The 115,343-nt window shown below is 61.1% G+C and carries 100 protein-coding genes, 1 pseudogene and 1 riboswitch (1 of these 102 running past the window's edge); of the genes and pseudogenes, 56 read left to right on the forward strand and 45 right to left on the reverse strand.

Translation table 11 applies throughout. From position 1 onward, the window contains the following. Positions 1-58: 58 nt before the first annotated feature. Positions 59-273: riboswitch (cobalamin riboswitch) on the forward strand. A 50-nt stretch (positions 274-323) separates the two neighbouring features. From D4A92_RS03375 to D4A92_RS03400, 6 genes are all read left to right on the forward strand, one after another. Then, complete coding sequence (locus tag D4A92_RS03375; RefSeq protein WP_203018097.1) at positions 324-1,007, forward strand: energy-coupling factor ABC transporter permease; 684 nt, start codon at positions 324-326, stop codon at positions 1,005-1,007. A gap of 133 nt (positions 1,008-1,140) precedes the next feature. Further along, complete coding sequence (locus tag D4A92_RS03380) at positions 1,141-2,085, forward strand: phosphoribosylaminoimidazolesuccinocarboxamide synthase (RefSeq protein ID WP_203018098.1); 945 nt, start codon at positions 1,141-1,143, stop codon at positions 2,083-2,085. Positions 2,086-2,098: 13 nt separating this feature from the next. Beyond that, entirely contained in the window at positions 2,099-2,764 is a 666-nt protein-coding gene (locus D4A92_RS03385) for a TetR/AcrR family transcriptional regulator (RefSeq protein WP_006728287.1), read from the forward strand. Between the two features lie 143 nt (positions 2,765-2,907). After that, complete coding sequence (locus D4A92_RS03390; protein WP_203018099.1) at positions 2,908-4,116, forward strand: efflux RND transporter periplasmic adaptor subunit; 1,209 nt, start codon at positions 2,908-2,910, stop codon at positions 4,114-4,116. 41 nt (positions 4,117-4,157) lie between these two features. Then, positions 4,158-7,274 (forward strand): efflux RND transporter permease subunit, encoded by a 3,117-nt coding sequence (locus D4A92_RS03395; protein ID WP_203018100.1) that lies wholly within the window; start codon positions 4,158-4,160, stop codon positions 7,272-7,274. Positions 7,275-7,406: 132 nt separating this feature from the next. Further along, positions 7,407-8,831, forward strand: a complete 1,425-nt coding sequence (locus D4A92_RS03400; protein WP_203018101.1) for an efflux transporter outer membrane subunit — start codon at positions 7,407-7,409, stop codon at positions 8,829-8,831. A gap of 65 nt (positions 8,832-8,896) precedes the next feature. On the opposite strand, the gene D4A92_RS03405 is transcribed toward D4A92_RS03400, so the two are convergent. After that, on the reverse strand, positions 8,897-9,676 hold the full coding sequence (locus D4A92_RS03405) for a cupin domain-containing protein (RefSeq protein WP_425959388.1): 780 nt from the start codon (positions 9,674-9,676) through the stop codon (positions 8,897-8,899). Positions 9,677-9,861: 185 nt separating this feature from the next. Here D4A92_RS03405 and D4A92_RS03410 point away from each other — a divergent pair, with 185 nt between their 5' ends. Both D4A92_RS03410 and D4A92_RS03415 read left to right on the forward strand, forming a co-directional pair. Then, positions 9,862-11,142, forward strand: coding sequence for a 4-aminobutyrate--2-oxoglutarate transaminase (locus D4A92_RS03410; RefSeq protein ID WP_203018104.1), 1,281 nt, complete (start codon positions 9,862-9,864; stop codon positions 11,140-11,142). 3 nt (positions 11,143-11,145) lie between these two features. After that, positions 11,146-12,630, forward strand: a complete 1,485-nt coding sequence (locus D4A92_RS03415) for an NAD-dependent succinate-semialdehyde dehydrogenase (RefSeq protein WP_203018105.1) — start codon at positions 11,146-11,148, stop codon at positions 12,628-12,630. 33 nt (positions 12,631-12,663) lie between these two features. Here the strand turns inward: D4A92_RS03415 and D4A92_RS03420 are convergent, their stop codons facing one another. Continuing rightward, positions 12,664-13,590, reverse strand: coding sequence for a hydrogen peroxide-inducible genes activator (locus D4A92_RS03420; RefSeq protein ID WP_203018107.1), 927 nt, complete (start codon positions 13,588-13,590; stop codon positions 12,664-12,666). Positions 13,591-13,690: 100 nt separating this feature from the next. Here D4A92_RS03420 and D4A92_RS03425 point away from each other — a divergent pair, with 100 nt between their 5' ends. After that, positions 13,691-13,921 (forward strand): YdcH family protein, encoded by a 231-nt coding sequence (locus D4A92_RS03425; RefSeq protein WP_210346542.1) that lies wholly within the window; start codon positions 13,691-13,693, stop codon positions 13,919-13,921. 153 nt (positions 13,922-14,074) lie between these two features. Here D4A92_RS03425 and efp read toward each other — a convergent pair whose 3' ends face one another. Beyond that, the gene (efp, locus tag D4A92_RS03430; protein ID WP_203018111.1) at positions 14,075-14,644 is read right to left on the reverse strand and encodes an elongation factor P; all 570 of its coding nucleotides are present in this window, start codon (positions 14,642-14,644) and stop codon (positions 14,075-14,077) included. Between the two features lie 137 nt (positions 14,645-14,781). Between efp and epmA the strand changes: the two genes are divergently transcribed. The 3 genes from epmA (at position 14,782) to D4A92_RS03445 (ending at position 18,694) form a co-directional block, all read left to right on the forward strand. Continuing rightward, on the forward strand, positions 14,782-15,849 hold the full coding sequence (epmA, locus tag D4A92_RS03435; RefSeq protein WP_203018113.1) for an EF-P lysine aminoacylase EpmA: 1,068 nt from the start codon (positions 14,782-14,784) through the stop codon (positions 15,847-15,849). Further along, the gene (locus D4A92_RS03440; protein WP_425959386.1) at positions 15,839-16,882 is read left to right on the forward strand and encodes a lysine-2,3-aminomutase-like protein; all 1,044 of its coding nucleotides are present in this window, start codon (positions 15,839-15,841) and stop codon (positions 16,880-16,882) included. The genes epmA and D4A92_RS03440 overlap by 11 nt, the downstream gene beginning before the upstream one ends. Before the next feature lie 117 nt (positions 16,883-16,999). Beyond that, positions 17,000-18,694: a hypothetical protein gene (locus D4A92_RS03445; RefSeq protein WP_203018115.1), complete on the forward strand. Its 1,695-nt coding sequence runs from the start codon at positions 17,000-17,002 to the stop codon at positions 18,692-18,694. 48 nt (positions 18,695-18,742) lie between these two features. Here the strand turns inward: D4A92_RS03445 and D4A92_RS03450 are convergent, their stop codons facing one another. Genes D4A92_RS03450 through D4A92_RS03470 form a run of 5 tightly spaced genes read right to left on the reverse strand, consistent with a single transcriptional unit; the run spans position 18,743 to position 24,506 of the window. Then, entirely contained in the window at positions 18,743-20,206 is a 1,464-nt protein-coding gene (locus D4A92_RS03450) for an aspartate aminotransferase family protein (RefSeq protein ID WP_246754023.1), read from the reverse strand. A gap of 10 nt (positions 20,207-20,216) precedes the next feature. Next, positions 20,217-21,227, reverse strand: coding sequence for an NAD-dependent epimerase/dehydratase family protein (locus D4A92_RS03455; RefSeq protein WP_203018116.1), 1,011 nt, complete (start codon positions 21,225-21,227; stop codon positions 20,217-20,219). 54 nt (positions 21,228-21,281) lie between these two features. Next, entirely contained in the window at positions 21,282-21,704 is a 423-nt protein-coding gene (locus D4A92_RS03460; RefSeq protein WP_203018117.1) for an EamA family transporter, read from the reverse strand. Between the two features lie 34 nt (positions 21,705-21,738). Beyond that, the gene (locus D4A92_RS03465; protein ID WP_203018118.1) at positions 21,739-23,067 is read right to left on the reverse strand and encodes an FAD-binding oxidoreductase; all 1,329 of its coding nucleotides are present in this window, start codon (positions 23,065-23,067) and stop codon (positions 21,739-21,741) included. Then, positions 23,067-24,506 carry a UbiA family prenyltransferase gene (locus D4A92_RS03470; protein WP_203018119.1) on the reverse strand — a complete coding sequence of 480 codons (1,440 nt, stop codon included), beginning with the start codon at positions 24,504-24,506 and terminating at the stop codon, positions 23,067-23,069. Before D4A92_RS03470 ends, D4A92_RS03465 begins: the two co-directional genes overlap by 1 nt. Positions 24,507-24,868: 362 nt before the next feature. On the opposite strand from D4A92_RS03470, the gene D4A92_RS03475 reads away from it, so the two are divergent. Together D4A92_RS03475 and D4A92_RS03480 are read left to right on the forward strand one after the other, a co-directional pair. Further along, complete coding sequence (locus D4A92_RS03475; RefSeq protein ID WP_203018120.1) at positions 24,869-26,062, forward strand: glycosyltransferase; 1,194 nt, start codon at positions 24,869-24,871, stop codon at positions 26,060-26,062. Then, positions 26,059-26,922, forward strand: a complete 864-nt coding sequence (locus D4A92_RS03480) for a DUF6492 family protein (protein WP_203018122.1) — start codon at positions 26,059-26,061, stop codon at positions 26,920-26,922. Before D4A92_RS03475 ends, D4A92_RS03480 begins: the two co-directional genes overlap by 4 nt. 31 nt (positions 26,923-26,953) lie before the next feature. Here D4A92_RS03480 and D4A92_RS03485 read toward each other — a convergent pair whose 3' ends face one another. Then, a complete protein-coding gene (locus D4A92_RS03485; protein ID WP_203018124.1) occupies positions 26,954-28,216 on the reverse strand; it encodes a lipopolysaccharide biosynthesis protein in 1,263 nt (420 codons plus the stop codon). A 161-nt stretch (positions 28,217-28,377) separates the two neighbouring features. Between D4A92_RS03485 and D4A92_RS03490 the strand changes: the two genes are divergently transcribed. Then, positions 28,378-30,072 carry a GumC family protein gene (locus D4A92_RS03490; RefSeq protein ID WP_203018126.1) on the forward strand — a complete coding sequence of 565 codons (1,695 nt, stop codon included), beginning with the start codon at positions 28,378-28,380 and terminating at the stop codon, positions 30,070-30,072. Between the two features lie 12 nt (positions 30,073-30,084). On the opposite strand, the gene D4A92_RS03495 is transcribed toward D4A92_RS03490, so the two are convergent. From D4A92_RS03495 to D4A92_RS03505, 3 genes are all read right to left on the reverse strand, one after another. After that, entirely contained in the window at positions 30,085-31,413 is a 1,329-nt protein-coding gene (locus tag D4A92_RS03495) for an O-antigen ligase family protein (protein ID WP_425959374.1), read from the reverse strand. Next, positions 31,382-32,371 (reverse strand): glycosyltransferase family 2 protein, encoded by a 990-nt coding sequence (locus D4A92_RS03500; protein ID WP_203018128.1) that lies wholly within the window; start codon positions 32,369-32,371, stop codon positions 31,382-31,384. The genes D4A92_RS03495 and D4A92_RS03500 overlap by 32 nt, the downstream gene beginning before the upstream one ends. A 96-nt stretch (positions 32,372-32,467) precedes the next feature. Then, positions 32,468-33,526 carry a glycoside hydrolase family 5 protein gene (locus D4A92_RS03505; RefSeq protein ID WP_203018130.1) on the reverse strand — a complete coding sequence of 353 codons (1,059 nt, stop codon included), beginning with the start codon at positions 33,524-33,526 and terminating at the stop codon, positions 32,468-32,470. Between the two features lie 435 nt (positions 33,527-33,961). On the opposite strand from D4A92_RS03505, the gene purU reads away from it, so the two are divergent. The 3 genes from purU (at position 33,962) to D4A92_RS03520 (ending at position 38,460) form a co-directional block, all read left to right on the forward strand. After that, entirely contained in the window at positions 33,962-34,846 is an 885-nt protein-coding gene (gene purU / locus D4A92_RS03510; protein ID WP_203018132.1) for a formyltetrahydrofolate deformylase, read from the forward strand. Between the two features lie 116 nt (positions 34,847-34,962). After that, positions 34,963-37,890: an aminotransferase gene (locus tag D4A92_RS03515; RefSeq protein ID WP_203018134.1), complete on the forward strand. Its 2,928-nt coding sequence runs from the start codon at positions 34,963-34,965 to the stop codon at positions 37,888-37,890. A gap of 162 nt (positions 37,891-38,052) precedes the next feature. Beyond that, the gene (locus tag D4A92_RS03520) at positions 38,053-38,460 is read left to right on the forward strand and encodes a DUF3307 domain-containing protein (protein ID WP_203018135.1); all 408 of its coding nucleotides are present in this window, start codon (positions 38,053-38,055) and stop codon (positions 38,458-38,460) included. Positions 38,461-38,470: 10 nt separating this feature from the next. On the opposite strand, the gene D4A92_RS03525 is transcribed toward D4A92_RS03520, so the two are convergent. Next, the gene (locus tag D4A92_RS03525; protein WP_203018136.1) at positions 38,471-39,370 is read right to left on the reverse strand and encodes a LysR family transcriptional regulator; all 900 of its coding nucleotides are present in this window, start codon (positions 39,368-39,370) and stop codon (positions 38,471-38,473) included. A gap of 152 nt (positions 39,371-39,522) precedes the next feature. On the opposite strand from D4A92_RS03525, the gene D4A92_RS03530 reads away from it, so the two are divergent. The 3 genes from D4A92_RS03530 to D4A92_RS03540 all read left to right on the forward strand — a co-directional run bounded on the left by D4A92_RS03530 (position 39,523) and on the right by D4A92_RS03540 (position 44,053). Beyond that, a complete protein-coding gene (locus D4A92_RS03530) occupies positions 39,523-40,806 on the forward strand; it encodes an NAD(P)/FAD-dependent oxidoreductase (protein ID WP_203018137.1) in 1,284 nt (427 codons plus the stop codon). Positions 40,807-40,844: 38 nt separating this feature from the next. Then, on the forward strand, positions 40,845-42,386 hold the full coding sequence (gene amaB, locus D4A92_RS03535; RefSeq protein ID WP_203018138.1) for an L-piperidine-6-carboxylate dehydrogenase: 1,542 nt from the start codon (positions 40,845-40,847) through the stop codon (positions 42,384-42,386). A gap of 125 nt (positions 42,387-42,511) precedes the next feature. Then, positions 42,512-44,053, forward strand: coding sequence for an AAA family ATPase (locus D4A92_RS03540; protein WP_203018139.1), 1,542 nt, complete (start codon positions 42,512-42,514; stop codon positions 44,051-44,053). Here the strand turns inward: D4A92_RS03540 and D4A92_RS03545 are convergent. The 4 genes from D4A92_RS03545 to D4A92_RS03560 all read right to left on the reverse strand — a co-directional run bounded on the left by D4A92_RS03545 (position 44,040) and on the right by D4A92_RS03560 (position 47,723). After that, positions 44,040-44,969, reverse strand: a complete 930-nt coding sequence (locus tag D4A92_RS03545) for an energy transducer TonB (RefSeq protein ID WP_203018140.1) — start codon at positions 44,967-44,969, stop codon at positions 44,040-44,042. The two genes, D4A92_RS03540 and D4A92_RS03545, sit on opposite strands and share 14 nt — an antisense overlap. Continuing rightward, positions 44,966-45,448, reverse strand: coding sequence for a TonB system transport protein ExbD (exbD, locus tag D4A92_RS03550; protein WP_203018141.1), 483 nt, complete (start codon positions 45,446-45,448; stop codon positions 44,966-44,968). The genes D4A92_RS03545 and exbD overlap by 4 nt, the downstream gene beginning before the upstream one ends. A gap of 4 nt (positions 45,449-45,452) precedes the next feature. Further along, positions 45,453-46,643: a tonB-system energizer ExbB gene (exbB, locus tag D4A92_RS03555; protein ID WP_203018142.1), complete on the reverse strand. Its 1,191-nt coding sequence runs from the start codon at positions 46,641-46,643 to the stop codon at positions 45,453-45,455. Positions 46,644-46,790: 147 nt separating this feature from the next. After that, entirely contained in the window at positions 46,791-47,723 is a 933-nt protein-coding gene (locus tag D4A92_RS03560) for a 1-phosphofructokinase family hexose kinase (protein ID WP_246754024.1), read from the reverse strand. Between the two features lie 230 nt (positions 47,724-47,953). On the opposite strand from D4A92_RS03560, the gene D4A92_RS03565 reads away from it, so the two are divergent. Beyond that, complete coding sequence (locus D4A92_RS03565; RefSeq protein ID WP_203018146.1) at positions 47,954-48,574, forward strand: riboflavin synthase subunit alpha; 621 nt, start codon at positions 47,954-47,956, stop codon at positions 48,572-48,574. A 7-nt stretch (positions 48,575-48,581) separates the two neighbouring features. Here D4A92_RS03565 and D4A92_RS03570 read toward each other — a convergent pair whose 3' ends face one another. Further along, complete coding sequence (locus tag D4A92_RS03570) at positions 48,582-48,974, reverse strand: response regulator (RefSeq protein ID WP_203018148.1); 393 nt, start codon at positions 48,972-48,974, stop codon at positions 48,582-48,584. Positions 48,975-49,172: 198 nt separating this feature from the next. Here D4A92_RS03570 and D4A92_RS03575 point away from each other — a divergent pair, with 198 nt between their 5' ends. Together D4A92_RS03575 and D4A92_RS03580 are read left to right on the forward strand one after the other, a co-directional pair. Then, on the forward strand, positions 49,173-49,559 hold the full coding sequence (locus D4A92_RS03575) for a hypothetical protein (RefSeq protein ID WP_203018150.1): 387 nt from the start codon (positions 49,173-49,175) through the stop codon (positions 49,557-49,559). A gap of 36 nt (positions 49,560-49,595) precedes the next feature. Then, positions 49,596-50,084 carry an MgtC/SapB family protein gene (locus D4A92_RS03580; protein ID WP_203018152.1) on the forward strand — a complete coding sequence of 163 codons (489 nt, stop codon included), beginning with the start codon at positions 49,596-49,598 and terminating at the stop codon, positions 50,082-50,084. A 22-nt stretch (positions 50,085-50,106) separates the two neighbouring features. On the opposite strand, the gene D4A92_RS03585 is transcribed toward D4A92_RS03580, so the two are convergent. Together D4A92_RS03585 and D4A92_RS03590 are read right to left on the reverse strand one after the other, a co-directional pair. After that, positions 50,107-50,895, reverse strand: a complete 789-nt coding sequence (locus D4A92_RS03585; RefSeq protein WP_203018154.1) for an SDR family oxidoreductase — start codon at positions 50,893-50,895, stop codon at positions 50,107-50,109. Further along, positions 50,892-51,083 carry a DUF3008 family protein gene (locus tag D4A92_RS03590; protein ID WP_006728162.1) on the reverse strand — a complete coding sequence of 64 codons (192 nt, stop codon included), beginning with the start codon at positions 51,081-51,083 and terminating at the stop codon, positions 50,892-50,894. The genes D4A92_RS03585 and D4A92_RS03590 overlap by 4 nt, the downstream gene beginning before the upstream one ends. Positions 51,084-51,221: 138 nt before the next feature. Here D4A92_RS03590 and glgX point away from each other — a divergent pair, with 138 nt between their 5' ends. Further along, the gene (glgX, locus tag D4A92_RS03595) at positions 51,222-53,300 is read left to right on the forward strand and encodes a glycogen debranching protein GlgX (RefSeq protein ID WP_203018156.1); all 2,079 of its coding nucleotides are present in this window, start codon (positions 51,222-51,224) and stop codon (positions 53,298-53,300) included. 9 nt (positions 53,301-53,309) lie between these two features. Here glgX and D4A92_RS03600 read toward each other — a convergent pair whose 3' ends face one another. After that, positions 53,310-54,317 carry a diguanylate cyclase gene (locus D4A92_RS03600; RefSeq protein WP_203018158.1) on the reverse strand — a complete coding sequence of 336 codons (1,008 nt, stop codon included), beginning with the start codon at positions 54,315-54,317 and terminating at the stop codon, positions 53,310-53,312. A gap of 244 nt (positions 54,318-54,561) precedes the next feature. Further along, a complete protein-coding gene (locus D4A92_RS03605; RefSeq protein WP_203018159.1) occupies positions 54,562-55,749 on the reverse strand; it encodes an acyl-CoA dehydrogenase in 1,188 nt (395 codons plus the stop codon). Between the two features lie 97 nt (positions 55,750-55,846). Between D4A92_RS03605 and D4A92_RS03610 the strand changes: the two genes are divergently transcribed. The 5 genes from D4A92_RS03610 to D4A92_RS03630 all read left to right on the forward strand — a co-directional run bounded on the left by D4A92_RS03610 (position 55,847) and on the right by D4A92_RS03630 (position 65,371). Further along, positions 55,847-56,767, forward strand: coding sequence for a LysR family transcriptional regulator (locus D4A92_RS03610; protein WP_203018160.1), 921 nt, complete (start codon positions 55,847-55,849; stop codon positions 56,765-56,767). Between the two features lie 105 nt (positions 56,768-56,872). Further along, a complete protein-coding gene (locus D4A92_RS03615) occupies positions 56,873-62,317 on the forward strand; it encodes an alpha-2-macroglobulin family protein (protein ID WP_203018161.1) in 5,445 nt (1,814 codons plus the stop codon). Further along, positions 62,317-64,404, forward strand: coding sequence for a penicillin-binding protein 1C (gene pbpC / locus D4A92_RS03620; protein WP_203018162.1), 2,088 nt, complete (start codon positions 62,317-62,319; stop codon positions 64,402-64,404). Before D4A92_RS03615 ends, pbpC begins: the two co-directional genes overlap by 1 nt. Before the next feature lie 86 nt (positions 64,405-64,490). Next, on the forward strand, positions 64,491-64,892 hold the full coding sequence (locus tag D4A92_RS03625) for a hypothetical protein (RefSeq protein ID WP_203018163.1): 402 nt from the start codon (positions 64,491-64,493) through the stop codon (positions 64,890-64,892). 62 nt (positions 64,893-64,954) lie between these two features. Beyond that, positions 64,955-65,371, forward strand: a complete 417-nt coding sequence (locus tag D4A92_RS03630) for an OsmC family protein (protein ID WP_203018165.1) — start codon at positions 64,955-64,957, stop codon at positions 65,369-65,371. Here the strand turns inward: D4A92_RS03630 and D4A92_RS03635 are convergent. Next, positions 65,351-65,807: pseudogene (locus tag D4A92_RS03635) on the reverse strand (DUF1810 domain-containing protein). The gene D4A92_RS03630 and the pseudogene D4A92_RS03635 overlap by 21 nt on opposite strands. Positions 65,808-66,142: 335 nt before the next feature. Between D4A92_RS03635 and D4A92_RS03640 the strand changes: the two are divergent. From D4A92_RS03640 to D4A92_RS03670, 7 genes are all read left to right on the forward strand, one after another. Continuing rightward, a complete protein-coding gene (locus D4A92_RS03640) occupies positions 66,143-67,246 on the forward strand; it encodes a DUF475 domain-containing protein (protein WP_203018167.1) in 1,104 nt (367 codons plus the stop codon). A 384-nt stretch (positions 67,247-67,630) separates the two neighbouring features. Next, positions 67,631-67,798: a hypothetical protein gene (locus tag D4A92_RS03645; protein ID WP_203018169.1), complete on the forward strand. Its 168-nt coding sequence runs from the start codon at positions 67,631-67,633 to the stop codon at positions 67,796-67,798. Positions 67,799-67,809: 11 nt separating this feature from the next. Continuing rightward, entirely contained in the window at positions 67,810-68,079 is a 270-nt protein-coding gene (locus D4A92_RS03650; RefSeq protein ID WP_203018171.1) for a hypothetical protein, read from the forward strand. A gap of 79 nt (positions 68,080-68,158) precedes the next feature. Next, a complete protein-coding gene (locus tag D4A92_RS03655; protein ID WP_203018172.1) occupies positions 68,159-68,797 on the forward strand; it encodes an exopolysaccharide biosynthesis protein in 639 nt (212 codons plus the stop codon). A gap of 54 nt (positions 68,798-68,851) precedes the next feature. Further along, positions 68,852-69,397: a sigma-70 family RNA polymerase sigma factor gene (locus tag D4A92_RS03660; protein WP_006728176.1), complete on the forward strand. Its 546-nt coding sequence runs from the start codon at positions 68,852-68,854 to the stop codon at positions 69,395-69,397. Further along, on the forward strand, positions 69,384-70,157 hold the full coding sequence (locus tag D4A92_RS03665) for an anti-sigma factor family protein (RefSeq protein ID WP_203018174.1): 774 nt from the start codon (positions 69,384-69,386) through the stop codon (positions 70,155-70,157). Before D4A92_RS03660 ends, D4A92_RS03665 begins: the two co-directional genes overlap by 14 nt. Positions 70,158-70,180: 23 nt before the next feature. Beyond that, a complete protein-coding gene (locus tag D4A92_RS03670; protein WP_006728178.1) occupies positions 70,181-70,900 on the forward strand; it encodes a Bax inhibitor-1/YccA family protein in 720 nt (239 codons plus the stop codon). 86 nt (positions 70,901-70,986) lie between these two features. Here the strand turns inward: D4A92_RS03670 and rhaI are convergent, their stop codons facing one another. Beyond that, the gene (rhaI, locus tag D4A92_RS03675) at positions 70,987-72,279 is read right to left on the reverse strand and encodes an L-rhamnose catabolism isomerase (protein WP_203018176.1); all 1,293 of its coding nucleotides are present in this window, start codon (positions 72,277-72,279) and stop codon (positions 70,987-70,989) included. Between the two features lie 76 nt (positions 72,280-72,355). Here rhaI and D4A92_RS03680 point away from each other — a divergent pair, with 76 nt between their 5' ends. Next, positions 72,356-72,514, forward strand: coding sequence for a YqaE/Pmp3 family membrane protein (locus D4A92_RS03680; protein WP_203018178.1), 159 nt, complete (start codon positions 72,356-72,358; stop codon positions 72,512-72,514). Positions 72,515-72,553: 39 nt separating this feature from the next. Here the strand turns inward: D4A92_RS03680 and D4A92_RS03685 are convergent, their stop codons facing one another. Beyond that, complete coding sequence (locus tag D4A92_RS03685; protein WP_203018180.1) at positions 72,554-74,650, reverse strand: bifunctional rhamnulose-1-phosphate aldolase/short-chain dehydrogenase; 2,097 nt, start codon at positions 74,648-74,650, stop codon at positions 72,554-72,556. A gap of 201 nt (positions 74,651-74,851) precedes the next feature. Between D4A92_RS03685 and D4A92_RS03690 the strand changes: the two genes are divergently transcribed. Genes D4A92_RS03690 through D4A92_RS03720 form a run of 7 tightly spaced genes read left to right on the forward strand, consistent with a single transcriptional unit; the run spans position 74,852 to position 82,007 of the window. Continuing rightward, positions 74,852-75,664, forward strand: a complete 813-nt coding sequence (locus D4A92_RS03690; RefSeq protein WP_203018181.1) for a DeoR/GlpR family DNA-binding transcription regulator — start codon at positions 74,852-74,854, stop codon at positions 75,662-75,664. 53 nt (positions 75,665-75,717) lie between these two features. Beyond that, complete coding sequence (gene rhaS, locus D4A92_RS03695; protein ID WP_203018183.1) at positions 75,718-76,713, forward strand: rhamnose ABC transporter substrate-binding protein; 996 nt, start codon at positions 75,718-75,720, stop codon at positions 76,711-76,713. A 59-nt stretch (positions 76,714-76,772) separates the two neighbouring features. After that, the gene (locus D4A92_RS03700; RefSeq protein WP_203018185.1) at positions 76,773-78,308 is read left to right on the forward strand and encodes a sugar ABC transporter ATP-binding protein; all 1,536 of its coding nucleotides are present in this window, start codon (positions 76,773-76,775) and stop codon (positions 78,306-78,308) included. Positions 78,309-78,317: 9 nt separating this feature from the next. Then, positions 78,318-79,310: an ABC transporter permease gene (locus D4A92_RS03705; protein ID WP_203018186.1), complete on the forward strand. Its 993-nt coding sequence runs from the start codon at positions 78,318-78,320 to the stop codon at positions 79,308-79,310. After that, a complete protein-coding gene (locus D4A92_RS03710) occupies positions 79,307-80,317 on the forward strand; it encodes an ABC transporter permease (protein ID WP_203018187.1) in 1,011 nt (336 codons plus the stop codon). The genes D4A92_RS03705 and D4A92_RS03710 overlap by 4 nt, the downstream gene beginning before the upstream one ends. Then, a complete protein-coding gene (locus D4A92_RS03715; RefSeq protein WP_203018188.1) occupies positions 80,314-80,637 on the forward strand; it encodes an L-rhamnose mutarotase in 324 nt (107 codons plus the stop codon). Before D4A92_RS03710 ends, D4A92_RS03715 begins: the two co-directional genes overlap by 4 nt. Next, entirely contained in the window at positions 80,634-82,007 is a 1,374-nt protein-coding gene (locus D4A92_RS03720; RefSeq protein WP_203018189.1) for an FGGY-family carbohydrate kinase, read from the forward strand. The genes D4A92_RS03715 and D4A92_RS03720 overlap by 4 nt, the downstream gene beginning before the upstream one ends. 65 nt (positions 82,008-82,072) lie before the next feature. On the opposite strand, the gene D4A92_RS25225 is transcribed toward D4A92_RS03720, so the two are convergent. After that, positions 82,073-82,207 carry a hypothetical protein gene (locus D4A92_RS25225; protein ID WP_281435261.1) on the reverse strand — a complete coding sequence of 45 codons (135 nt, stop codon included), beginning with the start codon at positions 82,205-82,207 and terminating at the stop codon, positions 82,073-82,075. Positions 82,208-82,562: 355 nt separating this feature from the next. On the opposite strand from D4A92_RS25225, the gene D4A92_RS03725 reads away from it, so the two are divergent. After that, a complete protein-coding gene (locus D4A92_RS03725; RefSeq protein WP_203019829.1) occupies positions 82,563-83,438 on the forward strand; it encodes a DMT family transporter in 876 nt (291 codons plus the stop codon). 78 nt (positions 83,439-83,516) lie between these two features. Here D4A92_RS03725 and D4A92_RS03730 read toward each other — a convergent pair whose 3' ends face one another. The 6 genes from D4A92_RS03730 to D4A92_RS03755 form a co-directional block, all read right to left on the reverse strand. Continuing rightward, on the reverse strand, positions 83,517-84,521 hold the full coding sequence (locus D4A92_RS03730) for a TRAP transporter substrate-binding protein (protein WP_006728190.1): 1,005 nt from the start codon (positions 84,519-84,521) through the stop codon (positions 83,517-83,519). Positions 84,522-84,567: 46 nt separating this feature from the next. Beyond that, a complete protein-coding gene (locus D4A92_RS03735) occupies positions 84,568-85,845 on the reverse strand; it encodes a TRAP transporter large permease (protein WP_203018190.1) in 1,278 nt (425 codons plus the stop codon). After that, positions 85,845-86,378, reverse strand: a complete 534-nt coding sequence (locus D4A92_RS03740; protein ID WP_203018191.1) for a TRAP transporter small permease — start codon at positions 86,376-86,378, stop codon at positions 85,845-85,847. The genes D4A92_RS03735 and D4A92_RS03740 overlap by 1 nt, the downstream gene beginning before the upstream one ends. A 6-nt stretch (positions 86,379-86,384) precedes the next feature. After that, positions 86,385-87,554 carry a fumarylacetoacetate hydrolase family protein gene (locus D4A92_RS03745; protein WP_203018192.1) on the reverse strand — a complete coding sequence of 390 codons (1,170 nt, stop codon included), beginning with the start codon at positions 87,552-87,554 and terminating at the stop codon, positions 86,385-86,387. Positions 87,555-87,711: 157 nt separating this feature from the next. Further along, positions 87,712-88,440, reverse strand: a complete 729-nt coding sequence (locus D4A92_RS03750) for a FadR/GntR family transcriptional regulator (protein ID WP_203018193.1) — start codon at positions 88,438-88,440, stop codon at positions 87,712-87,714. Positions 88,441-88,474: 34 nt separating this feature from the next. Beyond that, the gene (locus D4A92_RS03755; protein WP_425959384.1) at positions 88,475-89,932 is read right to left on the reverse strand and encodes an FAD-binding oxidoreductase; all 1,458 of its coding nucleotides are present in this window, start codon (positions 89,930-89,932) and stop codon (positions 88,475-88,477) included. 163 nt (positions 89,933-90,095) lie between these two features. Between D4A92_RS03755 and denD the strand changes: the two genes are divergently transcribed. From denD to D4A92_RS03775, 4 genes are all read left to right on the forward strand, one after another. After that, positions 90,096-91,079, forward strand: coding sequence for a D-erythronate dehydrogenase (gene denD / locus D4A92_RS03760; RefSeq protein ID WP_203018195.1), 984 nt, complete (start codon positions 90,096-90,098; stop codon positions 91,077-91,079). Positions 91,080-91,123: 44 nt separating this feature from the next. After that, the gene (locus tag D4A92_RS03765) at positions 91,124-91,984 is read left to right on the forward strand and encodes an NAD(P)-dependent oxidoreductase (RefSeq protein WP_246754077.1); all 861 of its coding nucleotides are present in this window, start codon (positions 91,124-91,126) and stop codon (positions 91,982-91,984) included. Further along, on the forward strand, positions 91,971-93,755 hold the full coding sequence (locus tag D4A92_RS03770) for an IlvD/Edd family dehydratase (RefSeq protein ID WP_203018199.1): 1,785 nt from the start codon (positions 91,971-91,973) through the stop codon (positions 93,753-93,755). The genes D4A92_RS03765 and D4A92_RS03770 overlap by 14 nt, the downstream gene beginning before the upstream one ends. Before the next feature lie 126 nt (positions 93,756-93,881). Then, entirely contained in the window at positions 93,882-94,556 is a 675-nt protein-coding gene (locus D4A92_RS03775) for a BA14K family protein (RefSeq protein ID WP_203018201.1), read from the forward strand. Here D4A92_RS03775 and D4A92_RS03780 read toward each other — a convergent pair. Then, positions 94,538-94,963, reverse strand: a complete 426-nt coding sequence (locus tag D4A92_RS03780) for a response regulator (RefSeq protein ID WP_203018202.1) — start codon at positions 94,961-94,963, stop codon at positions 94,538-94,540. The genes D4A92_RS03775 and D4A92_RS03780 overlap by 19 nt on opposite strands. Continuing rightward, on the reverse strand, positions 94,960-96,087 hold the full coding sequence (locus tag D4A92_RS03785; protein ID WP_203018203.1) for a PAS domain-containing protein: 1,128 nt from the start codon (positions 96,085-96,087) through the stop codon (positions 94,960-94,962). Before D4A92_RS03785 ends, D4A92_RS03780 begins: the two co-directional genes overlap by 4 nt. A 261-nt stretch (positions 96,088-96,348) precedes the next feature. Here D4A92_RS03785 and D4A92_RS03790 point away from each other — a divergent pair, with 261 nt between their 5' ends. Then, positions 96,349-98,166: a sensor histidine kinase gene (locus D4A92_RS03790; RefSeq protein WP_203018204.1), complete on the forward strand. Its 1,818-nt coding sequence runs from the start codon at positions 96,349-96,351 to the stop codon at positions 98,164-98,166. 137 nt (positions 98,167-98,303) lie between these two features. Here D4A92_RS03790 and D4A92_RS03795 read toward each other — a convergent pair whose 3' ends face one another. From D4A92_RS03795 to D4A92_RS03840, 10 genes are all read right to left on the reverse strand, one after another. Continuing rightward, on the reverse strand, positions 98,304-98,468 hold the full coding sequence (locus tag D4A92_RS03795) for a hypothetical protein (protein WP_006728203.1): 165 nt from the start codon (positions 98,466-98,468) through the stop codon (positions 98,304-98,306). A gap of 141 nt (positions 98,469-98,609) precedes the next feature. After that, complete coding sequence (locus tag D4A92_RS03800) at positions 98,610-100,127, reverse strand: tripartite tricarboxylate transporter permease (protein ID WP_203018205.1); 1,518 nt, start codon at positions 100,125-100,127, stop codon at positions 98,610-98,612. Positions 100,128-100,137: 10 nt separating this feature from the next. Beyond that, complete coding sequence (locus tag D4A92_RS03805; protein ID WP_203018206.1) at positions 100,138-100,632, reverse strand: tripartite tricarboxylate transporter TctB family protein; 495 nt, start codon at positions 100,630-100,632, stop codon at positions 100,138-100,140. Further along, positions 100,629-101,573, reverse strand: a complete 945-nt coding sequence (locus tag D4A92_RS03810; protein ID WP_203018207.1) for a Bug family tripartite tricarboxylate transporter substrate binding protein — start codon at positions 101,571-101,573, stop codon at positions 100,629-100,631. The genes D4A92_RS03805 and D4A92_RS03810 overlap by 4 nt, the downstream gene beginning before the upstream one ends. Positions 101,574-101,828: 255 nt before the next feature. Next, a complete protein-coding gene (locus D4A92_RS03815; RefSeq protein ID WP_203018208.1) occupies positions 101,829-103,898 on the reverse strand; it encodes a 3'-5' exonuclease in 2,070 nt (689 codons plus the stop codon). A gap of 7 nt (positions 103,899-103,905) precedes the next feature. Next, positions 103,906-104,427, reverse strand: a complete 522-nt coding sequence (locus D4A92_RS03820) for a hypothetical protein (protein ID WP_203018210.1) — start codon at positions 104,425-104,427, stop codon at positions 103,906-103,908. A gap of 11 nt (positions 104,428-104,438) precedes the next feature. After that, positions 104,439-106,265, reverse strand: coding sequence for a DUF294 nucleotidyltransferase-like domain-containing protein (locus D4A92_RS03825; RefSeq protein WP_203018212.1), 1,827 nt, complete (start codon positions 106,263-106,265; stop codon positions 104,439-104,441). Positions 106,266-106,352: 87 nt separating this feature from the next. Then, complete coding sequence (locus D4A92_RS03830) at positions 106,353-108,119, reverse strand: sodium:solute symporter family protein (RefSeq protein ID WP_203018214.1); 1,767 nt, start codon at positions 108,117-108,119, stop codon at positions 106,353-106,355. A 12-nt stretch (positions 108,120-108,131) separates the two neighbouring features. Then, positions 108,132-108,392 carry a DUF4212 domain-containing protein gene (locus D4A92_RS03835; protein WP_203018216.1) on the reverse strand — a complete coding sequence of 87 codons (261 nt, stop codon included), beginning with the start codon at positions 108,390-108,392 and terminating at the stop codon, positions 108,132-108,134. Positions 108,393-108,699: 307 nt separating this feature from the next. Further along, entirely contained in the window at positions 108,700-109,062 is a 363-nt protein-coding gene (locus D4A92_RS03840; RefSeq protein WP_203018218.1) for a thiol-disulfide oxidoreductase DCC family protein, read from the reverse strand. Between the two features lie 239 nt (positions 109,063-109,301). On the opposite strand from D4A92_RS03840, the gene D4A92_RS03845 reads away from it, so the two are divergent. Next, positions 109,302-110,102 carry a creatininase family protein gene (locus D4A92_RS03845; protein WP_203018220.1) on the forward strand — a complete coding sequence of 267 codons (801 nt, stop codon included), beginning with the start codon at positions 109,302-109,304 and terminating at the stop codon, positions 110,100-110,102. 15 nt (positions 110,103-110,117) lie between these two features. Here D4A92_RS03845 and D4A92_RS03850 read toward each other — a convergent pair whose 3' ends face one another. Continuing rightward, on the reverse strand, positions 110,118-111,071 hold the full coding sequence (locus D4A92_RS03850) for a LysR family transcriptional regulator (RefSeq protein ID WP_203018222.1): 954 nt from the start codon (positions 111,069-111,071) through the stop codon (positions 110,118-110,120). Between the two features lie 178 nt (positions 111,072-111,249). Between D4A92_RS03850 and D4A92_RS03855 the strand changes: the two genes are divergently transcribed. From D4A92_RS03855 to D4A92_RS03870, 4 genes are all read left to right on the forward strand, one after another. Continuing rightward, on the forward strand, positions 111,250-112,266 hold the full coding sequence (locus D4A92_RS03855; protein WP_203018224.1) for an ABC transporter substrate-binding protein: 1,017 nt from the start codon (positions 111,250-111,252) through the stop codon (positions 112,264-112,266). Positions 112,267-112,512: 246 nt separating this feature from the next. Then, on the forward strand, positions 112,513-113,340 hold the full coding sequence (locus D4A92_RS03860) for an ABC transporter ATP-binding protein (protein WP_203018226.1): 828 nt from the start codon (positions 112,513-112,515) through the stop codon (positions 113,338-113,340). Beyond that, the gene (locus D4A92_RS03865) at positions 113,340-114,134 is read left to right on the forward strand and encodes an ABC transporter permease (protein WP_203018228.1); all 795 of its coding nucleotides are present in this window, start codon (positions 113,340-113,342) and stop codon (positions 114,132-114,134) included. Before D4A92_RS03860 ends, D4A92_RS03865 begins: the two co-directional genes overlap by 1 nt. Next, positions 114,134-115,343, forward strand: partial view of a cytosine deaminase gene (locus tag D4A92_RS03870; RefSeq protein ID WP_203018230.1) — the 5' portion only. 104 nt of this gene lie beyond the right edge of the window; 1,210 of the gene's 1,314 nt are visible here — the first part of the coding sequence; the start codon lies at positions 114,134-114,136; its stop codon lies off the right edge, out of view. Before D4A92_RS03865 ends, D4A92_RS03870 begins: the two co-directional genes overlap by 1 nt.

Raw genomic sequence — 115,343 nt, forward strand, 5'->3', positions numbered from 1 at the left:
TCGCAGTTTGCCTGTCAGTCACGTCGCAAACTGCTGGACATCGCTTTATCACAGGACCTAATCTCTCCTCTGTGATGGTTCCGCCCCGACAAGACCGGACGGGCGGACGAAGAGGGAATACGGTGAGGACTACCCATCAGGGGCCGAAACCGTGGCTGCCCCCGCAACTGTGAACGGCGAGCGACGTCCGAAAAGCCATTGGCCTTGAGCTGATAAGGCGGACCGAAGCCCTGACCCGTGAGCCAGGAGACCTGCCATCGCTTGGCGCCGTGAACGCGGCATTCACTCTCCCGCGCGGTGGGCGCGGACGAAAGGACATAGTTATGCATATTGAACCCGGCGTCGTGGACGGCGCCAAACTCGCTTTAAGCTACGCGACAGCAGCACTCTCCTTCGGGCTTGTCGGCAAGATGGTTGTGGACGACCTCAAGGCGAAAGCGACCCCGACCGGTCTTGCGGCCAGGACCTTGATCACGACAGCTCTCGTCTTCTCCTTCTTCGAAGTCCTGCCCCATCATCCGGTCGGCGTCTCCGAAGTGCATCTCATCCTCGGCTCGACACTCTTCCTGATCTTCGGTGCCGGCGCAGCCTCGATCGGCCTGGCTCTTGGCCTCCTGCTCCAGGGGCTATTGTTCGCGCCGTTCGATTTGCCGCAATACGGGATGAACGTCACGACACTGATCGTGCCGCTCTTTGTCATCAGCCAGCTCGCCGCGCGGCTTATTCCGGAAAAGAAGGCATATGTGGATGTCGGCTATAAGGATGCACTTGCACTATCCACGGCCTATCAGGGCGGGATCGTCGCCTGGGTCGCCTTCTGGGCGCTCTACGGCCACGGCTTCTCGGCTGAGAGCCTCTCAAGCATCGCAACCTTCGGTGCCGCCTATATGATGGTGATCCTGGTCGAGCCGCTCGTCGACCTTGCCGTGCTCGCCGCCGCCAAGTCGCTTCGGCAGGCGACGGACAACGGCCTCTTCAACGGTCGCCTGCATCGCGCAGCCGTCTGACCACCTTTGATATAGAAAGCGCATGGGCAAGCCTCATGCGCTTTTTCTTTGAAACCGCCGCCTCTTTCGGGTACCGCGGGACAACGGGCACACCGTCAAACTTGCCACAGCCGACGAGACATCGAGGACATCCATGCGCATCCTTTCCGAAGCCCATTATCCGGAACTGCCGAACTACTATCGCGGCAAGGTGCGTGAGAACTACGATCTTCCAGACGGCAGCCGCATCATCATCTCGACGGATCGTCTGAGCGCCTTCGACAGGATCCTCACCTGCATTCCCTATAAGGGTCAGGTTCTGACCCAGACGGCACGCTACTGGTTCGAAAAAACCAGCGACATCTGCCCGAACCACGTCATCTCCTATCCCGACCCCAACGTGGTGATCGGAAAGCGTCTGGAGATCCTGCCGGTCGAGATCGTGGTCCGTGGCTACCTCGCCGGCACCACCGGGACATCGATCCTCACGCTCTATAAGAAAGGCGAGCGTGAGATGTACGGGATCACCCTGCCAGACGGCATGCGCGACAACGAAAAGCTCCCGACCCCGATCATCACGCCGACGAGCAAGGAATTCGACGGTGGCCACGACGAACCGCTGACGCCCGCCGAGATCGTCGAGAAGAAGCTTTTGACGGCCGAGCAGTGGGAAACGCTCTCAACCTATGCATTGGCCCTGTTTGCCCGTGGCCAGAAGCTTGCCGCCGAGCGCGGCCTGATCCTCGTCGACACCAAATATGAATTCGGCACGGACGAAAACGGCACGATCATCCTTGCCGATGAAATCCACACCCCCGACAGCAGCCGCTACTGGATTGCCGACAGCTACCAGGCGAGCTTTGAAAAGGGAGAGCGCCCGCAGAGTTTCGACAAGGATTTCGTCCGCGCATGGGTCGCCGAACGTTGCGATCCCTATGTCGATGCCATTCCGGAAATTCCGGCGTCACTGGTCGAGGAGACGTCGAAGGTCTATATTAGAGCGTTCGAAGCGATCACGGGGCTGCCGTTCCAGCCTGATGACAGTGGCGAAAGCCCCTTCGCCCGTATCCGCCAAAATCTGGCCTCGTACTTCCCCTGAGAAAGGTGGCCCCATGGATCAGGACCCTCGCGCACGATCTGGCGCATGCTGCCCCAACACGGGTGCCGGCGCTCCCGTGCGTCGTCCGCGCCGGCCCGCTGAGGAGACGCGCGAAGAGATCCTGAATACCGCCGAGAAGCTTTTCCGGACCCATGGCTATGCCAGCGTCACGATCGCGGACATTGCAGCCGAACTGTCGATGTCGCCGGCCAATGTCTTCAAGCATTTTCGCACCAAGACGAGCCTTGTCGACGCGATCGCCACCCGCGCGATCGAACAGACGCTGCATGCGTTGAAGGCGCTTGCGAGCGACAAGCCCGCATCAGAACGGCTTGCCGCCCTCGCCCATCATTTGATGCAGGAGCATCTCGCCGAGCAAAAGGATGCACCCTTCGTTTTCGAGATGATCCTGGTAACGATCAACGAGGAACTCGATTGTGGCGATCGGTTCCGCGAAATCGTCGTCGGCATGATCGCGGAAATCATCCATGCCGGCATTCGCGAAGGCGTCTACCATGCAGACGACGTGCCGCGATTGGCAAACGCATCCTTTGATGCACTCGCCTGTGTCATCCACCCTGTCATGACGGGGATGGAGAAGGCTGGCATAATGGCAACACGTTGTCGGGAAGTCGTTGGCCTGATCGATGCTGCACTGCGGTCGCCACTTGCAAAGTGACGATTGTTTATTTACGTCACTTCGACTGATGAGAACCGTGTCCCTCGGATGCGCCCCCTCTCGCCGGCTTGCCAGCCCCTGAATCCAGTGGCGCTGGTCCCTGACTCGTAATGTTCTGTGACCTTTCTCAGTGGGATCCCTTGATGCGCCCAAGCTTCAGACTTGCCTCCGCCATTCTCGTTTGCACCGCGGCCCTGGCGGGTTGCTCCGATCAGGGAACGGCTGACGGCGGCGCCGCGGCGTCTGGCGGCGAACGCCCGCCTGCAGCGGTGAGCGTTCTGGTGATGAAGAAGGCGCCGCAGCCGTTGACCAGCACGCTGCCTGGACGCGCAACCGCCTTCCAGACCGCAGAAATTCGCCCCCGCGTCAGCGGCGTTATCAAGGAGATTGCCTTCAAGGAAGGCAATGAGGTTCAGGCGGGCGATCTGCTCTACAAGATCGAAGACGACACGTACCGCGCCGCCCAGGCCCAGGCTCAGGCAAGCCTGCAAAAGGCTGAGGCCGGCGTCCCCACCGCCCAATCCAATCTTGCCCGCCAGGAACGGCTCGTCGGCAGCGGCGCCACCCAGGTGGAACTCGAGAATGCCCGCGTGACGCTTCTGCAGGCAGAGGCCGATGTCGCCCAGGCAAAGGCTGCGCTGCGCTCTGCAGAGATCGAGCTTGCCCTCACGGAAATTCGCGCCCCCTTCGAAGGCGTGACCACCGCATCGCGCTACTCGGTGGGTAACGTCGTCACGGCGAACCAGACCGACAGCCTTATGACCTTGCGCCGTCTCGATCCGATCTACATCGACCTGACGGAATCGAGCGTCAATCTTCTTCGTCTGCGTGAGGCCATCAACTCTGGCCGCATCAACCGCAACGAAAACGGCGCGGCCGATATCCGGCTGACGCTTGAAGACGGCCACGAATACCCTGTTGTCGGCAAGCTCGACATGTCGGAAATGGCGGTCAGCCTGACGACCGGCACCTATTCGATCCGTGCCGTGTTCGACAATCCCGATGGCCTTGTCCTGCCGGGCATGTATGTCCGCGCCACCGTGACCGTCGGCACGGAAGACGGCTTCCTGATCCCGCAGCGGGCTGCCACGCGCAGCGCCAATGGCGAGCTTTCGGCAAAGTTCGTCACAGCAGAAAACACGGTCGAGACCCGGATCTTCGACGAAGCACAGGTTTCCGGCAACAACTGGCTCGTGGCCAGCGGCATCAATGATGGCGACAAGCTCATCGTCGACGGCTTCCAGTGGATTGGTGACGGCGCCCCCGTCCAGCCGGTAGAGGCACAGATCGACGAGAACGGGATCGTCCAGGAAACTGCGGCGCCGGCTGCCGCCCCTGCTGCACAACCCTGATTGTGCGACAGACCAGGCAACCGAGGCGTAGAGGATAACCCATGGCCCAGTATTTCATTCGACGCCCGATCTTTGCATGGGTGATCGCGATCATCATCATGCTCGGCGGCGTGCTCGCAATCTCGACACTGTCGATTTCGCAGTACCCGGAAATCGCACCGACAACCGTACAGATCTCCGCAAGCTACAACGGCGCAAGCGCAGAGACGGTTGAGAAATCCGTCACATCGATCATCGAAGACGGCATGACCGGCCTCGATGACCTGACATATATGACGTCATCGTCGAGCACCGGCTCCGCCTCCGTTTCGCTGACCTTCGGCAACTCGATCGATCCGGAAATCGCCCAGGTCCAGGTGCAAAACAAGTTGCAACTCGTCCAGTCGCAGCTGCCGGATATCGTCCAGTCGGCCGGCATCTCGGTCACGCGCTCGACCTCGAGCATCCTGCTCGTCGGCGCACTGGTCTCGACCGACGGTGCACGCAGCAACGTCGAACTTGGCGATATCTTCTCCTCTCAGATCGAGGATCAGATCAAGCGTCTGGAAGGCGTGGGCAGCCTGGAAGTATTCGGCACCGGCTACGCCATGCGCGTCTGGCTCGACCCGTTCAAACTCAACAAGTTCCAGCTGACACCAACGGACGTGACCTCCGCCATCCAGGCGCAGAACACCCAGGTCTCCGTTGGCGCCCTTGGCAGCCAGCCGGCACCGGCGGGTCAGCAGCTGACGGTTACCGTCACCGCACAAAGCCAGCTGCAGTCCGTATCCGACTTCGAATCCATCATCCTGAAGACCGAGACAGACGGCGCCACCGTGCGACTGAGCGATGTTGCACGCATCGAGATCGGCCAGGAAAGCTACGCCACCAAGACCCGCTCCAACCGCAATCCGGCCACCGGTTTCGCTGTCAACCTGGCAACCGGTGCCAATGCCTTGGACACGGCAGAGCGCGTGAAGTCGCAGCTTGCGACGATTGCCCCTTCGCTGCCGGAAAACGTGGTCATCACCTATCCCTACGACACCACGCCCTTCGTGCAGCTGTCGATCGAAAAGGTCGTTCACACCCTGCTTGAAGCCATCGTGCTGGTCTTCGTGGTCCTGCTCGTTTTCCTGCAGAACCTGCGTGCCACCATCATTCCGATGATTGCGGTGCCCGTCGTTCTACTCGGCACCTTCGGCATTCTGGCGCTGACAGGCTACTCGATCAACACGCTCACCATGTTCGCCATGGTTTTGGCAATCGGCCTGCTCGTCGACGATGCGATCGTCGTCGTCGAAAACGTCGAACGCATCATGTCCGAGGAAGGACTGTCGCCGCTTGAAGCCACCCAGAAGTCTATGGGCGAGATCACCGGCGCCATCGTCGGCATCGCGCTTGTCCTGACGGCCGTCTTCATTCCGATGGCCTTCTTCGGCGGCTCCACCGGTATCATCTACCGCCAGTTCTCGGTGACCATTGTCTCGGCGATGCTGCTTTCGGCTGTCGTCGCCCTCGTTCTGACGCCGGCCCTTTGCGCAACGATGTTGAAGCCGGTCGACCACCACAAGCCCAAGGGCGGCCTCGGTGGCTGGTTCAACCGCAATTTCGATCGTGCGACCGGCGGTTATGTCTCGTCGATCGGCTATCTTCTCAACCGCCCTCTTCGGGTCATGCTGATGTTTGCAATTGTGATCGCTGGCATGAGCTGGTTCTTCATGCGCCTGCCCTCTTCCTTCCTTCCGGAAGAGGACCAGGGCGTGCTGATGACCATCGTCCAGCTGCCGAACGGCGCCACGGTCACGCGTACCGAAGAGATCATCAAGAAGATCGAGGACTACTATCTCGATCAGGAAAAGGACGCGATCCAGGACGTCTTCTCCGTCTCCGGCTTCTCGTTTGTCGGCGCTGGCCAGAACTACGCGCTGGTTTTCGCTAAACTGAAGGACTTCGAACTGCGCACAGACGCTCAGCTCGCAGCGCCTGCCGTCGTCCAGCGCGCCATGGGCTATTTCTTCACGCTTCGTGATGCGATGGTCTTCCCCCTGGCGCCGCCTGCGATCCCGGGTCTCGGCACCTCGAGCGGCTTCTCCATGTATCTGGTCGACAGCGGCAAGAGAGGCAACGAGGCGCTAACGGCCGCATCGCAGCAACTGATGCAAGCGGGCAGCGCCAATGCGAACGTAAGCTCGCTGCGCTCGAACAACCCGCCGGCGGAAACCCAGCTGAAGCTTCTGCTCGATCAGGAAAAGATGGGCGCCATGGGTCTCGACATTGCGACCGTCAACAGCATGCTGTCGACCATCTTTGCGGGTCGTGACGTCAACGATTTCACCCTCAACGGCGAGCTGAAACCCGTCTACGTCCAAGGCGACGCGCCTTACCGCATGCAGGAAACCGCGATCAACGACTGGCATGCCCGCAATGCCAACGGCGAGATGGTTCCCTTCTCATCCTTCATCGAGACGCAGTGGATCAGCGGCGCACCGACGCTGAGCAGGTTCAATGGAGTCGGTGCGATCTCGATGGAAGGTGCCGCCGGCGCCGGAGTGAGCTCGGGTGCAGCCATGGATACGATGGAGCAGCTGACGGCCGATCTGGGTGGTGGCTATACCGTCGCGTGGCAGGGCATCTCCTATCAGGAGCGCCTATCCGGTTCGCAGGCCCCCATGCTCTACGCGCTCTCGGTTCTGATCGTCTTCCTCTGCCTTGCGGCGCTCTATGAAAGCTGGTCGATCCCGTTCTCGGTCATTATGGCGGTGCCGGTCGGTGTTCTGGGGGCGGTGGCTGCGGCCTATGTCTTCGGCCAATCGAACGACGTCTATTTCAAGGTCGGTTTGCTCACGACGATTGGTCTCGCGGCAAAGAATGCGATTCTCATCGTGGAGTTCGCGAGAGATCGCCAAGGCCCCGGAATTAGTGTCATTGATGCAACACTCGAAGCTGCAAAGCTCCGTTTGCGTCCGATCATCATGACCTCGCTCGCCTTTGGTCTCGGCGTGGTGCCGCTGGCAATTGCCAAGGGTGCGGGCTCGGCAGCGCAGAACTCGATCGGTATAGGCGTGCTGGGCGGTGTCTTTACGGCAACAGCGCTCGGGATTTTCTTCGTACCGTCATTCTTCGTGATTATTCGCAAGATTTTCGGTGGTGCAAAACCGAAGGAAGTGCTGTCGTCGTGAAGATTGACAAACTATGTTAACCAACTAATGCGTAGGCTGCTGCGGTAGCCTACGTGTGTAAGTCGGTCGTTGGCTCGGGGTTAGAAAAAACCTCGTCGTGGCAAGACCGGGGGACTTTTACAGGAACACGTGATGCTCAAGATTCGTGCCGCCGCACCACTCGCAATGCTCCTCCTTTCCGGCTGTGTCGTCGGCCCGAATCATGAGGCGCCGCAGACGGCTCTCCCCGTCAAGTTTTCCGAAGGCAGCGCACGCGCGTCGGCCGACGTGACATTGGCTCCGTGGTGGACCGCCTTCAACGATCGCCGTCTGAACGGTCTGGTCGAAACAGGCCTCGGCCAGAACCTCGATGTGCTGCAAGCGATTGAGCGCATCACCTCTGCGGAAGCCAATTTTGAAGCCGCCGACTCTGCTGCGTTTCCGCAGCTGAACGTCTCGGCCGACCATCAGGTCTCGAGGACCAATGGCACTGGCGCGCTGGTTAGCCGTGACAGCGACACCACCAACACGACGAGCGGCACGCTCGGCGTGTCCTGGCTGATCGATCTCTTCGGCCAGTATCGCCGCTCCAAGGAAAGCGCGAAAGCGACGCTCGATGCAGCCTATGCAGGCGCCGATGTGGCGCGTCTGACGTTCCTCTCCAGCGTCGTGACGGCCTATGTCGATGCACGTTATTACCAGGAACGCATCGCGATCGCCCGCAAGAACCTGTCCTCGCGTAGGGAAACTCTGGAACTGACCCGCCTGCAGCTGGAGGCCGGCGCAGCTTCGCGTCTCGACGTTGTCCAGTCCGAAGGTCTGGTGAATTCGACCCTTGCTGAAATTCCGGCGCTTGAGATCTCCTTCCGCCAGTCGGTGCATCGCATCTCGCTGCTGCTCGGCCTGCCGGCAACCAGCCTGCTTGCCGACCTTCAGAAGGGTGCATCCCAGCCTTACGCCCGTCGCGGCGTGAATGCCGGCGTTCCGGCCGATCTGATCCGCAACCGCCCGGACATTCGCGCAGCCGAGCGCAATCTCGCTGCGGCCACCGCGGAAATCGGCGTTGCGGAAGCAGCACTTTATCCGTCGATCACCCTCAGCGGCTCGATTTCGCCGACTCTGGTCGCCACATCTGCGGCGAGCGGTAGCGCAACATCATGGGGTTTCGGTCCGAGCCTCAACCTGCCGATCTTTGATGCCGGCGCACGCCGAGCCAATATCAAGGCACGTGAAGCGGCGGCCCGCGAAGCCTATCTCGCCTGGAAGCAGACGGTCTTGAGCGCCGTTTCCGAAGTCGAGAACGCACTGGTCGCAGTCAGCCGCACCCGCCAGACGGTCTCGGCCCTGACATCTACCGTTCGCTCCTACGAGGAAGCACTCTCGCTCGCCACAGCGAGCTACCGTGACGGCGCCTCCTCGCTGCTCGACGTCCTCGATGCCCAGCGCAACGTTGCCAGCGCCCAGGCCAATCTGGCCCAGGCAGTTCAGCAGTTGGCAAATGGCTATGTCGCCCTCAATGTGGCGATCGGCGGCGGCTATGCATGGGACGGATCAAAGGCGGTCGTCGCCAGCAGGTAAGAGCCTCCGGCAAATACACGAAGCCCGGCACCAGAAACGGTCGCCGGGTTTTTCTTTGCCCGGCCTCAGAAGGTCGCAGGCGTGTTTATCCAGATGAGGACTGTCTCGCCACTCGAGATGTTGCGCCAGGAATGCGGCCTGCGGCTTTCGAAATAGAAGCTGTCGCCGGCATGAAGCTCGAAGAACTGGTCGCCGTCGAGGATGATCTCGAGGCTTCCGGAGAGCATGTGAATGAACTCCTCGCCCTCGTGCTGATAGGCACCCTCGCTCGACGCGCCCGGGGCAAGCTGGAAGCGGTTGCATTCCATCAGGTTGCGCCCCTCCGCCAGAACCTGGACGGCAACACCGGACGAGGTGGTCGGCCATGACGACCACTTGCCATCACGGATCAGGCTTTCGCCGCCCCTGCCCTCTTCCTGACCACTGAGCGACGCGAGTGTCGTGCCGAGATGCCGGGCGACTTCATGCAGAGCGGTGAAGGACAGCCCTTGCGAGGTCCGCTCGAAGGTCGAAAGCTGTGACACCGAAACGCCGGTTGCCTGGGCGACGGTTTCGAGCGTCTTGCCCGCTTCCCGTCTGAGGCGCCGCATTCGCGTGCCCGCTCTAATGTCGGAAGCGTCATCCTCGGTTTCGACGCCCTCTTCGTCGACATCAGGAGAAAACTCCCGCAGCGTCTCTCGGATTGCTGCCGGATTGAGTCCCTTCTCCGTGCGCAGCCAGGCGATCCGTTTCAGCCGATCTACCAGCGCCCGATCATAGACGCGCTGGCCCGTCGGTGTCCGGATCGGCTGGATCAGGTCCTGGCTTTCCCAGAGGCGAAGTGTCGATGGCGACACCCCCGCCATGCGCGCTGCCTCCGCAATCTTGAACCGGATATCGTCCACGCTGCCCTCAATCAAATGTCGCAGTCATGCGTGATAATGCCGATAAGGCATATTGCAAGTCTACAGAAAAAATGTAGGAAATATGTCACCGCGCGATTGCAGACCTCTGCAACGCCGCTGGCAACCCTTCGCACAGGACGAAAACGATGAAGAACGCCGAAATCTCAGCTCGCAAGAATGACGCCATTTCCCGCGGCGTCGGCATGACCACGCAGATCTATGCCGACAAGGCTGAGAATTCGGAGATCTGGGATGTCGAGGGCCGACGCTACATCGATTTTGCCGGCGGCATCGCTGTCCTCAACACCGGCCATCGCCATCCGAAGGTCGTCGAAGCCGTGAAGGCCCAGCTCGACCGCTTCACCCACACCTGCCACCAGGTCGTGCCCTATGAGAACTACGTCGCGCTCGCCGAACGCCTGAACAAAATGGTGCCCGGCAATTTCGAGAAGAAGACGATCTTCGCGACCACAGGCGCCGAAGCGGTCGAGAACGCCATCAAGATCGCCCGTTGCGCCACAGGCCGCACTGCCGTCATCGCGTTTACCGGCGGCTTCCACGGCCGTACCTTCCTCGGCATGGCGCTGACCGGCAAGGTCGTGCCCTACAAGGTCGGCTTCGGCCCGATGATGGGCGACGTCTTCCATGTGCCCTTCCCGCTCGAAATGCACGGCATCGACGTCGAGACCTCGCTTGACGTGCTCGACAAGCTGTTCAAGGCCGATGTCGACCCGAAGCGCGTCGCCGCCATCATCTTGGAACCCGTCCAGGGCGAAGGCGGCTTCTATGACGTCCCGCGCGCTCTGATGAAGGCCCTGCGCGAACTCTGTGACGAACACGGCATTCTCCTCGTCGCCGATGAAGTCCAGACCGGCTTTGCTCGCACCGGCAAGATGTTTGCCATGGAGCACTACGATGCCGTTCCGGACCTGACGACGATGGCCAAGAGCCTCGCCGGTGGCTTCCCGCTTTCCGCCGTCACCGGCCGCGCCGAACTGATGGATGCCCCTGGCCCCGGCGGCCTCGGCGGCACCTATGCCGGCAACCCGCTGGCGATCGCAGCTGCTCATGCCGTTCTTGACGTGATCGAAGAGGAAAACCTCTGCGACCGCGCCAACCAACTCGGCAACCGTCTGAAGCAGCGCCTCGAAGCCATCCGTGCCGATGTACCGCACATCATGGATATCCGCGGCCTTGGTTTCATGAACGCTGTTGAATTCAAGATCCCGGGAACCGACAAGCCGAATGCGGATTTCACCAATGCGGTGCGTCTGAAGGCGCTGGAGAAGGGCCTGATCCTTCTCACCTGCGGCGTCTACAGCAACGTCATCCGCTTCCTCGCCCCGATTACCATTCAGGACGAGGTCTTCAACGAGGCACTCGATCTGATCGAAGCTTCGATCCGCGAAGTTGCAGCAGGAGTCTGATGCATGACCATCTCGAACATTCTGACGGACAAACTCAAGGACCCGACGCTGGCAACCGACAAGTCACTGGCCGGCAACGAGTGGCTGGCCGCCAGCCAGTCGGGCAAGACATTCGAAGTGACCAATCCGGCCACCGGCGAGGTCATCGCCGTGCTCCCGGATCTGAGCAAGGCAGAAGTCGAAAAGGCGATCGATGCGGCTTATACCGCCCAGAAAGCCTGGGCCAAGAAGACCGGCAAGGAGCGTGCGGCCATTCTGCGCAAGCTCAACGACCTGATGGTTGCCAATGCCGACGACCTGGCCACAATCCTGACGATGGAAATGGGCAAGCCTTGGCCCGAGGCGCGCGGCGAAATCCTCTACGGCGCATCTTACGTCGAGTGGTTCGCCGAAGAAGCCAAGCGTGTCTATGGCGACACGATCCCGGGCCATCAGGCAGACAAGCGGATCATGGTCATCAAGCAGCCGGTCGGCGTCGTCGGGGCCATCACGCCGTGGAACTTCCCGAACGCCATGCTCGCCCGCAAGGTCGCCCCGGCACTCGCCGTCGGCTGCGCCATGGTATCCAAGCCGGCCGCCCAGACCCCGCTCTCGGCGCTGGCTCTTGCCGTTCTCGCCGAGCGCGCCGGTCTGCCCGCCGGTCTCTTTTCGGTGCTGACCTCCACCGATGCGGCCATGGTCGGCGAGGAGATGTGCGCCAACGACAAGGTCCGCAAGCTGACCTTCACCGGATCGACCAATGTCGGACGCATCCTGATGCGTCAGGGGGCGGATCAGATCATGAAGCTTGGCCTGGAACTTGGCGGCAATGCGCCCTTCATCGTCTTCGACGATGCGGATCTCGATGCTGCCGTCGAAGGCGCCATGATCTCCAAGTATCGCAATGCCGGTCAGACCTGTGTCTGCGCCAACCGCCTTTATGTCCAGTCGGGTATCTATGACGCCTTTGCTGAAAAGCTGGCAGAGAAAGTCAAACAGTTGAAGGTCGGCGATGGTTTCGCTGATGGCGTTACCACGGGCCCGCTGATCGACGCCAAGGCGGTCGAGAAGGTCAAGGAGCATGTGGCGGATGCTGTCTCCAAGGGTGCCAAGGTTGCTGTTGGCGGTGAGCCTTCTTCCGCTGGCGATCTGTTCTTCGAACCGACGATCCTGACCGGCGTCACCACCGCGATGAAGGTCGCGACTGAAGAGACCTTCGGCCCGGTTGCACCGCTCTTCAAGTTCGAGACCGAAGAAGAGGTAATCGAGCTCGCCAACGCCACCGAATTCGGCCTCGCTTCCTATTTCTACTCGAAGGACATCGCCAAGATCTTCCGGGTCGCGGAAGCGCTCGAATACGGCATGGTCGGCGTCAACACCGGCCTCATCTCGACTGAAGTGGCACCCTTTGGCGGCATCAAGCAGTCGGGCCTCGGCCGCGAAGGCTCGAAATATGGCATCGATGACTATACTGAGATCAAGTATATCTGCCTCGGCGGCATCGCCTGAACCATCTGAAATCCCCGGCACTGCCGGGGATTTTCATTTGACGTCCCCGGACTGGAATATTCGTTCAGCCACAGTTCGCCCGAGACCGGCAAGGGCCTCGAAATGGTTCCCGCGCGCCGATGACCGACGCCAGAAGAAGCCGATATCGCGAATCCCCTGCCAGTCTTGGATGGTCAGAAGTTTGACCCCATCCTCCTTGCCAAACTCGGAGCGGACATAGAGTTCGGGAAACAGGGACAGTCCCATTTCGATGGAAACCATCTGACGGATAGCGTCGAGACTCGATCCTTCATACTCTTCGGCGAGAACGGCACCGGACATGTCCGCTAAGCGCCGTACCTCGTCCATCAGTCGGTGCCCCGCTCCGAGCGTCAGCAGCTTCTCGCCCTTCAGTTCCTGTGAGGTAATGGTCTCGAATGCGGCCAGCCGATGGGCCTTGGGCACACCAAGCAGGATGCGCTCCCGGCATATCTGGAACGCCACCAGGCCTTCTTCGTTGGAAGGAAGCGGTCCAAGCCCACACTCCGTCTCGCCCTCCAAAACGGCCCGCTCCAACTGGCGGGGTCTGTCTTCCCGGATATAGACCTTCAGCTCCGGATAAGTCTGGTGGAGCGGCGGAAGAAGATAGGGCATGAAATAGGGCCCGAAGGACGGTGCGACACCCAACCGGATCGCCCCTCCCAAATTGGCCTTCGATCCCATGGCAAGCGCCCTGATCTCATCAAGCCCATTGAGAATGACCTTCGCCGCCGCAATGATCTCGGCGCCGACAGGCGTCGGCATTACCTGACCCGGCATACGATCGATCAGCGTCACGCCGAGCTGTTTCTCGAGCAGCGACACCTGCACCGAAAGCGTCGGCTGGGAGACGTTGCACCTCTTGGCCGCCTCGCCGAAATGCCCGGTCTCACCAAGCATGACAAGATATTCCAACTGCCGATGACTTGGACGAAATGGCATGAAGACCTCGATAGATGGAACCTATCGAAATCATACAATCAATGAATTGGAACAATCAACTGGGAATGCGCATATTGGCATGGCACGAAAGGAGATAGCCATGAAGCAACTGCTGAAAGCCCTGAGAGCCCGTCATTCGATCGTTGCCGCAAAGATCGATGAGGAACAGCGCCGTCCCCGCCCGGACGGAATCCGGGTCCGCGCCTTGAAGAAGATAAGGCTGCATTTGAAGGAGCAGATCACGTTGCTCGAACGGGGCGATGCCATGAAGGCAACCGCCGCCCGCCCCAAGGCATCGAATTTCGGCAGTCCCCTTCTCGCCGGACGCTGAGCACACCTGCGCGCCGTGATGGTGCAGGCGTGACCGGGGAGAGCGGCCGGCGGGGCACCCTGCGCCCCGCCGGCATTCGGGGGAACCACGACCTCAAACGCAAAAACCCGGCGTGATCCACGCCGGGTTTCGCATATCAGCCGTTCGGCGCGCTCAGTTCTTGGCGCGCTCGACGTAGGAATTGTCTTCGGTCGCGATGACGACACGGACGCCGGCATCGATATGCGGCGGCACCATGGTACGGATACCGTTGGACAGCATCGCGGGCTTGTAGGACGACGAAGCCGTCTGCCCCTTGACGACCGGCTCGGTCTCGACGATCTCGAGCGTCACGTGACGCGGCAGCTGGATGGCGAGCGCGACGCCTTCATGCATCGAAAGAATGCAGACCATGCCTTCCTGCAGATAGGCCTTCTGGTCACCCATGGTTTCGACGTCAACGACAACCTGGTCGTAGTTCTCAGGGTTCATGAAGTGGAAGCCTTCGCCGTCCTCGTAAAGGAACTGATGGTTCACGTCTTCAACGAAAGCGCGCTCTACCTGCTCGGTCGTGCGCCAGCGCTCAGAAACCTTCACGCCATCAACGATGCGGCGCATGTTGACCTGCGTTACTGGCGTGCCCTTGCCGGGGTGGAAGTTTTCGGCAGTGAGCACGACATAAAGCTTGCCGTCGACATCGATAACATTGCCCTTGCGGACGGAAGAGGCGATAACCTTGACCATTGGAATTCCTTGTATCTGCGTGAGACCCGTCGTAAAGGACGGCCGTCCCTGCTGACGTCTTCGAATTTCTCGGGCGGGACTAACCCAAATCCGGCAAAATAGCCAGCCCGTGTTGAGAGAAGGATCGAGAATCCGGAATGTCTGACCGCAGCCGTTCAGCCTCTGCGTGGTGGACATCGTCGGCACATGCTGATCGACGCCCATTCCTGATTGGGCGCAACCAGATCCAGTCGGCATTTCGCGCTTGCTTCGCCGAACAGGACTTCGTCGAGGTCGACACAGCGACCCTGCAGGTATCCCCCGGCAACGAGGCCCATCTGCATGCCTTTCAGACCGAAGCGATCGGTCATGATGGCTCTGCTGTGCCGCTCTACCTGCACACCTCGCCGGAATTCGCCTGCAAGAAACTGCTCGCCGCCGGCGAGACCCGTATCGTCTGCTTCGCGCATGTCTATCGAAACCGTGAGCGAGGACCGCTGCACCACCCGGAATTCACCATGCTGGAATGGTATCGGGTCGGCGAAAGCTATGAACAACTGATGCAAGACTGCGCCGAACTGATTGCCTTGGCCGCACGCACCGCCGGAACACGGCAATTCGCATTCGCCGGCAAGACCGTCGACCCCTTCGCCGAACCCGAACGCATCTCCGTTGCGGACGCCTTCGCACACCACGCCGGCATCGATCTGTTGGCCACGATCGGAACGGATGGCACGACGGATCGCGATGCCCTGGCCGGGCAACTCGCAGACGCTGGCATTCGCACGGCAGATGACGACACCTGGGCCGACCTGTTCAGCCGGGTCATAGTCGAGAAGGTGGAACCCAAGCTCGGCAACGGCCGCGTGACCATGCTGGATCGTTACCCGGTGGCCGAAGCAGCGCTTGCGCGCCCGTGCCCCGACGATCCCCGTGTCGCGGAACGCTTCGAGGTCTATGCCTGTGGCGTCGAACTCGCCAATGCCTTCGGCGAGCTGACGGATCCTGCCGAACAGCGCCGGCGCTTCGAAGCCGAAATGGTCGAGAAGAACCGCGTCTATGGAGAGACCTATCCCCTCGATGAGGACTTCCTCGAAGCCCTCGCAGACATGCCGGACGCATCGGGCATCGCGCTCGGCTTTGACCGTCTCGTGATGCTGGCGACAGGCGCGCTGAGGATTGACCAGGTGATCTGGGCGCCGGTGGCGGAGACGCATTTTGGCTGAGACGACCCTACGCTCCATCGCCGACCTCGTGGCACAAGGCCTCGTTAGCGAGGAGGAAACCACAAGGCTCGACGCCGTGGCCGAACGCTACGCGATCGCACTCACTCCCACGGTGCGCGCCCTCATCGACCCGACAGATCCGCACGATCCCATCGCCGCCCAGTATATTCCCTCATCTGCCGAGCTAATCGATCATCCGGCAGAGCGCCTCGATCCGATCGGCGACCATCCGCATTCCCCTGTCGAGGGTATCGTTCACCGTTATCCTGACCGGGTTCTCCTGAAGCTCGTGCATGTCTGTCCGGTCTATTGCCGCTTCTGCTTCCGCCGCGAAATGGTCGGTCCGCAGGGCGACGGCAATCTTGCGGGTGAGCGCCTGAAAAGCGCGCTCGACTATATCGCAGCAAATACGGGCATCTGGGAGGTCATCCTGACGGGCGGCGATCCACTGATCCTGTCTCCACGACGCCTGCGGGACGTGTCCGAGCGTCTGTCTGCCATGGATCATGTCAAGGTCCTGCGGATCCACACCCGCGTGCCCGCCGTCGATCCCGAGCGCATTACGGCCGTGATGGTCGAGGCGCTGACGCTGAGCGGCAAAAGCGTGATCCTTGCGCTGCACGCCAACCATCCCCGTGAACTGACGCCGGATGTGCGCGCAGCTTGTCGGCGGCTGATCGCCGGCGGCGTCCTGTTGGTCAGCCAGAGCGTGCTCCTCAAGGGCGTGAATGATGACGCCGACACGTTGACGGCGCTGATGCGCGGCTTTGTCGAGACCGGCGTGAAGCCTTACTATCTGCATCACCCCGACATGGCGCCGGGCACCGGCCACTTCCGCCTCTCGATCGCCGACGGTCAGGCCCTGATGCGGGAACTCCGCACGCGGATATCCGGCATCTGCATCCCGCACTATATCCTCGATCTGCCTGGCGGCCACGGCAAGGTGGCGCTTGGCGAAGACGCTGTCCGCGATCTCGGTGATGGACGGTACGCGATACGAGACCGCAAGGGCGAGGAACACGTCTACCCTTGAAGACCCGCGCCAGCCGGCCGACCATGCACGATCACTGGCACTGTTTCCGGCCTGTTAAACTTTCATGCACACCATGGCCCGATTTGTGGCAGAGCATTGACAGACGGGACAACAGCGGTGGTGGACATTTCGGCTTCGAGGGCGCGTGATCGAAAAACGCTGCCTCATTTTCTTTCGTCGCCAATCACTTGGCTCTGGCTAACGGTCGCCGCGGTTCTCGCCCTGCTGACACTCCCGCTCGCCGTGCCGATCGGCCCGATGTACTGGGACACCTATATCTATCTGGATGCCGCACAGCGCATCCGAATGGGCCAGATCCCGAGCCTCGACTTTTCCACGCCCGTGGGCGCTTTGGGCTACTACCTCTTCGCCTGGGGCCTGGATCTCCTCCCGCGAGCGCAACCGCTTCTTCTCGTGCAATGGTCACAGCTTGCGGTCACTGCACCGCTGATGACGCTGGTGCTCATCGACGCCGAAAAGAAAAGCCGCGCTGTGGCGTTCCTCCTGCTGATCCCCTTTCTCGTCTTTGCCGCCTTCCCGGCCAATGCCCAATTCTTCCATTCCTATCCGGGCCTTGACGGCTTTGGCATCTACAACCGGCAAACCTCGCTTCTCCTCTATGTCCTGACATCAGGCCTCGTTTTCATGCGCGGCGGCCCGCGCTTTGCGCTCTTCTGCGCCCTGGCCATGCTGGCCCTGTTTCTCACCAAGATCACAGGCTTCCTCGTCGGCGGCCTGATCGGCCTCGGCGCCGTGCTCGCCGGCCGCATTTCACTTGCCAATCTCGCACTCGCGGCAATCGCCTTTTTGCTTCCACTCGCGGTTATCGAACTCGGCACAGGGATGATCTCGGCCTACATCCGGGACATCCTCGACCTGATCGCGATGAATCAGGATGCCTTGCTTCCGCGTTTCCTGACCGTCGCCTCGGGCAAGCTCGACGTGCTGATGCCGGCAGGTCTGCTTCTGCTGGTGATGATCTGGGCGGATCTCAACTATGCATCCGAGCCAAGACGGTTCTTCGACCGCTCCTTCTGGTGGTTCGGGATTTCCCTGCTCGGCGGAACGATCCTCGAGACGCAGAACACGGGCAGCCAGGAATTCATCTTCATCTGGCCGGTTCTGCTGATGGCCTATGACCGACTGCCGCAAGTGGTCGACCGGACGAAGATAGCCTTTCTCGTGCTGGCCGCCTTCTGCACCGTCCCGACACTCAGCAAGGTCGCACACAAGACCCTGCGATCGGTCGCGGTCGCTCCAACCTATGTAACGCCGGATGTTCCTCTGCTGCGGAATATGCAGCAGGTCTCGACCCGCAAGGACGTGATGGAGCGAGCCGTGTTGCTGGAGAACCATTACGCCACCCAGGGCGCGGCATATATTGACCTCGCAAACCAGGGACAACTGCCGAGCTGGCAACTCTACAGCGAGCTCGACTATCAAACCTACTGGATCATTTCCGCCGACATCCTGGTCAAAGCGCTGCTGCAGTTCGAGACCGATAACCAGATCCGCCTGCAAAGTCTGATGACCCTTGATTTCGTCAATCCATTTCCCTGGATCCTCGACCGCGACGCGACCCGCAAGATCCAGATCGGGGCAGACCCTTTCCGAACCGTAAGACAGGTTTCATCCGAAGCACTGAAAGCGGTTCAAGCGACCGACGGCGTACTTCGCCCGAAATGCCCTGTCACGACCGGGCGGCGGATGCTTGAGGAACGTTATGCGCAAGCGCTCGCCGGACGCCAGGTGGTCGCACTCGACCCTTGCTGGGATCTCCTGCTGCGTCCGGGCATCTTAAAGGCCCAATAAAAAGGCCGGGCAAGAGGCCCGGCCGGCAGGCGTTCATGGTCGAGGCTTTCATTTCACCTGAGCGGTGACGAAATCCTTCACGATCCTGATGATGCCGCGTGACATCACCTCATCCAGCGCCGCGATGAACTGGTCGACATGTTCGCGTTCGCAGATCAGCGGCGGCTCAAGCCGGATGACATTGCGGTTGTACTCGGTGAAGGCGACGAGCACGCCGTGATCACGCAGCAGATGGCTGCCGATGAAGCCGGGCAACGAGCCCTTGAGCTTGTCGTCGAGCATCGCGATGACCGGACGGAGCACCAGCGGCATGGTCTGCGAGAAGTCGTGGAATTCGAGACCGACCATCATGCCCTGACCACGAACTTCCTTGATCAGGCTCGGATAGCGAGTCTGCAGGGTCCGGAGCTGATCAAGCAGGTAGTCGCCGACCTCTGCCGTGCGGTCGATCAGACCCTCGTCATAGAGGACGTTGAGCGCCTCGATCGAGGTAATGCAGGCCTCGCCGATGCCGCCGAAGGTCGCCATGGCATGGATCATCGCCGTCTTCGGCGTGCCATAGGCTTTCATGTAGACCTCGCGTCGGGCAATCATCGCCGCCATCGCCGTCTTGCCGCCGCCAAGCGACTTGGCAAGGGCCGTGACATCAGGCACGACGCCATAGTGTTCGAACGCATAGAACTTGCCGGTACGGCCGAGACCGCACTGGACTTCGTCGGCAACCCAGAGCACGCCATACTGGTCGCAGAGCTGGCGTAGCTTCTGCCAGAAAGCCGCATCCGCCTGGATGATGCCGCCGCCGCCCTGGACGGTTTCGAGCACGATGACACCGATCTCCGGATCGCTGCGGAAGGCGTTCTCGATGGCTTCGATATCGCCGAACGGCACGCGAACGGTGTTGTCGACGAGCTTGAACTGACCACGATAGAGCGAGCCGTCGGTGATCGAGAGCACGCCCTTTGTCTTGCCGTGGAAAGAGTTCTCGGCATAGACGACCTTCGGCTTCTGCGGGCCAGCGGCACGTTCAGCCACCTTGATTGCAGCCTCCATGGCTTCCGATCCGGACGAGCCGAGAAAGACCATGTCGAGATCACCCGGCGAGCAGGCTGCCAGATTATGGGCGAGCGCCGTCGCATATTGCGACATGAAGGCGATCGCGATCTCGTGGCGCTTCTCGTCCTGGAAGGTCTTGCGCGCCTCAATGATGCGCGGGTGGTTATGGCCGAAGGCCAAGGAGCCGAAGCCGCCGAAGAAGTCGAGGATCTTCCGGCCGTTCTGATCGTAGTAATACATGCCCTCGGCACGCTCGACCTTGATCTTGTGGAAGCCGAGCAACTTCATGAAATGCAGCTGGCCGGGATTGAGGTGCTGCGTGAAGAGGTCGGTCATCTGCGGAAGGTCAAGCGCCTTGGCCTGGTCGACCGACAGAAGCTTCGGCTTTTCGGTCTTGACGCGCGGCGCCTTTGCCGCATCGAGGGTCGGCTGTTCGTTCAGTCTGACTGCAGTATTCATCACTGTCTCCTCACGCAGCCTTCGATGCTGCGGCCTGGGGTTCAAGACGGCCTTCGACCGATTTCCGGTATTCGCTATAGGCTGCGATCAGCATGTCCTCGTCGCGATACTGCGGCACCCAGCCGAGTTCGCGTTCGCCCTTGGACACGTCGAGAATGCACATCTCGTCGGCGATCAGATATTGCTCCGGGTCCATCAGCGGCATGTTGAGAAGGTCGAGGAAATCGAGCGTGCGCTTGACCGCCCAGGCGGGCGTCGGCACCAGGATCGACTTCGAGCCGGCATGTTTGACCAGATCGCCAAGCAGCTTCTTTACCGGTGGCGGATTGAGAGAGCCGAGATTGTAGACCTCGTTCGGCACGCCAGCCTTGTAGGCGGCGTGCGCCGCCGATGCGCAATCGAACACCGAGATGAACTGATAGGGGTTCTTGCCCGAGCCGATCATCGGCACCGGCAGATTGTTGTCGATCAACTTGAAGAGCTTGGCGAGAATGCCGAGACGCCCCGGACCGATGATCAGACGCGGGCGAAACAGGCTGACATTCATGCCGCGCTTGCGCCAGTCGGCCGCCAGTTCCTCGGTCTTCAGCTTGGAAAGCCCGTACTCGCCGAGCGGCTTGCACGGATGGTCCTCCGTCTGCGGCCAGCTATAGGTATGGCCATAGACCATGTCGGTGGTGAAATGCACCAGCGACTTCGCGCCGGCCGCATCCATCGCCTTGATGATGTTTTCAGTGCCGTAGTAATTGACCGGGAAGAAGAAGTCGTGCCGCTTGGCGCGCACCTGGATCGGCGACAGCATCTTGGCGGACAAGTTGTAGACCATGTCGTCGGCGCCGATGCCGAGCTTCCGGATCGAATCCGGATCCGTGACATCCGTCGGGACGAAGCGTGCATCGCGATAATGCGGCAGGTCGCTCTTCACGATGTCGGCGACCACGACCTCGTGCCCGTCGGCGAGCAGTCTGGGTGCCAGATAGCGACCAACGAAGCCGTCTCCACCGAAGATGATGTGTTTCATGTTCTAAACCCCGTTTTCTTCTTGGTTTTTTGTCGTGTCAGATTGGTTTGAAGCTCAGGTCTCGACCGCCTTCGCGATCGAGCTGTCTTCCGCAGTTTTCGTGCTGCTGCTGCCGCTTTGGGCAATCAGGACGGTGCCGATGCAGATGAAGGCGATGCCGGCAATCTTCAGTGTGCCGATCTCCTCCTTGAAGAGCAGCCAGGCGCAGAGCGCGACAGCGACATAGGCAAGGCTGAGGAAGGGATAGGCGAAGGAAAGATCGACCTTCGAGAGCACGTAGAGATGCGAGGCCATCGACACCACGAACATGGCAAGACCGAAGAAGACCCAGGGATTGAACAGGATCTGGAAGATCCGTTGGATCATAGTATCGGCCGAGAAGCTGATCGGTCCAAGCGTGATCATGCCGTATTTCAGCATCAGCTGGGCGGCTGCATTGGTCATCACCGTGAACAGGATGAAGGGGATGTATTTCATGATGTCCTCTCGTAGGATGGTCTGGCCGGTCTCGTCATGAGCGCGGTGAATTCAGTGCGGCGCGTTGCCAGAAGTTTGATGAGAACCCCGGATCGCGCCACGTCTCGAGTTCGGACCAGTTGGGAAAGCCGGCCTTGAAGGTGGCCGGGCTCATCCGCTGGTCCTTGTAGGGATTGACCCGCCCTCCGGCATTGATCGTGAGGCGGTCGAGTGTCTCAAGAAGCGCAAGCGTCCGCGCTCCGCGGTTGGGAAAGTCCATGGTCAGCGTGTAGCCCGGTCGCGGGAAAGACAGGAGACCGAGAGAACTGATATCGCCGAAACGCTTCAACACTGTCAGGAAGGAGGCGTGACCAGCATCCCGGCTCGCCTGGAGCAACAGCGGGATCGTCTGCCGTGCGGCTTCGAACGGAATGACGCTCTGATGCTGGAAAAGGCCACGCGGACCATAGAGCCTGTTCCAGTGACCGATACCGTCGAGGGGATAGAAGAAGCTGCCGTAGCTCGCCCGGTGCATGCCGTGTTTCCGGCTCTTCGCGGCGAAATAGGCTGCGTTGAAAGCCGAAAGGCTGAGGCGGTTGAGGGCCGAGAATGGAAGATCGAAGGGGACGGACAAACGGCTGGCCCGCGTCGCGACCTCCCGATTGCCATTGTCGGAATGATTGCCGGTGATCAGCACGCCGCGCCCGGCGGAACGACCAGCAGCCAACTGGTCGACCCAGGCCACCGCATATTCGTTGATCCGGTCGGCCTCTTCGGCCCGATCGAAGTAGTCGTCAAGATTGGCAAAGGCGACGACCTCTTCGTCAACATCCAGCGAAGACACACGCATCAGCTTGAGCCGTACGCGGGTGATGATCCCGGTCAGTCCCATGCCGCCGATCGTCGCGGCAAACAGACGTGGATTGCTCATTGCCGAACAATGATGGCTTTCGCCGTCGGAACGGAGAAGCTCGAAACTCTCCACATGGCAGCCAAACGTGCCGCGCAGATGGTGGTTCTTGCCGTGGACATCGTTGGCGATGGCCCCGCCGAGCGTCACATGGCGCGTCCCCGGCGTCACCGGCAGGAAGAAGCCATGCGCTGCGATCAGGGCTATGACATCCTCGAGCGTGACGCCGGATGCAGCGTCTAGGTGACCGCTTTCTGGGTCAAGCGACATATCTGCCAAGGGCGCACGCATCGGCACCAGCGCGCCGCCGTCATTGTGACAGCTGTCCCCATAGGACCGACCATTGCCGAACGGGAGAAGCGTCAAACCAGCGCCATCCGCTGAGCCCCGCAATCTCGCGAGGGCGTCTGCCACCGGCAACGCCATGCGCTGGCGCCGATCGACTCTTCCGAAGCTATCAAAAGCCCCCAGCATCACACCATCCCGGCTGCGATGAGGAGCACCGCGCCAATTGCGATGAAAATCTGACTACGCCAGTCCAAGGCAATGAACACGACGGGATCGTCGTTCATTTCCCGGCGATGGGCGAGCACCCAGACGCGCATGTTGATGTAGAGCACGATCGGCACCAGCGGCCAGATCAGCCACGGCTCGGAATAGAGGTTACCGACGACGTCGCTGTTGATGTAGAGCGCGAGAACAAGCGCGGCCGTGAAGCCGGACGAGACGCCGCTCTGGCCCACAATGCCGATGTCTTCTGGCCTGTAACCGCGGCCAGCGATCCGTGACTGCTCCGGGGCTCCAGAATTCTGCAGTTCGACATAGCGCTTCAGGAACGCGAGCGAGAGGAAGAAGAACAACGCAAAGGCCATCAGCCAGAAGGACATTGGGATGTTCGCCGCCAGCTTGCCGCCGAGGAGTCGCAGCGCATAGAGCCCTGCGAGGCAGATGACGTCGAGCAAAAGCATCCGCTTGATGGCCAGCGAGTAGGCCGTAGTGCTAACGATATAAACAGCGATAATCGCGGCGAACATCGGCGGCTGGAAGAAGCAGATCGCCGCAGCAATCGCCAGGAGTGCAGCAGAGCACGAAAGGCCGAAGGGGATCGACAGGGCACCACTGGCAAAGGGTCGATGCCGTTTGCGCGGGTGCACGCGATCGAGCGGCAGATCGATGATATCGTTGATGATGTAGATCGCCGAGGCCGACGCCGAAAAGGCGAAAAAGGCCAGCGTCGCCGAAAACATCGTTTCGGCAATCAGGAAATCATGGGCCAGCACCGCCGGAGCGAACACCAGAAGGTTCTTCAGCCACTGATGCACCCGCAACATCTTGAGATATGTCTTGAAACTGGTGCGGGGCGCGTCGAAATGCATGGTGTCATGCGCCTGCTGGAAGCGCGAGGCCGCCCGGTCGGGCGCAACGACGACGGCGTTGCGGGCACGGTCGAAGATCGCAAGGTCAGCGCGATCATTGCCCGCATAGTCGAACCCGTATTCCCCGTATTCGTTGACCAGCGCCGAGGCTTTCGCCGCGCTGGCGAGATTGATCCCGTCGCGGGTGGCAAACACCTTCGAGAAAATCCTGAGATGCGCGGCAACAGCCTGCGCCAGCGGCTCTGCAGCAGCAGTCGCCAGGACGATCGTGCGGCCTGAAGCACGTTCCGCCCTGAGATAGTCGAGGAAGTCCTGACGATAGGGCAGCCGCGATACGTCGAGCGTTACGCGTCGGGCAAGTTCGAGTTTGAGGCGCGCCTTGCCGGCCAGCGCCCAGATCGGAAGCAGAAAGACGATGAGCGGGTTGGTCTTGAGGGCGAGAAAGATCGTCTCCCACAGAAGATCCGTCGCAATTAGCGTCCCGTCCAGATCGACCGCAAGCGGCAGATCCCGGCTTTCTTGTAATCTGGCGTCCATTCTCGCTGCACTCCCAGAACGCAATACCAATCAAAGGTGCATCGCAGCAGGCCCAATCCGGCATGCAAACAACTGAAACAAGGGAAGCACTGCGCCGTGCTTCTGATCACTTGATGCGCCCTCACCTTCGCAAGGCTGGTGTCGCCCATGACATTGAACATCTTACACGGCGGAGAGTGACGCCTGCCTTCAACAGGCATAGCCCCCTCACGAACCTGTGAAACGCTAGGTGTCCAGGCATGAATTCGGAGTTAATGGGGTACTGAAGTGGGCGGGTTTAAAGGAATGTTCACGCCCCTAACTGAGAATAAGGTTTAAGAATTGCATCTCGAAAAAGTATCGTGTCTCGCATAGGTGGCGATTTGTCCTTGCATCTGGTCTTCGTCACGTCGCTCGTTGCACAATCCAATCCTTCAACAGGTTATGAACTTGCCAATGCAGCCCTGCTGGAAGGCTTGGCACGGGCAGGCGTGCGCACCACGGTCATCGGCTGCGCCTGGCCAGGACAGACCGTCGCTCCGGATGCAGAGCCCGCTCTGGGCGAGGTGGAAGTGCGAACCGAAAAGGCTGGCCCCTGGCTTAAGATCAAATGGCTACTCATGTCCCTTGCGACGGGACTACCGATGTCGAGCGCCAAGCTGCGTGTGATACGAAAAGAGGCTGTGCGAAGCGCAATCACGGCCGCTGGCCCGTTCGACGGCTATGTCTTGAACGGCGTCGCCCTCGCGGGAGCCTTTCCGGATCTCTTCACCGGCAAGCCATCGATCTTCGTCGCTCACAATGTCGAGCATCGCTCGTCGGCCGAGAACGCCCGCAACGCAGGTTCGTTGATGAAGCGCATTCTGTTCGCCCGTGATGCGCGATTGCTGAAGACACTCGAGCACAGGCTCAGGGACCGGTCGACCGGCGTCGTGACCTTTGCAGCCGAAGACGCGGTCGATCTCGGCGTTCCGCCGGACCGCTCCGTATTCCTCCCCTTGAGCACTGCGAGACCGACGCAGCTCCCGGAGACAAGAAATCTGGCGCACGATCTTGCCCTCTTGGGTACCTGGACATGGCATCCCAATCGGATCGGGCTGGAATGGTTCTTGAACGATGTAAAGCCGAAGCTGCTCGATGATGTGCGCATCCGTGTCGCTGGCAGCACGCCCGCCGATCTTGCCTCTGCCTGGCCCGATGTCGATTTCGTCGGAAGGGTGGATCGCGCGACGGACTTCGTCGCAGCAAGCGCCGTGATCCCGCTGATCAGTCGGGCCGGCACGGGCGTCCAGTTGAAGACGATTGAAACCTTCTCGCTCGGCCTGCCAAGCGTGGCGACGACAAGCTCGGTCCGCGGCATTGCAGCGATCCCGGACAATTGCACCATTGCTGACGATCCCGAAAGTTTCGCTGCAGCGCTCAACCACAAGATCCTTCGGGCGCGGGCGGGCGACCTTCAGCGGCTCGATGGCCGGGTCTTTGCCGAAGCACAGGCACAGCTGATGGATGCCGGCATCAGACAGATGCTGAACATGCTGACCGGGGCGACATCAGGCGCAAAGGAAGCTCTGTCATGAGGACAGCCATTGTTACCGCGAGCTATCACGCGGATTTCGAACGTTTCCGTTTGCTCTGCGAGACGCTGGACACGCATGTCACGGAATACACCAAACATTATGTGCTCGTCGAAGACCGCGATGTTCCGCTGTTCCGGCAACTGCAATCGCCGCGCAGGGTAATCATCGGAGAGAAGGACCTCTTGCCATCTTGGCTGAAAGTCTTTCCCGATCCGCTGACCATGGGCCGACGCCGCATCTGGCTATCCTTGAAGACCAAGCCGCTTCGCGGTTGGCATGTGCAGCAGTTTCGCCGCATAGCGATCGCCGACATCGTCGAGGACGATGCGTTTCTCTATCTGGATTCCGATGTCGCTTTCCTTCGGCCCTATGATTGCAGCCAGCTCTGGCGCGACGATGCGCTGCGCCTGCTGGTCAGGCCTGGTGCCTTGACGGGAGACTCCATGGGCGAACATCGCCGCTGGTCCGCGAATGCCGGCACGTTGTTGGGTCTGCCCGAAACGCAGCACTCCACGAACGACTATGTCGGCACGATGATCGCCTGGAAACGAAGCAGCATCAGAGAGATGTGTGCGCGGATCGAGAGCGTCACGGGCGAGCACTGGATCGCGGCGATGGGCAAGCAACGCTGTTTCTCGGAATGCATGATGTATGGCCGCTTCGTGGATGATGTCGAGCACGGCGCGGGGCACTTCCACGACCAGACAGAGCTTTGCAAGGTCTTCTGGCTGGCTCCGCCGCCCACGGAAGACGAATTCCGTGCCTTCGTGGCGGACATGGCACCTGAACAGGTGGCGCTCGGCATGCAGTCTTTCCTGGGTCTTGAACCCGCAGAAATCCGACGTATCCTCGGCCTATGACTACGACTGGTCAGGTTCGCCGCGAGAACCGTCAAACCCGCTTGGCCGGCAGCCTCAGGCTCGAATAGGTGAAGATCGCCGAGATCACATAGAGACCGGCAAAGACACCATTCAAAGCGATGATCCAGTCCTGCCCCTCATGTGCGAAACTGTTGAGCAGCAGCGCGATCAGCCCTGCCTTGCTCAGTGTCAAAAGGGCAAGGCATAGCGTACGCAGCCAGCTTTGCCCACGCGCATACATCAGCTCCCCCTGGTACTCCGCGAGATTGCGAAACCCGGGTACAAGCAGAACGAGCGGCAGCAGTTCGGCGACCGGCGCCACGTTGCGGCCGAGTGCATTCGGATAGAGATGCAGGAGGAAGGCAAGCGTCGCGAGCCCGGCAACGGAGACGATCATCAATCCCGCTTCGATGAGCACCCTGATTTTCAGCGACCTCAACATGTCAGGGCTCTGCATCAGCTTCTGCACCAGGATCGTATTGAAGGAGCGGATCGGCAGCGCAGTCAGGTCAACGACCCGCATGATGATCGCATAGAGACCGGCAACGGCCGGCCCACCGATCCCGAGTACCATCAGCTTGTCGAGCTCCGACTGCAGGTAGAACAGCAGTTCCGCACCCGCGACGGCGAGCGAATCCTGTACGCGCCGAAGATAGAGCCGCATATCGAAACGCAGGCGAACGCGGGGGTAGAAGTAGAGGGCAACGACCAGCGATGCGGCATTCGCACCAATGTACCACCATGCCCAATGGTCGAGGTCCTGGACTGAGGCCTGGCTCCAGAAGAGGCCGGCCGCGGCCGCGCGTGTTGCAGTTCCAAGGATCACAAGGACGGCAGCGAGCCCGAAACGCTTGAGCCCATTGTTGACGATGATGACGATCTCGGCCGACCGCCAGAGCAAAATCTCGGCGATCATCACCAGGGAAAAGGTGAGCAGACCGACATCGTCGGAAAAGAACAGAAAATAGATCAGCAGCGCCGCGATGATGACGAGCGGCAGCGAGAGAAGAGAAGCGAGCAGATAGCCAACTGTGTAGACGCCGAGAAGTCGCGGCTTGACGACAGCAATGCGATAGAGTGGTGAACTGAAACCGAGCGCCAGAAGCCGGGAGAGGACGAGCCCGGCGCCAGACGCCGTGGCGAAGATCCCGTAGTCCGCAAGGGGCAGTGTGTTTGCCAGCACAACAAAGTAGGCGAGAGACACGACCAGTCGCCCGGCAGATCCCGATATCACCGAGACATAGGCGTGCAGGAGCTGCCGGTTTGATGAAAGGTGCCGAAGGATCGCGTTCACGTGGTGTCCAGAGTTGCTGAAGGCGCAGGTCACATTTCGGACGGCGGCGACACCTGCAGAAGCTACGTCCCAACGGTTAATTTTCCGATCTTTTAACCATTTGTTTTTGATAAAAAATTAAATTTGCGCCACGCGAACCATTTCCCGAAGCAAGGGCTGACATGTATCTGCGCGATGATCGCACCAGTCACGGAGGCAAAGAGCCCGGCGCCGCAGGTGCGGAGCGCCTATCCGGACACTCCGCAGACACCCGTGTCGGGCGACCTTCCCTGCGGGACATGCTGGAACGCCACGACGACTACCTCGATTTTCTGCGCGCCCGCGTCTCCATGCTTGAGGGCCAGGTCAACAGCATGGAGGTCGGGGAATCCAGACCTTCCGCTCCGTCTGCTGTCCCGAAACAGCAGCCCTCGCCCGAAATCTCCACGGACAATCGTCAGGATGAAAACCGCGACGGCACCGCCGTTCCGCGGGATCAGACGGAATGGAAGCCTCTGATCGATCCCTTCATCGTCGTCGACATTCTCAAGCGGTCCCATCGCATCCTGATTGCCTCGACGGTGATCGGTGGCCTCTTTGGGTCCGCCTATGCACTGACCCTACCGAAAATGTGGGTGGCAAGCAGTGACATCCTCGTAGACCCCCGACAGATCCGAACCGTCGGCGACCAGTTGACCACCGACCAACTGCCGACAGATGCGTCGCTCGCCGTGGTCGAAAGCCAGGCGCGCATCGTCAAGTCGAACAGTGTCTTGCTGAAAGTCATCGAGCAGGCCGACCTCAAGCAGGACCCGGAATTCAACGGGACCCTGAAGCCCTCCGGCCTGAGCACCTTCTGGTCGAGTGGATCCCAGAGTGACGCTCAGAGCATCGAGTCACGCGTTCTGAACCACCTTCACGAAGTCATCGACGTGAGCCGGGATCAGAAGACATTCATCTTTTCGATCTCCGCAGAAACGCGGGATCCGGAGAAGTCCGCGCGTCTGGCCAACATCGTCAGCGGCGTCTTTCAGCGTGAATTGGCCTCAATGCAATCCGACGCTGTCCGCCGCACATCGGACGAACTGTCGAGCCGCCTTACCGACCTGCGCATGAAGCTCGAAGAGGCGGAAAAGGCCGCCGAAAGCTTCCGCAACTCGAATGACCTCGTGAATGTCGATGGCAGACCGATCGTGGACAACGATCTGAAACTGCTGAATGAAAGACTGAGTTCGCTGCGCGTCGAAACTGCGGGCCTGCGCGCCAAGATTACCAGTATCGCAAAGATGGCGGCCTCCAGCGGCGGTGAACTGGCGCTCCCCGAAGACGTGAGTTCCGACACGATCGCAGTCCTGCGCACGCGTTATGCCGATCTGCGCAAGGAACTCGAATCGATCGCGGCCCGCTATGGACCGCAACACCCGAGATATATCGAAGCACAATCGCAGGCCAGCGGGATGCTCAACCAGATCCGCGAAGAACTCGGCCGCATCCGCAGCGCCCTGCAGGTAGAGCTGGATCGCTCCCTCCAACAGGAAGTGGCACTTACCAGCCGCCTACGGGAACTCAAGGACACTCAGGCGTCGAACAATGACAGCCTCGTCACCTTGCGCGAACTCGAGCGCGAGGCGGCGGCACGCCGTTCGGTCTACGAATCCTTCCTGCTCAGAACCCGCGAAACCGGGGAACAGGAAGCCATTACACTCGCCAATATTCAGGTCCTGTCGGAGGCGCGCCCACCGCTTGATCCGGTCGGCCCCTCTCGCAAGGTCATTGCACTCGGCGGCCTGATCGCTGGATTTGGCTTCGGCGTTCTGCTCGCCCTTGGCCTCAATCTGACTCATTTGAGGAAACGCCGCGAAGGCGCACAGGCCTGAACGAAAGACAGCTCAGGCAAGTATTCGCGGGATGGGCACTCTCGCCACGAGCCTGAGGCCGATCACCCCGAAGAAGCAGAGCATCCAGACCGGGTCCATGCGACGGAAGAAGAAGCTCTCCATCATCGCATTCAGCGTTGTGAAGAAGACGATCATCATGAAGAAGTCCGCGAGCAACCTGTTCTCCCGGACCGGCCTGCAGCGCATGTAGTCGACCAGCGGAAGCAGGATCAGGACCGCCAGCGCGATGATTAGGGCAGGTATCCCCATGGAGATCGCGATATCGAGATAGCCGTTATGGGCATGCACGATGCCGCGCACATCCCAGTCGAGATAATAGGGATTGGCGGCATAGCGGACCAGATCCGTACTCCAGAAACTCTCATAGCCGAAGCCCGTGAGCGGGCGATCGGCCAGTGCATCGAGCCCGAACTTCCAGATCGAGACACGGCCGGTAAATGTCGGGTCAATGCCGAGCCACAGAACGAACTGGTGGATCGGTTCGATGAGGACGGACCCGAAGGTCAGGAGAGCGAAGGCAAGCTGGCAGCAGAACACCGCGATCGGTGTCAGCACGCGAAGCCCAACCGCACTCGGAACAAGAACCAGGAGCGCCGCAACGGGCACCAATCCGAGTGTGGTCTTGGAGCCGGTCTGACTGACGAAAATGAGTGCCGACAGACCGATCAAGACGCCGACCCAGCGGTCGCCGCGCCGCCAGAGATAGATGGCAGCAAAGGCGAATGCCGCCATGACCGGCCCGGCGATATTTTTGTGCGTGAAGACCCCGCGCCAGAGATAGGAATTCTGAGGCTCCAGCGCGTCGAAGCCATGGGTTGCCAGAGAGGGGGCCAAGGGTAGCCCGGCATAGCAGATGAAGATCAGCATGCCTGCGACCACGCTCAACATGCGGGCATAGCCATCTCCATCCTGCGGCAGTGCTAGGACGGTCACGATCGTCATCATCACGATCAGGGTCAAAATGATACCGCGCAAGGTCGCACTAGGATCTGGAGCGGTGAACCCCGAGAACACAAGAAATCCGATCATCAGCAACCAGGCCGGACCGATCAGGGACGGCAGCCTGCGCAGATCGGCCAGCGTCAGCAGTGAGCAGAGCGCGATGAGACCAAGCAGGCCAAAGCCCAGCTGATTAATTAGATTGCCGCCTTCTTCCACACCCTCATGAACCGGCGAGAAGGGCTGAAACGAGATCAGCATGACCGCAAACAGCAGGATGCTGACAACAACGGCCGCCCGGCGCAGCGTCTGCGCGGGATAAGCAGGCCTCACCCCCGCGACGTCGCGGTCAGCGCCCGTCCGTATGTCGATACTGTTCATCGGCATATCCGAAATGTGCGAGCGTCCTGCCGAGGCCGACATGGACATAGTAGAGGCTGTTTTGCAGCGATCCGAGGCGACGAGCGGCCATGATCGCCTTCCACGGCGAGAGGGTCAGCAGTGCAACGCTCTTCAGGAAGACCCGAACGGCCCCCAAGGGCTCGCTGGCGCGCCGTCCTTTTTCGACCAGGCTGGAGATGACACCATCGCGAATGCCGCGCGCACGTAGCCAGGATCGCTCAAGACGGTTTGCAGGCACGGTCTCGAGGACCGGCGCCTCGTGACACCAGGCGGTTTTGAAACCCTTGCGCACAGACTGATCAATGAAGTTCGCATCCCCGCCACCGGTGAAGTTGAACCTCGGGTCGAGAAACGGATAGGTATTCGCCTCAAGCAGAACGCGGGAGACCAGGAGATTGCCGGAGGAATAGAGGAGCGGCACAAGCCCAGTCGTCTGATAAGGCGGCGTGAACACCGGATGTAGAGGCACATCGCCGGTTTCAGTCGTCGGGAAGACCGGCACTTGCGGGCCACCGACCAGATCGGCACCAAACATTTCCTTAATGCGGCTCATGGCCTCGATCCAGTCCGGATCGGCAATCTCGTCATCATCGATAACAAGCAGATGGGACATGTTGGGGAAGTGCTGAAGTGCCGTCAGCCAGGCGGCATTATAGGCATTACAATTTCCCCTGAGCGTCTCGACTATCAGGATGCCGTTGATCTGCCCCGTTTCGAACAGGGGCCGGGCCGCCACCACACCCTCGCGGTGATCACTGTCATTGTCGACCAGCACGATGGCATAACGACGGTTTGTCTTTTGGGCCGTAAGACTTTCAAGCGTCTTGAGAAGGTGCACAGGGCGCCGAAACGTCGGCACCGTGACCACGACTGTGACGGCGTCATGCGCCAGATCAGGCGTCTGCGTGACCAGCTCAATGTGATCCGGTAAGGCCAATCGGGAGCTCTTTCGAATGTGCGGAACTTCGTCGAGCAAATACCAAAACTGTTGATACCAGCTTAACCCCTCAGCCGTTTCGGACGGCTGGCCGTCTCAGGGACGCTCAAGGCCTGGACAGCCTTCCGACGCACCGAGGAAATCGTTGAGCACGGGCGCAAGACCACTGAGCTGGGGCCGGTCTCCACTCTTGGTCGGCTGGATGTTGAGTTCTTCGGTCTCTGGCCACCAGTCACCTGCCGCCCAATAGGTCCAGCCGATCCACGATGTCTTGTCCTCGTCGAGCAGCTTCACCACCTCCGTCAGCACGGTCGTACATTCTGGCGTTCCCGGAACACCGAACTCGCCGAGGAAGCCTCTCTGACCGGTTTCCTTCAACCAGTCTCCAACCTCGCGGATGGCATCAACCGCATCGGCAGCACGGCTGCAATTGTTCAAGGTCCCGGAAAAATCGTCATCGAAATACTGGTGAATCTCGAAGGCATAATTGTTCGCCGGGTCCTTGATGCTCAAAAGCACCTCTGCATTCGCCCCGCCATACCAGTCGCCGAACCAACTATGCGCGCCAGTCCAGGACGTGCCCGGAACGAGGATAAGGTTGTCTGCACCAACCTCACGAATGCCCGCGATTGCTTCGTTGGCGACATCACGCCAATCTGTCGATGAGATGTCGAAGGGCTCGTTCATCAGGCCGAAGACCACATGTCGGTCTCCTTCAAACTCCTTCGCCAGCCGCTGCCAGAAATCGACAAAGGCCGACACGGGAACCTCTTCGGTCCCGATCAGCTTCTCGAAATAGCGTGCATAGTTATGCGGATCGAGGATGACCGTATGATTGAAGGATCCGATCGTCGCGACGGTTTCCTTGAGACGGCTGAGCTCCGCAGGATCGAAGTCGCTGTTCAGCTTCGGCTGCAGGCGCTCCCAAAGGAACGGGAGCCGCACCGTATTGAAGCCCTTCCCCGCGAAATAGGCAATCGTCTCCAACGAAGGATAGATATAGCCTTCGCCGAACACGCCCTGCAGATTGCCGAATTCGGCACCGGCCAGGTTTATGCCACGAAAGCACGCGCCACTCGACGCGGCAGTTGAACCAGATGGCGTGGCCATGGTCAGCGCAGCGGAAATCAGGCCAAGCGTCAAATTCCGTTTCATGGTTCTCAACCCACCTTGTCCTGTATTCGCCAGAGGTTTTAGCGGGAGACTGGCCCGATGTCATTCTGGTTCTACCGGCAGTATTCATGCGTGGGGGTCCAGACCGCGTCGCAAATCACACTTTGTCGAGCGACGCCGCAAGACATCCCCATGCAGGCATGCACAAATCGCTGGCAACCGATGAGAACAGCGCTGCAGATTTCACCTTGATCACGAGACGAACGGCGAAGATGCGCCCTGGAAAGACGCAATGGGAACGGGGTTTTACATTTCCTGCCCTAATCTCTGGCCATCGCAAAGGAGCGGAAACCGCAGGCGCGCGTGCCGACTTCCTTTGAAAGACGATGAGGATCAGCAACACCGCACGCTTCCGATCGTGTCGGACATGCGATAGAGACACGGCGCCTGCGCCATGCCGAGGAGATGAGAGAACAGATGACGAGCTATGTTTTGACCGTATCCTGCCAGTCGACCCGCGGCATCGTGGCGGCGATTTCCGGCTATCTCGCCGAGCAGGGCTGCAACATCGTCGACAGCTCGCAGTTCGACGACCTGCATACAGGCCAGTTCTTCATGCGCATTTCCTTCATCTCGGAGGAAGGTGCCAACGAAGCCAAGCTCGAGAAGGGCTTCATTCCCGTCGCCGAGAAGTTCGGCATGAACTGGAACCTGCATGATGCCGCCAAGCGCATGAAGGTCCTCCTGATGGTATCGCGTTTCGGGCACTGCCTGAACGACCTGCTTTATCGCTGGAAGATCGGTGCGCTGCCGATCGAGATCGTCGGCGTCGTGTCAAACCACTTCGACTACCAGAAGGTCGTCGTGAACCATGACATTCCCTTCCACCACATCAAGGTGACCAAGGAAAACAAGCCGGAAGCCGAAGCCAGGATCATGGATCTGGTCGAGCAGACTGGCACCGAACTCATCGTGCTTGCCCGCTACATGCAGGTCCTCTCCGACGACATGTGTACGAAGATGTCAGGCAAGATCATCAACATCCACCACTCCTTCCTGCCGAGCTTCAAGGGTGCGAACCCTTACAAGCAGGCTTTCGAACGCGGCGTGAAGCTGATCGGTGCCACGGCCCATTACGTCACCGCTGATCTCGACGAAGGTCCGATCATCGAGCAGGACGTTGCCCGCATCACCCATGCCCAGTCGGCAGATGATTACGTCTCGATCGGCCGCGACGTTGAAAGCCAGGTGCTGGCACGCGCGATCCACGCCCATATCCATCACCGCACCTTCATCAATGGCAACCGTACGGTGGTCTTCCCGGCAAGCCCGGGCTCCTATGCCTCCGAGCGCATGGGCTGAGTATGGTAAGGGCGTCGGAAACGGCGCCCTTTGTCGTTTGCCCACACGGTTCTGCGGGATAGACGCGACACTAGGCTCTGCTAATCTCCCGACATGATTCCCGTGGGAGGAAACGTATGGCCGACTCGGCTCTGCTCCAGCGCACCGAACTGCCGCGCCCGAACGTCACGCTGGCCGATGCCAGGGTCATCTTCAACGAATTCTACGGCTTCAGCGGCACGATCCAGGAACTCGGCAGCCAGCAGGACCGCAATTTCCTGATCGACACCGGCGAAGAACGGCTGGTTCTCAAGGTCACACGGGCTGACTATCCCCAGCAGGAACTGGATGCCCAGAACAGGGCCATGGAGCACCTGCGCAATCTTGATCTCGGCTTGCGCATACCCGAGCCGATCCCGGCCCTGACCGGGGAATACATCCCCCAGATCGAAGTGGGAGGGCAGTATTACTGGGTCAGGCTCCTGTCCTATCTGGATGGCGAGCCCCTGACGCGCCAGAAGTACCTCGCTCCCGAGGTCGTGGCGTCTTTCGGTGACGTGGTCGCCCGGATTGCAGGCGGGCTCAAGGACTTCCGTCACAGCGGACTGGAACGGGAACTGCAATGGGATCTGCGCCGCGCAGGCCCGGTCGCCCTGCATCTCCTGAAATCGGTTGCGGACCGGAAACAGCGGGACCGCATCGCCAAGGCGATGATCATGGCGGTGAAGCGCCTGCAGCCACTGGCCTCGGAACTGCGCATTCAATGCATTCATCACGACATCACCGACGACAACGTCGTGGCCACACCGAACGCAACCGGCCGTCTCATGCCCGATGGCGTCATCGACTTCGGTGATGTTCTCTATGGATGGCTGGTGGCCGACCTCGCGGTGACCTGCGCCGCACTCCTGCACCACGCCGATGGAGACCCCTTCTTCATCCTGCCTGCCGTCAAGGCCTTCCACACGCGCTTCCCGCTGAGCGAAGCGGAATTGAAGGCGCTCTGGCCGCTAATCGTCGCGCGCGCCGGCGTGCTTGTCGCCAGCAGCGAACAGCAGCTGTCGATCGACCCCGACAACGACTATGTGCTCGGCAATATCGAGCACGAGCGGACGATTTTCGAGGTGGCGACCTCTGTGCCCTATCCGCTGATGGAAGCGGCCATCCTGGACACCGCCGGCATGCTTCCGGACGAACCGGAGCTTACGGTGCCGCATCCGCTTCTTCCCTCGCTTGCACCCGCAGACTTCCGCCTGACGGACCTGACGGTGACGAGCCCGGACCTGCCGCGCGACACCTGGAGCGATCAAGGGATCGACTGGAAGCTTCTGGCCCGAGCGGCCATGGAGACGGGCGTTTCTTCGACACGCTATGGCGAATTCCGTCTATCCTACACCAAACCTTTGTCCCCTACACCGCCAGCGACCTTCGCCCTGCATATCGATGTCTGCCTGCCAGGCGCGACGGAAGCCTTCGCGCCCTTCGACGGGACCATTCTGCTCGATGGCCATCACCTGATCCTGTCATCGCCCGATCTGTCGCTTCATCTGGATGGCATCGATTGCAGCCTGGAAGATGGCACGGCCGTCAAGGCGGGCGACGCGATCGGCGCGGTTGCCGGCGCAGCAGGCGGCGTCGGCGGCCTGCGCATCCAGCTTTGCCGCGATCCGGATCTCGTCCCACCACTCTTTGCCAAGCCGCAGCAAAGCGCAGTCTGGCGTCGCATATGCCCCTCACCTTCCCAGCTCCTCGGCGTCGGCGTCGATGCACAGGCACCGGAAAGCCATGCGCTTCTGGAACGCCGCAAGAAGAGCTTCGCCAAGCCGCAGAAGAACTACTATGCCGACCCACCACAGATCGAACGGGGCTGGCGAGAGCATCTCTTCGACGTGAACGGCCGCGCCTATCTCGACATGGTCAACAATGTCACGATCCTCGGCCACGGCAATCCACGCTTGGCGGAGGCGGTCGGCAGACAATGGGCCATGCTCAACACGAACTCGCGCTTTCACTATGCCGCAGTCGCCGAATTCTCGGATCGCCTCGCGTCGCTCGCGCCAGAGGGGCTAGACACGGTCTTCCTCGTGAATTCGGGCTCCGAAGCCGTGGATCTTGCCTTGCGACTTGCCTGGGCCCATAGCGGCCACCGCAACATCCTGAGCCTCCTCGAAGCCTATCACGGCTGGACAGTCGCCAGCGATGCGGTTTCGACCTCACTGGCCGACAATCCCCGCGCCCTGGAAACACGTCCGGACTGGGTGCACCCGGTGCTCTCGCCCAACACCTATCGCGGCAAACACCGTGGCGAAGACGCGACCGATGGCTATGTTCAGGCCGTGATCGACAAGATCGCCGAGATCGAAAATGCGGGCGGACAGCTTGGCGGTTTCATCGCAGAGAGTGTTTATGGCAATGCCGGCGGCATTCCCTTACCGCCGGGTTATCTCCAGGAGGTCTATAAACTCGTCCGCGAGCGCGGCGGTCTCTGCATCGCTGATGAAGTTCAAGTCGGATACGGCCGCCTCGGTCATCATTTCTGGGGCTTCGAACAGCAGGGCGTCGTCCCCGACATCATCACGGTCGCCAAGGGCATGGGCAACGGCCACCCGCTCGGCGCCGTGATCACGAGGCGCGAGATCGCCGACAGCCTCGAAAAAGAGGGCTATTTCTTCTCATCCTCCGGCGGCAGCCCTGTGAGCTGTGTCGTCGGCATGACCGTTCTCGACATCATGCGGGACGAAAAACTGCAGCTAAATGCCCGAGACACCGGTGACCATCTGAAAGCACGACTTGAAGCTTTGGGTCAGCGTTTCCCGATCGTTGGGGCCGTGCACGGAATGGGCCTCTATCTCGGACTGGAATTCGTGCGTGATCGCGAGACGCTGGAACCTGCGACGGAAGAAACTTCAGCGATCTGCGACCGCCTGCTTGATCTCGGCGTCATCATGCAACCAACGGGCGATCATCTTAACGTTTTGAAAATAAAGCCGCCGCTCTGCCTTGGCAAAGAGAGCGCCGATTTCTTCGCGGACATGCTGGAAAAGGTGCTTTCCGACGGATGGTGATGACGGACGCAATCACTACTATCCCCCTAATTCCGTGCTCCGAAACACGATAGCTGCGTAAAGGAAACGCAAAGCCCAAATCTGGGTACACTAAATGGCAGCTTCACAGCGTTTTGGAGAGTGGTCTATCTTCGGACAGAACATACAGCCGAAGGAATATTCATGCCCACCATCCCGGAGCAAATCGCCAGTGATCTTTTGATCTGGGCCGTCGCTCTGTTCGTCATCAAGCATCTCTTGGCCGATTTTCTGCTTCAGACCGGTTGGATGGCAACAGGCAAGGAGCGGCTTAAAGGGTGGATAGCCCCTTTGTTCGCGCATGTTGTCGTCCATGCCTTGGGAACGCTGTTGATCTGCCTCACGATGGCACCGCAATTCGCCTGGCTTGCGCTTGTCGATCTTGTCGTTCACGGACTGATCGATCGAAGCAAGGCATTGATCCAGCAGCGTTACCACTTCAAGGTAGACCAGGCCGCCTATTGGTGGCTTTTCGGCACCGACCAGACCCTGCACCACTTGACCCATCTCGCTTTCGCCGTCTGGATTGCGGCTGCAGCAAGTTCCCTGTGACCAGAAGCTGCTAGCGCTGGGCAAGCTCCTTGACGATCCAATCCCGGAAGGCAACCAGCGGCGGATAGGCCGCCCTCTCCCGCGGAAAGGCGAGATAATATCGTTGCGCGCTCTGCATCGGGCGATCGACTGCGGCTACCAACTCGCCCCGTGCAAGCTCGTCCTGGATGAGGAAGGTCGGAAGCAGCGCCACGCCAAGACCGCCGATCGCCGCCTGTGATGCAGTGGCGAACTGGTCGAAGAGCATGCCATGCACGGTTTCGAAGGCGACACCGGTTTCTGTGAACCAGCGTTCCCAGGCATCCGGTCGGGTCGTGAGATGCAGCAGAGGCACGCGCAGAAGATCGGATGGCGCTTCGATCCCATGCGCTTGCTTGAAGTCCCGGCTGCATGCAGGGATCGTCTCCTCCCGCATCAAGAGTGTCAGTTCCGCGCCCGGCCAAACCGCATCGCCGAAATGGATCGCCGCATCGATCGAATCCAGTCGGAAGTCGAATGGCGACAGTCGCGTCACCAGATTGATCGTGATCCCGGGATTGGCGGCCAGAAACTGACCGAGGCGCGGGGCGAGCCAACGGGCACCGAATGTCGGTAGGATTGCAAGATTGAGCGTACCGCCATGCGGATTGGCGCGCAGGTTCAAGGACGCGCTGGAGATGCGGCGAAGCGCTTCCCGGATCTCACGGGCATAGCTGTCGCCGGCGACGGTCAGTCGGATCGTCTGACGCTCGCGCAGAAACAGTTCGACACCGAGCTGGCTCTCCAATGCCTTGATCTGTCGGCTGACCGCGCTTTGCGTCAGATCGAGCTCCCGTGCCGCAGCCGTGATGCTTCCCGTCCGGGCCGCGGCCTCGAATGCCGTGAGCAACGAAAGCGATGGAAGGAAACGTCGGGCAGGCAGCATGGTCATGCCTTTTTGGAATGATCTCTTGAGAATTTATCGCTGGAATGGCGTAGAATGCTCTTCTAGAAATCACAAGACTGTACGGGGCGGAATGACATGGGACACGCAGTGATCTCGTGCGGCCAGCCCCGGCACATTGCAGATCTCGGGGCCACACCATGCTGAACGATCCTCGCTCCCACGGACTTTGGGAAAAGACGGCCCCTGCCGCGCCCCAGACGGCGCCCCTCTACGGCGGCGCAACTGCGGATGTGGTGATCGTCGGCGGCGGCTATACCGGCCTTTCCGCAGCCCTGCACCTCGCCGAAGCCGGCACCAGCGTGATCCTCCTCGAAGCGAAGGAGATCGGCTTCGGCGGTGCAGGCCGCAATGTCGGACTGATTAATGCCGGCATGTGGGTCATGCCCGACGACCTGCCCGGTGAACTCGGCCCAGTTTATGGCGAACGGCTACTGGATCTTCTCGGCAATGGACCTCGCACCGTGATGGAGCTGATCGATCGCCACGGGATCGAATGCGAGCTGGAGCGCTCGGGCACACTTCACTGCGCCGTGGGCAAAGCCGGCCAGAAGGAGATCGAGGCGCGCGCCGAGCAATGGCAGCGCCGCGGCGCACCCGTCGACTTGCTGGACAAGGTCGAAACGGAATCCAAGATCAGCACCCGCGCCTACCAGGGGTCCCTGCTCGATCGCCGCGCCGGCACCTTGCAACCGCTCGCTTACGCCCGGGGCCTCGCCCATGCGGCGATAAAAGCTGGAGCCATCCTGCATACCGCAAGCCCCGTGACATCCTACGAGAAGGCCGCATCGGGATGGCGCGTCTCAACGCCGGAAGGCACAGTCGATGCCCAATGGATCGTCGTCGCAACCGATGCCTACAGCCACGGCCCCTTCGCTGCCGTTCGCGAAGAACAGGTCCACCTGCCCTATTTCAACTTCGCCACCGTCCCCTTGAGCGATAATCTGCGTAAGTCGATACTGACAGAGCGCCAGGGCTGCTGGGACACAAAGGAAGTGCTTTCCTCCTTCCGCATGGACAAGGCCGGCCGTATGGTCTTCGGCAGCGTCGGCGCCCTGCGCGGCACGGGCCTTTCGATCCATCGCGCCTGGGCACGCCGTGCACTGAAGGCGATCTTCCCACAGATCGGCGATATCGCCTTCGAAAGCGAATGGTATGGCCAGATCGGCATGACCACGAACGCCCTGCCCCGCTTCCACAAGTTTGCGCCCGGCGTCATCGGCTTCTCCGGCTACAACGGCCGCGGCATCTCGCCCGGCAGCGTCTTCGGCAAGACCATCGCAAGCCACATCCTCGGCCAGATCTCCGAGGAAGAACTACCACTGCCCCTCACCGATCCACACGCACCGGCCTTCCGCACCCTCAAGGAAGCATGGTACGAGGCCGGCGCCCAGGTGGCGCATCTGGCCGGCGCACGATTTTGAACGAACAAGAACCAGGTAGACCTGACGGAAGGACCATCATGACCCTCGCCACTCTCAAGTTTTCCGCCGAAACAGCATCGCTGATGGCAAGCTTCGGCGTCGACGCCAACGCACTGACCGGCGGCACGCTCTCCGTCCGCTCGCCGATCAACGGCGAGACCATCGCAGCTGTGGCCGAGATCTCCGCCGACGACACCCGCAAGGCTATCGACGCAGCCCACAAGGCCTTCCTCGAATGGCGCCTCGTACCGGCCCCGCAGCGCGGCGAACTGATCCGCCTGCTCGGCGAGGAATTGCGCGCCGCCAAGACCGAACTCGGCCGCCTCGTCTCCATCGAAGTCGGCAAGATCACCTCGGAAGGCCTCGGCGAAGTCCAGGAAATGATCGACATCTGCGATTTCGCCGTCGGCCTGTCACGCCAGCTTTACGGCCTGACGATCGCGACGGAACGCGCCGAACACCGCATGATGGAAACCTGGCACCCGCTCGGCGTCACCGGCATCATCTCGGCCTTCAACTTCCCCGTCGCCGTCTGGTCCTGGAATGCAGCGCTTGCGCTCGTCTGCGGCAACTCGACGATCTGGAAACCCTCGGAAAAGACCCCGCTCACCGCCATCGCCACCCAGGCGATCTTCGAAAAGGCCGTCAAGCGCTACAACGCGCAAGGCGGCAAGGCCCCGGCAAATCTCTCGACACTGCTGATCGGCGGCCGTGACATCGGCGAAATCCTCGTCGACAACCCCAAGGTCCCGCTGATCTCGGCAACCGGTTCGACCGCCATGGGCCGCGCCGTCGGCCCGCGTGTCGCCGCCCGCTTCGGTCGCTCGATCCTCGAGCTCGGCGGCAACAATGCCGCCATCGTCGGCCCGACCGCCGATCTCGACCTGACGCTCCGCGGCGTCGCCTTCTCGGCCATGGGGACCGCCGGCCAGCGCTGCACCACGCTCCGTCGTCTCTTCGTCCACGAAAGCGTCTACGACACGCTCGTCCCGCGCCTGATCAAGGCCTATGGCTCCGTCACCATCGGCAACCCGCTGGAAGCCGGCAATCTGATCGGACCGCTGATCGACAAGGGCTCCTACGAGCGCATGCAGCACGCCCTGGAAGCTGCCAAGGCCAATGGCGGCAAAGTGCATGGCGGTGACCGCGTCCGCTCTGACGAAGCAGCAGATGCCTTCTACGTCCGCCCGGCCCTCGTCGAGATGCCGGAGCAGTGCGGCCCGGTCGTCGAGGAAACCTTCGCGCCGATCCTCTACGTCATCAAGTACTCGAACTTTGACGATGCTCTCGCACTGAACAACGACGTACCGCAGGGCCTCTCCTCGTCGATCTTCACCAATGACATCCGCGAAGCCGAAGCCTTCGTCTCCGACCGTGGTTCGGACTGCGGCATCGCAAACGTCAACATCGGCCCCTCGGGCGCCGAAATCGGTGGCGCCTTCGGTGGTGAAAAGGAAACCGGCGGCGGCCGCGAATCCGGCTCGGACAGCTGGAAGGCCTATATGCGCCGCCAGACCAACACGGTGAACTACGGCCGCACTCTGCCACTCGCCCAGGGCGTCAAGTTCGACATCGAGTAAAGCTATGGAGGGGTCGGCAGCCAACCGCCGGCCCTTCTTTCCTGCGACAATGGTCCATGCGCCAGGCGCTGGCCTTTGATCATCGGATGAGTGAGACTGAAGCAACCGTCAGACATGAGGGATGCATGACAGTCGAGGACCAGTCCGCCGCCATCGCCTTTCTCCGCGATCCCGAGAGCCATGGCATCACCTCGTCTGTCGAGGTGATCGAAACCCATATCTCCCTCATCTTCCTGGCCGGCGACAAGGCCTACAAGCTGAAGCGCGCGGTGAAGCTGCCCTATGCTGACTTCTCGACACTCGATCTCAGAAAACGCTACTGCCACAGAGAAGTGGAGCTGAACTCGCGAACCGCGCCGGAAATCTATTCCGGCGTCAGGGCGATCGGCCGCGACACGACCGGAAAACTCGCTTTCGACGCCGAAGCATCACCCATCGACTACGTGGTCGAAATGCACCGCTTCTCGCAAGACAAGCTGTTTGACAGGATGGCGGAAACCGGCAGCTTGCCGAAGACCTTGATGGAAGAAACGGCCGAGCGCATTGCAGACTTTCACAAGACAGCGGAGGTGCTGCACACGGGTAGCGGTGAAGCAAACCTCGCCGCTGTTCTCGAGATCAACCATGCAGCTTTTTCCGCCGTACCGCTTTTCTCAGCCGACGAGACAAACCGTCTGAACAGGCTCTTCCGGGAGGCCCTCGATCGTCACGCTTCATTGCTGAACGAACGCGAACACCGAGGCATGATCCGCCACTGCCACGGCGATCTTCATCTGCACAACATCTTCCTTGGGCCCGAGGGTCCGCGCATGTTCGACTGCATCGACTTCAACGAAGGCCTTGCCACCTCCGATATCCTCTATGACCTGGCTTTCCTGTTGATGGACCTCTGGCATCGAAACCTGCCGGATTATGCCAGTGCCGTGGTCAATCGCTATCTTGACCGAACGGGCGACGACGCCGGCTATGGGCTCATGCCTTTCCTCCTCGCCTTAAGGGCCGCGATCCGCGCTCATGTCGGCGCGACACTGGTGCGCGACCTCGGAGACCGCACCGGCCATGGCGCAGAGGAAGCGATTGCCTATCGCAATTTGGCGCTCGACCTGCTGCAGCGAAAGGAGCCGGTACTGGTCGCGATCGGGGGACTGAGCGGCTCTGGCAAATCCACCCTCGCCGAAGCCATGGCGCCCCGTCTGGGGCTCGCTCCCGGCGCGCGCCTGCTCGAGAGCGACCGCCTGCGCCGCGTAATGCTCGGCCATCCTCGGGGACATCCCATGCCTCAGGAAGCCTACAAGCCGGAAGTATCAGCACGCGTCTATGCGACCCTCGCTGAAAAGGCGGATGTGGTTCTGAGATCGGGCGGCTGCGTCGTCGCCAATGCCGTCTTCGCCCATGCTGACGAAAGAATGGCAATCGAGGCGGTCGCGCGGACAAACCACGTGCCTTTCGTCGGACTGTGGCTGGATGCGGACCCGGATGTGCTCAGAGCCCGCGTCGAGGCCCGACCGGTTGTCGACTCGGACGCCACCGTGAGCGTGCTCGACAAACAGCTAGAGAGCGGTACGGGTCCGATCGGCTGGCATCGCATCAATGCGGCAAGCCCCCCCGCATCCGTGGCGCAGGCGGCGCTGGATCTCGTGGCCGCCTGCAAACTCAGCGAAGGTTGAAGCGCACGGGTGCCGTGATCGTCTTGTTCACGCCGACAGGAGGGGCCGGCACCGGCGAAGCCGCACGCACCATGTCGAGAACCGCGTTGTCGAGCGTCGGATAGCCCGATGAGCGAGACAGGGAGACGGAAAGAACATTGCCGGAATCGTCGATCCTGAACCGGACATAGACGGTGCCTTCTTCCCGGTTGCTGCGGGCAGCACTCGGGTAACGCTTGCGGCGCTCAAGATGCGACATCAGCCGAGACTGCCATCTCGCCGGGGAGACACTGCGACCGGCACCGCTGGCGGTTGCCGCAGCCGCATTGCGGGTCGATTGAGCGACCTCCGCCTTGGCCGTTCGGGCCGCCTGCGAGGCGGGAGGCGTGGCCTGCTTCTTGACCACTTTCTTCGGTGCCGGTTCCTTCTTCTTCTCGATCTCCGGTTTCGGTACCGGCGGACGCAGCATCGGGATCGGAACCTCGACATTCTCCAGTTCCGCCATCACCATCTGCTCGATCGGATCGATCTCCGGCAGAGGTTCCGGCAGCGGCTCGGGCTCGATCAGCGGCGGGACTTCGGGCTGAAGCTCTGCGACCTCAGGCTCCGGTTCTGGCTCCGGAGGCGGCGGCTCAGGGAGGGGCTGCTCCACAGACTCCGGAATGGGCTCCGGCAGCGGCTCGCTCGTTGCGGTCTTCACCTCTTCCGCATCGACCTGTTCGGTCGAGATCTCGGTCTCGTCGGTGATGACGGCCTCGGGTTCCGGCGCAAGTTCGATCATGATCGCCGGCGGCGGCCCACTATCGGCCATCACCATGTCCGGTTCGCGCAACAGAACAGCCACCGCACCCGCATGGGCCGTGGCGATCAGCACGCCGGCCGTTGTCCACAACAGCCCCTCACCAAGGATCCGTTTCGTGGAGCGAGGCTCGATCATGGTGCGGGTCCTACGGGCTCTGCCGCTGCTGCAGCACCGTCAGGCGCCGGCGTGGCCGCAACCGCTTCAAGCCCCACCAGAGCGATCTTCAGGTATCCCGCATCCCGCAAGAGGTTCATGACCTCCATGAACTGACCGTAATCGACCGTCTTGTCGGCACGCAGGAAGATGCGCGCGTCCTTGTTACCTTCGGTCATCCGGTCGAGCGACGTGCCGAGCGTCTCGCGTGCGACGGTATCGTTTCCAAGCGCCAGACTCATGTCTTCCTTGAGCGTGACATAAACTGGCTCGTCGGGACGTTCGGCCGGCTTCGCCGTGGACGCCGGGAGATCGACATTGACATCGACCGTCGACAAGGGTGCCGCGACCATGAAGATGATCAACAGCACCAGCATGACGTCGATGAAGGGCGTCACGTTGATCTCGTGGTTCTCCGCCAGATCGTCGCCAGAACCGTTTTCCCTGATACCACCGGCCATTGGTTTACTCCGCCGCCATCGCCATGGACTTGGTCGCCTGGGCGATGCGGGCACTCTTGCGGAAGTCGAGATCACGGCTGACCAGCCGCTCGATGCCGGCACCGGCATCGGCGAGAAGCTGGCGATAGCCCGTCACGGATCGTGCAAAGACGTTGTAAATGATGACAGCCGGAATGGCCGCGACGAGACCGATGGCTGTGGCCAGCAGCGCTTCTGCGATACCCGGCGCGACGACGGCAAGATTGGTAGTCTGCGTCTCGGCAATGCCGATGAACGAATTCATGATACCCCAGACCGTGCCGAACAGACCGACAAAGGGTGCTGTGGAGCCGATGCTGGCGAGAACGCCCGTGCCCTTCGACATGCGGCGTCCTGCACCGGCTTCGATCCGCGCCAGCGCCGAGCCAACGCGCTCCTTGACGCCTTCGCCACCCACCTGGTCGATCGCCGCATCGGAAAGACTAACCTCATGCTGGGCGGCACGAACCATGGTCGCCACCACACCACCGCGATTTTCAAGTACCTGAAGAGCGTCACGCAATTGGCGGGCATTCGCGACGGCCTTGAGGCCGCGCTTGGCGCGTGCCCGCGCACCGAAAAGCTGCAAAGATTTCGCAAGCCACACCGTCCAGGTCAGAACCGAAGCCACGGCCAGCGAAATCATCACTGATTTAACCACCCAATCGGCAGCCATGAACATGCCCTCAGGCGAGAGATCATGCGGCATGGTCTTCATCGGCGGCACATCTGTGCCCGTGTCGGCGGGGACCGCATCCACTTCTGAGGCAAGCGAATCCGTCGGAGATTGCGCGGCTTCACCGCCGATGGCAGCAGCATCGGCCGGCTGCACGGCAGAAGGAAGGTTGGCAGCGTCGGAGACTGGGACCTGCGGGCTCGGAGTAGCAACGGCCTCAGGTGCTGGTGGAGAAGCCTCACTGTTGGGGTTCGCAGGCGAAACGGGAGCGGCCGTCGCTGCCGGAGGCGTGGAAGCGTCGGGCTGCGTTACGACGCGAGGCGACGTTGCAGAGCTTTCACGTGTAGCCGGCGCAGCTGTCGCGCCAGTCTGAGGCGAGACGACAGGTGTTTCCGTGGCCGCCGGAGCCGGCTGCTGCGCCTGCACCAGTGATGCAGACAGAAGAAAAGTAAGAAGAAGGCCAAATCGCTTCAGCGAAGGTCCCGAATGGTTGAGCGACATTGGGAGCTCCTTATGAACTTGTGATACAAAACAGGCGCTCATCCCGCGCCGTCACGCTGCCTTCCCCATATAAAACTTGATAAACGGTGACAAGTAATAAAACAACCAAAGCGCGGTTTTCCCGGCGTCGCAATCGCTCCTTGGCGATCAGCTGCCTTTTTGCCGCTCGCGCTCGTAGAGATCGACGACATCCTTCTGGCGGCAGAGCTCCGTGCCCGGCGTCATGACAGCCGCAGCACCGGCCGCCTGGCCGAAACGGAAGGCGTCGCCGATAGCGTAGCCCTGGGCCAGTGACCACACCATGCCCGCGACAAAGCTGTCGCCAGCCCCAGTCGCAGAATTGACCGGCACATCGATCGCCGGCAGGCGAATGATCTCGTCGGCAGAGGCAAGGATCGCACCGTCGCCCCCGAGGGTGACGGCGATATGTTCGGCAGCGCCCGTGCGGACATGCGCCTGCGCTGCTGCCCCCACCTCCTCATGCGCCAGCTTACGCCCCAGGATGGCTTCGAACTCACCGAGGCTGGGCTTTACCAGGAACATCCGCGATCGCGACAATGCCTGCGAAAGCGGAGCTCCGGACGTATCGAGGACGAACCTGGCACCCCGCGCCGCGACGAGATCCGCAAGACGCACATAGGTGTCATCAGGCACGCCCCTCGGCAGGCTGCCACTTGCGACGACATAATCGGCATCGCTAGCTGCGACCGCATCGAATACGGGCTCGAGCTCTGCCTCGGTTACCAGCGGGCCTTCCGGCACGAAACGATATTCGAGATTGGTCGAGGTCTCATGCACGGCAAAAGCCACCCGAACGGGATCGTGAATCCGGAATGTTCGCTCCATGATCGGCAGGGGTTTCAACATGGCCTCAAGCAATTCGCCCGTGGCCCCGCCTGACAGGAACATCAGCTCGCATGTCCCGCCGAGGGCGACGATGACGCGGGCGACATTGATCCCGCCGCCACCTGGAAATTGCTGTTGATTATAGGTTCGGGTCTTGTGGGTGTGACGCACCACCTCCGCGTCGCTGGAGATGTCGATCGCCGGATTGAGTGCGAGGCAAAGGATTTTGGTCATAGAAGGGGCCACCATGGAAAAGTCGGAGTGCCAGACTGCAACAAAGCTACGACAGATCTAGGACAGCCAGGGACCTGTCCGCAACCCGATCGAAAGCCGCAGGTGCTCAACTGATGGGAGATCACCGCGTTCCCGATTGCCCAGATGGTGAACACTGAGGTATTGCCGCGGGGCATTGTCTTTGGCGCCTGAGACATTACCTTCCCAACGCATTCACCGAGGAAAGCAGCATGTATACCGGCATCGTCCAGACAGTCGCCCCGATCAAATCCGTCATCCGCCATGATGGCTACACGACGTTCTACGTCGAATTCCCTGAGCGGCTGATGGTGGATCTGCAATTGGGTGCAAGTGTTTCGGTCGAAGGCGTATGTCTCTCCGTAACCTCGATGGAGGGCACTGTCGTCACTTTCGACGCCATGGACGCAACGCTCGCGCGCACCAATCTGGGCACGCTTCAGGCCGGGGACCGCGTCAACATCGAACGCTCGGCCAAGCCGACCGACGAAAATGGCGGCCACAACATTGCCGGACATATCGCGACAACTGCCGAACTCGTGGCGTCGAAGATGGAAATGCCGGGTGCGTTCATCCGCTTCCGCGTGCCCGAGGAATGGGCGAAGTATGTCTTCAAGCGCGGTTATCTTGCCGTGAATGGCGCAAGCCTCACGGTGGCGGAGGCCGAAGACGACACATTTACGATCAACCTCATCCCGGAGACGCTGCGCCAAACCACGTTTCCGCGTTACAAACCCGGCGATGCCCTGAACATCGAGGTCGATCATCAGACCATGGTGATGGTTGATGTGGTTGAGCGCACGCTCGAACGCTTGATGTCCAAGCGCGCCTGACGCGATATTAGTGCTGCCCACCCGGTCGCGGCGGCGGCACGTCGTTCAGGATGGAAACCAGAACCTTCCCGTAGTCTGCAGGCTTCGGTGCGCAAAGCTCCGGCGGTATGCCGTTCTGCTCGATCTCCCGGATGGCTGATCCCGAGACGATGCGAAACGGTATTCCGCTGCGGCGCAAGCGCTGAACGATCGGCGTCACGTCCCCATCACGAACCTTGAAGTCAAGGATCGCCCCAGAAATATGCTCGTTTTCGAGAATTTCGAGCGCGTCTCGGACCGTTTCGGTCGTGATGACATTGACCCCGGCGCGCGCAACCGCGTCGGCGGCGTCCATGGAAATGAAGACATCGTCTTCGACAATGAGGATCGTATCGATGGCAAGGGGCTGTCCTGGTCTCATCTTCGTTCTCCTTTTGCCACCACAACGCCCACAACCCCTGTTTGTTCAGATTTTCATAAATTGCCAAACGATATGGTAAACATAGACTTAACAGCCCAAGCAAAGCACATGTTACTCGCATAAATGGAACCTGCGGCCCGATGGAACATCCCTGCGAAGCCACGCGTTTCCCATGCCGGAAACCACGGGAGATCATCCATGCAGATCATCGGAACGGAAGTCATTGAAGGCCACGATGCAAAAGGTGGCTTTGTCGTCGAATTCCTCGGAGACGGTGGCGAGAAGGTATCGGTCCATATGGCACAGTCTGAAAACGGCAGCCTGAACCGAGACAACGCCCTGCAGAAGGCACAAGTTCTGCTCGTGCAGGCGAGCCGCTTCGGCGCAACCGCCGAAAGCGAAGGCGGTGACGGCGCCGATGAACCGAGCGATGCGGTCGAAAGCCTGCGTCAGGAGCAGCACGAAAAGGTCGACAGCAAGAATAGCGAGTCAGCACTGCAGGAGGGTCTCGAAGATACCTTCCCTGCAAGTGATCCCGTATCTGCGTCCTACACATCCACCATTGCCAGCGACCGGAAACATTGATCCTGAAGGAAATCGGTACCGTCAGGAATTCGGCAAATGCCCTCTGAACTGAACAGCTTCGGCACCGCGACCACTCTGGAACTGTCGGCCATCGTCATCAGGCTACTGATCGCGATGGTCTGCGGTGCCTGTATCGGCCTGGAGCGCGAATGGCGCAGTCACGCTGCCGGCTTGCGGACCCATATTCTTGTCTGCCTCTCGGCGGCGATCGTGGCGATTTTGACAATCGAGATCGCCCATCACGGTGCATTCGATCGGGAAGAGATCCGACTTGACCCGCTCCGTCTGGTCGAAGCAGTCACCGCAGGTGTCGCCTTCCTTGCGGCTGGAATGATCGTCTTCAACAAGGGAGAAGTGAAAGGTCTGACGACGGGCGCTGGCCTCTGGTTTGCCGGTTCCATTGGCCTCTCTTGCGGTCTCGGTTTTTGGCAGATCGGCCTTATTGCAAGCGGTTTTGCGCTCGGCGTGCTTTGGCTATTGCGGCTGATCGAGAACCGGCTGCCGCTTCCTCCCGAGCGCGACTGAAGTCGCGCTCGGCAAGGCGATCCTACCTCAACAGGCTCTGGCCACCATCGACCCAGATCGGCGTTCCGGTCACATGGCGCGATGCATCAGATGCGAGAAAGCCAATCACATCGGCCACCTCCTCTATCGTGCCGGGTTCCCCACCCGTCAAAGGAATGTCGCCGTCGGGGAACTTCGCCGGGACCTCGGTCCGAGTTTTTTTGCGGATATGCGTGTTGTCGTCGATGTCGGTCTCGATTGCACCCGGGCAGATCGCATTGATCCGTATGCGATGGCGGCCGAGTTCGAGCGCCAATTGCTGCACCATGGCGAGTTGGGCGGCCTTGGTCGCCGAATAGGCTGTTGCACCCGGTGAGGTGAACGTGCGGGTCCCATTAATCGAGGAAATCACCACGATCGAGCCACCGTTCTTCTTCATATGCGGCACAGCGTGATGCAGGGTGAGATAGGTGCCGCGCAGGTTGATCGCGATCGTCTTGTCGAATTCCTCGGGCTTGAGGTCATCGATCGGCGCCCAAGTGCCGTTGATCCCGGCATTTGCGACGACGATGTCCAGCCACTTTCGTTCGTTGACCAGTCGCGCCAGCGCCTCTTCCATCTCCTTGTGATCGCTCACATCGGCAACCAGCACCATCCCCTCGCCACCGGCCCCACGGATTTCGGCGAGCGTTTCGTCCAACTCCTCTCGGGTCCGCCCTAACAAGCCGACGAAAGCTCCACTCTCGGCCAGATTGAGAGAGGCTCCCTTGCCGATCCCGGAGCCTGCTCCAGTCACCAGGGCGGTTCTCCCTTTAAGTTCGTCGCGGCTCATGACTTGCCCTCGACATGCTCAGGCTTGCCCTGACGCTTCGTCGAGGCGAGCTCTTCAAGCTCTTTCTTGCTCATGCTCTTTTCCATGCTGCGCGACGCGCCCTTCAGATCGGACACCTTTGCCTCGCCCCGTTTTGCGGCCAGTGCTGCGCCAGCCGCTTTCTGCTGCGCCTTAGATTTCGCAGGCATCTTTGCCCCTCCTGTTCGGTTCAATCTCGCTGCGAGGCAAACCGGCCAAGGAGCTGAAAGTTCCTGCCGGAGAAGGGCTTGGAACAAAGCTTCGCGTTCGGGAATTAAGCTGCGCAACTCCAGACATCAGAGGATCAGATGGACGCCAAGAGCACGCATTTTCATGTCACGCCGGGCGAATGGCACAGTCTCGGCGCGTGCTTCGATGGAGAGGGCACGAACTTTGCCCTCTTTTCCGCCCATGCGGAACGCGTTGAGCTCTGCCTGTTCGATGACAGCGGCAGCGTCGAGATCGCTCGCCTCGAGCTTCCGGAATATACGAACGAGGTCTGGCATGGCTATGTGCCGGGCGTGAGGCCTGGCCAGCTTTATGGCTACCGAGTTCACGGACCCTACGAGCCGGAAAACGGTCATCGTTTCAATCCGAACAAGCTGCTCCTCGACCCCTATGCCCGGGAAATCGTCGGCGATTTCGCCTGGTCGAAGGCCCATTTCGGCTATGATTTCGACGCGGAAGAAAAGGATCTCTCCTTCAACGCACTTGACAGCGCGTCATGCTCGCCGAAATGCCGGGTCATTGATCCGAACGAAAGCCGCATTTCAAACGGCTTCGCCCGTATCCCCTGGGCCGAAACGATCGTCTACGAGACCCATGTCAAAGGCTTCACCAAGCTTCATCCCGCGATCCCTGACAATCTCAGGGGCACGTTCGAGGGACTCGGCCACAAGGCAGCGGTCGACTACGTAAAGAGCCTCGGCATCACCTCGATCGAACTCCTGCCGGTGCATGCCTTCCCGGACGACAGCCACCTGATGGACAAGGGGCTTCATAACTTCTGGGGTTACAACACGATCGGCTTCTTCTCGCCCGCGAGCCGCTATTACGGTCCCAAAGGCCTGCTGGGCTTCCGCGACATGGTGCGCGCTTTCCACGATGCCGGGATCGAAGTCATTCTCGACGTCGTCTACAACCACACGGCTGAAGGCAATGAACTCGGCCCGACGCTCTCCTTCAAGGGCATCGACAATTTCTCCTACTACCGGACGATGCCGGACAACCATCGTTACTACATTAACGACACGGGCACCGGTAACACGGTCAACACGTCCCATCCGCGTGTCCTGCAGATGGTGATGGACAGCCTGCGTTACTGGGCGGAGGAAATGCATGTCGACGGCTTCCGCTTTGATCTCGGCACCATCCTTGGCCGAGAGCCGGAAGGTTTCGACCAGCGCGGTGGCTTCTTCGACGCCGTCACCCAGGATCCGGTCCTGTCGAAGGTGAAGCTCATCGGCGAGCCCTGGGACATCGGCCCCGGAGGCTATCAGGTCGGTGGCTTCCCGCCGGGCTGGGCCGAATGGAACGACAAGTATCGCGATTCAACCCGCGAGTACTGGTTAAACGCCGACAACACCTCTCAAGACTTTGCTGCCCGCCTCCTCGGCTCAGGCGACATCTACGACCTGCGCGGCCGTCGCCCTTGGGCAAGCGTCAACTTCATCACCGCCCATGACGGCTTCACCCTGAACGACCTTGTTTCCTACGACCAGAAGCACAACGAAGCGAATGGCGAGGACAACAACGACGGCCATGACCATAATCGCAGCCACAATTACGGCCACGAAGGCCCGACGGACGATGCGGAGATGAATGCGATCCGCGACCGTCAGAAGCGGAACCTCCTGGCCACCCTGTTCTTCTCCCACGGCACGCCCATGCTGCTGGCAGGCGACGAATTCGGCCGCTCGCAAATGGGCAACAACAACGGCTATTGTCAGGACAGCGAGATCAGCTGGCTGCACTGGGAGGACCTTCCGCAGACATGTGAAGACCTTCGGGAATTCACACGCCGGCTGATTGCTCTCCGCAAGGAGCAACCTCTGCTGCGCCGCTCGAACTGGCGGGATGGCATGATCATCGACTGGTACCATGTCGAAGGCGGCCATCAGGAAGCCGAGCACTGGTACGATGGCAACCCGCTGGCATTGAAGCTCCTGAGGCCGGACCTCGAAAGCGAAGAGGGTGTATGGCAGGAGGTGCTTTTGCTCTTCAATCCGGTCGCCGAGGACATTGATTTTGTCCTTCCTGAAACCGGCGGCGGGAATTGGCAACTCGAGCTCACGACCTTCGACGTGGAGAGACACGGCGATATCGCGGAAGAGGGCAAGGCCTTCAGGCTGGAGGCGCGGTCGCTGGCTCTACTCAGACGCGCCTGACCGACACGGTCAGTCGTCAGAAGCGCGCTGAAGCACCTCGAAATCATAAAGCTGCCCGGCAACGGAAATGCGCCGGGCAGAAATCATCACGGGGACGACTTCTCCGGACGAATGGCGGATCTCGCCACGCATGCCCGCATAGCCGCCATCGCGATCGAGCAACGTGAGACGCTCGGCACGAGCCTCGCTTCCCGAGACGACGCCGGACGCGACCATCTCGCTGCCGCGGATCTCGTCCCAGGTCTTGCCGACGAGATCGAGATAGGCCTGGTTCACTCTGACATAGCGGGAGCTTTTCTGGCCGATGCTGGAGATCGAAAAGGCAACGGGCGAGAGTTCGAAGAGGGCCTGGATAACGGGACCAGAGAGCGCATTGGTCTCGGCCATTTCGATCGTTTCGCGGGACGGCAATCTGTCCTCGCCGGTTGCCATCATCTCGTAGTCGGCCGGCATGGCCAGCTCGTCACGCAGCACGGCCACCAGCCGCCACAGGTCGACTTCCATGAAGAATGATTTATGGGCTTCGTCGACCTGCTCCAGACGCGCGGGCAATGACGCAACAGCATCCGACAATCGTTGCATCTCGCGCGGATTGCGGGCCGCGTCGCGCAGGGCTCGTAGCTTGTCCAAAGCGATGCCGTGAAGGGTCTCATAGGCTCCCTGCAACGCCGTTGCACGCTCGGCTTCGACATCGTCGAGCGGACGTGTTCCATCCGCGACCGGGAGTGATTCAAGCAAGGCCCAGACCGTGCGCTCCTCGGGACATTCCTCCACCTCGGCAGTCCCCTGCGGAGCATAACGAATGAGACTGAGAACGGTGTCGATGCCGAACCGGTTCACGTCGGCAGGCAGGACCTTTCCATCGCTGCCCTCTTCGAGCGCGGTCAGCCGGGTCGGTCCACCATTGTCGTCGAAGTAGATGCAGACCTCTGAGATCGCATCCGGGAAATCCAGCCAGGGGTGTTCGCTCCGGAACGCCGCGAGCGCAGAGTGGTCGAGCACTGTTAGAGCATACATGACGCGTCCTCCACAACCGGCCGTAGCATATAGCAAAAGGCATCCTGCCTCATAGGTCAGGAATCGCCAAACACAAGCATAAAGCAAACATCGCGGCTTCTGAATGTGTTTCTAGCCACGGACAAGTATATGAATGTTTAAGCTGAAATCTTGGAGTTTCGGAGGTGGCGCAAGAATGCGACAGTCCGGCGCCCAAACCCATAAATAGTAAGGGACGCCGGACTGCTGGAGCTCGATCGAGCAATCAGAAGAAAGCCTGGATACCGGTTTGCGCACGTCCAAGGATCAGCGCATGCACGTCATGCGTGCCTTCATAGGTGTTCACGGTCTCCAGGTTCTGCGCATGGCGCATCACGTGATATTCGATCTGGATGCCGTTGCCGCCGTGCATGTCGCGGGCCATGCGGGCGATGTCGAGCGCCTTGCCGCAATTGTTGCGCTTGACGATCGAGATCATCTCCGGCGCAAACTGGTGCTCGTCCATCAGACGGCCGACGCGCAGTGAGGCCAGCAGACCAAGCGAGATTTCGGTCTGCATATCGGCCAGCTTCTTCTGGAAGAGCTGCGTACCGGCAAGCGGCTTGCCGAACTGCTTGCGATCGAGCCCGTACTGACGCGCACGATGCCAGCAATCTTCAGCCGCACCGAGCACGCCCCAGGAAATGCCATAACGGGCGCGGTTGAGGCAACCGAAGGGACCCTTGAGACCGGAAACGTTGGGCATCAGCGCATCTTCGCCGACTTCGACGCCCTCCATGACGATTTCGCCTGTCACGGACGCACGCAGCGAAAGCTTGCCGCCGATCTTCGGCGCCGAGAGGCCCTTCATGCCCTTTTCGAGAATGAAGCCGCGGATCTCGCCGCCATGCGCTTCCGACTTCGCCCAAACGACGAAGACGTCGGCGATCGGCGCATTGGAGATCCACATCTTCGAGCCGCGCAGACGATACCCGCCTTCGATCTTTTCGGCGCGCGTCTTCATGCCGCCGGGATCGGAGCCGGCATCCGGCTCGGTCAGGCCGAAGCAGCCGATCAGCTCGCCGGAGACGAGACCGGGCAAATACTTGTCCTTCTGTTCCTCGGAACCATAGGCATAGATCGGATAGATCACCAGCGACGACTGCACGCTCATCATCGAGCGATAGCCGGAGTCGATGCGCTCGATTTCGCGGGCGACGAGGCCATAGGAAACATAATTGGCGTCAGCAGCGCCGTATTTTTCGGGCAGGGTCACACCAAGCAGGCCGGCCTTGCCCATCAGCCGGAAGATTTCCGGCTCGACCGTTTCACCGAGATAGGCGTCGGCGACGCGCGGCGCGAGCTCGGCTTCAGCAAAGGCCGCCGCCGAATCCTGGATCATCCGCTCGTCCTCGCTGAGGATCTCGGACATCAGGAAGGGGTCACTCCAGGAAAAGGGTCGCATCTCGCTCATCGGTCTCATCCATTTGTTTCGTTACGCCAGATTGCTCATGTCGGAGCGCAATTCAACCCATGTTTACTCATGTTGCTATTAGGTCTATTCATATCGCATGCTCACACACCAACGCCGCTTCCTGCCATCGACGAGTGCTCTCGCCGCCTTTGATTCCGTCGCCAAGCTCGGCAGCTTCTCGGCCGCCGCCAGCGAGCTGGCGCTGACACAAGGCGCGATCAGCCGCCAGATAGGCCTTCTCGAGGACCAGCTCGGCGTCAAGCTTTTCGAGCGAACCAATCGCGGCGTGGAGTTGACGGCCATCGGCCGAACCTATGCAAAAGGTATCGGCGACGCACTGGCCACGATCCGCACTCTGTCGCTGGAGGCCATGGCGACCCGCGACGACACCCATCTGCGCCTCGCCATCTTGCCGACCTTCGGCACCCGCTGGCTGATGCCGCGCATTCCGGACTTCCTCGCGAAGAACCCAGCCATCATCATGGACTTCGCCACCCGCATAGGCCAGTTCGATTTCGAAGGCTCCGGTCTCGATGCCGCGATCCATATCGGTGAACCAAACTGGCCAGGCACCGATTGCCAGTTTCTGATGCACGAACTGGTCGTCCCAGTGTGCAGCCCCTCGTTCCTCGCCGACAACCCGGTGAACCGGCCGGAAGACCTGCTCGCGAAACCGCTCTTCGACATGGCGTCCCGCCCGCGGGCCTGGGAGCACTGGTTTTCAAGCCTCGGCATCAGCGAGGGTCGCGGCGGCGGCATGCGCTTCGAGCAGTTCTCCAACGTCGTCCAGGCCTGCCACGCAGGTCTGGGGATCGCGCTCGTCCCGACATTCCTGATCGAGCCGGAACTTTCAAGCGGGCAGCTGGTCCGCGCCTGGGATCACGAGGTGAAAAGCGCAAGCGCTTACTACCTGGTCCGACCGCTCTCGAAGATGGCCTATGGGCCGGCCAGCACCTTTGCCGCCTGGATCCTCGAACAGGCAAGAAGCTTCAGCGAGCGACGCCCCGCGAGTGCTTGAAGACCACCAAGAAATGACTCGCAGGGTGTGTCCTGTGCCGATTGACAAGCCTCCGTCATAAGCAAAGACTAACCTCCGAAGCCATGATCAGGCTTGGAGGGGACCATGTTTACGAACCGTTTTTCGGCGTTGCTCACAGTCGCGCTGGCTCTATTGCCATTATCCCCTTCAGCTTACGCGCAGGATATCAGGACAATCGAACGCATTGACGATGCGGACTATTTCGGGTTCGACCTGCGAACCGAAAAGAACGTCTCCATCGATGAATGCGAGGCGAGCTGCATTGGCGACGCGTCATGCCGCGCCTTCACTTATAACCCGAAGGTCAACTGGTGCTTCCTGAAGTCCGACTATGACCAGTTGAACAGCTTCCCGGGCGCGATCGCGGGCCGCATCGTCGTTCAGACGGCGGAAGACGACATCGGTGCTCCGCCGGCGCTGACCTTCGTCTCGGACTACCTGAAATCGGAAGCCCGCAATCAGCGCAGCAATCTTGTCATTGCCGCCGAACAGCAGGGCCTGGGACGGGACTCGCTTATTGAAATAGGGCGCGCCTCCTTTGCCAGTGGCAACATCGACTACGCCATGCTGTCCCTGAAGGGTGCGCTGGCGATCGATGCAGACGACGAAGCACTCTGGCTCGAAATGGCCCGCATGGCCAATACCGTCATCAACAATTACGGCATGGCCAATGAAGGCGCGATGTCGTCGATCAACGGCTATCTCTTGACCCGCGGCGCCTCCACCCGCGCCGAGGCGCTCGCCACGCTGGCGAAGTCCCTTGAGAACAGCGAGAACTGGCGTCCGGCGCTGAGCGCCTACAAGGCAAGCCTCGAACTCGCGACGAATGCGCAAGTACGCGCCGCCTTCGAAGACCTGCGCTCTCGCCAGGGTTTCCGCGTCGTCAACAACACGGTTGATTCCGACAGCGCCTCGCCGCGCGCCTGCGTCGAATTCTCCGAACAGCTGGTCAAGCGCGGCGTCGACTACTCGTCCTTCGTCACCCTCGACGGCAAGACGCCCAAGGCGCTCGAAGCGAAGAACAACCAGATCTGCGTCGAGGGCCTGGAGCATGGCGGACGCTACCGCCTCGCACTCCGTGCCGGCCTGCCCTCATCGGTGGACGAAAACCTGGAAGCCCCGGTCGAACTCGAGGTGTATGTCCGCGATCGCAGCGCAACCGTGCGCTTCACCGGCGACAGTTTCGTTCTCCCCTCCTCCGCTCGTCAGGGCATTCCGCTCGTCTCTATCAACACGGACAGCGCCAATCTCGAACTCTATCGGATCGGCGACCGCAACATCGCTCCGCTGCTGGCATCCTCGCAGTTCCTCACCCAGATGGACGGCTACACCGCCGGCCGCGTGAAGGATGAACTGGGCGAACTCGTCTGGCAGGGCTCGGTCGAGATCGCCAACGAGCAGAACAAGGAGATCGTCACCAGCATTCCGCTGCAGGAAGCGCTGCCGACCCGCAAACCCGGCATCTATGTGATGACTGCGGTCTCCCCGACCGGTGTCACCGAGAACTGGGACAGCCGCGCGACGCAGTGGTTCGTGGTTTCCGACATCGGCCTTTCGACCTTTGCCGGCACGGACGGGCTGCATGTCTTTGCTCGTTCGCTCGCATCGGCAGGCCCGCTTGCCAATATCGAGCTACAACTGATCGCCAAGAACAACGAGATCCTGGCGACCGCGACGACCGATGCCGAAGGCCGCGCCCGCTTTGATGCCGGTCTCGTCCGCGGCGGCGCAGCCCTTGCTCCGGCCGTCATCGCAGCCCGCAGTGGTGCCGACGACAATGTCTTCCTCGACATGACCCGCGCCGGTTTCGACCTCTCCGACCGTGGCGTCACCGGACGCCCTGCCCCCGGCCCGGTCGACATTCTCGCCTGGACCGAACGCGGCATCTATCGCCCCGGCGAAACCGTGCATGCCGCAGCGTTGGCCCGCGACATCAATGCCGACGCCATCTCGGGCCTGCCGCTGACCTTTCTGTTTTCCCGGCCGGACGGGGTCGAGTTCCGCCGCATCGCGGTGACTAGCGAAACGCTGGGCGGTTATGCGGTCGACATGCCGATCCTTGCCAATGCGATGCGGGGCACCTGGACAGTCGCCATCCACACCGACCCGAAAAAGCCGGCAATCGCCCGCTCGACATTCCTGGTCGATGACTTCGTGCCTGACCGGTTGGACCTGAAGCTCTTCAGCGAAGCGAAGGCGGTCTCGCCTAAGGAGCCGATTGCGGTCTCCGCTGATGGCCGCTACCTCTACGGCGCACCGGCAGCCGGCCTGACGCTCGAAGGCGAGGTGGTGATCCGTCCGACCACAAGCCATCCCGATTTCCCCCGTTACAGCTTCGGCCTTTCGGACGAAGAGGGCATCGAAGACATGCGTCTGCCACTCGAAGGGCTGGACGCGCTCGATGACGATGGCCTCGCCGAGATTGATGTGGCGCTGACCGATCTACCCTCGACGACACGCCTTCTGAACGCAGATACTGTTTTGCGTCTGCGCGAAAGCGGAGGCCGCGCGGTCGAGCGCACGCTGACCCTTCCCGTCACCCCTGACGGACCAATGATCGGCATCAAGCCGGAATTCGAAGGCGAGGTCTCCGAAAACTCGAATGCCGCCTTCAACCTGATCGCGCTCGGCCCCGATGGCGAGCGTCAGGCCTTGGCCGGCGCATCCTGGAAGCTCATCAAGCTGGATCGGAACTACCAGTGGTATCGCGACGGTTCCTCCTGGCGCTACGAGCCGATCATTACGACCAAGCTCGTGGCCGACGGAACCGTTGATATCGCAGCGGAAGGCACACCGCTTTCGGTGCCCGTCACCTGGGGCAGCCACCGCCTCGAAGTCGAACAGGGCGGCGCCGTCACCAGCGTTGACTTCGATGCCGGCTGGTTTGTCACCGCAAGCTCTACCGAAACGCCGGACGCGCTGGAGATCGGCCTCGACAAGCCGGCTTACAATGTCGGCGATACCGCAAAGCTGAAGATCTCGCCGCGTTTCGCAGGCCAGATCATCGTCACCTCGGGCACGGATGCTCTGATTTCGACGCAGGTTGCCGAAGTCCCGGCCTCGGGCACGGAAATCGAGATCCCCGTCACATCCGAATTCGGCGCCGGCGCCTATGTGACCGCAACCCTCTTCCGTCCGGGTGACGCCGAGGAAAGCCGTATGCCGGCGCGTGCGATCGGCATTGCCTGGCTCGCCGTAGATCCAGGCGCCGACAAGCTGGCCATCGAGCTTTCGCCGCCGGAACAGACCCTGCCCCGCCAGTCGCTGGATATCCCGATTGAAGTGACCGGCGCCGGCATCGGCGAAGAAGCCTATGTGATGGTCGCCGCCGTCGATGTCGGCATTCTCAACCTCACCCGCTATGAAACGCCGAATCCGGAAACCTATTATTTCGGCCAGCGCCGTCTCGGCCTCGAACTTCGCGACCTCTATGGCCGTCTGATCGACGGATCGCTCGGAGCGACCGGACGTCTGCGCACCGGTGGTGACGGAGGACAGGTTGCGCTTCAGGGCAATCCACCGCGCGAAAAGCTCGTCGCCTTCTTCTCCGGTACCGTGAAGCTCGATGCAGAGGGCAAGGCAATCGTCTCCTTCGACATCCCGCAATTCAACGGCACGGCCCGTGTGATGGCCTGGGCCTGGTCGAAGACCGGCGTCGGCCACAGCGAGACGGACGTGATCATCCGCGACCCGGTCGTCGTGACAGCGAGCATGCCGAAATTCCTCGCACCCGCTGACGAGAGCAGCCTTCGCCTCGACATCGCCGCGACAGACGCTCCATCCGGCACCTACACGCTGGCCGTGACCGGCAACGGTCCCGTCAGTATCGAAGGATCGGAAAGCCAGGAGGTCACGCTGACGGCGGGTGAAACCACCACCGTCACGCTGCCGCTCACTGCCAACACGCCCGGCGGCGGCGCCATCGACATCGCGCTCTCGGGTGGCGACGGCATCGCTGTCAGCCAGTCTCTCGATCTTCCGGTGCGTCCGGCAACGCTGCCGATCACCGAACGCCAGGTCATTACGCTGGCACCCGGCAAGAGCCTGACCGTCGATGGCGATCTGCTCGCCGACAGCCTGCTGCAGGGCGCCTCGGTCAGCCTCAATGTCGCTCGCGCCGATGGCCTCGACATCCCGGGCCTGCTGATGGCCCTCGACCGCTATCCCTATGGCTGCGCCGAACAGACGACCAGCCGTGCGCTGCCGCTTCTCTACTTCGATGAACTGGCCAAGCTCTCCGGCCTGCCGGAAGACGAGGCGATCAACAAGCGCGTTCAGGATGGCATCCTGCGTGTGCTCGCCTATCAATCGTCGAGCGGCTCCTTCGGCCTCTGGGCACCCGGTTCCGAAAGCCTCTGGCTCGACGCCTATGTCACCGATTTCCTGACCCGTGCCCGCGAACAGGCATTCGATGTGCCGGAGGAAGCTCTGGTCCAGGCCTTGCAGAACCTGCAGAACCGCATCGCCTATGACAACGACATCCGCACACGCGGCAACGAGATCGCCTATGCGCTCTACGTGCTGTCCCGCAGCCGCAAGGCCTCGCTGAGTGACCTTCGCTACTACGCGGACACGATGCTCGGCGACTTTCCGACGCCCCTGTCGAAAGCACATCTGGCAGCGGCACTCTCGCTCTACGGTGATAGCGAACGAGCCAACGCCGTCTTCCTCGATGCAGCCGGCATGAGCGCACAGGCCCGTATGACTCCGGTCAGCTTCTCCCGTTCCGACTATGGCTCGGCGCTTCGCGATGCAGCCGGCGTTCTGGCGCTTGCCGCCGAAAGCCGCCCGGTTCCGCCTGTCGTTCCGATCTTGGCAAAGGTCGTGGCCGACGAGTGGAAGGCCAAGCAGACACTCAGCACCCAGGAACAGACCTGGATGCTGCTCGCCGCCCGCGCACTCCAGCAGGATGACAAGGGGCTTAAGCTTGAGGTCAACGGTGCCGAAAAGATCGGCGCCTATGCCGCCACGATCCCAGGTGACGCGCTCCTTGAGGCGCCGCTGACGCTGACCAACACCGGCCTTGATCCCGTCAGCGCTGCGGTCACCACGGTCGCAGCTCCGGCCCTGCCTCCGGCAGCCGGCGGCGAAGGCTTCGAGATCAGCAAGACCTACTACAGCCTGACCGGTGAAGAGGCCAACATCACCGAGGTCATCCAGAACGAGCGCTATGTCGTGGTGCTGGAAGTGACGGAAGCGGATGACTGGCCGGCCCAGCTTCTCGTGACCGACCTGCTACCGGCTGGGTTCGAGATCGACAATCCGAGCTTGGTCGACAGCGCGGCGCTCGCGAACTTCGACTGGATCGGCCAGACAGAGACTGCGCATCTCGAATTCCGCAGCGATCGTTTTGTCGCGGCGATCAACAGGAACGAAGGCGAGAACGGCACGATGACACTGGCTTACGTGGTGCGCGCCGTCACACCCGGGACATATGACCTGCCGGCCGCAAATGTCGAAGACATGTATCGTCCACAGCTGTCGGCGCGCACGGCAGCCGCTGCGATGACGGTCTCGACGGCGCCCTGATGGGCCGCGCCCGGCGCATCGGTGCAAGCTTGGGGGTGGCTGCCATCACGGCCACCGCCTCGCTCTTTGCGCTGGATTGGGCAGATAGGAACTACCCTCCCCCGCTGGAGGACGCGCGCGAAATCTCGACCGAAATTCTCGATCGCGACGGCCAGCTCTTGCGCGCCTTTGCCACGAAAGAAGGCCTTTGGCGCCTGGCAACAACCGTCGATGACGTCGACCCTTCCCTGCTGAAAATGCTGGTCGCCTATGAGGACCGCCGCTATGAGAGCCACTCCGGCGTCGATCTCCTGGCGCTGGGCCGCGCTGCCTGGCAACTGGCCGCGAACGGCCGCATCGTTTCGGGTGCCTCCACCCTCTCCATGCAGGTCGCCCGCCTGATCGAACCTCGTCGCGAGCGATCACTGACCGCCAAACTCAGCCAGATCGCCCGCGCGATCCAGTTGGAACGGCGTCTTTCGAAGACCGAGATCCTCAATCTCTACCTGACCCATGCCCCCTATGGCGGCAATCTGGAAGGCGTGCGCGCAGCTAGCCTCGCCTGGTTTGGCAAGGAGCCGAAGCGGTTGTCGACTGCGGAGGCCGCTCTCTTGGTCGCCCTTCCGCAACTGCCCGAGAAACGCCGCCCGGATCGCTACCGCGACAATGCACTCGAAGCCCGCAAGCGGGTTCTGGAGCGCGCACGCGAGGCCGACGTCGTCGACGAGACGGAGGTCGAACTCGCGCTCAACGCATCCCTCCCGACTATGCGCAGGCAGTTGCCGGCTCTAGCCCCTCATTTGGCGGAAGCCGCCAGACGAAAGGCACCCGCAGAACAGCTTCACCAGACCACCATTTTACGCCCCGTGCAGGAAAAGCTGGAAAAGGCGGCCCTCGAAGCGGGCCGCAAGCTCGACCCCAAGGTCTCGCTCGCTTTGCTGATGGCCGATGCCACCACCGGGGAGATCGTCGCCGAAGTCGGGGCCGCCGACTATTTCGATGCATCCCGCTCCGGTTGGATCGACATGACGCGGGCTCAGCGTTCACCCGGCTCGGCGCTGAAACCCTTCATCTACGGCCTCGCCTTCGAGCAGGGGCTGGTGGCGCAGGAAACAATCATCGAGGATCGTCCTGCCGACTTCTTCGGCTACCGCCCGAAGAATTTCGACATGCAGTATCAAGGCGACGTCAGCATCCGTCAGGCGCTGCAATTGTCTCTCAACGTACCCGCTGTCCGTCTTCTCGATGCCGTTGGTCCCTCGCGCCTGATGGTGCGCCTGCGCCGCGCCGGAGTGAAACTAAAGCTGCCGCCGAACGAAGCGCCGGGCCTGGCGATTGCGCTGGGCGGTGCAGGGATCACACTGAAAGACCTCGTGCAGCTTTACGCCGGTCTCGCAAACCGCCAACAGCCGGTCCGGCTGGGGGACGGCATCCGCGACTTGGCCGAACAGATCGACGAAGAGCCACTTTTCGAACCCTCTGCGGCCTTTACCGTCGCAGACGTGCTTGGCGACGTTCTCCCGCCGACCGGAAGCCCGCCTGCCGGCATAGCTTACAAGACGGGCACCAGCTACGGCTATCGTGACGCCTGGTCGGTCGGCTATGACGGGCGCTATGTGCTCGGGGTCTGGATCGGCCGCCCGGACAATGCCGCCGTCCCCGGCATTTCCGGCTATCAGACCGCAGCCCCCATCCTCTTCGAAGCCTTTGCCAAATCCGGCCTTGCCGGAACGCCGCTGCCCCGCGCCCCGACAGGTGCAAACCGCATGGCGGCATCGGACCTACCGCAATCGCTTCGCCGCTTCTCGGTCAACACCAACGGCCTGATCGCCATCTCCGCGCGCGAGCGGCCACCCCAGATTGTCTACCCCCTGGAAGGTTCGGTTCTCGAGCGCGGCAAGGGCCCGGATGGCGAGGCTTTGCCGGTCGTCATGAAGATGCAAGCCGGACGCGCACCCTTTCGGTGGCTCGTCGATGGCAAACCCATGCGTGACTCCACGCGCCGCAGGACCGGGGAATGGCATCCGGAAGGCATCGGGCAATCAACCCTGACCGTGATCGATGCGGAAGGGCGAGCCGCCTCGGTCAATGTCTTTGTTCGGAATTGACGCGTCTGTCGCATCGACGCGTGATCCGCCGCAGGACGGCTCGCGTAAAGGTTCCCGTTAACCCATTTGAACGGGAGATCTTCGTTATGACCAGCAGCATGCGTGCCGGACTGATCACGCTCCTGACGATCGCGTTCATCGCCCCGGCAGCGATGGCCAATGAACGCTTCACAGCATCCGCCATTCAGGATGAAATCATCGGCAAGAGGATCTACCTTGCCGTACCCTTCGGCGGCGAATTCCCGCTGAACTATCGTCCCAACGGCCAGGTAGACGGTTCGGGCGAAGCCCTCGGCCTCGGCCGCTTCGCCAAGCCCAATGACAAGGGGCGCTGGTGGATCAATGGCGATCGTCTCTGCCAGCAGTTCACCAGCTGGTACAAAGGCGAGCCCATGTGCTTCGAGCTGATCCGCACCGGCGACAAGCGCCTGAAATGGATCCGCGACAACGGCCAGACCGGCACGGCGCGCATCGGCAACAGCATCTGACGCGGCTTGTCGCACCATCCCCCGGTCCCTATTTTGAACCTTGGAACAGAATGGGGACTGGAATGGCAGATCTGCGGAGCCGCCCGATCGGCGCGACAGCGACACTGGGGCGAAGGGGTTATCCGGTCATCAGTTCCTCGACCGGTGGTGGGCTAGAAATCGTCACCGGACGGACCGAGGCCGGCTTCAACCCACTCGACCTGCTCTTTGCCTCGCTTGCTGCCTGCATGAGCATGAGCGCAAGGATCGCGGCCCGGGAACTGGGTTTAACAGGTGATTTCGAGAGCCTGCAGGTCGCAGTAACAGGAGAGAAGGCGCCAGACGAACCCTCGCGCTTCGCTTCCATCATCGTCTCGCTGACGTTCCAGGGTGCTCTTGATCCTCATGACCAGTCGAGGATTGCGCACCGCGCCGAAGAAATCTGCACTGTCAGCAACAGCCTCGCAGTTCGCCCCCAATTACGGATCGGCTCCGCCTAGCGCGAGACGCTTTAACGTAATGGCATCAGGCTCTCCGCCACAGAACACATCGAGAGCCTCGCGGAAGATGGCAGCGTCGTCAGGATCGGAAGCCGCCGCGAACAGCGTTATGGACGATCGAAACTTCATGTCGTCGGGTTGCCCGAAAATCTTCAGAAGGCTTTGGTCACGATGCGCCAGAACGGCCCGGGTGCCGTCTCGTAGACGCTCTCCGAGGATCGGATGCACGAGATAGGCACGCGCCTCATGGAGCGACCTCAAGGCAAAATGCTGCGCAGTGGGCGATCGGCCCAAGCCCTCCAACTGGGGGGAAGATGAACCACATCCAGTGACTGCGCTTGCGGCCACCCTGCAGTTCCCGAAGCGCCTGCGCGCAGGTTTCCCGCTGCGCGTCGATGAAGCGCTGCAAGTCGACGGGAGGGTGATCTTCAACCATTGAACCTTTCTCCTCTGGCTTCAGCGGTGATCGGGCAGGCCATCGCCAATGCCAGATACGATCAACTATTCCGCCCTATCCGCCTTAAATCTTGACGCCGGACCAATGTTCGTTAACAAGAATGTGAGGCGCCGTGATTTCAGCATCACCGCGCCCGAACCTGGTGCCGGGCCCCTCTGGCGAGAGTTTACGGCGCTCTCGTGATGTCGGTACCGCCAGCAATTTCAGCCGGCGGATTCTAGAACAATGAACACTTGGATCATGCTTCATGCGAAGGCGTGCAGGACGCTTCGCATCTCCACCACTTCTGTGTCCTCTCACCTGGAGGACCGCACATGAGCACATCAGCAGCAACAGGTGCCAACTCTACGCTCGGCTACTTCCGCTGGGCCTTCATCGTCACCGCAATCGGACTTGTCATGGGGGCGGCTCTCGGATGGCAGATGAGCGGCACCATCACCGGCATGATGACCATCTTCTTCATCTGCTCGGTCCTGGCCGTGCTTGAAATCTCGCTATCCTTCGACAATGCGATCGTCAACGCCAACAAACTCAAGGACATGACGCCCGTCTGGCAACGGCGCTTCCTGACCTGGGGCATCCTCATCGCCGTCTTCGGCATGCGCATCATCTTCCCGCTGTTGATCGTTGTGATCGCGGCGCAGATCGGCCCGATCGAAGCGGTGATCCTCGCCGCCCGCGAGCCCGCGGAATATGCTCGCATCATGAACGATGCGCATCTGCCGATCGCGGCCTTCGGTGGTACCTTCCTGATGATGGTCGGCCTCACCTACTTCTTCAACCAGGAGAAGGACATCCACTGGATCGAGTGGCTCGAAAGCCATATGGCGCGCTCCGCCTCCATCAAGGGCATCGAGATCGCACTCGTGCTGCTGCTGATCCTGCTGTTCTCGAACCTCCTAGAAGGAGAGGAAGCGACGACCTTCGTCTATTCGGCGATCTATGGTCTGGTGACCTTCCTCGCCGTCGAAGTTCTCGGCGGTCTGCTCGACGCCTCGCAGCGGGCCATGAGCGAAGCCGCAAAGGGCGGCCTTGGCGCTTTCATTTATCTCGAAGTGCTGGATGCCAGCTTCTCCTTCGACGGCGTCATCGGCGCCTTCGCTCTGACGCAGAACCTATTCATCATCGCGATCGGCCTTGGCATCGGCGCCATGTATGTGCGCTCCATGACCATCATGCTCGTCGAAAAGGGCACGCTCGCCGAGTATCGTTATCTCGAACACGGCGCCTTCTACGCGATCCTGATCTTGTCGGTGATCATGTATGTGCAGACGCTGGTCCACATCCCTGAAGTCATCACCGGTCTCGGTGGCGCGGCACTCATCGGCATCTCGCTCTGGTCCTCGATCAAGTACAATCGCCATGAGCGGGAGGAAGAGCATCGTCTCGCCAGCGAAGCCGTGGCGGAGCATATCTGACCGAGAACGGTTGAGAAAAGTAGGAAAGGCCGGCCTTTGCGCCGGCCTTTTTCGTTTCGGATGGGCGGAGTGTCACTCCGGGCCGGCATCCGTCTTTTGGGATCCGATCTCCGGCAGCGATCCTGTGCCCGGCGTCTTCATCGGATCCTGCAGTTCCTTCTTGTCGTGCGGACCCGCCGCGGGCATGTCTTCTGCGTGAGACTTTTTCTCCTTCGACTGGCCGCTTGCGCGAATTTTTGATGTCTTCCGTCATGGATGTCTCCTTTGCTGGGACACGGGAAACCTGCAGGCAAGCGCAGAGGTTCCACCCATTCCGCACCATGTCTCCGGAACCGACTGTGGACGACGACGTTCGATAAAGATGTGAAGAGGAGGAGAACCGGCATGACCAGCGCAAAGACCGCCGAACCGCACGACGTTCAAAGGCCCCACCGGGACAGCGACACCCGGGGCACTCGCCTCGAACCGTCAGAACGAGACGACGCTGACGACCTTGAAGAGGGACCGACCGAACAGGGCGTCGATCTCGATCCCAAGCGCCGGATAGATTGAAGATCATCGCCATGAACACAGCCAATCCCCAGCTGGAAGGCCTTTACCTTGCGATCTCTGCTCTTGTCCGTCGCATGATCGACAAGGGCCTGCTCGACGCGGAAGACCTCCATCAGGCAATGGCCGAGGCCCGACAGGCGGCAGAGCAGGATCTGCAGACGTCCTCGCTCTCCGACGCGAACCGCAAGGCGGTCCTTTTCCCGATCGACCTCTTGGACCAGGCCGACGGCGACGTCGAAAGCTTCCGCGCTCTGGTCCGGCGGATCGCAGCGCGCCAGTAGTCGACGAAACCCGGACAGGCAATCTTGGCGTTGGGCCCAAGCCCTCCTACATCTTCGCGATGACAGGAGAGCCAATCCGATGACCAGCACCGAGCCGCAAGACAGCATCCCAGCTGAAGCCGGTGTAGCGTCCACGCGCCTTGCCCGGTTAAGGGCTCATGCGGCAGAGAGGGGTGCGGTCAGCCTGGATGAACTGATGTCGGCCATGGGCCGAAGCAGTATCGCCTTTGCAATCCTGATCCTTTCGCTCCCGGCGCTGACACCTATCCCCGGACCTTTCGGGCTGGTGTTCGGCAGCTGCCTCGCCATTGTCTCGCTCCAGATCATCGCCGGCTACCGGCGTATCTGGTTGCCGCAATTTCTGGGGCAGCGACAGGTGTCCGGAGCAACCATCGATCTCATGGTTCGCTATACGGCGCCATTGGTGTTGCGCGTGGAATCCCTCCTGCAGAAGAACCGCATGCGGCGCTTTGCCGGACCGCGTGCTCAGGCATTTCTTGGGATCCCGGTCCTTCTGCTTGCCATTGCGGTGGCTCTACCGATCCCCTTCGGCAACATGTTGCCCGTGGCGGCCCTTGTGATGATCGCGCTTGGCCTCATGGAGCGCGACGGTCTGGTGACAATTTTGGGATTGGGAATGGGCGTGATTGCACTCGGGGCGACCGGCGGTCTCGTCTATGCAGCAGCCTGGGGACTGGGCTCGATCGTCGGCCCGTGAAAAAAATCTTCTCGGCAATGGAATAGGATCGCCATTGGCTCCGTATACTGGGGCATGACGACGAACACGAACCCGTTCAATGTGATTGGCCAGCTCGCAGCTCTGCGACGCTACGCCCGTTCGCTCGTCAGAAACCCGGACGAGGCGGAAGATCTCGTTCACGATGCGCTTATCCGGGCCTTGGAGCGCCGATCGACCTTCAAGAGCAGCGGCAGCATCCGCAACTGGCTGATGTCGATCCTGCACAACACCCATATCGACCGGCTTCGCCGGGACCGTGCTGCCAATCGCCGACAGGATGCGGCCGTGGAGCTGGCCGACATCGTGGCGCCTGCCGGTCAGGAGCATTCGGTACGGCTCGCACAGGTGCGCGACGCGTTCCTGTCGCTGCCGGAAGACCAGCGCGAGGCGCTGCATCTCGTGGCCATCGAAGAGCTCTCCTATCAGGAAGCTGCCGATGTCCTGAATATCCCCGTGGGTACGCTGATGTCCCGCGTGTCCCGTGCCCGCGCCCGACTGAGGGCGATGGAAAGCGGCGAAGACGCGAACCTCGTGCCCCATCTCAGAATCGTTGGAGGAAACCCCGATGACCAGCAATGATCCTGTAATCGAGGCCGACCTGCACGCCTATGTCGACGACCAGCTGGATGTCGGCCGCCGTATCGAAGTCGAGGCCTATCTGTCGGAAAATCCCACGATCGCTGCGAAGGTCATGGCCGATCTGCGAGTCCGCGACGAATTGCGGCTGGCGCTTGCCGGCATGCCGGCGGCTGTTCGCCAGGAAACACGCGATGCGGCTCGGGTACTGGAAAGCGCCTTCAACCGTCCCCGCACGATCGACGTGATGCGGCGTGCGGCAGCCGTCGTGCTGCTCGTGGGCGCCGGCTGGATCGCCCATGGTTGGATCGCCCCTGGCAGTATCGGCGAAGTCGTGGCCTCCGTGCCGCCGCCGCAGTTCGTCGAAGAGGCCATGCGCGCGCATCAAACGGCAGAATTACGCGAACAAATGCGCTCGCAGACCGAAACGAGCCGTTTCGACCCGGCCGAAATCCGCTCTGCAACGGCCATCGTGCTTCCGGCCATGCCAGAGGACTGGACCGTGCGTGACGCCCAAATCTTCCCCTCGGCCTACGGTCCGAGCGTCGAACTGGAGGTCCAACCCGAATCCGGTGAGAGGCTGTCCCTCTTCGCCGTCAGGCCTGGCAATTTTGCTGTTCAGCAGGTGCTGCTGAAACAGGAAGGCCAGACCAACGCAGCCTATTGGCAGATCGGCGAAGTCGCCTACGCGCTGATCTCCGAAACAGAAACCGCAGACAGGCTTGCCGAGGAAGCTCGCAAGCTTGCCCGCACGCTTTACTGATCCATCCAAGGAGGTAACTGACTATGGATCCCATCCAGAACCGCTTCGGCTACGGCGCTCAGGCCCAGTCCGCGGCACTCTTCGACGAAGGCCTGCGCAAGCACATGCTGCGCGTCTACAACTACATGGGCCTCGGGCTGGTCATCACCGGCATCGTCGCCTTTGTTGTCAGCCAGACGCCGGCGCTCTACGTGCCGATCTTCTCCACCCCACTGAAATGGGTCGTGATGCTGGCGCCGCTCGCCTTCGTCTTCTTCTTCTCCTTCCGCATCCACGCGATGTCGGCCGCAACCGCGCAGCTGACCTTCTGGGCCTTCGCTGCCGTGATGGGTCTGTCGCTGTCGTCGGTTTTCCTGGTCTTCACCGGAACCTCGATCGCCCGCACCTTCTTCATCACTGCGACGATGTTCGGTGCGATGAGCCTCTACGGCTACACGACCAAGCGTGACCTCGCGCAGTTCGGCTCGTTCCTGGTGATGGGCCTGATCGGCGTGATCATCGCCTCGATCGTCAACATCTTCTTGGGGTCCAGCGCCCTGCAGTTCGCGATCTCGGTCATCGGTGTCTTCGTCTTCGTCGGCCTGACCGCCTGGGACACGCAGAACATCAAGCAGCAGTATGCCGAGAACTTCGATCAGGAGAGCCAGCAGAAGCTCGCCGTCTTCGGCGCGCTGTCGCTCTACCTCAACTTCGTCAACCTGTTCCAGCTGCTGCTGAGCCTGACCGGCCAGCGCGAAGAATGAGATAAAAACGCGTCGGGAGAACGCTTTGAAAAGAAAACGCCCGGGTTTCGACCCGGGCGTTTTTGCGAGATGAGAGCAAGCCTGACTCAGACAATCCCGCCGGAACCGCCCTTGACCGCAGGACGTTCCGCCGCAACGCGAGCGCGGTAACCGCTGGCGCGATAGGCTGCCACCGGATCGATGGCACCGCCCGCCCGCAGCCGCGCTTCTGCAAGGATCGGCTCGACATCAGTTCGATAGGCCCGCTTCAACGTCTCGGATGCCATTAGCGCATCATTGTCGTTCTGGTAGCCCTCCAATTCCGCCCGATCGACGAGCAGCGCCTGCGCATAGGCACGACGGATCTCGTTGGCGCTGGAAATCAGGCTCTCGATCGGATCCGTCACATTGTGACTCTGATCGATCATATGGGCGGGATGGAAATCTTTCACGCCACGATGCTCGGCATCCACCAGCTCGTTGAACACGAGGAAGAGGCGATAGGGTTCGACTGATCCAGCGTCGAGGTCGTCGTCGCCATATTTGCTGTCGTTGAAGTGGAAGCCGCCGAGCTTGCCGAACTGGATGAGCCGCGCGACGATCATTTCGATATTCGTGTTCGGAGCATGATGCCCGAGGTCGACAAGGCAATAGGCTTTTTCGCCGAGCGTCTGCGCGATCAGGTAGTTCGTGCCCCAGTCCTGGACAACAGTCGAATAGAAGGCCGGCTCGTACATCTTGTGTTCGGAGAACAGCCGCCAGTCGTCCGGCAGCGCCTTATAGATGTCCCGCATCGCGTCGAGATAGCGCTCGAACTGGCGGGTGAAGTTGCTCTGCCCGGGGAAGTTGGATCCATCACCGATCCAGACTGTCAACGCCTTGGAACCGAGTGCCCGACCGATCTCGATGCATTCGAGATTATGTTCGACCGCCTGACGCCGCGTCGCTGCGTCCACATGGCTGAGCGAACCGAACTTGTAGGAATGCGCCTGATCGGCGCCATCCGAGAATGTGTTGGAATTCATCGCATCGAAGCCGAGCCCGAGCGCATCCGCCTTGGCCTTCAGCTCTGTCGGGTCAGCCTTGTCCCAGGGGATATGCAGCGAGACCGTCGGCGTCGCTCGCGTCAGCTGCTGGATGACGCCGCAATCGTCGAGCTTGTCGAAGATATGACGCGGCTCGCCCTGCCCCGGAAAGCGGGCGAAACGTGTGCCCCCGGTCCCGACACCCCAAGAGGGAACGGCGACGAAGAAGTCCGCGACTTTCGCCGTGACTTTCTCGATATCGATCGAGCTCCGTGCGAGCTTCTCGCCGAGCGCCTGAAAGTCGCTGCGATGGGCGCCTTCCCGCTTCTGGTTATCAGCGGCAACGATGTCAGCGGCTATTCGGATTTCGCTCATTCTTTCCTCCACCTCGCGCGAACGATTGTCACCGAAGCGCGTTTATCTGCAGTCACACACGAAAATCGGAGCCAACATGGACGTTGTTCGCATTCTGCTTGCCATCCTCCTGCCGCCCCTCGGCGTTTTCCTCCAGGTCGGCATTGGCCTGCATTTCTGGCTGAACATCCTGCTGACGCTCTTCGGCTATATCCCAGGCATCATCCATGCCATCTGGGTCATCATCCGCAAGTAGGATCCCCTCGCGACGCAAGCGCCGCGAGGGCTCGGGAGATCAGCGCGGAAAGCTCTGCGCGTTGCCGGCATCGACATTGATGATGTTGCCGGTGGATTTCGCCGAGAGATCGGAGGCGAGGAAGTAGATCGCCTCCGCGATGTCTTCCGGGAAGACATTCAGCTTCAGCATAGAGCGGTTGCGGTAGTGCTCCTCGAGATCGGTGACTTCGATCTTCGAGGAGGCCGCCCGCTGCTCGCGCCATTCGCCATTCCAGATCTTCGAACCGCGCAGAACAGCATCCGGATTGACCGTGTTCACCCGGATGCCCGCATCTGCGCCTTCAAGTGCCAGGCAACGGGCGAGATGGATCTCGGCCGCCTTTGCCGTGCAATAGGCGGAAGCGTTTGGCGATGAGGCGAGACCATTCTTCGAAGCGACGAAAACGACGTTGCCGCCGAGCTTCTGACGCCGGAATAGCCGGAAAGCCTCGCGCGAGACGAGAAAGTAACCCGTGGCCAGGATGCTGATATTCTTGTCCCACATCGCTAGCGTCGTGTCTTCGACCGGCGCCGACGAGGCGATCCCGGCATTCGACACGAGAATGTCCACGCCACCGAATTCCACACAGGCTTCGGCGAACGCACGGATAACCGCATCCTCACGGGTTACGTCGAGTTGCGCCGAGCGCACGACATCGGCGCCATGGCGCTTCGAGAAGTCGGCGACCGTCTGCTCCAGTGCCGCCGCGTCGATATCGGCCAGCACCACGCAGGCACCTTCCGCCATCAACCGGTCGGCCGTTGCCCTGCCAATGCCGCCGGCGCCGCCGGTGACGAAGGCAACGCGACCGGCCAGGCTCTTCGGCTTCGGCATACGCTGCAGCTTTGCCTCTTCGAGCAGCCAGTATTCAATGTCGAAGGCTTCCTGCTCCGGCAGCCCCTGATATTCGGAGACCGTCGATGCGCCGCGCATGACGTTGATCGCATTGACGTAGAACTCACCGGCAATGCGGGCCGTCGCCTTGTCCTTGGCAAAGGACAGCATGCCGACGCCCGGGACCAGGAAGATCACCGGGTTAGGATCGCGGATCGCAGGCGAATTGCCGTGTTTGCAGGTCTCGTAGTAGCGGGTGTAGTCGGCGCGATAGGCTTCGAGCGCTTGGTCGAGGCCTGCGAGAACCGCCTCCACATCAGGTTTCGCCGGATCGAAATCTACGATCAGCGGGCGGATCTTGGTGCGCAGGAAATGATCGGGGCAGGACGTGCCGAGGCTACCGAGCGGCTGCAGGTTCTTCGAATTGACGAATTCGAGCACGGCATCCTGGTCATCGAAATGGCCGAGCTTGCGCTCGCACTTGCCGATGCGGCCGCGGATCTCGGGCATCAGGCGCGCGGCAATGGCGCGTCGCTCGTCTGGCGGCAGGCTCTTCGAAACGGCGCCGCCGAAGATCGCCTTGCCTTCCGTCTCCTTCGCAAACCAGGCGATCGCATTGTTGATGATCTCGAGCGTTAGCAGATAGCAATCCTTGGCGTCATCCGCCCAGGTGAACAGGCCGTGGCTTTCGAGAACCACACCCTTGGCGCTCGGATTGGCTTTCACGAAGGCCTCGAGGTCGAGGCCGAGCTGGAAACCGGGACGGCGCCAGGGAAGCCAGCCTATTTCCGCACCGAAGATCTTCTGCGTCAATTCCTTCGAATTCTTCGAGGCTGCAATCGCGATGATCGCATCCGGATGCATGTGATCGACATGCGTGAAAGGCACAAAACCATGCAGCGGCGTATCTATGGAAGCAGCGCGCGGATTGAGGTTGAAAGTGCAATGCGGCAGGAAGCCAACCATCCGGTCTTCGTCATGCACACCCTTGTAGATACCCTTCAGCGCTTCGAGCTTCTCCTGGTAAAGCGTCGCGAAACCGTCGAGCTTGATTGTGCCGACGTCGCCGCCGGATCCCTTGACCCAGAGAACCTTGACCGTTTCGCCGGTCAGCGGATCGGTTTCCATCACCTTGGCAGAGGTGTTGCCGCCCCCGTAATTGGTGATGCGCTTGTCGGCACCCAGCAGGTTGGAGCGATAGAGAAGCTTGCCTGGCTCATCGAGCGCGGCGGCATAAGCATCATCCCAACGGTTTTCGAGAAGGCGGGTTTGGCCCGTCATGACATCCTCCCTGCATTGATTTTCATGAGCAGTCAGCGACGGCTCATCTCCTTCTTGATCGCAGATATCGCGCAGCCCTCGCCCGATTGTCAATCAATTTCGATCATTTCTTTTCATGTTGCGCTGCAGTATTATTATTTTTGATCGTTTCTGATTGACAGCGTAAAAACATTGCGAATAAATCACGGTCAGGAGGACACCATGCACGAACGCGAACGCCATCGCATTATTCTGAGCGCGATCCAGGAAAAGCCTGTGATCACGGTGCAGGACATTGCCGAGCTGACCGAGGCTTCAGAAGCCACGATCCGCAGGGATATCGCGTCTCTCCACGTGCAGGGAAAGCTCAGACGCGTCCGCGGCGGCGCCGAAGCCGTGCATCCGCCGCAGCTTGGAAATCTCGCGGCCCGGCCCTTCCGCGTTTCCGAATCGGTCAACATCGACAAGAAACGCGCAATTGCGCGCGCAGCGGTCGATCTCTGCGAGGAAGGCGATTCGATCATCATCAACGGCGGCACGACCACCTTTCAGATGGTGCATTTCATGTCGGCCCGCCGCCTGCAGGTCATGACCAATTCCTTCGCAATCGCCGAACACCTCGTGAAACACTCGAAATGCACGGTCTCGGTTCCGGGCGGCGCGATCTATCGTGACCAGAGCCTGATCCTGTCACCCTTCGAGAATGATGCGATCCGCAATTTCTATGCCCGCCGCATCTTCATTGGCGCGCAGGGCATCAACGCCCACGGCGTGATGGAATCGGATGCACTGGTCATCCAGAGCGAACAGAAGCTAGTGCGCCAGGCCGAAGAACTGATCGTCATGGTCGACTCCAGCAAGTTCGCCAAGCGGTCGAGCCTGATCCTGTGTTCGCTCGAGAAGGTCTCGACGATCATCACCGATGATGGAATTTCCGACGAGGCGGCCGCCATGGTCACCGAAGCCGGCGTAAAGCTCATAACCGTGAAGCCGATGGCTTCAGCGGCAAGGGAGGATACCTCGTCGGTCGCTTAAGAGGAGGCGGCTGGGAGGAAGGGAAAAGCAGTTCATCAACCTGGGAGGAAAACATGAAACTGACAAAGATTCTGCTGGCCAGTGCCGCCATTGCACTCGCCACCATGGGCTCGGCGGCACAGGCAGCCGACATGAAGATCGCACTGGTCGTCAAGTCGCTTGGCATCGGCTTCTTTGAAGCCGCCAATAAGGGTGCACAGGAAGCCGCCGCGGAACTGGGCGGCGTTGAAGTGATCTATACCGGCCCGACCTCGACGACGGCTGAAGGCCAGATCGAAGTCATCAACTCGCTGATCGCGCAGGGCGTCGACGCCATCGCAATCTCGGCAAACGATCCGGACGCAGTTGTCCCGGCCCTCAAGAAGGCCATGGACCGCGGCATCAAGGTCATCTCCTGGGATTCGGGCGTCGCCCCCGAAGGCCGCATCATGCATCTCAACCCGTCGTCCAATGCGCTGATCGGCAAGATGTGCCTGCAGCTGGCCGCCAACCACCTGCCTGATGGTAAGGGTGACTTCGCCATCCTGTCCGCCACGACCACCTCCACGAACCAGAACATCTGGATCGAGGAAATGAAGGCACAGCTGAAGGACTTCCCCGGCCTGAACCTCGTGACGACAGTTTATGGTGACGACCTGGCCGACAAGAGCTACCGCGAAGCAAACGGCCTTCTGACCTCGCAGACCAACGTCAAGGTCATCGTCGCCCCGACCACCGTTGGTGTTCTGGCTGCTTCGCAGGCCGTCAAGGATGCCGGCAAGATTGGCGACGTTTATGTCACCGGCCTCGGCCTTCCCTCGGAAATGGCGGGCGCCATCCAGTCGGGTGCCACCAAGGAATTCGCCATCTGGAACCCGATCGACCTCGGCTACTCCGCAACCCAGATTGCCTATCGCCTCGCCAAGGGTGAAACCGATGCCGCTCCGGGTTCCGAAATCGAAGCCGGCCGCATGGGCAAGATCAGTGTCGGAGACGGCGGCGAAGCGGCCATGGCAGATCCCTTCGTCTACGACGCCTCGAACATCGAGGAATTCTCCAAGATCTTCTGATCTCGGCGGACCAGACCCGGCGGCTCAAGCCGCCGGGATTTCACTCATTCGGTAAGCACATGATAACCGTTCAATCTGCCAAGCTCGCGGCGGGCGCGATCCCGGCTGGCGAGCCCATTCTCGAAATGCGGGGCATTTCCCAGATCTTTCCGGGCGTCAAGGCGCTCGACAAGGTCGACATCGCCCTCTACCCGGGCAAGGTGACCGCGCTGATCGGCGAGAACGGCGCCGGCAAGTCGACGCTCGTCAAGATCCTGACCGGCATCTATCGCCCGAACGAAGGCGAGATCCTGATCGACGGCAAGCCGACCACCTTTGCCAACGCTCAGGAAGCCATCGACGCCGGCGTCACCGCCATCCATCAGGAGACGGTGCTGTTCGATGAGCTCACCGTCGGCGAGAACATCTTCCTCGGCCACGCGCCGCGCACGCGTTTCGGGCTGATCGACTGGCGCACCATAAACGAGCGGTCCCGGCAGCTGATGAAGGCGCTGGAAAGCGACATCGACCCGACCACCAAGCTCAAGGACTTCTCGATCGCCCAGCGCCATCTGGTCGCGATTGCCCGCGCGCTCTCGGTCGATGCCCGCATCGTCATCATGGACGAACCGACGGCCGCCTTGTCACGCAAAGAGATCGACGATCTCTTCCGCATCGTCGAGGGTCTGAAGCGCCAAGGCAAGGCCATCCTCTTCATCAGCCACAAGTTCGACGAACTCTATGAAATCGCCGACAACTACGCCGTCTTCCGCGATGGCCGCATGGTCGGCTCAGGCGTGTTGAAGGACACGCCCCAGGACGAGATAGTGCGGCAGATGGTCGGCCGCGACGTCCACGACGTCTTCCCGAAGACCGAGGCTGTCATCGGTGCACCTGTTCTGAGTATCCGCGGCTACAGCCACGAGACCGAATTCCGCGACATCAGTTTCGACTTGCGCAAGGGCGAGATCCTCGGCGTTTACGGCCTGATCGGCGCGGGACGTTCGGAACTCTGCCAGTCTATCTTCGGTATTACGCGGCCCAAGTCCGGCATGGTGGAACTCGAAGGTCGCGAGATTACCATCCGCAACACCTCGGATGCGATCACTGCGGGCATCGTCTATGTACCTGAGGAACGTGGCCGCCATGGGTTGGCACTGGAACTGCCCATTTACCAGAACATGTCCCTCCCCTCGCTGATCCGCACCTCGGTCGCAGGTTTTCTGAGGGCGGCCAACGAGTTGAAGCTCGCGCGCCGTTTTGCGGAGCGGCTGGATCTGCGGGCGGCCGCCCTGTCCGTTCCGGTCGGCACGCTGTCCGGCGGCAATCAGCAGAAGGTTGTCATCGGCAAGTGGCTTGCCACCTCGCCCAAGGTCATCATTCTCGACGAACCGACCAAGGGCATCGACATCGGTTCAAAGGCAGCCGTCCATGCCTTCATCTCGGAACTCGCCTCCGAAGGCCTTTCGATCATCATGATCTCGTCGGAACTACCAGAAATCCTCGGCATGTCGGACCGTGTGATGGTTATGCGCGAGGGCCTGCAGGCCGGCATCTTCGAGCGCGAGGGCCTGACCGCCGAGACGCTCGTGCGCGCCGCAACCGGCAATGCGTGAGGAATGACCATGCAGAAACTGCTCAAGAACCGTGAAATGCTGCTGGCCCTGATTATCATCGGCATGATCCTGAGCTTCACCACGCGCGCACCCAATTTCGCTTCGCCTGCTAACCTTGCGAACATCTTCAACGACACCTCGATCCTGATCATCCTGGCACTCGGCCAGATGGTCGTGATCCTGACGAAGTCGATCGACCTGTCGGTGGCCGCCAATCTCGCTTTTACCGGCATGGCGGTCGCCATGCTCGACAGCGCCTATCCGGGCCTGCCGCTCGCACTCCTCGTGCTCATTGCAATCGGCATTGGTGCGGCCCTCGGCGCGATCAACGGCTTCCTCGTCTGGGCATTGCAGATCCCGCCGATCGTCGTCACACTCGGCACGCTCACCATCTATCGCGGCATGAGTTTCGTCCTGTCGGGAGGCGCCTGGGTCAATGCCCATCAAATGCAGCCGGATTTTCTCGGCGTACCGCGTCTGCCGGTGCTGGGCTTACCGATCCTCTCCTGGGTCGCGATCGCAGTCATCCTGCTGGTCGGCTTCATCCTGGCCCGCACCCCCTTCGGCCGCTCGGCCTACGCCGCCGGCGGCAATCCGGTGGCTGCCATCTATGCCGGCATCAATGTAGGTCGCGCCCGTTTCCTTGCCTTCGCGCTCTCGGGCGCGCTCGCCGGCCTCTCGGGTTACCTCTGGGTGTCGCGCTACGCCGTCGCCTATGTCGATATCGCGGCCGGCTTCGAACTCGACAGTGTCGCTGCTTGCGTCATCGGCGGCATCTCGATCGCCGGTGGCATCGGCACCGTGATCGGCACGGTGCTCGGCGCCCTCTTCCTCGGCGTCATCAAGAATGCGCTCCCCGTCATCGGCATTTCGCCCTTCGCCCAGATGGCGATCTCCGGCATCGTCATCGTGCTCGCCGTCGTCTTCAACGCCCGAGCCGAGCGCAAGAAGGGTCGTATCATCCTGCGTGATCGCGCAGCCGGAAAGGAGGCGACGGCATGAGCACCGCAACCGAACAAACCAAGCGCGTCATCCCCGACCGTCTCGAAACGCCGTTGCGCCGACTGCTGGGCAGCTGGGAAGTCCTGCTCTTCTGCGTGGCGGTGCTGATCTTCATCGCCAATTCGCTGGCCTCGCCCTACTTCCTGAACGCCTGGAACCTGTCGGACGCCACCTTCAACTTCACGGAAAAGGCACTGATTGCCTTTGCCATGGCGCTGCTGATCATCGCTGGCGAGATCGACCTCTCAGTTGCCGCGATCATTGCGCTCGCCTCGACAGCCATGGGTTACGCCGCACAGCTGGGAGTCGGTGCGCCCGGTCTGGTCGCGATCGGGATCACCACCGGCCTTGCCTGCGGCGCTTTCAACGGCTTGCTGGTTGCTGGCCTGAAGCTGCCTTCGATCGTCGTCACCATCGGAACGATGAGCCTTTTCCGCGGCATTTCCTATCTGGTCCTGGGTGACCAGGCCTTCGGCAAATATCCTGCGGACTTTGCTTTCTTCGGCCAGGGCTATGTCTTCTGGGTCATCTCCTTCGAATTCGTGCTCTTCCTGGTGATGGCACTGCTCTTCGCCATTCTGCTTCACCGGACGAATTTCGGCCGCCATGTCTATGTCATCGGCATGAACCCGCTGGCAGCGCGCTTCTCCGGCATTCCGGTCGAGCGCGTGAAGTTCATCCTCTTCCTGCTGACCGGGCTGATGAGCGGCATCGCCGCCATCTGCCTCACCTCCCGTCTCGGCTCCACCCGCCCCTCGATCGCTCAAGGCTGGGAACTGGAGGTCGTGACCATGGTCGTGCTCGGTGGCGTCTCCATCCTCGGCGGATCCGGCACCATCGTCGGCGTCGTCATCGCCGCCTTCGTCATGGGCCTCGTCACCTTCGGCCTTGGCCTTCTCAACGTGCCGGGCATCGTCATGTCGATCTTCATCGGCCTGCTCTTGATCATCACCATCGCGCTCCCCATTGTCGCGCGCCGTATCAAGCACGCGAGGAACGCGCAATGAGCGAGACCGAACGCCACGTCTTCAAGATGAAGCTCAATCCGGGCATGGAAGCGGAATACCGCAAGCGCCATGACGAGATCTGGCCTGATCTCGTCGACCTGCTGCACGAAGCTGGCGTGAGCGACTACACAATCCATCTCGATCCGGAGACCAACCTGCTGATCGGCGTTCTCACGCGCACGAAGACGCACAAGATGCCGGACTTGCCGTCTCACCCGGTGATGAAGCGCTGGTGGGCGCACATGGCCGACATCATGGCCACCAACCCCGACAAGTCGCCTTGGGCCATCGATCTGAAGCCGGTCTTTCACATGCCATGAGCCAGTCTTTCCAACGCATCGCCGTCATCGACATCGGCAAGACCAATGCCAAGGTGGTGCTGGTGGATGGGATGACTGGCACCGAACTGGCAGTGCGAAAATCCGCGAATACGGTCATCCCCGGCCCGCCCTACCCGCACTTCGATGTCGAGGCGCTCTGGGCGTTTCTGCTGGGGTCTCTCAGGGAATTCGCCGCCGGACCCGGCTTCGACGCCTTGTCGATCACCACGCATGGCGCATCGGCAGCCCTGCTGAACGACGACGGCAGCCTTGCGATGCCGGTGCTGGATTACGAACATCTCTACCCACACGAGACAACCGAAGCCTATGGTAAGCTGCGACCGGATTTTTCGGAAACCTTCTCGCCAGCCCTCACCGGGGGCCTGAACGTCGGGGCGCAGTTGCACTATCAGAAGACAACGTTCCCGGACCGGTTCGACAAGGTCGCAACGATCCTCACCTATCCGCAGTACTGGGCATATCGCCTGACGGGTGTTCCCGCCAACGAGCGGACCTCGCTTGGTTGCCACACGGATCTCTGGCATCCATTTGAGGGTCGGTATTCGGATATGGTCGACACACTTGATATCCGCGAGCGGATGGCACCCCTGCGCTCCGCTTTCGATGCGCTCGGGCCTATCAGACCCGAAGTGGCCGACGCCATCGGCCTAAACGTCCCGGTGCCCGTCTATTGCGGCCTCCACGATTCCAACGCGTCCCTATTGCCGCATCTCGTCGGCTTCGGCAGCCCTTGCACTGTCGTCTCGACGGGAACTTGGGTGATCTGCTTCGGCGTCGGCGCCAAGCCGCACGGACTGGATCCTTCGCGCGATACGCTGGTCAATGTCGACGCCAATGGTCACGCCGTTCCCTCGTCCCGCTTCATGGGTGGCCGCGAATGGGACCTTCTCACCCGCGACATGGCGGTCGTCCCCATGGAGGAGGAACTAACTGCAGCGGCAACGGTGATCGACGCAGGTTCGATGATCCTGCCGAGCGTGGTCAAGGGTACCGGCCCATTCCCGGATTCGCATGTCCGTTGGCTCAACGAGCCGCAGACCACGGCCGAACGACTGGCCGCGGCCAGCCTTTACGAAGCCCTGATGACGCAGACCTGCCTCGACCTCATCGAGGCAGAGGGGCCGATTATCGTCGAGGGTCCATTTGCCGCCAATCAACTCTATCTCCGGGCGCTCCACACGCTGACGAAGCGCCCGGTGCACGCATCGGAAGCATCCACCGGGACGGCAATCGGCGCGGCCTTGCTGACCGGGATCACGCTCGACGTCAAAATGCGGAGCATCGTCGACACGCTAGACGGACTGGACGATTATGCCCGGGAGTGGCAATCCAGGGCCGGTAAAAACTAGGCCGTGACGCAGATCGTCCGGTGCGGACAATCAACGGTTACACGCTGATCCGGGTGTTCAGAAGACTAAAGCGTGACGATCAGCACCGCTATGAAGCCGATCGAAACAGTCGCGACGGCCATCGCGACCCGCTGCCGGCAAGCCTCGACGGAGCGCCAGGATTTGGGTTCACCGAACAACTTCGAGATCGCATGTGACATGGCAGTCTCCCACGAACGGAGCCACTCATTGGCTCCGGCTGATATTGACACATTTTCGTCATAATCAGCCCCGCGTCAACAATCACGACTAGATTGGTATTCTAAAGATGGCCGGTTTCGAAAAATTCCTCTCTGTGTTGAGCCGGGTCGTTAACCGATCTCTCCCGAGGCAGGTTAGCAGCAAGTCTCGGGCGAAAGGTCACGCCTGCGGCCTTGTCAACTGACGGCCCATCAGCCAATACAACTGTTGAATTGTCAGACAACATGACAGACGACAGTCGTACGCTTGTAAGGAGGAGCCATGACAACGCACACGACAGATGAGGCTTCTCGAAGGGGACTGGGACTCGCCGGGATGGCAGGCCCCGCGGTCATGCTGCTCGGCATGCTGCTCTTTGCAATGAACGATGCCATGGGCAAATGGCTGGTGGCAAGTTACGGCCTGGGTCAGGTCATCCTGATCCGCAGCATTGCCGCACTTCTGATCCTTGCCCCCTTTCTCTGGATGGCCGGCCGGAAGCCGGTCCTCGAGGCGGAGCGACCCTGGCTGCAGTTCATGCGCGTCGTTTTCTCGACACTGGAACTCTTCTGTTTCTACTATGCGGTCATGTATCTGCCGCTGGCCGATGTAATGACCTACTGGCTCGCAGCCCCGATCTATGTGGCAGCGGCAGCGCCCTTCCTGCTTGGAGAAAAGGTCGGCTGGCGGCGCTGGACCGCGATTGCAATCGGCTTCATCGGGGTCGTGATCACGCTCGAGCCATCGAGCGCCATGTTCACCGCGCCCGCGCTGATCTCGATCATCGGCACCGCGGCCTTTGCCTTCATGATGCTCTCCGGCCGCAGCCTGCGCGGCACGCCGGACAAGACGCTGGTACTCTTCCAGACCGGTGGAGCTGCGGTGGTCGGCCTGATTGCCGCCCCCTGCGGCTGGACACCGATCACGTCGGCAAATGAAATCCTGCTGCTGGGGCTTCTCGGCATCGTCGCGATGAGCGCGCACATGCTGGTCAACCGCGCCTTGAAGATCTCGGACGCCGCGACCGTCGCGCCGCTCCAATACACCCTGCTGCTATGGGCTGTTGTCTTCGGCTATTTCTTCTTCGGCGAAGTGCCTCGACTGACCATGATCGTCGGTGCGACGCTCATCGTCGGTTCGGGCCTGTTCATCTTCTTCCGCGAGCAGCAATTGAAGAAGCGGGACAAGGTCCTGCCCTCCGTCCCCGAATGATCAACTAAAAAGCCCGCAGCGGTCTCCCGCTGCGGGCTTCTTCTGGTGCGGCGCCCAAGGGCGCCACGACCAGGGAGGTCACTTACGGACTTCGGCGAGCTTGGCGAGAATGTCGTCCACCACTTCAGCGCCGATCGTGTCCTTGTGCTTTTCATAGACAACCATGGACTTTTCGCGGATGCGCTGCTGCTCTTCCGGCGAAAGCGTGTTCACCTCAAGACCAGCTGCCTTGATCTTCTCCAGCGACTGCTTGTTGAGATCGGCGATAACCGAACGCTCGACGTCGCGACCAACCGTTGCGCATTCACGCAATGCTGCCTGCTCCTCCGGCGTATAGGTGTCGAAGATCGCCTTGGAGAACAGGAAGAGGAACGGCGTATAGGCGTGGTTCGTCTCGGTGACGTATTTCTGCACCTCAAAGAACTTTGAAGTATCGATCGTCACATAGGGGTTTTCCTGGGCATCGATGGTCTTGGTTTCGAGGGCCGAAAAGACTTCGCCGAATGCCATCGGGGTGGCGTTTGCGCCGAGGTTCTGGAAGGTATCGAGGAAGATGTTGTTCTGCATGACGCGAACCTTCATCCCTTCGAAATCTTCCCACTTCGTCACCGGACGCACCGAGTTGGATAGGTTGCGGAAACCGTTCTCCCAGTAACCGAGATTCACCAGGCCAACGGCTTCGAGCTTCTGGTTCATCATCTCGCCGAATTCGCCGTCGAGCACCTGATAGGCCTCGTCAGCGGAGCCGAATAGGAACGGCAGGTCGAAGACGCCGAGCGCCGGCTCGATGCCGACGAGCGGCGAGGACGACGTTACCACGGCTTCCTGCACGCCGGAACGCAGAGCCTGCGTCGCCTGAAGGTCGCCACCGAGGGCACCGCCCCAGAAGGCCTGCAGCTTGAGCTTGCCACCGGACTTCTCGTCCAGGCACGACTGCATGGCTTCGATGCCGTTACCAACCGGGTGATCGGCATTGATCCCGTTCGATACGCGGATGGTGCGATCGTTGAACTCGGCGAATGCCGGAACGGCTCCAGAAACGGCAAATGCCAGTGCTGTTGTTGCGAGTAGTGTCTTCCTCATGGTGTATCCTCCCTTGGATTTTAATGAGCTGGTTGAACTTCTTTCCTCACCGTAGCCATTGTGCCGGCACGATGACGATCTCGGGAAATATGACGAGCAGGACGAGAACCAGCACCTGCGCCAGCAGGAACGGAACAATGCCCGTCACGACTTTGCCAAGCGGGACGCGCCCGACCCCGCTGACCACGTTGAGCACCACGCCCACAGGCGGTGTGATCAAACCAATGCAGCAGTTCATGATGAACATGACACCGAAATAGACCGGATCGATGCCCGCCTGCTTGATGATCGGCATAAGCACAGGCGTCAGGATCAGGATGGTCGGTGTCAGGTCCAGTGCGGTACCGACCACCAGGACCAGCGCCATGATGACGAACATCAGCAGCATCGGCCGATCGATCAAAGGCTCGATGTAGCGCGTGATCTCGCCAGGAATGTTGGCTGCGGTAATCAGCCAGGCGGAGACCAGAGCCGCGCAAACTAGGAACATGATGATCGAGGTTGTCTTGGCCGCCTGCAGGATAACACGCGGCAGATCCTTCGGCTTCAGCTCGCGATAGATCACCATGCCCACGAACATGGCATAGGCAGCCGCAATGACAGCCGCTTCCGTAGGCGTGACCACCCCGGCCTTGATCCCTCCGAGGATGATCACCGGCATGCCGAGCGCCCAGGCAGCACGCCCTGTGGCTCGCAAACGCTCTTTCGCTGGCGCTCTCGGCAAGGGCTTCACGTTGTCCTTGCGAACCACGATCTGCCAGGCAATGACGAGCGCGATGCCCATCAACATACCGGGCACGATCCCAGCCATGAAGAGCTGTGTGATCGACACATTGGCGGCCACACCGAAGACGATGAATGCCATCGATGGCGGGATGACGGGTGCGATGATGCCCCCTGATGCAATGAGGCCGGCAGAGCGCGGCACGTTGTATCCCGCCTTGGCCATCATCGGGATCAGGATCGCGGCCAGAGCAGCCGTATCGGCAGCGGCCGACCCGGAGATGCTGGCCATGATCACGGCAGCCATAATGGCGACGATGCCGAGGCCGCCGCGAATATGCCCCACGCAGGCAATCGCAAACTCGATGATGCGCCGCGACAGGCCGCCGGAATTCATCAGCTCTCCGGCCAGCACAAAGAACGGGATGGCGAGCAGCGTAAACGTGTCGGCGCCCGCGATCATGTTCTGCGCGATGATCTGGCTGTTGAACATGCCCATGTACCACATGAGCGTGACGCCGCAGAACATCAGAGCGAAAGCGACAGGAACGCCAATGGCCATGGCGCCGAGCAGCGAAGTGATAAAGACGACAAGGGTCATCAGGCGCGCTCCACCAGCTTCTCGATGCCGTGGTGTTCGCCCGCAAAGGCTGCGATTTCACTTTCGGTGACACGCCCTGTGACGAGACGGAAGAGGCGTTCGAGCGCAATCAGGCTGCAGCCGGCACCCGTGAAGAAGCCGATGCCGTAGACCCAGCCCATGGAGAGCCCGGTCACTGGTGCGCTCATGCTGGCATTGATCGGCAACTGCTTCCAGGTTCCCCAGAAGAAGATGGCGGAAACGCCGAGGATCAGGAGATTGGAGAGGATCATGCAGAGGACCCGGCCGCGCCGACCGAACAGGGCCACCAGGCTTTCAACGCCCATATGGCCATATTCGCGAAACCCGACGACCGCGCCAATGAAGGTCAACCAAACGAAGAAGTAGCGGGCCATTTCATCCGAGACCGTGAGGCCGGAGTTGAAGCCATAGCGCAAGATGACGTTGACGAACACCATGATCGCCATGCCCGACAAAAGCAGGATCAAAAGCAGTTCAAGCAGCTTGTAGAAGAGATCGACAACTCTGGTCATACGCCCTCACGCTTTGTCGAGCAGGCCGCGCTGGGCCAGGTTACGGAAAAGAGCATGCGTTCCGAAGGTCCATTCCGGGCAGGCATCCGTGCGATCGACCCAGTTCACCAGGCGACCAAGCGTCGGTGTCGCGATCTCGACGCGATCGCCAACCTCATGCGTGAAGCCAAGGCCAGCACCACGGCGATCCTTGACCGGCGCGAACATGGTGCCGAGGAACAGAACCGCACCATCGGGATATTGGTGATTGCGGTTGCGCAACTGCGCAACAAGGTTTTCCGGCGCACGGCTGATCGCTTCCATCGGACTTTCCCCCGTCATTTCAAAGCCGTCCTCGCCTCGTACGAGCAGCGAAACGCGAACCTTGCGCAGCACGTCCATCGTGAAGCTGCCATGGAAAAGCCGAACGAAGGGCCCTATCGAGCACGATGCATTGTTGTCCTTCGCCTTCCCCAGGAGCAGCGCCGACCGCCCCTCAACATCCCTCAGATTGACGTCGTTGCCGAGTGTCGCGCCGATGATCTTGCCGTCGGAACGAACGGCAAGAACGATTTCGGGCTCAGGATTGTTCCATTGGGAAATCGGGTGAATGCCGACGGAATCGCCACAGGTCACCGACGACATGGGCTGGGCCTTGGTGAAGATCTCGGCATCGGGGCCGATACCGACCTCCAGGTATTGCGACCAGAGACCCATGTCCTGCAGCAGCGCTTTAACCTTCGCTGCCTGCTCGGAGCCGGCGACGAGCCCACGCAGGCTGTCGCCAAGCACGGGTGCCAGCTTCTCGCGGATGGCCTGGGCACGGCCGGCATCGCCCTTCGCCTGTTCCTCGATCACCCGCTCCAGCATGCTGTCGGCGAATGTCACACCGGCAGCCTTGACCGCTTGCAGGTCGATGGGAGCGAGCAGATGACCGGCCTCGCCAGACAGGAACTGGTCGAGCGTGCCAAGAGCCGGCAGGCTCTCCTCAGCCACCAAGCGCTCGGCGAGATCCTCCAGTTCGAACAGGCCGGAAACCGTGGGGGCGATGCCCGTCAGGTCGTAGAGGGTGCCATTGCGCACGACCACAGGGCAGGGACCACCGGCCGCCTTCGACCACACTCTGCCCACCAGCACAGCCTGGGAGGAATCTTCCGGCAGAATATAGACGGATTCGAGACTTTGACGGCGCTGCAAGATGGACCTCCTCCTTGTCCTCCGGCATGAACGACCCTGTCGCCTGCCATATTGTCAGGATGTCTGACAACTCTTGATCCGAATTCATAGGGTCAGATTTGATGCCTGTCTACCCCGGACGACGGACTTGTGGACAAAGCTGCCGCACGAGACCGTGTCAGAACTGCTCGAGACTGAGATCGATGCGGCTTGCCGCACCGTGCAGATGGGCGCGCATGGCCTCCCGCGCGCCAGCACCATCCCGCTTGGCGATCGCATCTCTCAGCCGGACGTGTTCGGCAATGGTCACTTCGACGATTTCTTCGAGCACGGCGCGGGAGCGTGCCGCATCGATCGCCAGGCTGATGCGCTCGGCGATGAAGCCGATGAACAGCGCGAAATACTCGTTGTGCGTCGCCTCGGCGACCGCGCGGTGGAAGGCGAGATCGGCGACGATGCCCTGCTCTGTCCACTTCTCGGCCCCCGTCATGCGCGACAGCGCCTCGTCGATCCTCGCGAGATCCTCAGCGGTGTGGTGCACGGCAGCGAGACCGGCCGCCTCGATCTCAAGCGGCACACGCAGCTGAAAGAGCGCGCGAAAACTCTGCGGCTCGGAGAGCTCGCCATCCTTGATGCGGATCGGTCTGGCCGAGGGTTCGCTGACAAATGCGCCGACTCCCTGTCTCGTCTCGACCATGCCTTCGTTCCGCAACTGCGCAATGGCCTCGCGTACGACAGAGCGGCTGACGCCGAGCGTCTTGGCCAGAACGTGCTCGGTCGGCAATCTCTCGCCGGGCTTCAAGCGCCCCTGGCTGATCTCGTCGGCCAATTGCGCGGCAATTCGGGCCGGCAGGTGCTCACTGCGCCTGATCTGTCCGAAATTCAATTGCCCGAGGTCGATCGACATGCCCGCTGGTCTCCTTGCCACCTGCTCCGGTATTTCACGAATCCGCACCTGAATTCAATTGGCAACCGGGATTCATGATCCCTGCGGGGTCGATGGCCTGCTTGATCGCAGTCAGGAGATGCAGCTGCGTGGCCGGCACACGCGACAGAAAATCCGGTTTCTTCAGCCGACCAATACCATGCTCGGCGCTGATCGAACCCTGGAAACCATCCAGAACATCATTCACGACGCGCTTGGCCGTGTAGATCCGCTCGGCCACCTCGTCCCTGGATAGACCAGAAGGCGGCAGCACGTTGAGATGCACGTTCCCGTCGCCGACATGACCGTAGGAAACGCAGGTGCAATCCGGCAAGCGCGCTGCGATGGCCGCTTCCGCCCGTTCGACGAACTCCGGAAGACACGACAAAGGCACAGACACGTCCGTTCGCAGATGCGCGCCCCGTTTGGCCTGCCCCTCGTTCATCCCCTCGCGGAAGAGCCAGAGAGAGCGGGCCTGGCTCCGCGACGTTGCAACGACGCCGTCCAGTACCAGGCCGTCCTCGAGAACACCTTCCAGAAAACGGTGCATCAGGTCTTCGATATCCACGAGGCCGGAACCCGAGATCTCGAGCAGCACATAGGCCGGATAATCGCCGCTCATCGGCATGGCGAGATCAGGAATTGCCTCTTGCGCGAGGGTGAAAGCGATCGGCGGCATGAATTCGAAGGCTGACATGAGATCGCAGCAATCGCGTCTCGCGCGGCGATAAAGCGTGATCACGTCCGTCAGAGCGCCCATACCGAGCAAGGCAGTCGCCACCTTTTCGGCTGGCGGCATCAGCTTGACTGCGACAGCCGTAATGATACCGAGCGTGCCCTCAGCACCAATAAACAGCTGCTTCAGATCGATCCCGCGATTGTCCTTGCGCAGCGTCGAAAGCCCATCGAAGATCGCCCCATCGGGGAGAACGACCTCCAGGCCGAGAACAAGCTCTCGCGTCATGCCATAGCGCAACACGTTGATTCCGCCTGCATTGGTCGAGACATTGCCGCCGATCCGGCAGGAACCCTGCGCACCGAGCGCAAGCGGGAAGTAGAGCCCCGCATCCTCCACCTTGTCCTTGAAGTCCTGCAGGATGGCGCCCGCCTCGACGACGGCCGAAAAATCATCTGCATCGATGCGGCGGATCGCCGTCATGCGCTCGAGACTGACGACAACCTGGCTCGCCGGCGCGTCGGGAGTGCCCCCGAGAACCAGCCCCGTATTGCCACCTTGCGGCACGATCGCGAGCCCCAGCGAGCGGATGGTCCTGACGGCAACGGAGACCTCCTCAGTCGTTCGCGGACGGACAACCGCGACAGCACCGGTCGTGACATCCCCATGCCAATCCCGGCAGTAGCGCTCGACCTCGGCACCGACGATGACCATGTCAGGCCCGAGCGCCTTGATGAGGCTGGGAAGCGGGTTGCCCGCCCCGCTCCACACATCCTTGCTCTCGATCGCGCTTTCCATGGCCATCATCAGTCTCCCCGTCGGCCCATCTGGAGATGGACAAAGAATTTGGTTTCCACGAGAATGATATAAGGTTATCAGACAACCTTACAAATGGTTTTTGAAGAAGGCCCTTGTGCAGACGCGCGCGGGGTCAAAGAATGACATGGGAGGAGACTGTCACATGCATATTCTGGTGATTGGCGCGGCCGGTATGGTCGGACGCAAGCTGGCGCAACGGCTTACCCGCGATGGTGAGCTGCAGGGACGGCAGATTACGGCGATGACACTCGCCGATGTCGTGGCGGCCGACGCTCCAGACGGCTTCGACGGCAGAGTGACGATCGAAGCCGTCGATCTGTCCGAGCCCGCGTCTGCCGAGCGCCTGATCGCATCGCGCCCCGATGTCATCTTCCATCTCGCTGCGATCGTCTCTGGTGAAGCGGAACTCGACTTCGAAAAGGGTTACAAGATCAACCTCGATGGCACCCGCTACCTGTTCGAGGCAATCCGGCTTGCCCGTATGGCTGACGGCTATTGCCCGCGTGTGGTCTTCACCTCATCGATCGCGGTCGTCGGTGCACCGCTGCCCTATCCGATCCCGGACGAGTTCCACACCACGCCGCTCACCAGCTACGGCACGCAGAAGGCGATTTGCGAGCTACTGCTCTCCGACTATTCCCGGAAGGGGTATTTCGACGGTATCGGCATCCGCCTGCCAACAATCTGCATTCGCCCCGGCAAGCCGAACAAGGCAGCCTCGGGCTTCTTCTCCAACATCCTGCGCGAGCCGCTGGTCGGCCAGGAGGCCATCTTGCCGGTCGGCGAGGATGTCCGCCACTGGCACGCCTCGCCCCGATCTGCGGTCGGCTTCCTCATCCACGGCGCAAACATCGACCTGGAAACTGTCGGCCCACGCCGCAACCTGTCGATGCCGGGCCTAAGTGCCACCGTTGGCGAGCAGATCGAAGCGCTGCGCCGCGTGGCAGGGGAGAAGGCGGTCAAGCTCATCCGCCATGAGCCCGACGAGATGATCATGCGCATCTGCGCCGGCTGGGCTCCCGGCTTCGAAGCAAACCGCGCCCGCGCACTCGGCTTCATCGCCGAAAGCTCTTTTGACGAAATCATTCGGGTGCATATCGAGGATGAGCTGGGAGGCAAGCTTTGACGGGAACTGAAAACAGGCAGATCGCCTTTCTCGGGACGGGACTGATGGGCGCGCCCATGGCAAGGCGCCTGCTCGCGGCTGGCCTTCCGGTCACGGTCTGGAACCGTGACCTTGGCAAGGCAGAGCCTTTGGCGGCGGCCGGCGCCAGGCTTGCCAAGAGCCCGGAAGACGCCGTCGCCGGTGCAAGCGTGATTTTCACCATGCTGTCGGACGGCTCCGCAGTCGAGGACGTACTTTTCACCAAGGGTACGGCCGAAGCGCTGGCAAAGGGTACGGTCGTCATCGACACATCATCAATCGCACCGCCCATTGCAAAAGATCACGCAAAACGTCTCGCTGGCCACGGCGTAGCCCATGTCGACGCACCCGTGTCGGGGGGCGTCGTCGGCGCGGAAGCCGGCACGCTGGCGATCATGGCGGGCGGCGATGCCGATGTCATCGAGAGCTTGGCGGATGTCTTCGCCCCACTGGGCCGTGTGACCCATGTCGGCCCCTCGGGCGCTGGCCAGATCTGCAAGCTCGCCAACCAGCAGATCGTCGCGATCACCATCGGCGCCGTTGCAGAAGCCATGATGCTCGTCGAGGCCGGCGGCGCTTCGCGGGAGAAGTTCCGCGAAGCAATCCGCGGCGGCTTCGCCGAAAGCCGCATCCTGGAACTGCACGGACAGCGCATGGTCGAGCGACGCTTCGAGCCGGGCGGCCCCTCGCGCCTGCAGTTGAAGGACCTGAACGCGGTCGCCGCCATGGCTGAGACCTTTAGCCTTGAGCTTCCATTGACCTCGGATGTTCGCCAGGCCTTTGATGCCTTTGTTGCAGAAGGTCACGGCGAACTCGACCACAGTGGCCTTCTGCTTCATCTCGAAAAAATCAACCACCGCAAAGGTGCCGCCGATGACCGAGTCTGAGAAACCGCAACGCCGCCTCCGGTCGCAGGATTGGTTCGACAATCCCGATCACCTCGACATGACCGCGCTCTATCTGGAGCGCTTCATGAACTACGGCACGACGCCGGAGGAACTGCGCTCCGGCAAGCCGATCATCGGGATCGCCCAATCGGGCTCCGACATCAATCCCTGCAACCGTCATCACCTGGATCTTGCCAAACGCGTGCGCGACGGCATCCGCGACGCCGGCGGTATTCCGATCGAATTCCCGTCGCATCCACTGTTCGAGAACTGCAAGCGACCGACGGCCGCCCTTGACCGCAACCTTGCCTATCTCGGTCTGGTCGAGTTGCTCTACGGCTATCCCTTCGATGGCGTCGTGCTGACGACCGGCTGCGATAAGACCACGCCCTCTGCCCTGATGGCTGCATCGACGGTGGACATCCCGGCGATCGTGCTCTCCGGCGGCCCCATGCTTGACGGCTGGCATGATGGCGAACTGGTAGGTTCCGGCACGGTGATCTGGCGCTCTCGTCGCAAATATGCGGCCGGCGAGATCAGCCGCGAGGAATTCCTCGAACGCGCCCTCGATTCGGCCCCCTCTCCCGGCCATTGCAACACCATGGGCACAGCGTCGACCATGAACGCGATTGCCGAGGCACTCGGCATGTCGCTTACCGGCTGCGCTGCCATTCCCGCCGCTTACCGCGAACGCGGCCAGATGGCCTATCGCACCGGCAAGCGGGCGGTCGAACTGGTTCTGGAGGATATCCGCCCCTCGGACATCCTCACCCGCGAAGCCTTTCTCAATGCCATCAGGGTCAACTCGGCGATCGGCGGATCGACCAATGCCCAGCCGCATCTGATGGCCATGGCCAAGCATGCTGGCGTCGAACTCCTGCCCGAGGACTGGCAGGTTCACGGCTACGACATTCCGCTGCTCGCCAACGTTCAGCCGGCCGGCGCCTATCTCGGCGAGCGGTTCCACCGCGCCGGAGGTGTCCCGGCGATCATGTGGGAACTGATGCAAGTCGGAAAGATCGACACGACCTGTCGCACGGTAACCGGCCGCACCATGGTTGAGAACCTGCAAGGCAGGGAGGCGACGGATCGGGAGGTGATCAAGCCCTATCACGAGCCGATGCGAGAACGCGCAGGCTTCGTGGTGTTGAAGGGCAACCTCTTCGATTTTGCCATCATGAAGACCAGCGTCATCTCCGAAGGTTTCCGCCTGCGTTACCTGCAGGAAAAGGGCCGCGAGGGCATCTTCGAAGGCCGCGCGATCGTCTTTGACGGCTCGGAAGATTATCATCACCGGATCAACGATCCCGCCCTGGACATCGACGAGGACTGCGTTCTCGTCATCCGCGGCGCCGGCCCGCTTGGCTGGCCGGGTTCGGCCGAAGTGGTCAACATGCAGCCGCCGGATCACCTCATCAAGCGGGGCATTCTCAGCCTGCCGACAATCGGCGACGGCCGCCAGTCCGGCACAGCCGACAGCCCGTCGATCCTCAACGCATCGCCTGAAAGCGCGGCGGGCGGCGGTCTGGCATGGGTGAGGACCGGTGACGTCATTCGCATCGACCTGAACCAGGGCCGCTGTGATATGCTGGTCAGCGACGAGGAAATCGCAAGGCGCAAGGCCGAGGGCATTCCGCCCGTGCCGAAAGACGCGACACCATGGCAGCGGCTTTATCGCCAGACGGTTACGCAGCTCGCCGATGGTGCGACGATCAAAAACGCGGAGGATTTCCGTCAGATCTCCAAGACGCCGCCCCGCCACAACCACTGAGGCGCAATTCGGCCGTTCGCTTCCTTTCGGAGAAACGGTCGAATAATCAAGGGCAAGACACGTTTCATCGGGAACCGTCCGAGGGGAATTTCATTCTCCTGTCACAGACGATGGATGGAGATCCCGATGAAACCCGTTATAAAACTGCTCTCAGCGTCAGCGCTCGCCGCCGGGATGGTGATTGGTGGCGTCGTACTCGCGTCAGCCGCGCTCGCCCCGGAAGAAGACCCCCACCGATTCACCGGCCTAGACATCAAGGACCTCTGGACGATGGAGCCTGTCCGCATCGACAGGACCGCACAGAATCTGGAGCGCTTGCCACCCCGCTATGCAAGTCATGTGGTGATGGTCGAACCCGACCTGGGGGCATCGGATCAGAGTGAGCAGACGGCCACCGCAGGGCGAGGTTCTAAGGTCGGCGACATCGACACTCTCGTCACTGCGGCGATCGACGAATCGACATCCGGTTTCGGCGCCGACACGCTACCTCCGGAGCATTTCTCCTGGTGTGAAGCACGCTATCGTTCCTACGATCCCGTCCGCAACACCTATCGCAGCTTCAGCGGCGACATTCGTCCCTGTGACTCACCCTATCAGGTCGAGATCATGGCGGAGCTGGAAGAAGGTGATGCAAGGGTCATGACCGTCAGTGCCGACGGAAGCAATCCTGGTGCTGGCATGGAGAACGAAGGCCACGTCATGGCCTGCATGGAACGCTATCGCTCCTATCGTCCGAGCGACAACACATACCAGCCTTATGGCGGCGGCCCGCGCCAGCCCTGTCAGCTGGCGTCGTTCTGACGCTGGAAGCTCTTGGCCAGAATAAGGCCCGGCGGCGGGCTAATCGTCTGATCGCCGGTCACTTTCTCACTGATATAGCTCAGGGCATTTTGAAGCCCGTTCATCGTATAGGGCTTCTCGATTGCCCCGATCGCGCCGACGAAACCTTCCGGTATCCGTTTGACATTCCCAGTGACGAAGACGAAGGGGACCTCGCGTTCCGCAAGCCGGCGCCCGATCTCGATTCCCGAGGGACCATCGCTGAGGTGGACATCGACGAAGGCGAATTCGGGCGTGCTGGATTCGATAATGTCGAAAGCAGCCTTGCGCGATGCGGCCGTTCCCACGACGACATGGCCGGCAGCCTCCACTTCAAGCTCCAGTTCGAGGGCAAGAAGCGCCTCATCCTCGACGATCATGATTTTCAAGCGTCTGTTTCCTTTGCGTCTTCGACCAGCATCGTGACCTGAACATTAGTCCGGTAGCCTTCGACCTCCCGGGCGATCTTCGCGCCCAGCTGCTTCGCACAGGTCTCCAGCATCAGCTTGCCAAAAGCCTCCTCCTCCGGATTAACGGAGACTGGCTTCGTCGTGTCCGTCACCCGGATCAAGAAATGCCCGTTGGTGCGCCGCACCTCCAGATGGATATCGCCACCCCCATCGCTCAGCCCCCGGCGCACGGCATCCAGGACCAGCTCGTTTATAATGAGAGCAAGCGGCGAAGCCTTAACAGCGGGAACCAGCACCGGCGACAGGTCGGTCGTCACGCGAATGTCGTCGCGTTTCAAGGCACCTACCAGATCCTCGATTAGATCCTTGGCAAAATCGGACACGTCGAAGCGCCCAAGGTCGGCGCTTGTGAACAGCTTTCGTTGCACTGTGCTCAGCGCTTCGACGCGATTGAGCACCGAGAACAAGGTGCGCTTTACGAGGTCGTTTCCAGACATTCGCGCCTGCAGCTTGACGATCGAGGCGATGGTCAAGAGGTTGTTCTTCACACGGTGGTCCACCTCATGCACCAGAAGGGTCTGGGCCTTCAGCGCTTCGGACAGGTCATGCGTCCGCCGTGCGACCTCACGTTCGGCCGATTGCCGCGCCTCTGCCAGATCGAGTTCCTTGCTCTTGATCGTCGTGAAATCGAGCTGTGATGCAAAGAAATAGACCACTTCGCCGTCGGCATCCCGGACGGGGCTGACGAAAAGCGCATTCCAGAACTGGCTACCGTCCTTGCGATAGTTGAGGATGTCGATCGCAACGTCCCGCTCTGCCGCAATGGCCTCGCGCAGACGGGCGATCGCACCGCTGTCCGTTTCCGGTCCCTGCAGCAAACGGCAGTTGCGCCCGATGAGCTCATCTGTGCTGTAGCCAGTCAGGTTCGAAAACGCCTGATTGCAGAAAATGATTGGGTTGTCGGGCTGCCGCGGATCCGTAATCAGCATCGGCATGCGGGTAGCCTTGAAGGCTGCCGCGAACGGATCCTCGGATGGATGGGAGGCGAGAAGGCGGTCGCCGGCGTCTTGTGCGTCGCGGCGCGAGGAGTTTTGATCAGACATTCATACCCAGTCCTGGAACAGGCCACCATCGACAACAACGGCCAAATAAAAAAGTTCCGTGCACTCTCAAAAATTTTGACGACCAGGGATTTTGAAATGCCAAGGCCGCCCGAACCCGGCCATAAGGGGCAATAGACACGGAAACGTGTTTGTCCTATCTGACATAACATAAGCCGCAACGCATAGCTCAAGGCAGCCGGATATATGTCCCACGACGAGCAACAAAACGTGATACCCGGCTTTCTCAGGAATGGCGGCCAGATGGCCGAACTTATCCTGAAACATGACTGGGCAGACGGTCTCGGCCCTATCAAAGAGTGGCCAGCCGCGCTGCGCTCGGCGCTGTCCATCTGTCTCAACTCCAGCTTTCCGACCGCCATCTACTGGGGACCGGAAATGCGGCTGCTCTACAACGATAGCTGGGCACCCATTCCGGCAGACCGCCATCCCTGGGCTTTGGGCCGACCGGCTGCCGAAGTATGGTCGGACATCTGGGAGGTTGTCGGACCGCAATTCCACCAGGTGATGACCACCGGGGAAGGCGTGACGACCTATGACCAGTTGCTGATGATGGAGCGCAACGGCGTTCCGACGGAAGGCTACTGGAACTACAGCCTGTCCAGCATCCGCGACGAACACGGCAACATCGTAGGCGTCTTCAACCAGGGCAACGAAACCACGGCTGCCGTCCTCGCCAGGCGCCAGACGCAGGAAGAGATCGCCAGGCTGGGGCGGCTTTTTGCGCAGGCACCCGCCGCGATCGCCATTCTGGAGGGCCCGTCGCATACATTCAAGCTGGTCAACCCGGCCTATGAAGACCTCGTTCAGAGAAGCAACTTGCTGGGACGATCGGTTGAAGAGGCCCTGCCGGAAGTCAAGGATCAGGGCTTTATCCACCTGCTCGATACCGTCTACGCTACTAACGAACCCTATCAGGGCAAGGCGGTGCCGGTGGAATTCGTGCGCCCCGATGGAAAACTCCAGGGGCGATACGTGGACTTCGTCTTCCAGCCGATCACCGACACGGCGGGCCAGCCAGGGGGCATCTTCATCCAAGCGTCTGATGTCACCGAGGCGACAACGGCCATGGCCGCTCTCCGGGAAAGTGAACAGCGTTTCGAAGCCATCGTGAACTCAATCGACCAGATGATCTGGTCGACCCGACCAGACGGATACCACGACTACTTCAACCAGCGTTGGTACGAATACACAGGCGTCAGCGAGGGCTTCACCGACGGCTCGGACTGGGAAAATGTCTTTCACCCCGATGATCGGGCTGAGACCTGGGCAAAGTGGCAGCACAGCCTGGAGACCGGCGAACCGTATCACGTGGAGTACCGTCTTCTGCATCGAAGCGGCGTTTATCGCTGGGTCATCGGACGCGCCCAATGCGTGCGGGACGAGAACGGCGAGATTACCCGCTGGTACGGGACCTGCACGGATATTCACGATCTCAAGGTGGCCGAAGAAGCTCGTCAGCTTCTGCTGCGGGAACTCAACCACCGCGTCAAGAACCTCTTCGCCATCACTGCAGGCATGATCAACATGACCGCACGCTCATCGCCGTCGGTCGGCGAGATGGCTCAATCTCTGCACGGTCGCCTGCAGGCCTTGGCGAAGGCACACCACCTGATCCAGCCGGCAATTGTTGCCGGATCGTCAATTGCCGAAACCGTTGCATTCCATACACTTCTGGAAGAGATTCTGTCCCCCCACCTGGCGGATCGCGACAGACAAGTCACCCTGAAAGGCCCGGAAATAAGCCTCGGCCCGCATGCATCGACGAGCTTTGCCCTGATCTTTCACGAGTTGGCGACCAATGCGGCAAAGTACGGCCCCTTCCGCGACGCGGATGGAAGGCTCGATGTCCGCTGGCGGATGGACAAAGATGCTTTGCATCTGGAATGGCAAGAAGACGTCAACCGCCCCGAAATCAAGGCTCCAAGCCAGGAAGGCTTCGGCAGCAAGCTTGCACGAACCAGCGCAATTCATCACCTCGGCGGAAGCATCGATTTTGAGTGGCTGCCGGGCGGCGTCACCATCGCTCTCACTGCAGCCGGTGATCGGCTCGCCAAGTGAGTAGGGCTTGAAGCAATCCAGGTTCTCGTGGCGCAAAATGCAAAGAGCGCCCCGATGGAGCGCTCGCATGATCTGGCGAGGGAGTTGCCAAGATCGCTGACCAAGGGCGCTGCAGCAGCGCCCAACCTGTCATCGGATCAATAGCGCGGGAAATCCGCCGGATTGATACCGAGCGTCTTCAGGTGGTGATCCTTCGGACGACGATGCCCTTCGACAGCAGCCGCTGCGGAGCTTGCTGCACCGAAAACGGCGATGGCACGACCGAGGAAACCCTGCTGGATGGACTTGCGGAGGCTAGACATTTCTTTGCTCGCTTTCTTCGTTTGCAAGCAGAAGATGATACTCCGAAGGCCAGATTACAATGGACGGAAAGTCACGACAGCCATGCAGCCGATGCAGGCCGAGTTAATCGGATCCTACATCGGCACATGACAATTTGGGCATCAGTCTTCGCTGGCGGCAACCTGTGCCAGGACCTGCCCCCTACCCCGCGCCCGAAGGATCATCGGGACAACCAGCGCAATGGCGGCGAGCGCCAGCAGGATTGCTGCGATCGGAGACGTGACCAGCACCGTCGGATCGCCCTGGCTGATCGACAAGGCGCGGCGCAGCTGCTGCTCGGCCATCGGGCCGAGGATCAGACCGACGATGACGGGCGCGATCGGATAGCCGAAGACACGCATGACATAGCCGAGCACACCGAAGGTCAAAAGCAGACCGAGTTCGAACACCGACGGATTGGCGCCGATCGTGCCAAGTGTCGCAAACACCAGAATGCCGGCATAGAGCCAGGGCTTGGGAACCGTCAGGAGGCGGACCCAGAGACCGATCAGCGGCAGGTTCAGGACCAGCAGCATGAAGTTGGCGATCAGCAGCGAGGCAATCAGACCCCAGACGAGCTGCGGATTGGTCGCAAACAGCAGCGGGCCGGGCTGCAGGCCGAACTGCTGGAAACCCGCAAGCATGATCGCAGCAGTCGCCGTCGTCGGCAGGCCGAGCGTCAACAGCGGAACCAGCGTTCCGGCAGCAGAGGCATTGTTGGCAGCTTCTGGCCCGGCGACGCCCTCGATCGCACCTTTGCCGAACTCTTCCGGATGCTTCGAGAACTGCTTTTCCGCCGAATAGGACAGAAAGCTCGACACGTCCGCACCACCGGCAGGCATGGCGCCGATCGGGAAACCGATCGCCGTACCGCGAAGCCAGGGCTTCCAGGAGCGGCTCCAATCGGACTTGTTCATCCAGAGCGAGCCACGCACGGCTTCGACCTTTTCCGGAGCCCGGGCTCCCTGGGCAGCCACGTAGAGCGTCTCGCCGATGGCGAACATCGCAACCGCAAGCGTGGTGACTTCGAGCCCATCGAGCAGATCCGGCACGCCGAAACTCAGTCGTGTCTGGCCGGTCAGCTGATCGATGCCGACGATCGAGAAGGCGAGGCCGACAAAGAGGGCGGTCAGACCACGCAGCGTCGAGTCCCCGAAGGCTGCGGAGACGGTGACGAAAGCGAGCATCATCAGCGCGAAATACTCACGCGGACCAAAGGACAGGGCGAACTTCACGACATAGGGCGCAATGAAGGCAAGCGCGATGGTTGCCAGAAGGCCCGCAACGAAGGAGCCGATTGCGGCCGTGGCAAGGGCCGGCCCGCCGCGCCCGGCGCGGGCCATCTTGTTGCCTTCGAGCGCGGTCACGATCGATGCGCTCTCGCCTGGCGTGTTGAGCAGGATCGACGTCGTCGAGCCGCCATACATGCCGCCGTAATAGATGCCGGCAAACATGATCAGCGAACCGGCAGGATCGAGCTGGTAGGTCACCGGCAACAGGAGTGCGACGGTAAGCGCAGGACCGATGCCCGGCAGGACGCCGACGAGCGTGCCCAGCGTAACGCCGATCAGCGCGTAGAACAGGTTGATCGGCTGAGCGGCGATCGCCAGCCCTTGGAGAAGGAAATCAAACGTATTCACGGGGTTCCCCTCAGAAGAACAGCCGTTCGAGTGGACCCGCCGGCAATGACAGTTGCAGGAAACGCGCGAAGAGGATCCACACGACGAACGAGAGAGCTATGCCGGCCGGCAGCGAGATCCAGAACTGCCTTTTGCCGAAGCCGGCCGCGGTCAGAGCGAACAGGACACCTGTCGCAAGCGAGAAACCCAGCGTTTTCAGGAGCAGCATCTGCGCTGCGAGCCCGGCCACGATGAAAAGCACAGGCGGTAGCTCCTGATGCTCGCGCTCCGGAAAATCGCGGCGCATCGCAGCGAACACCGTCCAGATGCCAAGGCCGATCAAACCGATGGCAATGCCCTTCGGCACCGTCGCAGGACCGATACCGGAGTAGCTGTTACCGCCTTGCAGACGGGCGACATCGTAGAAGATCAGGCCCGCCACGGCGACCAGCACCGCGGCGATGACCAGCGCCGCCCAATCTGGGCGACGCGTACGATGTCCGGAAGAACGATCTTCCGTGCTCATTTCACCAGACCGATGTCTTTGAGAATGGTCTCGGTGGCAGCGATGTCCTTGGCGAGCTGCTCTTCAAAGGCAGCGCCGGCAAGGTAGGTGTCCTGCCAGTTCTTGGTCTTCAAGGTTTCCTGCCAGCCAGCCGACTTCGCGAGCTTTTCGATATCAGCCGCGACGGCGGCCTTCTGTTCGTCGGTCAAGCCAGGAGCGGCCGCGACCATACGCCAGTTCTGCAGCACGACATCGAGACCGCTTTCCTTGAGCGTCGGAGCATCGGCACCTTCGATACGCTCGGCACTGGAAACAGCGAGCAGACGAAGCGTACCGGCCTCTACCTGCGCCTGGAATTCGCCATAGCTGGAGATGCCGACAGTCACCTGACTGCCGAGGATGGCAGCAAGCGCTTCACCGCCGCCAGAATAGGCGATGTAGTTGATCTTGGTCGGGTCGACGCCGGCAGCCTTGGCGATCAGGCCAGCACCGATGTGGTCGGTACCACCAGCCGAGCCGCCAGCCCAGGACACGGAACCTGGATCAGCCTTCAGCTTCTCAACGAGCTGGCCGATGTTCTCGATTTCCGAATTGGCGGGAACGACGATCGCTTCATACTCGCCCGTCAGGCGGGCGATCGGCGTAACATCCGCCAGCGTCACCGGCGACTGGTTGGTCAGGATCGCACCGACCATGACATAGCCACCGACGATCAGGGCGTTCGGATTGCCCTTCTGCTGACTGGCGAATTGGGCAAGACCAATGGTGCCGCCGGCGCCCGGTACGTTCACAACCTGAACATTGCCGGAAATGCCTTCAGCCTGCATCACCTGCTGCAGCGAACGGGCCGTCTGGTCCCAGCCGCCGCCAGGCGCAGCCGGAGCGATGATCGTGTAGTCGGCAGCCGCAGCCGGAAGGGCGAGAGCGCCTGCAAGGAACGAAGCCAGGAAAAAGTGTTTCAAGATAGTCCTCCACCATCAATGCGGTCATTGCCGCTTGCGAATGATCTGTGGGGAGAGCGCGGTTGCGCAGCATGCGGACGACGCCGCTTCAGGCCGTGACCTGCTCCTCCCAGTCCCATCTGGTCCCGCCTCCACGGGAAGATGTGAAAATAGACCTAGCAGCGAAACCTGTCACGCACCTGTCATCGCGCTGGACCTTGACTGACGGCATCGAAGTGGTTGTCGGCGGAGAAATGCGTGAGGACTGACTTACACTCAGGATACGCGGGCCTGATCGTTGAGATCTCGAACGAGCCTTTGATGACCACGCAATTCGGTCAGCACTTCACCGAACCGTACCAGGCCGCGCCCGGCCAGCATGTCCTTCAGCTTGATGAAAACGTCAGCAGTCGCAATCGCATCGCCGAGCGCAGTGTGGCGATCTTTCTCGTCGATATGCACACCGAGCCTGTCGGCGAGCGCATCGAGCGTATGTGTTTCGGCGCGGCCGAAGGCGGCGGCTGACACCAGCACCGTATCCAGGATCGGGTTCATGAAGCGCAGCCCGACTTCCTTCTCCCGTCGCGTGAGAAACTCCATGTCGAACGGCGCATTGTGTGCCACGAGCACAGCCCCTTCCGCAAAGCGGTGAAACTGCCGCACGGCCTCCTGAACGCTTACGGCATCTGCGACCATCGCGTCCGTCACGCCATGGATTGCGGATGAGGACGGAGGTATCGGCCGCCCCGGATTGACGAGCAAGTCGAACACCTCGTTCTTGACGCGCTTTCCATTGACGATGCGGACAGCCGCGATCTGGACGATTTCATCGCCCTGTTCCGGCAGCAAGCCCGTCGTTTCCGTATCGAACACCACATAGGTCAGGCTATCGAGACGCGCGTCGGAGAGCTTCTCGTAGTGCAGGCGCGACAGCAGATCGAAATCGTAGACGACATGCCGCGACATGTCCGCTCCGACCGGTCGCAGCCGCTCGATTGGCCGCAGCCGGGTCGAGATCGACGGTGCATCATCATCCGCCCCGACGACCAGAACGATGCCGTGGGTCTTGAGGATCGTCTCGCAAGTCACACCGCCGTCAAAGACCGGCTCGTCCAGCCAGTGATCCACGCTTTCGGGCGACACGGCGCCGCCCTTCCAGAACAAGGTCAGGTCGGCAGCGCCCTGGGCTTCGCTGATTGTGAGATGAAAATGCGCAGCAGCAGTCGCCGTGCTGACCCGGGACACGAGGTGTCCGAGGAGACTGACGATATCGAAGGCATTGCAGCGGACAGCGATTTCGGCGACCTCGGCGTCGAGCGTGAGTTTCTGGCCCTCGAGGTCGCGACGGAGTTGGCCAGCAAGCTCACGCACATCCGTCGGCGCCATCGGCCAACCAGCGGACCGACAGCTTTCAAAGCGGGCTTCGAGATCCGCGAGCGTCGCATCCAGCGCCTGAAGCTGCGTTGAAACAGGGGCATCGGCTCCCGTGCCGGGGCCATGCGAGACAAGCGCATGGCGCAGATCCGAGACGATGGGCCGGACCTGCAGGAACACGTCACCGAGAAGAGCGTCACGCCGGGCATAGGCCGCAACTTCGGTCGTCACATCGCGAAGGGTCATGACATAGGCCGCCTGATCGCCGCCGTTGTCACTGGCGAGCCTCATGCGTCCGGCGAGCCTGCGCCGACCGCAGGGGCTGAGACAGATGAACTCGACCACCGCATCTGGATCCGAGCTCTCCAGAAGCCGGTGATGCGCGTCGCGGATCGGCCCTTCACTCAGATAGTCGAAGATGTTGCGATCGAGGCAAACAGGGCGCTGCGAGCCCGCAAGCATCTGTTGCGCCACTCCGTTGTAGAAGACGAGATGATGTCGGCCCGTACAGAGAAGAACGGCAGGCGGCACGTCGGCGAGCAGCTGTTCGAGCTTGTTCTTGTCGGACGACAGACGCGTGGTTTCGCGCTGCACCTGTTCCGCGAGCGCGCCCCGCGTCTGCGCAAGGGTCGCTGCGGTTGCGGAGGCTGCATCGGCAAGATCACCGAGATAGCGCGCTTCCTCTGCCTGAAAGTCGTTGCCCACATCGGCATGCGCCCGGGCACGCATGGCCGATGCCACCTTGTCGATGGGACGGGCGAGATGCGTGTCGAAGAGAAACCAGACCCAGGTGATTAGAGCGAGGATCAGAAAGCCGGCGGCGATAGCGCTCTGCATGAACGCATTCAGCATGTCCGGGCTGCCCTCGCGGTGGTAGCCGAACCACAAACCGACAGCCAAAGCCGCGACCGCACCAGCCGCCAGCGCCACGAAGAAAAGCAGGATACGTCCGCGCAGGCTGATCCTGGTCATATTCCCCTCACCCTGCCGAACACGCGATTTTCAATGCGGCATCATCAGGCGCGACCTTGCTCCACTCGGCACCCTGAAGGCTGCCGTCATCGGCAATATTGATATCCGGGGTAACCAGATCCGCCCGCTGGGCATTCTGGCAGTCATAGACCACCTTGACAGGCGTCACCGGTTGCCAGCGAGCGACGAGCAGGACGTCGACCATGACGAGGCCAGGCTGGTTTGGGTGCCGCTTCGCCCCCTTCAAATCGAGCGCGATGAACCGGGTCGTGACAGGCTCGATATAGGACCAGGGGCGCCAGAACGCCGTCTGCTCGTTTTTCCAGGACACCGCGAGACCGGGCAAGGCGATGTTCATACGATCGAACCAGCTGTACTCGCTCCAGATCGAATAGCTCAACATGCCGAGGCCAGCCATGGCCGGGACGATCCACTTCGGCAGCAAACCCCGGCTTATCCAGCGCAGCAGCATCGCCACACCGGCCAGAGCAACACCGGTCACCACCGCGGCGATCAACTCAAACAGCATTCTTCATTCCTTCAGACGGGCGCCCGTCCGCCATTGGCGAGCGCCGATTGCATGGTTCTGACGACAACGAAGGCATCGCGAAGATGCGAGCGCTCGAAATCACCGAAATCGTAGGGTGCCAGAAAGTTATCCGGCTTGCGACCGTCGCGGACCTGCCGAACCTGGTTGCGCAGGCGCATGTCCGCAATGAGATCGTAGGCCGCGACGAGATCCCGGGCTCCGGCACCGGAAATGATACCCGCTTCTTCCGCCGCAAGCAGCCGCGCCCGCGTGTTCACTGGAGCAAGTTTGCCGATCAGGGAATAAACGCGTCCGAGATCGACAACAGGCACCACACCGTTGTGCTTCATATCGATCTGGTTGCGATGTTCGCCGCTGCGGATCGTGGCAAACCCCCGGAGAAGTCCAAGCGGCGGAGCGTGCTTCAACGAATTGCTGATCATGTGCGCGGTAAAGATCGAATTGCGGCCCGCCTCCTCGAGCGTTTCTGCCTGCAACTCCTGGAAGAGCGAGGACGCACCGCAGATCGGCCTCAGATCGAACATCACGCTGGCCAGCATCTGCGCTGTCGGATCGGGCTTGTAGATCCAGTCACGGAAATAGCTCCGCCAGACCGAGACCGGCTGACACCAGCGCGGATTGGTCGCCATCATGTCGCCCGGGCAGTAGAAATATCCGCAGATGTCGAGACCACGGCTGACTTTGGCAGCCAACTGCTGGAACCAGGGCATTTCCTCGGGCTCGACGCCGTCTTCGATGAAGATGCAATTATCCTGGTCGCTGACGCCACTCTGCTCCTGCCGCCCCTGACTTCCGCAGGCGAGCCAAACATAGGGAACGGGCGGCGGTCCAAGCTCCCGCTCCGCCAGCATGATGAGCCGGCGAGTGACGCTATCGGCGATATCGGTAATCAGCCGCGTGACCACCTCATGGGCATTGTTGCTGCCGACGAGCTGGACCAGCAGTTGCGGGATGCGCGTGGTAATCGCACGCATCGCCTCCGGCGTTTCTGCCGTTGCGATGTCCCGGATCAGTTGCGCCGAGCTGATCGCATGAAAGCGGATGAGATCGGTCTGCGTGATCATTCCCACCAGCCGATCGCCCTCGACCACGGGCAGATGGCCGACACGCCGCTCGAGCATCAAATGCAGGATGTCGGAGCCCAGAGCCTCTCCGGGCAATCCGACCGGGTCGGCAGTCATGACGGCAGAAACCGGGGTCGCGTCAGGGTCGAGCCCCTCGGCGAGCACGCGCCCCGCAAGGTCCCGGGTGGTGAGGATACCAAGAAAGCGCCCGCCATCCACGACGCCGAGGCTCGAGACATGCCGCTCCCGCATGAGCGTGGCAGCCGAGCGCACCGTATCGGTCGGCGCGCAGACGATAGGGGGTCGCGACATCAACTCGCTGACCTTCTGGATCGCCATGTCGCCGCGCCGGCTATCGGCAAATCGGCCGCGCGTGAAGAAGCGGGCGAATACCGCCTGTTCCTGCATCAGGCGGCGGAATTCGTCCTTCGGCAGCATCAGCAGCGTGCAGTCGCTACGAGCCGTTGCCGTCGTCGCCGCGAAGCCATCGGCCAGAAGACCGCGTTCACCGAAGGAGTTGCGAGGCGCAAGCTCGGAGACCACTGTATTGGTGGCATCCATGATTTCCACGGCCCCGTCCATGATGAGGAAGATGCCGGGCAGCTGAGAGCCGCGGTGATAGATTTCGGCACCAGCCGAAAAGGAAAACTCCTGGAAGCGGGTCGAGACCCGTTCGATCTCGTCTCTCGGGAGACTGTCGTAAGGGTGGACCGTCTCGAGAAATGCCAGCACGTCGGATTGTGCCTGGATCATCGGATTTGCCCTCATGTGGCACGAAGGTGCCCTGGCTGTTTGAGGGACAGGAGGGGCGATCTGCTCGCCCCTCCCGGTTGATCGGTATCAGTGACCGGTCGCCTGACCCGCACCGCGCGGAACGCGGATGGATTCGACGAGATCCTGTACATGCTTCGGCGGAGCCTGGGTCATCATCGACACGATATAGGCCGTGGCGAAGTTGAGCAGCGCACCGATCGGACCAAAGGCCGTTGGCGGAATGCCGAAGAGATAGTTGGCCGGAACGTTCTCCATCATGTTGGTGCCTGCGATGAAGAACCAACCGAGATAGGTGAACAGGTACAAGCAGGTGACCACGAGGCCGACGATCATGCCGAGGGTGGCACCGACCGAGTTGATGCGCTTCGAGAAGATGCCCATCATCAGAGCCGGGAAGATCGTCGCAGCCGCGAGACCGAAGGCGAGTGCGACGGTCTGGGCGGCAAAGCCCGGCGGGTTGAGGCCCAGGAGCGTTGCGACCAGGATTGCGCCTGCCATCGAGATACGCGCCGCCAGAAGCTCACCCTTTTCGGAGATGTCCGGCTTCAGGAAGTCTTTGATCAGGTCGTGGCTGATCGCAGACGAGATGGCCAAAAGCAGACCGGCAGCGGTCGACAGAGCGGCTGCGAGACCACCGGCGGCGATGAGGGCGATAACCCAGCCCGGCAACTGTGCGATTTCCGGGTTGGCGAGAACGAGGATGTCGTTGTTGATCGTCAGCTCGTTGCCAGCCCAGCCACGCTGGGTGGCGGTTTCGGTGAAGCCAGCAGCAGCATCGTTGTAGTACTGGATGCGGCCATCGCCATTCTTGTCCTCGAACTTCAGCAGGCCCGTGACTTCCCAGGTGCGCATCCAGTCCGGACGCTCATCGTAAAGGACGGCTTCCTGCTGCGTACCACCAGGGAATATAGTGCTGATGATGTTCAAGCGCGCCATTGCGCCGACAGCCGGAGCCGTCAGATAGAGAAGCGCGATGAAGACGAGCGCCCAACCGGCAGACCAACGCGCATCCGACACCTTCGGAACGGTGAAGAAGCGGATGATGACGTGCGGCAGACCGGCGGTACCGATCATCAGCGACAGCGTGAACAGGGTCATGTTCAGCATGGAGCCTTGAGCGGTATAGGCGTTGAAGCCGAGGTCTGTGACGACCTGGTCAAGCTTCTGCAGCAGCGGCAGTGCAGATTCCGTGTGCGTGCCGAAGAGGCCGAACCACGGGATCGGGTTGCCGGTCAGTTGCAGCGAGATGAAGATCGCCGGGATGGTGTAGGCGATGATCAGAACGATGTACTGCGCGACCTGCGTATAGGTGATGCCCTTCATGCCGCCGAGAACGGCGTAGCAGAACACGACCGCAGACGCGATCCACAGGCCGGTCGAGACGTTGACTTCCAGGAAGCGCGAGAAGGCGACGCCGGCACCGGTCATCTGTCCGATAACGTAGGTGACCGAGATGATGATCAGGCAGACGACAGCCGTCAGGCGCGCGCCCTGGCTGTAGAAGCGGTCACCGATGAACTGCGGAACGGTATATTTGCCGAACTTGCGCAGGTAGGGAGCAAGCAGAAGCGCGAGCAGCACGTAGCCGCCGGTCCAGCCCATCAAAAAGGTCGAGTTGCCGTAGCCGACGGTGGCGATCAGGCCGGCCATGGAGATGAAGGAGGCAGCCGACATCCAGTCAGCCGCAGTTGCCATGCCGTTCATGACCGGGTTGACGCCGCGGTTGGCGGCGTAGAACTCGGCCGTGGTCCCGGCGCGAGCCCAGACGGCGATGCCGATGTAGAGCGCGAAGGACGCGCCTACGATCAGCAGATTAAGTGTATACTGATCCATTGTGGGTCCGCCTTACTGCTCGTCGACGCCGAATTCGCGGTCGATCTTGTTCATGTACGCCGAATAGCCGAAAATGAGCGCGATGAAGACGACGATCGAGCCTTGCTGGGCGAACCAGAAGCCAATATCGGATCCACCGACGGCGATGCCGGAGAGAGCCGGACGAAGCAGGATACCGAACCCATAGGATACGATGGCCCATATCGCCAGGCAGATGTAGATGATGCGAACGTTTGCTGACCAGTAAGCGTTAGACGAAGATTTATCCGTCACGAGTACTCCTCCCTTTCCTCGATGAGACGTCCCCCGGGACGCCCCTTGCCTCCACGTCGATTCCGCCAATCCTTGTCCCAAGGCGGAATAGACAATTGTCTAGGAGTAACGAATCCCCCGGAGATCGTACATTCTCCGTTAGTCGCAGGAGTCACTGTATTGCCGGAGAGTTTGCTGCATTGCAGCAAGAATTGAGGCAGAAACACATCAATAGATCGGCGATCCAGAGCCTTTGCGTCATCGGTCAGGACAAGGCTCGCCAGCCTCGCGAAGGGACAGCCTCAAGGAACAACTTACCGCAACGATATCATGAATTTGAGGAGGAACGGACCAGACGCTGCAGGCGCGGGCGGATGCGCAGAAAACCCCGATAGGCGGCTTCGAAGACCGGCGTCAACGGTTTCCATCCAGCCAGGAGACCGAGCGGTCGCAACACCGGAATGGCCCGCCACATGGCCGCGAAAGCCGCGGCACCCGACAGGAGTTTTCCCGCTTCTTCTGCATGGAAACGGGCCAGAAGCTCGGCTCGATCGATCGGACAACTGCCTTGAGGGTCGAACGCATCGATGAAGTTGATCGCACCGCGACTGTCGAGACGGCGCATCAAGGCGATCTCTCGCTGGCAGAGAGGACAACTGCTGTCGAACCAGACGGTCACCTGCGCGGACATGCTCGCCTTTCACGGGGAGAGTTTTTGTCTCTCCATAACTGGGGCCAAAGCTGCCTTCCGGCAATGCGGCGTCCCGCCGCTGCCTCACTGCTGTCGCCGGTCACCTTTGACCCGGAACTTCAAAGCGGCAAGCCGCGCGAGCGCAATTTGGCATCGGCGCGAGCGGAATATGATGCTTTTCGGACCCCGCGATTTTGCCTTATCGAACGAGGTGAACAGAGACGCAGAGGCAGACGGCAATGACCAGACCATTCTTCTGGAACGAACTGACGACGACGGATTTTGCAGGGCTATCGCCGGAAACGACGATCGCCATCCTGCCGATCGCTTCGACCGAGCAGCACGGACCTCACCTGCCCATTGCGACCGACGTGTCCATCGCAAACGGCATGCTGGCGGAATTGCAGACCCAGCGCCCCGATGATCTCGACTTCCTCGTTCTTCCCACCCAGGAAATTGGCAAGGCCAACGAGCATGTGTACGGGCCCGGCAGCCTGTCCTTCGGCCCGGAGATCCTGATCCCGGCCTGGACGGCGATCGGCAGCAAGGTCGCCGAAGCCGGCATTCGCAAGCTCGTCATCGTCAATTCTCATGGCGGCAATGTCGATGTCATGAGCATTGTCGGCCGCGAACTGCGGGTCCGACACCAGATGGTCGTCGTCACGACCCAATGGGGCCGTTTCGGAAACCCGGAGGGTATGATCTCCGAGCATGAGAGCCGCTACGGAATTCATGGCGGTGAGGTCGAGACCTCGCTGATGCTGCATTTCCGGCCGGAACTGGTGCGTATGGACAAGGCACAGAACTTTATCTCGAAAGCCGAGAAGATGCGCGCAAGCTCGAAATATCTGACGCCCCTGCCGCCGCATTCGCTCGCCTGGATCGCCCATGACCTGAACCCGCACGGCGTGGTCGGCGACGCCTCGAAGGGCACTGCCGAAAAAGGTGCCGCGATCTGCCGCCATCAGGTCGCGGGCTTCATCGAACTCTTGCGCGACGTTGCCGCCTATCCGCTCTCGAACCTCTACACGCCCAGCTGACCGGACACTCGCCCCTCAGCTCTGGCCGCGAATGGTCTCGGGGATATGCCCCCGCGCCTTGAGGTCCTGAACCAGCGCCAGAAGCTCCTGCATCAGATATTCGACGAAGAGGCTTGTCGCGGAATCGAGTGGCGCCCTTGCACGGGCGAAAAGCTTCATCGGCTGATGACGGATATGAGCCTCGGTCAGCGGCCGGAAGATCAGCTCGCCGCGTCGGCATTCGGCAACCGCGTCGAGCGGATTGAGCATGGTGAGCCCCGTGCCCGCCTTGACCAACTGCTTCATCAGTTCCGAGGAATTCGTCTCGACAACTGGCTCGACGAGCAGTGGCAGCGGTGCCAGCGCCAGATCGATGATATTGCGCAGGCTGGTGCCCGATTGCGCCAGTATCAACGGCTCCTGAACCACCTCCACAAGATCGATCGGCCCCTCATCGCGCGCCAGCCGATGGCCGGGCGGCAGCACGACACCGACAGGCACATCGATATTCGCAAGGGTGCGAATACCGGGGGTCGCCGGGATGTTGAAGCCAAGGCCGAGATCGACCTCGCCGGTGAGCACGGGATTGATCGTCGTTGAGCCACCGTCATTGCGCAGCTTGATCTGAACACGGGGATGCGCAGCAACGAAGCCAGCCAGGATTTCCGGCAGTGGTCCGGAGGCAAGACCGACCGTCGTCACCAACGACACCTTTCCGGCCTGCGGCGTCTTCAAGCCGCGGATCCGGCCCTCCAGCCGCTCGTAATTCTTCAAAACGTCGCGGATGTGTTCGACACACAGCTCTCCGGCGGCGGTCAGCCTCAGCCCTTTCGGCAAACGCTCGAAAAGGGGCGCGCCCAGTTCCTCCTCCAGCGCCAGGATCTGGCGATTGACTGCAGATGATGCGACATTGAGGCGCTGGGCCGCCTTCCGGATCGAGCCGCAACGGACGATTTCGTTGATGTAGACGAGCTTTCTGGAGTGCAGCACGAGGCCTCCGCTGCGTAAAAATTAGTCATGCCGCATCACTATGCATCAATCTCGAGAGCAGTGCAAAAAAAGCATCGATGCGGACGAAATTTGATGCTTTTCAAGACGCAATGCGACCGATCAAATGACCGAAAAGGGAGCCCGAAAACGGGTCCTGCAACGAACAGGGGAACGATCAATGCGCGACATGCTCACTAAGACCAGCCTCTTTGCCTTGATGGGCCTTGTGGCCTCGCTCGGCTCCACCTCGGCGGCTCTTGCCCTCGACGAAGTGACCTATGGTACAAACTGGCTGGCCCAGGCCGAACATGGCGGCTTCTATCAGGCAGTCGCCGATGGCACCTATGAGAAATACGGCCTGAAGGTCACTGTCGTACAGGGTGGCCCGCAGGCCGCCAACCGCGCGCTATTGATCGCTGGCAAGGTCGATTTCTACATGGGCAGCCCGCTCGGCGAGATGGACGCCGTCAAGGAAGGCATCCCGCTGATCGACGTGGCCGCCATCTTCCAGAAGGATCCGCAGGTCCTGCTCGCCCATCCGGATCAGGGCATCGAGACGTTTGCCGACCTCGCCAAGCTCGATAGCATCTTCATGGGCAAGGACGGCTACGTCACCTATTACGAGTGGATGAAGAAGAACTTCGAGGGCTTCACCGACGAGAAGTACAAGCCCTACACCTTCAACCCCGCTCCGTTTATCGCAGATCCGAAGTCTGCCCAGCAGGGTTACCTGACCTCGGAGCCCTATGAGATCGAGAAGCAGGCCGGCTGGGCGCCAAAAGTCTTCCTGCTCGCCGACAACGGCTACAATCCCTATTCGACGATGATCACGACCACGACGACCATGGTCGAGAGCAAGCCCGATCTCGTCCAGCGCTTCGTCGATGCCTCGATCGAGGGTTGGTACAACTACCTCTACGGCGACAACAAGGCCGCGAACGACCTCATCAAGAAGGACAATCCGGAAATGACGGATGGCCAGATCGAATACTCGATCGCCAAGATGAAGGAATACGGCATCGTCGAGTCCGGCGAGGCGATGGACAAGGGTATCGGCTGCATGACCGACGAGAAGTACAAGGCCTTCTTCGACGCCATGGTTGAGATCGGCGTCCAGCCGGCCGACCTCGACTACAAGAAGGCCTATACCACACAGTTCGTCTGCAAGGGCGTCGGCATGGCGCTGAAGAAGTGATGCGACACAGGGCAGAGGCGTTACCCCCCTCTGCCCTGCCGGGCATTTCCCCCACAAGGGGGGAGACCGGCTGAGCGGCAGGCCTATCGCCCGCCTTTGGAGTGCCGAACAACGCGGCAAACGCGCCGCTCCGCTCTCCCCCCCTTGTGGGGGAGATGTCACGCAGTGACAGAGGGGGGTACCCCACCTCGCAACGTCAACCTTGCCGCAACACCAGAATGCAACGCGGATGTAACGCGAGACAGAATGACCAGTTCGCCAGCCACCGAAGACCCCATCACCCCGCCCCCCGAACAGCGCCGCGCGCTCGTGGTGATGAAGGACGTGTCCAAGGTCTTCTCCAGCGGAACGGTGGCGCTGACCGACATGTCGCTCACCGTCAACGGTGGTGAGTTCGTCTCGCTGCTCGGCCCCTCCGGCTGCGGCAAGTCGACGGCACTGCGCATCATCGCCGGCCTCGGCGACACAACGACTGGCACGATCGACTGGCCCAGCTCGCGCATCAACTCCAAGGGCCTGCCCGACGGCGACATCTCCTTCGTTTTCCAGGAGCCGACGCTGATGCCCTGGGCTACCGTCTTCGGCAATGTCTACCTGCCGCTCAAGCTGCGCGGCATCTCCAAGTCTGCCGCCAGGGCCGATATCCTCGCCGCCCTCGACCGCGTCGGGCTCAAGGACTTCGCGGACGCCTATCCGCGCGAACTCTCCGGCGGCATGAAGATGCGCGTCTCCATCGCCCGCGCGCTGGTCACCAAACCGAAGCTTCTTCTGATGGACGAGCCCTTCGCGGCGCTCGACGAAATCACCCGGCAGAAGCTGAACGACGATGTGCTCAAGCTCTGGAAGGAGACCGGCATTACCGTCATTTTCGTCACCCACTCCGTCTTCGAAAGCGCCTACCTCTCGAGCCGCATCGTGGTGATGAAGGCAAGGCCAGGCCGTGTGCATGCCGACTTTCCGCTGCAGACCAGCCTCGACCGCGACGGCTTCTACCGGACGTCCGAGGAGTATCGGCAGGCCTGCGAGACCGTGTCCAAGACACTGATCGAAGCCATAGGCGGGGAGCATCACTGATGACCGGATCGGCTGAAACACTTCTCAAGATCTTCGTGCCCATCCTCGTCGTCTGTCTGCTGATCGTGGTCTGGCAGGTCGGCGTCTCGGTCTCCGGCGTTCCGCAATACATCCTGCCCGGCCCGATCGCGGTTGCTGGTGCCCTGTTCAAGGACTGGGGCACGCTGTCGCCAGCCCTCTGGGTCACCACCAAGATCACCCTGATGTCGCTTGGGCTAGCGCTGTTGGGCGGCGTCGGCATCGCCGTTGCCCTCGTCCAGTCGAAATGGATCGAGATCGCCTTCTACCCGATCACTGTCATCCTGCAGGTCACCCCGATCGTCGCGATCGCCCCGCTGATCCTGATCTATTCCCCCTCGACGCAAGTGGCGCTGCTGATCTGCGCCTTCCTCGTCGCCTTCTTCCCGATCCTGTCGAACATGGTCCAGGGCCTGAAAAGCGTCGATCACAACCTGCTCAATCTCTTCGACCTCTATGGCGCCTCACGCTGGCAGACCTTGCTTTACCTGAAGCTTCCGGCCTCCCTTCCCTATTTCATGACCGGCTTGCGCATCGGCGGCGGCCTCGCCCTCATCGCCGCCGTCGTCGCCGAATTTGCCGCCGGTTCCGCAGGCGCCGGTTCAGGCCTTGCCTTCCGGCTGCTTGAGGCCCAGTTCCGTCTGAACATTCCGCGCCTCTTCGCTGCCCTCTTCCTGCTCTCCTGCCTCGGCGTGGTGATTTTTGCCATTACCTCCTTCATTTCCTGGCTGGCATTGCATCGCTGGCACGAGAGCAGCCTGAAACGAGAAAACTGATGTCGAGTCCCATTGCCAATCTCCCCGCCGCAAAACGCTTCGTGCTTGCCAATGCGACACTGCCGCAGATTTGCGTCGATGGTGTCGAGGCGCCGGCCTGCGAGGGCCTGATCAGCGCCGACATCGTCGTTGCTGACGGCAAGGTGGAGGCGATCCTGAAGCCCGGCGAGGCACCCGCTGGCCTCCCCTCGACGGATCTCCGCCACGGCATGGTCTGGCCGACCTTCACCGACATGCACACCCATCTCGATAAGGGTCACATCTGGGATCGCCGCCCGAATCCCTCGGGCGATTTCATGGGTGCGCTCGAAGCGGTCCAGGCCGATCGTGTCGCCCGCTGGACGGCTGAAGACGTCAAGGCGCGCATGGAATTCTCCCTGCGAACGGCCTATGCCCATGGCACAAGCCTGATCCGCACCCATCTCGACAGCCTGGCGCCCCAGCACCGCATCTCCTTCGAGGTCTTCGCGGAAGTCCGCGACGCCTGGGCGGGCAAGGTCGACCTGCAGGCCGCCGCCCTCTTTCCCTTCGACCAGATCACCGACGAGGCCTTTTTCAAGGATCTGGTCGAAGTCATCGTCGCCCACAAAGGCCTGCTCGGCGGCGTCACCTATCTGATGCCGGAACTCGACGAAAAGCTCGACATCCTCTTCCGCACAGCCTCCGAAAACGGCCTCGACATCGACCTGCATGTCGACGAGACACAGGACAAGGAAACCCTGACGCTGAAGACCATTGCGGAAGCCAAAATCCGCAATGGCTTCGAAGGATCCGTCACTGTCGGCCATTGCTGCTCGCTCGCGCGTCAGGACGAGGATCTGGCGAAACGCACCATCGATCTGGTGGCTGAGGCCGGCCTCTCCGTCGTCTCGCTGCCGATGTGCAACATGTATCTGCAGGACCGTCACCCGGCCCGCACGCCCCGCCAGCGCGGCGTAACCCTCTTCCATGAACTCACGGCAGCAGGCGTCGCGACCGCCGTCTCCTCCGACAACACCCGCGACCCCTTCTATGCCTACGGTGATCTCGACCCCGTCGAGGTCTTCCGCGAAGCGGTGCGTATCATCCATCTCGACCATCCGCTGGACACCGCCGCCCGCGTCGTCACCCGCACGCCCGCCGACATCCTCAAGCGTCCCGACCACGGACGCATCGCCGTCGGCGGCAAGGCGGACCTCGTCCTCTTCAGCGCCCGCCGCTGGAGCGAAT

The sequence above is a fragment of the Rhizobium rosettiformans genome (assembly GCF_016806065.1).
Lineage (GTDB): Bacteria > Pseudomonadota > Alphaproteobacteria > Rhizobiales > Rhizobiaceae > Allorhizobium.

What these genes read in the sequence shown, in the direction of transcription:
- D4A92_RS03375 (WP_203018097.1), top strand. Translation starts at nt 324, where the DNA reads ATGCATATTGAACCCGGCGTCGTGGACGGCGCCAAACTCGCTTTAAGC.
- D4A92_RS03380 (WP_203018098.1), top strand. Translation starts at nt 1,141, where the DNA reads ATGCGCATCCTTTCCGAAGCCCATTATCCGGAACTGCCGAACTACTAT.
- D4A92_RS03385 (WP_006728287.1), top strand. Translation starts at nt 2,099, where the DNA reads ATGGATCAGGACCCTCGCGCACGATCTGGCGCATGCTGCCCCAACACG.
- D4A92_RS03390 (WP_203018099.1), top strand. Translation starts at nt 2,908, where the DNA reads ATGCGCCCAAGCTTCAGACTTGCCTCCGCCATTCTCGTTTGCACCGCG.
- D4A92_RS03395 (WP_203018100.1), top strand. Translation starts at nt 4,158, where the DNA reads ATGGCCCAGTATTTCATTCGACGCCCGATCTTTGCATGGGTGATCGCG.
- D4A92_RS03400 (WP_203018101.1), top strand. Translation starts at nt 7,407, where the DNA reads ATGCTCAAGATTCGTGCCGCCGCACCACTCGCAATGCTCCTCCTTTCC.
- D4A92_RS03405 (WP_425959388.1), bottom strand. Translation starts at nt 9,676, where the DNA reads ATGGCGGGGGTGTCGCCATCGACACTTCGCCTCTGGGAAAGCCAGGAC.
- D4A92_RS03410 (WP_203018104.1), top strand. Translation starts at nt 9,862, where the DNA reads ATGAAGAACGCCGAAATCTCAGCTCGCAAGAATGACGCCATTTCCCGC.
- D4A92_RS03415 (WP_203018105.1), top strand. Translation starts at nt 11,146, where the DNA reads ATGACCATCTCGAACATTCTGACGGACAAACTCAAGGACCCGACGCTG.
- D4A92_RS03420 (WP_203018107.1), bottom strand. Translation starts at nt 13,590, where the DNA reads ATGCCATTTCGTCCAAGTCATCGGCAGTTGGAATATCTTGTCATGCTT.
- D4A92_RS03425 (WP_210346542.1), top strand. Translation starts at nt 13,691, where the DNA reads ATGAAGCAACTGCTGAAAGCCCTGAGAGCCCGTCATTCGATCGTTGCC.
- efp (WP_203018111.1), bottom strand. Translation starts at nt 14,644, where the DNA reads ATGGTCAAGGTTATCGCCTCTTCCGTCCGCAAGGGCAATGTTATCGAT.
- epmA (WP_203018113.1), top strand. Translation starts at nt 14,782, where the DNA reads ATGTCTGACCGCAGCCGTTCAGCCTCTGCGTGGTGGACATCGTCGGCA.
- D4A92_RS03450 (WP_246754023.1), bottom strand. Translation starts at nt 20,206, where the DNA reads ATGAATACTGCAGTCAGACTGAACGAACAGCCGACCCTCGATGCGGCA.
- D4A92_RS03455 (WP_203018116.1), bottom strand. Translation starts at nt 21,227, where the DNA reads ATGAAACACATCATCTTCGGTGGAGACGGCTTCGTTGGTCGCTATCTG.
- D4A92_RS03460 (WP_203018117.1), bottom strand. Translation starts at nt 21,704, where the DNA reads ATGAAATACATCCCCTTCATCCTGTTCACGGTGATGACCAATGCAGCC.
- D4A92_RS03465 (WP_203018118.1), bottom strand. Translation starts at nt 23,067, where the DNA reads ATGCTGGGGGCTTTTGATAGCTTCGGAAGAGTCGATCGGCGCCAGCGC.
- D4A92_RS03470 (WP_203018119.1), bottom strand. Translation starts at nt 24,506, where the DNA reads ATGGACGCCAGATTACAAGAAAGCCGGGATCTGCCGCTTGCGGTCGAT.
- D4A92_RS03480 (WP_203018122.1), top strand. Translation starts at nt 26,059, where the DNA reads ATGAGGACAGCCATTGTTACCGCGAGCTATCACGCGGATTTCGAACGT.
- D4A92_RS03490 (WP_203018126.1), top strand. Translation starts at nt 28,378, where the DNA reads ATGTATCTGCGCGATGATCGCACCAGTCACGGAGGCAAAGAGCCCGGC.
- D4A92_RS03495 (WP_425959374.1), bottom strand. Translation starts at nt 31,413, where the DNA reads ATGAACAGTATCGACATACGGACGGGCGCTGACCGCGACGTCGCGGGG.
- D4A92_RS03505 (WP_203018130.1), bottom strand. Translation starts at nt 33,526, where the DNA reads ATGAAACGGAATTTGACGCTTGGCCTGATTTCCGCTGCGCTGACCATG.
- purU (WP_203018132.1), top strand. Translation starts at nt 33,962, where the DNA reads ATGACGAGCTATGTTTTGACCGTATCCTGCCAGTCGACCCGCGGCATC.
- D4A92_RS03515 (WP_203018134.1), top strand. Translation starts at nt 34,963, where the DNA reads ATGGCCGACTCGGCTCTGCTCCAGCGCACCGAACTGCCGCGCCCGAAC.
- D4A92_RS03520 (WP_203018135.1), top strand. Translation starts at nt 38,053, where the DNA reads ATGCCCACCATCCCGGAGCAAATCGCCAGTGATCTTTTGATCTGGGCC.
- D4A92_RS03525 (WP_203018136.1), bottom strand. Translation starts at nt 39,370, where the DNA reads ATGACCATGCTGCCTGCCCGACGTTTCCTTCCATCGCTTTCGTTGCTC.
- D4A92_RS03530 (WP_203018137.1), top strand. Translation starts at nt 39,523, where the DNA reads ATGCTGAACGATCCTCGCTCCCACGGACTTTGGGAAAAGACGGCCCCT.
- amaB (WP_203018138.1), top strand. Translation starts at nt 40,845, where the DNA reads ATGACCCTCGCCACTCTCAAGTTTTCCGCCGAAACAGCATCGCTGATG.
- D4A92_RS03540 (WP_203018139.1), top strand. Translation starts at nt 42,512, where the DNA reads ATGACAGTCGAGGACCAGTCCGCCGCCATCGCCTTTCTCCGCGATCCC.
- D4A92_RS03545 (WP_203018140.1), bottom strand. Translation starts at nt 44,969, where the DNA reads ATGATCGAGCCTCGCTCCACGAAACGGATCCTTGGTGAGGGGCTGTTG.
- exbD (WP_203018141.1), bottom strand. Translation starts at nt 45,448, where the DNA reads ATGGCCGGTGGTATCAGGGAAAACGGTTCTGGCGACGATCTGGCGGAG.
- exbB (WP_203018142.1), bottom strand. Translation starts at nt 46,643, where the DNA reads ATGTCGCTCAACCATTCGGGACCTTCGCTGAAGCGATTTGGCCTTCTT.
- D4A92_RS03560 (WP_246754024.1), bottom strand. Translation starts at nt 47,723, where the DNA reads ATGACCAAAATCCTTTGCCTCGCACTCAATCCGGCGATCGACATCTCC.
- D4A92_RS03565 (WP_203018146.1), top strand. Translation starts at nt 47,954, where the DNA reads ATGTATACCGGCATCGTCCAGACAGTCGCCCCGATCAAATCCGTCATC.
- D4A92_RS03570 (WP_203018148.1), bottom strand. Translation starts at nt 48,974, where the DNA reads ATGAGACCAGGACAGCCCCTTGCCATCGATACGATCCTCATTGTCGAA.
- D4A92_RS03575 (WP_203018150.1), top strand. Translation starts at nt 49,173, where the DNA reads ATGCAGATCATCGGAACGGAAGTCATTGAAGGCCACGATGCAAAAGGT.
- D4A92_RS03580 (WP_203018152.1), top strand. Translation starts at nt 49,596, where the DNA reads ATGCCCTCTGAACTGAACAGCTTCGGCACCGCGACCACTCTGGAACTG.
- D4A92_RS03585 (WP_203018154.1), bottom strand. Translation starts at nt 50,895, where the DNA reads ATGAGCCGCGACGAACTTAAAGGGAGAACCGCCCTGGTGACTGGAGCA.
- D4A92_RS03590 (WP_006728162.1), bottom strand. Translation starts at nt 51,083, where the DNA reads ATGCCTGCGAAATCTAAGGCGCAGCAGAAAGCGGCTGGCGCAGCACTG.
- glgX (WP_203018156.1), top strand. Translation starts at nt 51,222, where the DNA reads ATGGACGCCAAGAGCACGCATTTTCATGTCACGCCGGGCGAATGGCAC.
- D4A92_RS03600 (WP_203018158.1), bottom strand. Translation starts at nt 54,317, where the DNA reads ATGTATGCTCTAACAGTGCTCGACCACTCTGCGCTCGCGGCGTTCCGG.
- D4A92_RS03605 (WP_203018159.1), bottom strand. Translation starts at nt 55,749, where the DNA reads ATGAGCGAGATGCGACCCTTTTCCTGGAGTGACCCCTTCCTGATGTCC.
- D4A92_RS03610 (WP_203018160.1), top strand. Translation starts at nt 55,847, where the DNA reads ATGCTCACACACCAACGCCGCTTCCTGCCATCGACGAGTGCTCTCGCC.
- D4A92_RS03615 (WP_203018161.1), top strand. Translation starts at nt 56,873, where the DNA reads ATGTTTACGAACCGTTTTTCGGCGTTGCTCACAGTCGCGCTGGCTCTA.
- pbpC (WP_203018162.1), top strand. Translation starts at nt 62,317, where the DNA reads ATGGGCCGCGCCCGGCGCATCGGTGCAAGCTTGGGGGTGGCTGCCATC.
- D4A92_RS03625 (WP_203018163.1), top strand. Translation starts at nt 64,491, where the DNA reads ATGACCAGCAGCATGCGTGCCGGACTGATCACGCTCCTGACGATCGCG.
- D4A92_RS03630 (WP_203018165.1), top strand. Translation starts at nt 64,955, where the DNA reads ATGGCAGATCTGCGGAGCCGCCCGATCGGCGCGACAGCGACACTGGGG.
- D4A92_RS03640 (WP_203018167.1), top strand. Translation starts at nt 66,143, where the DNA reads ATGAGCACATCAGCAGCAACAGGTGCCAACTCTACGCTCGGCTACTTC.
- D4A92_RS03645 (WP_203018169.1), top strand. Translation starts at nt 67,631, where the DNA reads ATGACCAGCGCAAAGACCGCCGAACCGCACGACGTTCAAAGGCCCCAC.
- D4A92_RS03650 (WP_203018171.1), top strand. Translation starts at nt 67,810, where the DNA reads ATGAACACAGCCAATCCCCAGCTGGAAGGCCTTTACCTTGCGATCTCT.
- D4A92_RS03655 (WP_203018172.1), top strand. Translation starts at nt 68,159, where the DNA reads ATGACCAGCACCGAGCCGCAAGACAGCATCCCAGCTGAAGCCGGTGTA.
- D4A92_RS03660 (WP_006728176.1), top strand. Translation starts at nt 68,852, where the DNA reads ATGACGACGAACACGAACCCGTTCAATGTGATTGGCCAGCTCGCAGCT.
- D4A92_RS03665 (WP_203018174.1), top strand. Translation starts at nt 69,384, where the DNA reads ATGACCAGCAATGATCCTGTAATCGAGGCCGACCTGCACGCCTATGTC.
- D4A92_RS03670 (WP_006728178.1), top strand. Translation starts at nt 70,181, where the DNA reads ATGGATCCCATCCAGAACCGCTTCGGCTACGGCGCTCAGGCCCAGTCC.
- rhaI (WP_203018176.1), bottom strand. Translation starts at nt 72,279, where the DNA reads ATGAGCGAAATCCGAATAGCCGCTGACATCGTTGCCGCTGATAACCAG.
- D4A92_RS03680 (WP_203018178.1), top strand. Translation starts at nt 72,356, where the DNA reads ATGGACGTTGTTCGCATTCTGCTTGCCATCCTCCTGCCGCCCCTCGGC.
- D4A92_RS03685 (WP_203018180.1), bottom strand. Translation starts at nt 74,650, where the DNA reads ATGACGGGCCAAACCCGCCTTCTCGAAAACCGTTGGGATGATGCTTAT.
- D4A92_RS03690 (WP_203018181.1), top strand. Translation starts at nt 74,852, where the DNA reads ATGCACGAACGCGAACGCCATCGCATTATTCTGAGCGCGATCCAGGAA.
- rhaS (WP_203018183.1), top strand. Translation starts at nt 75,718, where the DNA reads ATGAAACTGACAAAGATTCTGCTGGCCAGTGCCGCCATTGCACTCGCC.
- D4A92_RS03700 (WP_203018185.1), top strand. Translation starts at nt 76,773, where the DNA reads ATGATAACCGTTCAATCTGCCAAGCTCGCGGCGGGCGCGATCCCGGCT.
- D4A92_RS03705 (WP_203018186.1), top strand. Translation starts at nt 78,318, where the DNA reads ATGCAGAAACTGCTCAAGAACCGTGAAATGCTGCTGGCCCTGATTATC.
- D4A92_RS03710 (WP_203018187.1), top strand. Translation starts at nt 79,307, where the DNA reads ATGAGCACCGCAACCGAACAAACCAAGCGCGTCATCCCCGACCGTCTC.
- D4A92_RS03715 (WP_203018188.1), top strand. Translation starts at nt 80,314, where the DNA reads ATGAGCGAGACCGAACGCCACGTCTTCAAGATGAAGCTCAATCCGGGC.
- D4A92_RS03720 (WP_203018189.1), top strand. Translation starts at nt 80,634, where the DNA reads ATGAGCCAGTCTTTCCAACGCATCGCCGTCATCGACATCGGCAAGACC.
- D4A92_RS25225 (WP_281435261.1), bottom strand. Translation starts at nt 82,207, where the DNA reads ATGTCACATGCGATCTCGAAGTTGTTCGGTGAACCCAAATCCTGGCGC.
- D4A92_RS03725 (WP_203019829.1), top strand. Translation starts at nt 82,563, where the DNA reads ATGGCAGGCCCCGCGGTCATGCTGCTCGGCATGCTGCTCTTTGCAATG.
- D4A92_RS03730 (WP_006728190.1), bottom strand. Translation starts at nt 84,521, where the DNA reads ATGAGGAAGACACTACTCGCAACAACAGCACTGGCATTTGCCGTTTCT.
- D4A92_RS03735 (WP_203018190.1), bottom strand. Translation starts at nt 85,845, where the DNA reads ATGACCCTTGTCGTCTTTATCACTTCGCTGCTCGGCGCCATGGCCATT.
- D4A92_RS03740 (WP_203018191.1), bottom strand. Translation starts at nt 86,378, where the DNA reads ATGACCAGAGTTGTCGATCTCTTCTACAAGCTGCTTGAACTGCTTTTG.
- D4A92_RS03750 (WP_203018193.1), bottom strand. Translation starts at nt 88,440, where the DNA reads ATGTCGATCGACCTCGGGCAATTGAATTTCGGACAGATCAGGCGCAGT.
- D4A92_RS03755 (WP_425959384.1), bottom strand. Translation starts at nt 89,932, where the DNA reads ATGGAAAGCGCGATCGAGAGCAAGGATGTGTGGAGCGGGGCGGGCAAC.
- denD (WP_203018195.1), top strand. Translation starts at nt 90,096, where the DNA reads ATGCATATTCTGGTGATTGGCGCGGCCGGTATGGTCGGACGCAAGCTG.
- D4A92_RS03765 (WP_246754077.1), top strand. Translation starts at nt 91,124, where the DNA reads ATGGGCGCGCCCATGGCAAGGCGCCTGCTCGCGGCTGGCCTTCCGGTC.
- D4A92_RS03770 (WP_203018199.1), top strand. Translation starts at nt 91,971, where the DNA reads ATGACCGAGTCTGAGAAACCGCAACGCCGCCTCCGGTCGCAGGATTGG.
- D4A92_RS03775 (WP_203018201.1), top strand. Translation starts at nt 93,882, where the DNA reads ATGAAACCCGTTATAAAACTGCTCTCAGCGTCAGCGCTCGCCGCCGGG.
- D4A92_RS03785 (WP_203018203.1), bottom strand. Translation starts at nt 96,087, where the DNA reads ATGTCTGATCAAAACTCCTCGCGCCGCGACGCACAAGACGCCGGCGAC.
- D4A92_RS03790 (WP_203018204.1), top strand. Translation starts at nt 96,349, where the DNA reads ATGGCCGAACTTATCCTGAAACATGACTGGGCAGACGGTCTCGGCCCT.
- D4A92_RS03795 (WP_006728203.1), bottom strand. Translation starts at nt 98,468, where the DNA reads ATGTCTAGCCTCCGCAAGTCCATCCAGCAGGGTTTCCTCGGTCGTGCC.
- D4A92_RS03805 (WP_203018206.1), bottom strand. Translation starts at nt 100,632, where the DNA reads ATGAGCACGGAAGATCGTTCTTCCGGACATCGTACGCGTCGCCCAGAT.
- D4A92_RS03815 (WP_203018208.1), bottom strand. Translation starts at nt 103,898, where the DNA reads ATGACCAGGATCAGCCTGCGCGGACGTATCCTGCTTTTCTTCGTGGCG.
- D4A92_RS03820 (WP_203018210.1), bottom strand. Translation starts at nt 104,427, where the DNA reads ATGCTGTTTGAGTTGATCGCCGCGGTGGTGACCGGTGTTGCTCTGGCC.
- D4A92_RS03825 (WP_203018212.1), bottom strand. Translation starts at nt 106,265, where the DNA reads ATGATCCAGGCACAATCCGACGTGCTGGCATTTCTCGAGACGGTCCAC.
- D4A92_RS03830 (WP_203018214.1), bottom strand. Translation starts at nt 108,119, where the DNA reads ATGGATCAGTATACACTTAATCTGCTGATCGTAGGCGCGTCCTTCGCG.
- D4A92_RS03840 (WP_203018218.1), bottom strand. Translation starts at nt 109,062, where the DNA reads ATGTCCGCGCAGGTGACCGTCTGGTTCGACAGCAGTTGTCCTCTCTGC.
- D4A92_RS03845 (WP_203018220.1), top strand. Translation starts at nt 109,302, where the DNA reads ATGACCAGACCATTCTTCTGGAACGAACTGACGACGACGGATTTTGCA.
- D4A92_RS03855 (WP_203018224.1), top strand. Translation starts at nt 111,250, where the DNA reads ATGCGCGACATGCTCACTAAGACCAGCCTCTTTGCCTTGATGGGCCTT.
- D4A92_RS03860 (WP_203018226.1), top strand. Translation starts at nt 112,513, where the DNA reads ATGACCAGTTCGCCAGCCACCGAAGACCCCATCACCCCGCCCCCCGAA.
- D4A92_RS03865 (WP_203018228.1), top strand. Translation starts at nt 113,340, where the DNA reads ATGACCGGATCGGCTGAAACACTTCTCAAGATCTTCGTGCCCATCCTC.